The 115,343-nt window shown below is 40.9% G+C and carries 99 protein-coding genes, 6 tRNA genes and 1 pseudogene (2 of these 106 cut by a window edge); 51 read left to right on the top strand and 55 right to left on the bottom strand.

From position 1 onward, the window contains the following. Nucleotides 1–143: the final stretch of a TIGR01777 family oxidoreductase gene (locus tag PR725_RS04790; RefSeq protein ID WP_109911545.1), read on the top strand. It extends 769 nt beyond the left edge of the window; only the last 143 of its 912 coding nucleotides appear in the window; its start codon lies beyond the left edge, outside the window; its stop codon occupies nt 141–143. Nucleotides 144–146: 3 nt separating this feature from the next. Here PR725_RS04790 and PR725_RS04785 read toward each other — a convergent pair whose 3' ends face one another. The 12 genes and pseudogenes from PR725_RS04785 to PR725_RS04730 all read right to left on the bottom strand — a co-directional run bounded on the left by PR725_RS04785 (nt 147) and on the right by PR725_RS04730 (nt 11,845). Next, nucleotides 147–719, bottom strand: coding sequence for a UbiX family flavin prenyltransferase (locus PR725_RS04785; protein WP_004912293.1), 573 nt, complete (start codon nt 717–719; stop codon nt 147–149). 104 nt (nt 720–823) lie between these two features. Continuing rightward, a pseudogene (locus tag PR725_RS04780) lies at nt 824–1,567 on the bottom strand (YwqG family protein). A gap of 373 nt (nt 1,568–1,940) precedes the next feature. Continuing rightward, nucleotides 1,941–3,458: an amidophosphoribosyltransferase gene (gene purF / locus PR725_RS04775; RefSeq protein ID WP_004912298.1), complete on the bottom strand. Its 1,518-nt coding sequence runs from the start codon at nt 3,456–3,458 to the stop codon at nt 1,941–1,943. Nucleotides 3,459–3,472: 14 nt separating this feature from the next. Further along, complete coding sequence (gene cvpA / locus PR725_RS04770; RefSeq protein ID WP_004912301.1) at nt 3,473–3,976, bottom strand: colicin V production protein; 504 nt, start codon at nt 3,974–3,976, stop codon at nt 3,473–3,475. 179 nt (nt 3,977–4,155) lie between these two features. Beyond that, nucleotides 4,156–4,797 carry a cell division protein DedD gene (dedD, locus tag PR725_RS04765; RefSeq protein WP_004912302.1) on the bottom strand — a complete coding sequence of 214 codons (642 nt, stop codon included), beginning with the start codon at nt 4,795–4,797 and terminating at the stop codon, nt 4,156–4,158. A gap of 5 nt (nt 4,798–4,802) precedes the next feature. Next, nucleotides 4,803–6,092 (bottom strand): bifunctional tetrahydrofolate synthase/dihydrofolate synthase, encoded by a 1,290-nt coding sequence (gene folC, locus PR725_RS04760; RefSeq protein ID WP_272567847.1) that lies wholly within the window; start codon nt 6,090–6,092, stop codon nt 4,803–4,805. Continuing rightward, the gene (gene accD, locus PR725_RS04755; protein ID WP_272567844.1) at nt 6,082–7,053 is read right to left on the bottom strand and encodes an acetyl-CoA carboxylase, carboxyltransferase subunit beta; all 972 of its coding nucleotides are present in this window, start codon (nt 7,051–7,053) and stop codon (nt 6,082–6,084) included. The genes folC and accD overlap by 11 nt, the downstream gene beginning before the upstream one ends. A gap of 104 nt (nt 7,054–7,157) precedes the next feature. Continuing rightward, nucleotides 7,158–7,844 (bottom strand): DedA family protein, encoded by a 687-nt coding sequence (locus PR725_RS04750; RefSeq protein WP_042851864.1) that lies wholly within the window; start codon nt 7,842–7,844, stop codon nt 7,158–7,160. Nucleotides 7,845–7,909: 65 nt separating this feature from the next. After that, nucleotides 7,910–8,725: a tRNA pseudouridine(38-40) synthase TruA gene (gene truA, locus PR725_RS04745; protein ID WP_272567841.1), complete on the bottom strand. Its 816-nt coding sequence runs from the start codon at nt 8,723–8,725 to the stop codon at nt 7,910–7,912. Next, complete coding sequence (locus PR725_RS04740; RefSeq protein ID WP_004912316.1) at nt 8,725–9,735, bottom strand: aspartate-semialdehyde dehydrogenase; 1,011 nt, start codon at nt 9,733–9,735, stop codon at nt 8,725–8,727. Before PR725_RS04740 ends, truA begins: the two co-directional genes overlap by 1 nt. 74 nt (nt 9,736–9,809) lie before the next feature. Further along, nucleotides 9,810–10,946, bottom strand: a complete 1,137-nt coding sequence (gene pdxB, locus PR725_RS04735) for a 4-phosphoerythronate dehydrogenase PdxB (protein WP_109911542.1) — start codon at nt 10,944–10,946, stop codon at nt 9,810–9,812. 86 nt (nt 10,947–11,032) lie between these two features. Beyond that, nucleotides 11,033–11,845: a helix-turn-helix transcriptional regulator gene (locus tag PR725_RS04730; RefSeq protein WP_004912323.1), complete on the bottom strand. Its 813-nt coding sequence runs from the start codon at nt 11,843–11,845 to the stop codon at nt 11,033–11,035. 101 nt (nt 11,846–11,946) lie between these two features. Between PR725_RS04730 and PR725_RS04725 the strand changes: the two genes are divergently transcribed. Together PR725_RS04725 and PR725_RS04720 are read left to right on the top strand one after the other, a co-directional pair. Then, nucleotides 11,947–12,867 carry a DMT family transporter gene (locus PR725_RS04725; protein ID WP_109911541.1) on the top strand — a complete coding sequence of 307 codons (921 nt, stop codon included), beginning with the start codon at nt 11,947–11,949 and terminating at the stop codon, nt 12,865–12,867. A gap of 700 nt (nt 12,868–13,567) precedes the next feature. Next, complete coding sequence (locus PR725_RS04720) at nt 13,568–14,284, top strand: hypothetical protein (RefSeq protein WP_211889069.1); 717 nt, start codon at nt 13,568–13,570, stop codon at nt 14,282–14,284. A 65-nt stretch (nt 14,285–14,349) separates the two neighbouring features. Here PR725_RS04720 and PR725_RS04715 read toward each other — a convergent pair whose 3' ends face one another. Beyond that, a complete protein-coding gene (locus tag PR725_RS04715; RefSeq protein WP_109911539.1) occupies nt 14,350–15,777 on the bottom strand; it encodes a sensor histidine kinase in 1,428 nt (475 codons plus the stop codon). Continuing rightward, on the bottom strand, nt 15,774–16,442 hold the full coding sequence (gene tctD / locus PR725_RS04710; protein WP_109911538.1) for a transcriptional regulator TctD: 669 nt from the start codon (nt 16,440–16,442) through the stop codon (nt 15,774–15,776). Before tctD ends, PR725_RS04715 begins: the two co-directional genes overlap by 4 nt. 311 nt (nt 16,443–16,753) lie before the next feature. Between tctD and PR725_RS04705 the strand changes: the two genes are divergently transcribed. The 4 genes from PR725_RS04705 (at nt 16,754) to PR725_RS04690 (ending at nt 20,678) form a co-directional block, all read left to right on the top strand. Next, a complete protein-coding gene (locus tag PR725_RS04705; RefSeq protein WP_004912350.1) occupies nt 16,754–17,728 on the top strand; it encodes a Bug family tripartite tricarboxylate transporter substrate binding protein in 975 nt (324 codons plus the stop codon). 11 nt (nt 17,729–17,739) lie between these two features. After that, a complete protein-coding gene (locus PR725_RS04700; RefSeq protein ID WP_109911536.1) occupies nt 17,740–18,171 on the top strand; it encodes a tripartite tricarboxylate transporter TctB family protein in 432 nt (143 codons plus the stop codon). 11 nt (nt 18,172–18,182) lie between these two features. After that, entirely contained in the window at nt 18,183–19,688 is a 1,506-nt protein-coding gene (locus tag PR725_RS04695) for a tripartite tricarboxylate transporter permease (RefSeq protein ID WP_196718719.1), read from the top strand. Between the two features lie 537 nt (nt 19,689–20,225). Beyond that, on the top strand, nt 20,226–20,678 hold the full coding sequence (locus PR725_RS04690; RefSeq protein WP_211889071.1) for a hypothetical protein: 453 nt from the start codon (nt 20,226–20,228) through the stop codon (nt 20,676–20,678). 9 nt (nt 20,679–20,687) lie between these two features. Here PR725_RS04690 and PR725_RS04685 read toward each other — a convergent pair whose 3' ends face one another. Continuing rightward, nucleotides 20,688–21,548 carry a hypothetical protein gene (locus PR725_RS04685; protein ID WP_004912361.1) on the bottom strand — a complete coding sequence of 287 codons (861 nt, stop codon included), beginning with the start codon at nt 21,546–21,548 and terminating at the stop codon, nt 20,688–20,690. Nucleotides 21,549–21,707: 159 nt separating this feature from the next. Next, the gene (fabB, locus tag PR725_RS04680) at nt 21,708–22,922 is read right to left on the bottom strand and encodes a beta-ketoacyl-ACP synthase I (protein ID WP_109911533.1); all 1,215 of its coding nucleotides are present in this window, start codon (nt 22,920–22,922) and stop codon (nt 21,708–21,710) included. A 201-nt stretch (nt 22,923–23,123) separates the two neighbouring features. On the opposite strand from fabB, the gene mnmC reads away from it, so the two are divergent. Continuing rightward, on the top strand, nt 23,124–25,163 hold the full coding sequence (gene mnmC / locus PR725_RS04675) for a bifunctional tRNA (5-methylaminomethyl-2-thiouridine)(34)-methyltransferase MnmD/FAD-dependent 5-carboxymethylaminomethyl-2-thiouridine(34) oxidoreductase MnmC (RefSeq protein WP_272567831.1): 2,040 nt from the start codon (nt 23,124–23,126) through the stop codon (nt 25,161–25,163). A gap of 4 nt (nt 25,164–25,167) precedes the next feature. Here mnmC and PR725_RS04670 read toward each other — a convergent pair whose 3' ends face one another. From PR725_RS04670 to hutI, 11 genes are all read right to left on the bottom strand, one after another. Continuing rightward, the gene (locus tag PR725_RS04670; RefSeq protein WP_272567828.1) at nt 25,168–25,683 is read right to left on the bottom strand and encodes a GNAT family N-acetyltransferase; all 516 of its coding nucleotides are present in this window, start codon (nt 25,681–25,683) and stop codon (nt 25,168–25,170) included. Nucleotides 25,684–25,755: 72 nt separating this feature from the next. Next, a complete protein-coding gene (locus PR725_RS04665) occupies nt 25,756–26,028 on the bottom strand; it encodes a YfcL family protein (protein ID WP_004257217.1) in 273 nt (90 codons plus the stop codon). A 28-nt stretch (nt 26,029–26,056) separates the two neighbouring features. Then, nucleotides 26,057–26,605, bottom strand: a complete 549-nt coding sequence (locus PR725_RS04660) for an elongation factor P hydroxylase (protein ID WP_109911530.1) — start codon at nt 26,603–26,605, stop codon at nt 26,057–26,059. A gap of 17 nt (nt 26,606–26,622) precedes the next feature. Continuing rightward, complete coding sequence (locus PR725_RS04655) at nt 26,623–27,426, bottom strand: TSUP family transporter (protein ID WP_004912371.1); 804 nt, start codon at nt 27,424–27,426, stop codon at nt 26,623–26,625. Nucleotides 27,427–27,603: 177 nt separating this feature from the next. Continuing rightward, the gene (aroC, locus tag PR725_RS04650) at nt 27,604–28,692 is read right to left on the bottom strand and encodes a chorismate synthase (RefSeq protein WP_109911529.1); all 1,089 of its coding nucleotides are present in this window, start codon (nt 28,690–28,692) and stop codon (nt 27,604–27,606) included. 115 nt (nt 28,693–28,807) lie between these two features. Next, nucleotides 28,808–29,740: a 50S ribosomal protein L3 N(5)-glutamine methyltransferase gene (gene prmB, locus PR725_RS04645; RefSeq protein ID WP_004912375.1), complete on the bottom strand. Its 933-nt coding sequence runs from the start codon at nt 29,738–29,740 to the stop codon at nt 28,808–28,810. 213 nt (nt 29,741–29,953) lie between these two features. Beyond that, nucleotides 29,954–31,345, bottom strand: a complete 1,392-nt coding sequence (locus tag PR725_RS04640; RefSeq protein ID WP_004912378.1) for an amino acid permease — start codon at nt 31,343–31,345, stop codon at nt 29,954–29,956. Between the two features lie 89 nt (nt 31,346–31,434). Then, nucleotides 31,435–32,967: a histidine ammonia-lyase gene (hutH, locus tag PR725_RS04635; protein ID WP_272567821.1), complete on the bottom strand. Its 1,533-nt coding sequence runs from the start codon at nt 32,965–32,967 to the stop codon at nt 31,435–31,437. 12 nt (nt 32,968–32,979) lie between these two features. Beyond that, the gene (gene hutU, locus PR725_RS04630) at nt 32,980–34,659 is read right to left on the bottom strand and encodes a urocanate hydratase (protein WP_109911527.1); all 1,680 of its coding nucleotides are present in this window, start codon (nt 34,657–34,659) and stop codon (nt 32,980–32,982) included. Between the two features lie 322 nt (nt 34,660–34,981). Beyond that, nucleotides 34,982–35,719 (bottom strand): histidine utilization repressor, encoded by a 738-nt coding sequence (gene hutC / locus PR725_RS04625; RefSeq protein WP_042851623.1) that lies wholly within the window; start codon nt 35,717–35,719, stop codon nt 34,982–34,984. A 264-nt stretch (nt 35,720–35,983) separates the two neighbouring features. Next, on the bottom strand, nt 35,984–37,222 hold the full coding sequence (gene hutI, locus PR725_RS04620) for an imidazolonepropionase (RefSeq protein WP_117162401.1): 1,239 nt from the start codon (nt 37,220–37,222) through the stop codon (nt 35,984–35,986). Nucleotides 37,223–37,446: 224 nt separating this feature from the next. On the opposite strand from hutI, the gene smrB reads away from it, so the two are divergent. Continuing rightward, nucleotides 37,447–37,989, top strand: a complete 543-nt coding sequence (smrB, locus tag PR725_RS04615) for an endonuclease SmrB (protein ID WP_004912393.1) — start codon at nt 37,447–37,449, stop codon at nt 37,987–37,989. Between the two features lie 19 nt (nt 37,990–38,008). Here smrB and sixA read toward each other — a convergent pair whose 3' ends face one another. The 3 genes from sixA to fadI all read right to left on the bottom strand — a co-directional run bounded on the left by sixA (nt 38,009) and on the right by fadI (nt 42,376). Then, nucleotides 38,009–38,491, bottom strand: a complete 483-nt coding sequence (sixA, locus tag PR725_RS04610) for a phosphohistidine phosphatase SixA (RefSeq protein WP_109911525.1) — start codon at nt 38,489–38,491, stop codon at nt 38,009–38,011. 343 nt (nt 38,492–38,834) lie between these two features. Further along, nucleotides 38,835–41,057: a fatty acid oxidation complex subunit alpha FadJ gene (fadJ, locus tag PR725_RS04605; protein WP_272567813.1), complete on the bottom strand. Its 2,223-nt coding sequence runs from the start codon at nt 41,055–41,057 to the stop codon at nt 38,835–38,837. After that, nucleotides 41,057–42,376: an acetyl-CoA C-acyltransferase FadI gene (gene fadI, locus PR725_RS04600; RefSeq protein ID WP_110732010.1), complete on the bottom strand. Its 1,320-nt coding sequence runs from the start codon at nt 42,374–42,376 to the stop codon at nt 41,057–41,059. The genes fadJ and fadI overlap by 1 nt, the downstream gene beginning before the upstream one ends. 153 nt (nt 42,377–42,529) lie before the next feature. Here fadI and PR725_RS04595 point away from each other — a divergent pair, with 153 nt between their 5' ends. After that, the gene (locus PR725_RS04595) at nt 42,530–42,652 is read left to right on the top strand and encodes a hypothetical protein (RefSeq protein WP_255456667.1); all 123 of its coding nucleotides are present in this window, start codon (nt 42,530–42,532) and stop codon (nt 42,650–42,652) included. Here PR725_RS04595 and PR725_RS04590 read toward each other — a convergent pair. Beyond that, nucleotides 42,649–42,945, bottom strand: coding sequence for a YfcZ/YiiS family protein (locus tag PR725_RS04590; RefSeq protein WP_004912408.1), 297 nt, complete (start codon nt 42,943–42,945; stop codon nt 42,649–42,651). The genes PR725_RS04595 and PR725_RS04590 overlap by 4 nt on opposite strands. Nucleotides 42,946–43,298: 353 nt before the next feature. Here PR725_RS04590 and fadL point away from each other — a divergent pair, with 353 nt between their 5' ends. Next, the gene (gene fadL, locus PR725_RS04585) at nt 43,299–44,618 is read left to right on the top strand and encodes a long-chain fatty acid transporter FadL (protein ID WP_272567807.1); all 1,320 of its coding nucleotides are present in this window, start codon (nt 43,299–43,301) and stop codon (nt 44,616–44,618) included. Between the two features lie 566 nt (nt 44,619–45,184). Here fadL and mlaA read toward each other — a convergent pair. Continuing rightward, entirely contained in the window at nt 45,185–45,937 is a 753-nt protein-coding gene (gene mlaA, locus PR725_RS04580) for a phospholipid-binding lipoprotein MlaA (protein ID WP_004912414.1), read from the bottom strand. Between the two features lie 354 nt (nt 45,938–46,291). Between mlaA and PR725_RS04575 the strand changes: the two genes are divergently transcribed. Next, a tRNA-Arg gene (locus tag PR725_RS04575) sits at nt 46,292–46,366 on the top strand. A gap of 164 nt (nt 46,367–46,530) precedes the next feature. Then, nucleotides 46,531–47,697, top strand: coding sequence for a tyrosine-type recombinase/integrase (locus PR725_RS04570; protein ID WP_272567805.1), 1,167 nt, complete (start codon nt 46,531–46,533; stop codon nt 47,695–47,697). Here the strand turns inward: PR725_RS04570 and PR725_RS04565 are convergent. The 11 genes from PR725_RS04565 to PR725_RS04515 all read right to left on the bottom strand — a co-directional run bounded on the left by PR725_RS04565 (nt 47,688) and on the right by PR725_RS04515 (nt 57,139). Beyond that, the gene (locus PR725_RS04565; RefSeq protein WP_272567802.1) at nt 47,688–48,404 is read right to left on the bottom strand and encodes a retron Ec48 family effector membrane protein; all 717 of its coding nucleotides are present in this window, start codon (nt 48,402–48,404) and stop codon (nt 47,688–47,690) included. The two genes, PR725_RS04570 and PR725_RS04565, sit on opposite strands and share 10 nt — an antisense overlap. Next, a complete protein-coding gene (locus PR725_RS04560) occupies nt 48,394–49,581 on the bottom strand; it encodes a reverse transcriptase family protein (protein ID WP_272567799.1) in 1,188 nt (395 codons plus the stop codon). Before PR725_RS04560 ends, PR725_RS04565 begins: the two co-directional genes overlap by 11 nt. Nucleotides 49,582–50,242: 661 nt before the next feature. Next, entirely contained in the window at nt 50,243–50,401 is a 159-nt protein-coding gene (locus PR725_RS04555; protein WP_272567796.1) for a hypothetical protein, read from the bottom strand. An 81-nt stretch (nt 50,402–50,482) separates the two neighbouring features. After that, nucleotides 50,483–50,701, bottom strand: coding sequence for an ogr/Delta-like zinc finger family protein (locus PR725_RS04550; protein ID WP_442959423.1), 219 nt, complete (start codon nt 50,699–50,701; stop codon nt 50,483–50,485). Between the two features lie 301 nt (nt 50,702–51,002). Beyond that, complete coding sequence (locus PR725_RS04545) at nt 51,003–53,678, bottom strand: DUF927 domain-containing protein (protein WP_272567937.1); 2,676 nt, start codon at nt 53,676–53,678, stop codon at nt 51,003–51,005. A gap of 35 nt (nt 53,679–53,713) precedes the next feature. Then, on the bottom strand, nt 53,714–53,944 hold the full coding sequence (locus tag PR725_RS04540; RefSeq protein WP_272567794.1) for a hypothetical protein: 231 nt from the start codon (nt 53,942–53,944) through the stop codon (nt 53,714–53,716). Nucleotides 53,945–53,946: 2 nt separating this feature from the next. Further along, nucleotides 53,947–54,459: a host cell division inhibitor Icd-like protein gene (locus PR725_RS04535; RefSeq protein ID WP_272567792.1), complete on the bottom strand. Its 513-nt coding sequence runs from the start codon at nt 54,457–54,459 to the stop codon at nt 53,947–53,949. Nucleotides 54,460–54,528: 69 nt separating this feature from the next. Beyond that, nucleotides 54,529–55,050 (bottom strand): GPO family capsid scaffolding protein, encoded by a 522-nt coding sequence (locus PR725_RS04530; protein WP_272567790.1) that lies wholly within the window; start codon nt 55,048–55,050, stop codon nt 54,529–54,531. After that, nucleotides 55,047–56,066 (bottom strand): P2 family phage major capsid protein, encoded by a 1,020-nt coding sequence (locus PR725_RS04525; RefSeq protein ID WP_210855979.1) that lies wholly within the window; start codon nt 56,064–56,066, stop codon nt 55,047–55,049. The genes PR725_RS04530 and PR725_RS04525 overlap by 4 nt, the downstream gene beginning before the upstream one ends. 21 nt (nt 56,067–56,087) lie before the next feature. Beyond that, complete coding sequence (locus PR725_RS04520) at nt 56,088–56,927, bottom strand: hypothetical protein (RefSeq protein WP_272567787.1); 840 nt, start codon at nt 56,925–56,927, stop codon at nt 56,088–56,090. Next, a complete protein-coding gene (locus PR725_RS04515; RefSeq protein WP_272567785.1) occupies nt 56,924–57,139 on the bottom strand; it encodes an AlpA family transcriptional regulator in 216 nt (71 codons plus the stop codon). The genes PR725_RS04520 and PR725_RS04515 overlap by 4 nt, the downstream gene beginning before the upstream one ends. Before the next feature lie 1,185 nt (nt 57,140–58,324). Between PR725_RS04515 and tssB the strand changes: the two genes are divergently transcribed. The 25 genes from tssB (at nt 58,325) to PR725_RS04390 (ending at nt 90,071) form a co-directional block, all read left to right on the top strand. Beyond that, complete coding sequence (gene tssB / locus PR725_RS04510) at nt 58,325–58,822, top strand: type VI secretion system contractile sheath small subunit (RefSeq protein ID WP_110732011.1); 498 nt, start codon at nt 58,325–58,327, stop codon at nt 58,820–58,822. Between the two features lie 19 nt (nt 58,823–58,841). Further along, nucleotides 58,842–60,386, top strand: coding sequence for a type VI secretion system contractile sheath large subunit (gene tssC / locus PR725_RS04505; protein WP_115167003.1), 1,545 nt, complete (start codon nt 58,842–58,844; stop codon nt 60,384–60,386). 22 nt (nt 60,387–60,408) lie between these two features. Beyond that, nucleotides 60,409–61,746, top strand: coding sequence for a type VI secretion system baseplate subunit TssK (gene tssK / locus PR725_RS04500; RefSeq protein WP_004912456.1), 1,338 nt, complete (start codon nt 60,409–60,411; stop codon nt 61,744–61,746). Continuing rightward, complete coding sequence (tssL, locus tag PR725_RS04495) at nt 61,743–62,399, top strand: type VI secretion system protein TssL, short form (RefSeq protein WP_004912460.1); 657 nt, start codon at nt 61,743–61,745, stop codon at nt 62,397–62,399. The genes tssK and tssL overlap by 4 nt, the downstream gene beginning before the upstream one ends. Nucleotides 62,400–62,401: 2 nt before the next feature. Next, nucleotides 62,402–64,138 carry an OmpA family protein gene (locus PR725_RS04490; RefSeq protein ID WP_272567777.1) on the top strand — a complete coding sequence of 579 codons (1,737 nt, stop codon included), beginning with the start codon at nt 62,402–62,404 and terminating at the stop codon, nt 64,136–64,138. A gap of 2 nt (nt 64,139–64,140) precedes the next feature. After that, the gene (locus tag PR725_RS04485; protein WP_004912469.1) at nt 64,141–64,632 is read left to right on the top strand and encodes an Hcp family type VI secretion system effector; all 492 of its coding nucleotides are present in this window, start codon (nt 64,141–64,143) and stop codon (nt 64,630–64,632) included. Between the two features lie 167 nt (nt 64,633–64,799). After that, nucleotides 64,800–67,460, top strand: coding sequence for a type VI secretion system ATPase TssH (gene tssH, locus PR725_RS04480; protein WP_117162404.1), 2,661 nt, complete (start codon nt 64,800–64,802; stop codon nt 67,458–67,460). A gap of 25 nt (nt 67,461–67,485) precedes the next feature. Beyond that, nucleotides 67,486–68,013 (top strand): DUF3304 domain-containing protein, encoded by a 528-nt coding sequence (locus PR725_RS04475; protein ID WP_117162405.1) that lies wholly within the window; start codon nt 67,486–67,488, stop codon nt 68,011–68,013. 7 nt (nt 68,014–68,020) lie between these two features. After that, entirely contained in the window at nt 68,021–68,533 is a 513-nt protein-coding gene (locus PR725_RS04470) for a DUF3304 domain-containing protein (RefSeq protein WP_117162406.1), read from the top strand. Next, nucleotides 68,509–71,055, top strand: coding sequence for a T6SS phospholipase effector Tle1-like catalytic domain-containing protein (locus tag PR725_RS04465; RefSeq protein ID WP_272567771.1), 2,547 nt, complete (start codon nt 68,509–68,511; stop codon nt 71,053–71,055). Before PR725_RS04470 ends, PR725_RS04465 begins: the two co-directional genes overlap by 25 nt. 57 nt (nt 71,056–71,112) lie before the next feature. Further along, nucleotides 71,113–73,512, top strand: a complete 2,400-nt coding sequence (locus PR725_RS04460) for a type VI secretion system Vgr family protein (RefSeq protein ID WP_117162408.1) — start codon at nt 71,113–71,115, stop codon at nt 73,510–73,512. A gap of 1 nt (nt 73,513) precedes the next feature. After that, complete coding sequence (locus PR725_RS04455; protein ID WP_258922523.1) at nt 73,514–74,296, top strand: DUF4123 domain-containing protein; 783 nt, start codon at nt 73,514–73,516, stop codon at nt 74,294–74,296. Between the two features lie 132 nt (nt 74,297–74,428). Further along, complete coding sequence (locus tag PR725_RS04450) at nt 74,429–74,971, top strand: DUF3304 domain-containing protein (RefSeq protein WP_117162410.1); 543 nt, start codon at nt 74,429–74,431, stop codon at nt 74,969–74,971. Next, nucleotides 74,959–77,436: a T6SS phospholipase effector Tle1-like catalytic domain-containing protein gene (locus PR725_RS04445; RefSeq protein ID WP_117162411.1), complete on the top strand. Its 2,478-nt coding sequence runs from the start codon at nt 74,959–74,961 to the stop codon at nt 77,434–77,436. Before PR725_RS04450 ends, PR725_RS04445 begins: the two co-directional genes overlap by 13 nt. Next, on the top strand, nt 77,436–77,693 hold the full coding sequence (locus PR725_RS04440; RefSeq protein ID WP_117162412.1) for a PAAR domain-containing protein: 258 nt from the start codon (nt 77,436–77,438) through the stop codon (nt 77,691–77,693). The genes PR725_RS04445 and PR725_RS04440 overlap by 1 nt, the downstream gene beginning before the upstream one ends. Next, complete coding sequence (locus PR725_RS04435) at nt 77,690–78,820, top strand: hypothetical protein (protein ID WP_272567767.1); 1,131 nt, start codon at nt 77,690–77,692, stop codon at nt 78,818–78,820. The genes PR725_RS04440 and PR725_RS04435 overlap by 4 nt, the downstream gene beginning before the upstream one ends. Further along, nucleotides 78,807–82,172 (top strand): ImcF-related family protein, encoded by a 3,366-nt coding sequence (locus PR725_RS04430; RefSeq protein ID WP_272567765.1) that lies wholly within the window; start codon nt 78,807–78,809, stop codon nt 82,170–82,172. Before PR725_RS04435 ends, PR725_RS04430 begins: the two co-directional genes overlap by 14 nt. A gap of 19 nt (nt 82,173–82,191) precedes the next feature. After that, nucleotides 82,192–83,802, top strand: coding sequence for a type VI secretion system protein TssA (gene tssA / locus PR725_RS04425; protein WP_110732017.1), 1,611 nt, complete (start codon nt 82,192–82,194; stop codon nt 83,800–83,802). Between the two features lie 23 nt (nt 83,803–83,825). Further along, nucleotides 83,826–85,577 (top strand): type VI secretion system baseplate subunit TssF, encoded by a 1,752-nt coding sequence (gene tssF / locus PR725_RS04420; protein WP_110732018.1) that lies wholly within the window; start codon nt 83,826–83,828, stop codon nt 85,575–85,577. Beyond that, nucleotides 85,553–86,644 (top strand): type VI secretion system baseplate subunit TssG, encoded by a 1,092-nt coding sequence (gene tssG, locus PR725_RS04415; protein ID WP_109911508.1) that lies wholly within the window; start codon nt 85,553–85,555, stop codon nt 86,642–86,644. Before tssF ends, tssG begins: the two co-directional genes overlap by 25 nt. Nucleotides 86,645–86,659: 15 nt before the next feature. Beyond that, nucleotides 86,660–87,199 carry a type VI secretion system lipoprotein TssJ gene (gene tssJ, locus PR725_RS04410; protein ID WP_004912506.1) on the top strand — a complete coding sequence of 180 codons (540 nt, stop codon included), beginning with the start codon at nt 86,660–86,662 and terminating at the stop codon, nt 87,197–87,199. A 1-nt stretch (nt 87,200) separates the two neighbouring features. Next, nucleotides 87,201–87,629 (top strand): type VI secretion system baseplate subunit TssE, encoded by a 429-nt coding sequence (gene tssE, locus PR725_RS04405; protein ID WP_004912512.1) that lies wholly within the window; start codon nt 87,201–87,203, stop codon nt 87,627–87,629. A 22-nt stretch (nt 87,630–87,651) separates the two neighbouring features. Continuing rightward, on the top strand, nt 87,652–88,995 hold the full coding sequence (locus PR725_RS04400) for a VasL domain-containing protein (RefSeq protein ID WP_109911507.1): 1,344 nt from the start codon (nt 87,652–87,654) through the stop codon (nt 88,993–88,995). 131 nt (nt 88,996–89,126) lie between these two features. After that, a complete protein-coding gene (locus PR725_RS04395; protein ID WP_181937046.1) occupies nt 89,127–89,339 on the top strand; it encodes a hypothetical protein in 213 nt (70 codons plus the stop codon). Between the two features lie 324 nt (nt 89,340–89,663). Beyond that, on the top strand, nt 89,664–90,071 hold the full coding sequence (locus PR725_RS04390) for a hypothetical protein (protein WP_004912519.1): 408 nt from the start codon (nt 89,664–89,666) through the stop codon (nt 90,069–90,071). A gap of 609 nt (nt 90,072–90,680) precedes the next feature. Here PR725_RS04390 and PR725_RS04385 read toward each other — a convergent pair. Next, complete coding sequence (locus tag PR725_RS04385; protein ID WP_231136474.1) at nt 90,681–90,842, bottom strand: AAA family ATPase; 162 nt, start codon at nt 90,840–90,842, stop codon at nt 90,681–90,683. Between the two features lie 293 nt (nt 90,843–91,135). Here PR725_RS04385 and PR725_RS04380 point away from each other — a divergent pair, with 293 nt between their 5' ends. Beyond that, a complete protein-coding gene (locus PR725_RS04380; RefSeq protein WP_272567754.1) occupies nt 91,136–92,467 on the top strand; it encodes a glycosyl hydrolase family 28-related protein in 1,332 nt (443 codons plus the stop codon). A 14-nt stretch (nt 92,468–92,481) separates the two neighbouring features. Here the strand turns inward: PR725_RS04380 and PR725_RS04375 are convergent, their stop codons facing one another. The 4 genes from PR725_RS04375 to PR725_RS04360 form a co-directional block, all read right to left on the bottom strand. Then, the gene (locus tag PR725_RS04375) at nt 92,482–92,901 is read right to left on the bottom strand and encodes a GNAT family N-acetyltransferase (protein ID WP_109911505.1); all 420 of its coding nucleotides are present in this window, start codon (nt 92,899–92,901) and stop codon (nt 92,482–92,484) included. 95 nt (nt 92,902–92,996) lie between these two features. Further along, the gene (locus tag PR725_RS04370) at nt 92,997–93,527 is read right to left on the bottom strand and encodes an MltR family transcriptional regulator (RefSeq protein WP_004912528.1); all 531 of its coding nucleotides are present in this window, start codon (nt 93,525–93,527) and stop codon (nt 92,997–92,999) included. Between the two features lie 100 nt (nt 93,528–93,627). Continuing rightward, nucleotides 93,628–94,788, bottom strand: coding sequence for a mannitol-1-phosphate 5-dehydrogenase (locus PR725_RS04365; protein WP_272567751.1), 1,161 nt, complete (start codon nt 94,786–94,788; stop codon nt 93,628–93,630). An 11-nt stretch (nt 94,789–94,799) separates the two neighbouring features. Further along, nucleotides 94,800–96,749 carry a PTS mannitol transporter subunit IICBA gene (locus tag PR725_RS04360; RefSeq protein WP_272567749.1) on the bottom strand — a complete coding sequence of 650 codons (1,950 nt, stop codon included), beginning with the start codon at nt 96,747–96,749 and terminating at the stop codon, nt 94,800–94,802. Nucleotides 96,750–97,378: 629 nt separating this feature from the next. On the opposite strand from PR725_RS04360, the gene PR725_RS04355 reads away from it, so the two are divergent. Next, nucleotides 97,379–98,614: an SLC13 family permease gene (locus tag PR725_RS04355; RefSeq protein WP_004912534.1), complete on the top strand. Its 1,236-nt coding sequence runs from the start codon at nt 97,379–97,381 to the stop codon at nt 98,612–98,614. Between the two features lie 52 nt (nt 98,615–98,666). On the opposite strand, the gene PR725_RS04350 is transcribed toward PR725_RS04355, so the two are convergent. After that, nucleotides 98,667–99,404 carry a cyclase family protein gene (locus tag PR725_RS04350; RefSeq protein ID WP_109911502.1) on the bottom strand — a complete coding sequence of 246 codons (738 nt, stop codon included), beginning with the start codon at nt 99,402–99,404 and terminating at the stop codon, nt 98,667–98,669. A gap of 227 nt (nt 99,405–99,631) precedes the next feature. After that, nucleotides 99,632–100,474 (bottom strand): MetQ/NlpA family ABC transporter substrate-binding protein, encoded by an 843-nt coding sequence (locus PR725_RS04345; RefSeq protein WP_004912542.1) that lies wholly within the window; start codon nt 100,472–100,474, stop codon nt 99,632–99,634. 213 nt (nt 100,475–100,687) lie between these two features. Between PR725_RS04345 and PR725_RS04340 the strand changes: the two genes are divergently transcribed. From PR725_RS04340 to PR725_RS04320, 5 genes are all read left to right on the top strand, one after another. Beyond that, nucleotides 100,688–101,812, top strand: a complete 1,125-nt coding sequence (locus PR725_RS04340; protein WP_272567744.1) for a CMD domain-containing protein — start codon at nt 100,688–100,690, stop codon at nt 101,810–101,812. A gap of 4 nt (nt 101,813–101,816) precedes the next feature. Beyond that, on the top strand, nt 101,817–103,277 hold the full coding sequence (locus tag PR725_RS04335; RefSeq protein WP_109911500.1) for an NAD(P)-binding domain-containing protein: 1,461 nt from the start codon (nt 101,817–101,819) through the stop codon (nt 103,275–103,277). A gap of 3 nt (nt 103,278–103,280) precedes the next feature. After that, a complete protein-coding gene (locus PR725_RS04330) occupies nt 103,281–104,294 on the top strand; it encodes a methionine ABC transporter ATP-binding protein (RefSeq protein WP_109911499.1) in 1,014 nt (337 codons plus the stop codon). Beyond that, nucleotides 104,291–104,959 carry a methionine ABC transporter permease gene (locus tag PR725_RS04325; RefSeq protein ID WP_004264861.1) on the top strand — a complete coding sequence of 223 codons (669 nt, stop codon included), beginning with the start codon at nt 104,291–104,293 and terminating at the stop codon, nt 104,957–104,959. Before PR725_RS04330 ends, PR725_RS04325 begins: the two co-directional genes overlap by 4 nt. A 360-nt stretch (nt 104,960–105,319) precedes the next feature. Then, nucleotides 105,320–107,086 (top strand): potassium/proton antiporter, encoded by a 1,767-nt coding sequence (locus PR725_RS04320; protein WP_272567740.1) that lies wholly within the window; start codon nt 105,320–105,322, stop codon nt 107,084–107,086. Between the two features lie 246 nt (nt 107,087–107,332). Here the strand turns inward: PR725_RS04320 and PR725_RS04315 are convergent, their stop codons facing one another. The 4 genes from PR725_RS04315 to PR725_RS04300 form a co-directional block, all read right to left on the bottom strand. Further along, nucleotides 107,333–107,626, bottom strand: coding sequence for a helix-turn-helix domain-containing protein (locus PR725_RS04315; protein ID WP_004912555.1), 294 nt, complete (start codon nt 107,624–107,626; stop codon nt 107,333–107,335). A 1,417-nt stretch (nt 107,627–109,043) separates the two neighbouring features. Continuing rightward, nucleotides 109,044–109,119, bottom strand: a tRNA-Lys gene (locus PR725_RS04310). Nucleotides 109,120–109,152: 33 nt separating this feature from the next. Next, a tRNA-Lys gene (locus tag PR725_RS04305) sits at nt 109,153–109,228 on the bottom strand. 36 nt (nt 109,229–109,264) lie between these two features. Next, a tRNA-Val gene (locus PR725_RS04300) sits at nt 109,265–109,340 on the bottom strand. A 421-nt stretch (nt 109,341–109,761) separates the two neighbouring features. On the opposite strand from PR725_RS04300, the gene gltX reads away from it, so the two are divergent. The 4 genes from gltX to PR725_RS04280 all read left to right on the top strand — a co-directional run bounded on the left by gltX (nt 109,762) and on the right by PR725_RS04280 (nt 112,698). After that, a complete protein-coding gene (gene gltX / locus PR725_RS04295) occupies nt 109,762–111,183 on the top strand; it encodes a glutamate--tRNA ligase (protein ID WP_004912558.1) in 1,422 nt (473 codons plus the stop codon). Nucleotides 111,184–111,332: 149 nt separating this feature from the next. Beyond that, nucleotides 111,333–112,364 carry a two-partner secretion domain-containing protein gene (locus tag PR725_RS04290; RefSeq protein WP_272567736.1) on the top strand — a complete coding sequence of 344 codons (1,032 nt, stop codon included), beginning with the start codon at nt 111,333–111,335 and terminating at the stop codon, nt 112,362–112,364. A gap of 140 nt (nt 112,365–112,504) precedes the next feature. Beyond that, nucleotides 112,505–112,580 (top strand) — tRNA-Ala (locus PR725_RS04285). A 42-nt stretch (nt 112,581–112,622) separates the two neighbouring features. Further along, nucleotides 112,623–112,698, top strand: a tRNA-Ala gene (locus PR725_RS04280). On the opposite strand, the gene gcvA is transcribed toward PR725_RS04280, so the two are convergent. After that, complete coding sequence (gcvA, locus tag PR725_RS04275; protein WP_272567733.1) at nt 112,699–113,598, bottom strand: transcriptional regulator GcvA; 900 nt, start codon at nt 113,596–113,598, stop codon at nt 112,699–112,701. A 113-nt stretch (nt 113,599–113,711) separates the two neighbouring features. Here gcvA and PR725_RS04270 point away from each other — a divergent pair, with 113 nt between their 5' ends. Both PR725_RS04270 and PR725_RS04265 read left to right on the top strand, forming a co-directional pair. Then, nucleotides 113,712–114,335 carry a glutathione S-transferase family protein gene (locus PR725_RS04270; protein ID WP_004912566.1) on the top strand — a complete coding sequence of 208 codons (624 nt, stop codon included), beginning with the start codon at nt 113,712–113,714 and terminating at the stop codon, nt 114,333–114,335. A gap of 14 nt (nt 114,336–114,349) precedes the next feature. Continuing rightward, a protein-coding gene (locus PR725_RS04265; protein WP_196718972.1) for an LLM class oxidoreductase crosses the window boundary here: on the top strand, nt 114,350–115,343 show its 5' portion. The gene runs 44 nt beyond the window's last position; only the first 994 of its 1,038 coding nucleotides appear in the window; it begins with the start codon at nt 114,350–114,352; its stop codon lies beyond the right edge, outside the window.

Genomic DNA, 115,343 nt, shown 5'->3' with positions numbered 1-115,343 from the left:
CCATCATGGGGGAATCTGCAGCGTTGGTATTGGGTGGTCAACAGGCAATTCCCAAAAGGTTGGAAGAAGCAGGATTCCAGTTTGAACATATAGAATTAAAAGAAGCACTTACTGACTTGCTTATTCCACATACAGATGAATAAGGGTTATTTCACCCCTTGCCAGCGGTGAAATAGGTCTTGTTCCAGTTCGATATCAAACTGATCAAGGATGCGATTCACCGTTTGGTCTACAATATCTTGGATTGTTTCAGGTTGGTGATAAAACGCTGGCATCGGAGGCATGATCACGGCTCCCATCTCTGCCGCTTGTACCATTAAACGCAAATGGCCAACATGCAAAGGCGTTTCACGCACACCCAGCACTAGCTTTTTGCCTTCTTTGAGGACCACATCGGCAGCTCTTGTGACTAATGTATCCGTGTAGCTATGAACAATGCCAGACAGTGTCTTCATGGTGCAGGGCATGATCACCATTCCAGCAGTGCGAAACGAACCTGAAGAAATTGCAGCGGCGATATCGCGACTATCATAGTTATGGTCAGCTAACTGCTGAACCTCTTTTACACTGTAGTCAGTTTCTAATGCTAATGTTTGGCGGGCAGCTGCACTCATCACCAAATGGGTTTCTACCTCTTTGACAGGCTTCAACACTTCAAGCAAACGGACGCCATAAATAGCCCCACTCGCCCCTGTTAACCCAATGATCAGTTTTTTCATTTCGCTGCCCTATTCACGATAACTCAGCGCATTATATACAATATTCACTGAAATTGCAGATACCAACAATGCTGCAATCCTATCTATAACGAAAATTTAAGCCATCAGCCACAATCCCAATTATACACGACTCGACTAAAATCTCTTTTCTTCAGGTCATCAGGGTGAATAAAGAAATTACCCACTCCCATATCTCCCCACATAATCCCTATTTCATAATCGGTATTTATTTGGAGAAGTAATTCATATTGTTGAATATCTTTTTCGTATTCTCTTGGGTCGGTTTGAGTGAAGAACGGATAACCGCCTATGCAATGTGCCCCTGATTCAAAAGTATCACTGTAAGGCTCAACCTATTCGTCGTAAAAGTCTTCACCGTCAAATTGGTCCTCATAATCATAGAGGTTATCAACCCCTAATATTTTCTGACCAAATTGGAAATCATCGATGCTGATGAACTGTTCCGCAGGCGTATATTCAATACTGTATTGGTGATCTATAGGGGTATAGTAATCATCGGAATGAGCCACAATCACGGCAGAAAAATCTTGAGTTAATTGGCTGGCATCTTCAATAATATCTTCCCAATAAATAATGCGGAAATCTTCCTGTTTTTGCCTTTGTTCAAAGTCAGCTCCATATAAGTCATCACCACCAATAAAAAACTGTAAAATACCCTTTTCAGGGTAATTTTCTAATTTAGGCATTTGTGCAAAGTTAATTTGGGCAAGTAACTTGAGCGGCGTTCCTGCGCTATTCGTCGGATACTTTTCATTTATTGGCAAATACGGCATTCCCCCGACACGACTATCCCATAAAATATAGTCTTCAACTGGGGTTAACGTCATTTCAACAAGGGATTTTTTAGTGGATTTGATTTTATCTACAAAAGGTTTAATCACATCAGGAAGGGAGTTGAAATCAGCCATATATCGCTCCAAATAGGCAGTTAATGTCCCTCTAGCTTACTCGATTTTTACGTATTTTAAATCAGATATAACTGTAACTTAGGCCTTCATTTGACGTCATAGTTTTCTTGATATTTTAGGCTACAGATTAAAGATGGGAAAAATCAGAATCACTGTGGATTTTCTATATAGTTAGGGTTACAGCTAGGCGGCTAGCAAAGAGACCCTAGGAGCGTAGAAAACTACGTGACTAGGGCGAATTTGTGAAGCCAACAACGCTGTAGCCCAAACTATGACGAAAATTGACGAAAATTTAGCCTTCGTTATAAATCTCTAGGTCTTCAACCTCACTCTGATCCTTCAACTTTAACTCATCGTCCTTACGTAGGTTTTCCAAATAATCTAAATAACTTTGGTCGATATCTTTGGTCACATATATGCCATCAAATACGGAGCACTCAAATTCGGTGATTTCAGGGTTTTCTTCACGGACGGCAGCGACTAAATCGGTTAAATCTTGGAAAATTAGCCCATCTGCACCGATAAGTTTGCGAATTTCATCCACTTCTCGACCGTGTGCTATTAACTCATTTGCATTTGGCATATCAATGCCATATACGTTCGGAAAACGCACTTCCGGTGCCGCTGAAGCAAAGTAAACATTTTTTGCTCCCGCTTCCCGCGCGAGTTCAACGATTTGCTCAGATGTTGTGCCGCGAACAATGGAGTCATCAATGAGTAAAACGTTTTTATCACGAAACTCTGCACGGTTCGCATTGAGCTTACGACGGACTGATTTGCGACGCTCTTGTTGACCCGGCATGATAAACGTACGACCAACATAACGATTTTTCACAAAACCTTGGCGGTAAGGTTTATCCAGAATATGTGCGATTTCTAGTGCGATATCACACGATGTTTCTGGAATAGGAATTACCACATCGATGTTTAAATCTTCCCATTCTCGAGCAATTTTGGCGCCCAATTTTTGCCCCATGCGTAATCTTGCGTTATACACAGACACTTTATCAATAAAGGAGTCTTGGCGAGCAAAATATACATATTCAAAGATACATGGGGTCAATTGCGGGTTATCAGAACATTGGCGTGTAAATAATTGCCCTTTTTCTGTCACATAGACCGCTTCACCTGGAGCAACATCGCGTAAAAATTCGAACCCTAAAGTATCAAGCGCAACACTTTCTGAAGCGACCATATATTCATGCTCACCGCTTTCAGTAATGCGGCGCCCTAGTACTAATGGGCGAATACCATGAGGGTCACGGAAAGCTAACATTCCATGACCGATAATTAGTGCCACACAAGCATATGCGCCACGTAGTTTTTTGTGCATGGCTGACACCGCACTGAAAACATTGTCTGGCTCAAGAGGGAAATGATCAAACCTATCAAGCTCATGCGCTAATACGTTCAGTAATATCTCAGAATCAGAAGTAGTATTCACATGGCGACGCGCTGTTTCAAATAAACTCCGAGTGAGCTCATGAGCGTTTGTCAGATTACCATTATGTGCAAGTGTAATACCAAAAGGTGAGTTTACGTAGAAAGGCTGCGCCTCAGAAGCGCTCGAGCTACCGGCTGTTGGATAACGGACATGCCCTAACCCCATGCAGCCTTGTAATCTCAACATATGACGTGTTTCAAACACATCTTTAACAAGACCATTTGCTTTGCGTAAACGAATGTTGTTTTTGCCATCAATCGTGGCAATACCTGCTGCATCTTGCCCACGATGCTGAAGCACCGTGAGAGCATCATAAATTGATTGGTTTACCGGTGTAACACCGGCGATACCGACAATACCGCACATTTAGTCTTTCCTCATCAGCCAGACGGAGAAATGTTCTCCGGTAGGAAACTTGACGCATTTTGCAGGTAGTCAAAAAACCACCTGATTATATGACTGAACTGCGGAATAAGTTCCGAACGCTGCCAATCCTCACTTTGAGGTAATGGTGTAAATGTGTCGAGAAAAAACAGTAATGCCGAAACTATTAACACACCACGCAGCGCACCGAAGCAGATCCCCAGAACTCGATCTGTACCTGATAACCCGGTTTTTTGTACTAACGAACTAATCACATAGTTCACCACCGCGCCAACAATTAATGTGGCAATAAACAGTGCAGCGATAGCAATGCCATTTCTAACCAGCACATCCTCAAAACGAGTAAAGTAGCCCGCTAAGTAAGGATAAAACGTACTCGCAACAAAAAAAGCACAGCCCCATGTAACCAGAGAGAGCGCCTCTCGTACAAAACCACGGATCAAGCTAACTAGTGCCGAGAAGCCAATAATGGCGATAATTGTGTAATCTATCCAGACCATATTTCATTCCAAAATTCGCACTCACGACATCAGCGAAGTGCATTCTAACAGAAAACGAAAACGTTTGCGTAACCATTTTTCTATCAAATTTAAAAAAATAGCGGCGAAAAGAAAAAATCATAATCGCCGCAGTAAGTTACTAAATCCCCTTACCTTTTAGGGATTATTTAAATTCTATTTTAAGGTTTATAGCTTTGGATTATCCCTTTCGTCCCCGTAATCTTATTCAGTTCTGGTAAAGCTGCTTCTAGCCTCTGCCTTGAAGCCTCAGGCCCAACGTAGATCCGTGTAAGTTTATTATTCACTGGTTTGGCAGGAACCGTATAAACTTGGTAACCGGACAACCTTAGTTTAGCGACAATCTCTTCAACTTTACTTGCATTGTTCAATGCAATCACTTGCACAACAAACGCTTTGCCCTGTGGTTGAGGCTTAGGTTCTGGCTTAGGCTCGGGTTTTGGTTGTGGTTTCGGCTCAACTTTAGGTTCAGGTTTAGGCTCCGGCTTGACGGGTTCAACTACGCTCGGCGCAGGAGTTGTCGTCGATGGACGGGTTTCAACCTGCTCATTTTGTTGCTGCGTAATGGCTTCTGACAACATGGCTTCAGAAGCACCTTCTGAAGAAGCGGTGGTAGTCGTACTCACAATAGGCGCTATTGCTTCAATATCTTCTTCATCACCCGGTTTAGGGATAATAGGAATGGCCGCAAATTCATTTTCATTGTATTTCTTATCGCCATCAAGCAGAGCAGGAAGCACAATAACTCCCACTGCAACAAGCACAATGGCGCCAGCAAGTCGATTCTGAAATTTACTAGCCACCGGCACTATCCTTCTTGATTTTCCAATAACATCATGACGTGAGCAACGGTATGAAATGACCCGCACACCACAATCACATCTTGCTCGTTTGCATCGATGCAAGCTTGCTGCCACGCTTTTTCTACGCTGTCAAACTGGTTAGCTGTCGGTAAATGTTGACTCAGTTGAGCCACATCAGCCCCCCTAAACTCAGTTAATGGCGCAAGGTACCAATCGGTGACTTGTTGTGATAAACACTCAAGCGTACCTTTGATGTCTTTATCACCTAGCATCCCGACAACCGCACGAATATGACGACCTTTAGTTTCAGGCAAGGCAGCCAATTTACTAACTAAGTACCCTGCTGCATGAGGGTTATGCGCCACATCCAAGATCATCAACGGTTTTTCACCGACAATTTGGAAGCGCCCCGGTAATTGAGCTGATTTCAAACCTTGATGAATAGCGGACTCAGTCACTTTTTGGGCAAAATCAGCATCAATTTCCAATAAGCAACTCACCACACCTAGCGCTGTTGCTGCGTTCGCTAAAGGCACATTCGGTAACGGTAAATTATGCCATTCACGCTGTGAACTTTGCCATGACCAACTATTTGCTTGCTCACTGTATTGCCAATCCGTCCCACGACGAAATAGCTTCGTACCTAAATGCTCAGCCACTTGACTGATTGAAGCTGGCATATCCGGCTCACCAACCACACCATAATGGCCAGCACGGAAGATACCGGCTTTTTCATAACCAATATGTTCACGGTCTGAACCAAGCCAATCAGTGTGATCAAGTGCGATACTGGTGATTGCGGCTATATCTGCATCAACGACATTTGTCGCGTCTAACCGCCCACCTAAACCGACTTCTAAAATCACAATATCGAGTTTAGCTTGTTTAAATAGCTGTAACGCCGCCAAAGTGCCATATTCAAAATAGGTGAGAGAAATATCTGCTCGCTTAGCTTCAATTATGGCAAATGCCTCGCAGAAATCAGACTCGGGAAGTTCTTGGCCTTGAATACGAACGCGTTCGGTATAACGGATAAGATGCGGTGAACTGTATACCCCAACTTTTAACCCAGACGCCATAAATATGGACTCTAGTGTATGACAAGTTGTCCCTTTCCCGTTGGTTCCCGTCACAGTGATAACTTTGGGAGCAGGCTGCGTTAGGTTCATTTTCCTAGCAACTTGACCGACTCGCTCCAACCCCATATCAATATTTTGGCTATGTAAGTCGGTAAGATAAGAAAGCCAAGCCTCCAATGGAGACTTGGCATTAGGAATGATTAGATTACTCATCATCTTTTTTATGCTTTTCAGAATCCTTTTTTGGCTCTTGGGCATCAAGTTCATCAACGGCATCGATGTCGATTTCAACCTTTTCCGCTACGATGATTGGTGTCTCATTAAAGCTTGGTTTATTGGTTAACATCGCCAATATTTCAGCTAAACGGTCACGCATCTCAGGGCGGCGAACTATCATGTCAATCGCGCCTTTCTCAAGTAAGAATTCACTGCGTTGGAAGCCTTGCGGTAATTTTTCGCGAACAGTTTGCTCGATAACACGTGGCCCTGCGAAACCAATTAACGCTTTCGGCTCTGCCACGTTAATATCACCTAACATTGCTAAACTTGCAGACACCCCACCCATGGTTGGGTCAGTTAATACTGAAATGTAAGGTAAGCCACGCTCTTGCAATTTTGCTAATGCGGCACTGGTTTTGGCCATCTGCATTAATGATAACAGTGCTTCTTGCATACGCGCACCGCCACTTGAAGAGAAACATACCAACGGGCAGTTATCTTCCAAAGCTTGTTCGACAGCACGGACAAAACGTGCACCGACAACTGAAGCCATTGAACCGCCCATAAAGGCGAATTCAAACGCTGCAGCCACTACTGGCATGCCTTTCAACGTGCCTTTCATCACGACGATCGCGTCTTTTTCACCCGTTTCTTTTTGTGCTGCAACAATACGATCTTTATATTTTTTTGAATCTTTGAACTTCAGAATATCTTTAGGCTCAAGTTCGCTGCCTAATTCTGTTGTTGAGTTTTCATCAAGGAAGGTTTCTAAGCGCTGACGGGCGTGAATTCGCATATGGTGGTCGCATTTTGGACACACGGATAAATTACGCTCTAATTCAGCACCATATAATACTTGCCCGCAGCTATCGCATTTAGTCCAAACTCCCTCTGGAATGTTGGCTTTGTGTGATTGGGTCAAGTTACCTTTCTTTAAAATTTTTTCAATCCAGCTCATTAATGGACCTTTTTGTCTGATTCACTCTGGTTATCACCAGTATGTAATTTTTTGCCATTAAACCACAATGATATCTCACTGTGGATAAAAACTTGTTAAACCATCTAGTGGTTATCGATTTTTTGCGCTGCCGCACGCTTTTCTTTCGCAGCTATTCGGCGATGACGAATAATTTCAACAACGCCCGGCAAAATTGAAACAAAGATAATCGCGACTATCAGTAATTTCAAATTCTTTTGTACGAACGGTAATTCACCAAAGAAATAACCCGCATAAGTGAATAATAATACCCAAATAAACGCGCCCGTCACATTATAAAAAGCAAAGTGACGATAAGACATTTTACCCATTCCTGCAACGAATGGTGCAAAAGTTCTGACGATCGGCACGAAGCGCGCCAGTATAATCGCTTTACCGCCATGTTTTTCATAAAAAGCATGGGTTTTATCTAAATAAACGCGACGAAAAATCTTCGAGTCCGGATTTTTGAATAATTTTTCACCAAAAATACGCCCAATGGTGTAGTTTACCGCATCACCAATAATCGCCGCCGTAATCATCAACGCGACCATTAAATGAACATTCAGGTCATTGCTGTCTAATGACGAAATCGCGCCAGCAACGAATAATAACGAATCTCCCGGTAAAAATGGTGTGACCACTAACCCTGTTTCACAAAATAGGATCAGAAACAGGATACCATAGACCCACGTACCATAATCTCTGACCAGTTCAGCAAGGTGCACATCGATGTGTAAAATAAAGTCGATAATAAAAGTGATAAATTCCATATAATCCTCATCAATAATAGCATCCATGCTATTTGCAATAATTATGAGATAAATAAAAATTCGCTTTACATCAGTTCATCTGCCAGAAAAAGCGGCCCCATCACATTCTGAGGTAGCTCAAACTTCTCTGGGTAATCGACACTCACCAAATACAACCCTTCAGCTCTCGCAGTTGCAGCTGCCTTTGTACGGTCTTTTAATTCAAGAAGATGTGCCATCCAATCAATGCTTTGGTTGCCACAACCAATCTCCAACAGACTTCCGACAATATTTCTCACCATATGGTGAACAAATGCATTGGCTTTGATGTCTACCACCACATAATTACCGTGGCGGCTGACATTCACATGCATCACATTACGCCATGGCGACGTCGACTGACACTGGACTGCTCTGAATGAGGTAAAATCACGTTCACCCAATAGTGCCTGTGCCGCTTCATGCATTCTTTTTTCATCGAGTGGGTAATGAAAGTGCGTTACACCACTCGATAAAATCGCTGGCCGATAACGATGATTAAAAATCACGTAACGATATCGACGCGCTGTTGCACTAAAACGTGCATGAAACTCTTCAGCCACCGGTTTACACCAGCGAACAGCGATATCCGCGGGTAAATGGGTATTCGCCCCCATGGTCCAAGCCGCTTCTTTACGAATGGCAGAGGTTTCGAAATGCACCACTTGCCCCGTAGCATGGACACCAGCATCAGTACGCCCTGCACAAAACACGCTAATTGGCTCCGCGGCAATTTTTGACAAAGCGTCCTCTAAACAGCCTTGAACACTTTTAACTTCTTGCTGACGTTGCCAACCGAAATAACGACTGCCGTTGTATTCAATACCTAATGCGATTCGATACAACTGTGTAGACTCAGACATTAGTAAAACAGCTCCTGAGCCAGTTTTTCTGCTGTTTCTACCGCCATCAATGCGCCACCGAAACGCACGTTATCAGCCACTGACCAAAATTGTAAAATTTCGGGTATACCGTAGTCATTACGTACACAACCAATGCTTAATTGGTCATGACCTGACGCTTCAGTCACTTGGGTAGGATAATCACCCTCTTCTGAGACCTGAATATCTTCAAAACGTTCAAGTTCTTCGTTAGCTTCTTCTGCGCTCATTGGGCGCAACGTTTCTAAATGAACGACTTGCGCATTCCCATAAAAAACAGGGGATTGAATAAAGCTAACGGCCACTGGTAAGCCATCATCTTGCAGTACCTTACGCACTTGCTCAACCAAGCGACGTTCATGAACGACACTGCCTTCCATGTCAGCCAATAATGGCAACATATTAAAGGCTAATTGCTTACTAAAACGGCCTTCTTCCGCAGGGATACCATTTAATAAACGTGCGCTTTGCCCTGCTAGCTCATCGACAGCGGCTTTACCATAACTGGAAACCGACAACATATTGGTTAAAGTAATACGCCCTAACCCTGCCGCGTCCACCAGCGGTTTGATTGCCGTTAATAATTGGCTCACTGAGCTGTCAGCCAATGAAATAATATTACGGTTGCGATAATCAGCGAGTACTTGCGGATTCACATTTGGGACAATCAGTGGCACATCCGGTTCTTGAGCAAATACGCCGCTAGTATCAATGACAATACACCCTTCCTGCGCCGCTAATTCAGCGTATTGTAGGCTTACACCTTCATTAGCTGCAAAAAAGGCAATTTGTGCCTGTGACCAATCAAAATCAGTCACATTTTCAACTTGAATACTTTTACCATTAAAACGTACGCTCTCCCCTGCACTACGCTCACTGGCCAGTAAATACAGTTCGCCGACTGGGAATTCTCTTTCTTGTAACAGTGAAATAATAGCTTCACCTACAGCACCGGTTGCGCCTAATACTGCAATATTCCAACCTTCAGTCATGGCTATTCCTCTAAAAAATAAAAAATTAAATAGCCCCAATTGGCGCTATTTAACAGGTGATCATTTTAACTCATTTATTTTGTGCTAACTAAACTTGCCTTAAAACCAAGTGCATTGAGTTTTGATGCCGTTTGTTCATCATCACAAATCACTTCAAGGGATGACCATTCACGACGTTCTTGATAATTTTTGCGCAGTTTATCAAATTCGCCTGTTACCCCTGCAACCGCTCTTAATGCTGCATCATCTCGGCGCACATCATACACGAGATGCACTAACCTTTTGAGCTGGTTTTGCGTTAATTTACCATTGAAAGTCAATTGATTGATATCTGGCTTAGGCAGTAAGGATGAAAGGGAAATTTGTGACGATTTGCCGAGAAACTGGCAGTAAGCTTCATAAACTTGCGTCGTTCCTCGTGCTTTACCTTCTAGCGTATAGCCCGCAATATGCGGAGTACCGATATCCACTAATGCTAAAAGTGCGGTGTCTAAATCTGGTTCTGGCTCCCACACATCTAAGATAACGCTCATTTTTTTCCCGCGATTAAGCACAGATAATAATGCTTTATTATCAACCACCTCACCTCGACTTGCGTTAATTAAAATGGTGCCATCTCGTAATTTTGCTAAACCCGTTTCATCCATTAAATGGAAAGTTTGATATTCCCCAGACATATTCAGCGGAGTATGGAAGGTTATCACGTCAGCTTGCTTGAGCACATCTTCAAAAGAAACAAATAGCTCGTCGTCCCCTTTGGCTGCACGCGGTGGGTCACAGAGTAATGTTTTGACTCCCCAAGCCGATAACCTAGCCGCTAAACGCCCTCCGACATTACCAACACCAATAATTCCTACTGTTTTATCACGCAAATCAAAGTTGTCGCGTTCCGCTAGCAGTAATAGTGAGGAAAAGACATATTCAACGACCGCTATCGCATTACAACCCGGTGCTGATGAAAAACCAATATTTGCGGTTGATAACCACTCGGTATCAATGTGGTCAAAACCGGCTGTCGCGGTTCCAACAAATTTAACCGGTGTATTACCGAGCAGTGATTCATTAACCTTAGTGATAGAACGTACCATTAATGCATCTGCATCAATTAATTCTTGTTCTGGTATAGGACGCCCCGGTACCGCTTTCACTTCACCAAGCTCACTAAATAAAGTTTGAGCATATGGCATATTCTCATCGACTAAAATTTTCACGCTGTTATCCCAATCAATCACTTGTTTGTTGTGTGTCGTTATATAGATAAGTGGAGCAATATTTTGCCACGGTTTAAGCCAGATGCCTATGAGAGGTTACCTTCTACTGTAAATTCTTTCGCTCGAAAGCGATCTGGTGTGACACCTGATATTTGTTGGAACATCGCAATAAAGGCGGATGCCGAGCTATATCCGACATCCAATGCAACTTCATGTACACTTTTTCCTTTTTCTAGCCCGGCAACGGCATGTAGGTAGCGTAAACGTTGACGCCATTCACTAAACGACATTCCTAACTCTTGCTGGCAACGCCTTGATAACGTGCGTTCCGATGTATAATAGCGTTTTGCCCATTGTGCTAACGTCGTGTTATCTGCTGGGTCACCTTGTAACTCTAATAAGATGGGAGCAAGAAATTTATCTTTTGAAACAGGCAAATAGGTGTCTTGGCAGGGAGACAATGGAAATTGATCAATAAGCACATGAGCCAAACGCAAGTCTTGCTCTGTTTCGGGCTGAACAATACCGCGTTGATACATGTCCGTCATAATTGATTGAAATATCGGGCTAAGCTTAATCACACACGGCCGTTGAGCCAGCACTTGGTTGTATTCATGAGCAAAATCTATAATTCGAAATTTGACACTTTCTTTATTAAAGCTAGCATGGGGAATATTCGCAGGGATCCAAATGCAAAATTCTGGCGGTGCTAAATAATGTTGACCAGCCACCTCCATTTCCATGATGCCACACACCACATACAGCATTTGACCAAAAGGATGCGAATGGGATTTATACTCAGTGAGGGCGGCAGTTTGCTCATGCCGAAAAGCAACCAATTCAGGCTCTGCGATATTACATTCGCTGATTTGCCAAATGTCTGATTTTAAATTTTCCATGGTACCTGTCTGAAAAGCGTTATCGATTGTCTGGTTATCAGTATATATAAAAAATCGGACAGATGTATACTAGCGCCCATTTAATATGGGAGAGTGTTTTAATGAAAAATCTTCTTTTTCCGCTGATTGCGGTTTTATTATGGTCAATTAATGCCATTGTAAACAAAGCGGCATCAACCGCTATTGACCCTGCGGCAATCTCTTTTTACCGTTGGGCGCTGGCCTTGCTTGTCATGACGCCTTTTGTATTACGTTCTGTGCTTCGAAATTTTAAAATGGTCAGGAAGCATTGGTGGCAACTTGCCATTTTGGGCGCTTTAGGGATGATGCTTTACCAAAGTTTAGCTTATTATGCCGCACACAGCGTGAGCGCTACTTTTATGGGAATTATGAACTCCATGATCCCATTATTAACAGTGATTATTAGTATCTTTGTACTACGCGTTATTCCTACCGTGGGGATTGTGCTAGGTTCAATTCTTTCATTATGTGGGTTAGTGTGGTTAGTGAGCCAAGGAAGCCCAAGCGCATTATTCTCACAAGGCTTAGGCCAAGGGGAAGCCATGATGTTAGTTGCGTCTGCAGCATATGCCCTGTACGGTGTGCTTACTAAGCGTTGGTCAATCCAGTTATCCAGTTGGGACTCACTCTACGTTCAAGTTTTCTTTGGCGTTATCATGCTATTCCCTAATTTCTTATTAGCTGAAGATGTCTCGCTGAACAGCCAAAATATCGGTTTAGTGGTATTTGCTGGTATTGCCGCCTCCATTATGGCTCCTGCATTATGGATCCAAGGAGTTATGCGCCTTGGGGCGAATACAACCTCCATTTTTATGAACCTAGCACCTGTTTTCACCGCCATTATCGCCATTTTCGCCTTAGGTGAAGAACTCAAAAGTTACCATTTAATTGGTGGTGGCGTGGTCTTACTCGGGGTAATGTTAGCGCAACAATTACGTACGCCACTGACAGAATTATTCCGCCGTGAAAAAAAGGTGGTTCAAGAAGATTCTTGCCAGTAGAATAGAATTACAAAAGCAATAAATGCAATGTCGTCACTCATATGCCCCACTTTGTGGGGCTATGTTTGAAATCCTCTTCATTCTTTCGTTTATTTTCCTTTAATATTCCTCATTATTAATACTTTGTGACATTTTAAAATCACTCAATTCACCTTTAGTTCGCCCATCATTGGTATCATTTATCGGATTACCGTTTTTCAGATGAAGGATAATCCGATTGAATCTTCTGGAATTCCAATTAGACTTAAGCAAAATCAAATACCCCTTTAGGAGTATTAACTCCACTCAATAAGCCGTGATAACGCGATAAATCTAAATGGATCGTGGCGATTTAGACGTGCTCGTTGCCATCAACCAATGAGCGATTTGCAGTTACGGACTAGTGGCTAGTTTATAATGTCAACCTGTTATATCGCTAAGCTTCCAGCTTGCCATCATGGATATTACATTCGATTTTCTCTAGATGAAATTCAATTAAATACACTATTTACCCAAATATCTAATGAAACTATTTATCTAAAATAGATATAATTTTGTTTACCCCCTAATCATTATCTAATTTAATTAACCACCTAATTATTTTAATGATACTTATTGCAATTTAATTTCAAATAAAAATTAGTTATTTTGTTTTGGTTGATTTATATTTCATTGTCTGGTACTTACGGGTATTACCCCTAATTAATATGGAGCATTTAATATGAATTTAAACTTAAAAAATAATACATCAATCATACCTATAATGGATGAAAACAAATCAAAAATTAAAAATACAAAAACAGAAAATAATGAAGTTAATAACTTTCGCCAATTAGCTACCCTGCTATTTAATGAAGAAAATATCAATATATCGGATATACAACGTGAAAGAGAATATCTAACAGCGATGAGAGATGATTTTATTTCTAACGTTCATAATTATGTTCCATTAAAGTCCGCTATATCCGACGTCAGCGAAGAATCCTACTATCAAACAATTAGAGATGCATTGTTATACATTATCGAGCAACACTCTCAATTAAATGAAATGAAGGTATTAGAGCAAATTGATACTGGCAATATAAATATACAGGAAGGGAAAATCACCAATTTAAAAAACAATCTCGTAAAATACATTCACGACCACTCAGAAAATAAAGATAATAACTTAATTTCACAAGATATATCAGCTTTACTTAACGAAATATACAACACGGATTTAAAAATAAGATCAATAGATGTATTTATAAAAAAACTAGAAAAAGAAACCGTAGAGGCTCTATATAACATCCTTAAAGACAAGAGTGATGATGTAGACACCGTATCGCTATTATCATCCACAATGGCAAACCTAGAACAAAACACAGCGAATCACAATTTTAATCCGGAGACTTCAAATACAACACTACCACTGGTGTTGATGCCAATACGAAACTAAGTGCATCAAGTTTTATTATTCTTAAACTTTGTCACTAATGGAACGCCCTAATTAGGGCGTTCTTTTCAGTGTGGCGCTTGGCTTGCTTTAAATGCAATTTTAACCAACAATCCATTAAGTAACTCACTTTTTAATAACTGTGGTTCAGAACCATGATAACTGGCAATATCTTTCACTAAAGCGAGACCTAGTCCTGCACCTTCCTTTCCTAACGCGTTATTTAATCGAGTAAAAGCTTCCATAGAACGGCTAATTTTAGCGTCTGGGATCCCAGGGCCTGAATCTTCGACCTCCAAAACCCAATGAAGATGGTCATCACTGCTGACCACCCGAACGGTGACCACCCCATTTGCAGGGGTATATTTAATAGCATTATCAATTAAATTTGCACACATCTCTGCTAATAAAATAGGTTCACCTTTAATCCATGCTGTTTCCGCGCCTTCATAACCTAAGTCAATATTTTGGCTTTCTGCTTGGGGTAACCGAGTAAAACAAGCCTGGTGAACAATATCCACTAAGTTTATAGCACGATACTGTGTAATGGCTTCTTTCTCATGGGCTTTTAAACGTGATAACTGCAAAAGCCTATCCGTCAAATTGATCGTGTTATCAAGAGTTTTATCGATAGCTTGTAAACTCTGTTGCCGTTGGGTTTCATCCTGACTATTAATCGCAACAGAAACCTGTGTTTTGAGGACAGTTAGCGGCGTTTTAAGTTGGTGAGAGGCATCCGCACTAAACCGTTCTTGCCGTCGAACCATCCGCTTTAGGCGGGAAATATAGCGGTTTAATGCATCAATTAATGGTGATAAATCAGACCACGGCAGCAAATCAGGCAAAGGGGTTAAATCATTAGCGGAACGGCTTAACATTAAATGGGACAATTTTTTTAGCGGTGCCAATAACTTACTAAGTAAAATATAGGCAAGTACCAAAGTTAAAAACACCACAGTACCTTGGCTCATCAGGGCAGAAATTAATAATTGATTAGCAAGATCTTGTCGCGAATAAACTGTTTCCGCCACACGGATTTCAACCATCCCAGTGATACCGCCTTCATTAATCGGTTGATAAAATGCAGCAATACGGATAGGCAAGCCTTTGTACTGCGCATCATAAAAATAAACTAGCGCAGTATAATGCTGTGAGCGCATCCAATACGGGGGAATCGGCGGTAAGTCATCATAACCAGAAATAGTTTCACCACCGGGAGAAATAACTTGATAAAAAATTCGGTCATTATTATTTAGCTCGAAGCTATCAAGCACCACATAAGGCACACTGACTGAGAGGTGCCCATCGACAACTTGCAAGCGCTCCGCGACGGTTCGAGCTGAAGCTAATAATGTGCGGTCATAGGCTAAGTTTGCGGCATTTTTTGCACTGTAGTAGTGCGTATAAACCGAAAAACTCCCCAATAAAATGAGGGGGATACCGAAAAAGAGCAGCAACTGATGAAAGAGAGAGCGTGGATGAGAGACTAATTTCATACACTACACTGCTCTAATCGGTATCCCAATCCGCGTAAGGTATTGATATTAACATCCGAACCAGCAAGTTTTTTTCTAACACGGTGAACATATAACTCAATACTTTGTAAATTGGCTTCATCTGACAACGAAAACACCTGCTCAAATAATTGCATTTTAGAAACAGGGCGCCCTCGTCGATGAAATAAGGTGTTTAACACCGCATATTCTCTTGGCGTCAAGCCAAGTGGTTCTTGTCCTAATAAGAAATAACCGTCCTCATGGTAACTAAGCAAACCAAACTGTTGTGATTCATTCACTTGCCCTTGACTACGTCGCAATAAAGCGCGAAGACGTGCTTCTAATTCCGCAATATCAAAAGGTTTAGTCAGGTAGTCATCAGCCCCTGCATTTAGCCCTTGAACTCGATCGGCCACGTCTGAATTCGCCGTTAATAACAAGACTGGGGTTTCTTGATGACGTTTGCGCATTTGCGCTAATACCTCAAGCCCACTCATTCTCGGAAGTGATACATCTAACACGACTAATTCATAGTGCTCAGTTTGTAATAGCTGGTCTGCTATCGCGCCATCACTAGCAACATCAACTGCAAACCCAGATGACGACAAAGCCTTCTGTAACCATAATGACAATTCGTCATGATCTTCAACCAATAAAATTCTCATTCCGCATACTCATTATAATTATTTATCAGTATACGTTGGCATTCCATTGAATGAATGGAAAGCAAATGTGCGCATATTTACTGTATCCATCACAACTATTGTTAATAAACACCATTAACGTGATTAATTTAACATTAAGTTAACATAACAAAAAAGCAAAAATACAAAACAATCTGATATATATCACATAAAAATAATAATATTTGTTAATGAAAGGTAAATGAAAGCTTCGTCGGTCAATGATGCCATACCAACACAACAAGAAGTAAACAATATATACCTCTAATTATTGTCTTAGTAAGGAAAAAAGAATGAAAAAATTCACACTGAAGGCCTTAGCAACAGCAATATTTTTAGTTGGCATCAACCAAGCAAATGCCCTACCTGAGCGCACCGAATGTATTGCTCCCGCCAAACCCGGCGGTGGTTTTGATTTAACCTGTAAATTAGTCCAAGTTTCCCTATTAGAAACCAAAGAAATCGAAAAACCAATGCGAGTGACCTACATGCCTGGCGGTATTGGCGCGGTCGCTTATAACGCCATAGTCGCTCAACGCCCTGCTGAACCCGGCACCATTGTTGCTTTCTCCGGCGGTTCTTTACTCAATCTTGCTCAAGGTAAGTTTGGTCGCTATAACGAAAACGATGTGCGTTGGCTGGCTAGTGTAGGAAGCGATTACGGTATGATTGCCGTGCGTGCAGATTCACCTTATAAGACTCTGAAAGATTTAATGGATACCTTCAAAAAGGATCCGAACAGCATCGTCTTTGGTGCTGGAGGGTCGATTGGTAGCCAAGATTGGATGAAAACGGCCTTGTTAGCCAAAGCCATTGATATTGACCCTCGCAAAATGCGTTACGTAGCTTTTGAAGGGGGCGGTGAAACCTTAACGGCACTACTGGGCAACCATATTCAAGTCCTTTCAGGGGATATCAGCGAAATGACGCCATATATCAATGAAGGTAAAATTCGTATCCTTGCTGTCTACTCAGATAAACGCCTTGAAGATGGTTTATCTGACATCCCAACAGCCAAAGAACAAGGCTATGACATTGTCTGGCCAATCATCCGCGGCTTCTATATGGGCCCCAAAGTGTCTGATGCCGATTATAACCAATGGGTTGAAGCCTTCCAAAAACTGCAACAAACCGACGAATTCAAAAAACAACGCGAACTCCGCGGCTTATTTGAATACAACTTAACCGGGCAAGAACTCGATAGTTATGTCAAAAAAGAAATCGAGCAATACCGTGAACAAGCCCGTGCCTTCGGTTTAGCCAAATAATGGGGTGAACGATGAGCCAACGCATATTTGCCATAGTTTGGCTAATACTGTGTGCTATCGGAATTTATATTGGTTGGGGGATCCAGAGTGAGTTTAGTTATGAACCACTGGGCCCCCGCCCTTTTCCGGTTGTCATACTCTCTTTAATGGCGCTTTGTGCCCTTGCCTTATTATTTGGCAAGCAAGAAGCCGTTGAGTGGCCAAAACCCTATGTATTACGTCGTTTAGTTTTATTAGTCGTTGCACTTGTTATCTATGCATGGGCTTTTGAATGGTTGGGGTTCCCGATTGCCACCAGTTTGCTCACCATTAGTATTGCCCTGCTATTTGGCGCAACACCTATCGCCGCGGTTATTTCCGGCCCCGTCTTAGGTATCTTTCTATTCTATGCCTTTGATAAATGGCTAGATGTAACCTTACCTATTGGTAGCTTGCTTAATTAAGGAACGAAATCATGGAAACTTGGATGTACCTATCACAAGGTTTTGAGGTTGCTCTTGTTCCTCAAAATATCTTGATCGCCTTAATTGGCTGTTTTATCGGTACTATCGTTGGGATGCTTCCCGGCCTCGGCCCAATTAATGGTGTCGCTATTTTGCTACCGCTGGCCTTTGCACTTAAATTACCGGCCGAGTCTGCATTAATCTTACTCGCCACGGTTTATTTAGGTTGTGAATATGGTGGACGTATCTCATCCATATTACTCAATGTCCCTGGTGATGCCGCTGCAATCATGACCACGCTAGATGGTTACCCAATGGCAAAACAAGGTAAAGGTGGTGTTGCACTGTCAATTTCTGCAGTGAGTTCATTCCTTGGCTCAACGATTGCGATTGTGGGTATTATTTTATTTGCTCCTTTATTAGCGCAATGGTCTTTGGCTTTCGGGCCTGCTGAGTATTTCGCTTTGATGGTTTTTGCTATTGCCTGTTTGGGCAGTATGATGAGCCAAAACCCAATCAAATCACTATTGGCGGCATTAATTGGCTTATCACTTGCTACTGTGGGCGTAGATGCCAACTCTGGGGAATATCGTTTTACCTTTGATAGCGTACATTTATCGGATGGCGTGCAATTTATCGTCGTGGTTATTGGTTTGTTCTCTGTTAGCGAAATTTTATTGATGCTCGAAGGCACGGCAACAGGACAAGGGCTGATCCGTAAAACAGGCAGAATGCTGTTTAATCGCAAAGAGGCCAAAGCGTGTGCTGGCCCTGCTTTACGCTCCTCTTTTATTGGGTTCTTTGTTGGCGTCTTACCAGGTGCCGGCGCCACCATTGCCAGTGCCATAACCTATATGACTGAAAAGAAAATCAGTGGCGAAAAAGGCGATTTTGGTAATGGCGATGTTCGCGGTGTCGCTGCACCAGAAGCAGCCAATAATGCCTCTGCCTGTGGCTCATTTATCCCAATGTTAACCCTTGGCGTTCCGGGGTCGGGGACAACTGCAGTAATGATGGGGGCGCTAACGCTCTATAATATCACCCCAGGCCCAGGTATGTTTACTGAGCAACCTGATATTGTGTGGGGGTTAATTGCGGCTTTATTAATTGCTAACGTAGTTCTGCTCATCATGAATATTCCATTAATTGGCTTATTCACACGGATGCTAACGGTTCCATTATGGTTTTTAGTCCCTGCTATTGCTTGCATTTCTGCTGTCGGGGTATATGCCGTTCACAGTACGACATTTGATTTGTTACTCATGATGGGGCTTGGCGTATTTGGGTTTATTCTACGAAAAATGAACTTCCCATTGTCGCCATTAATCTTAGGGTTTGTATTAGGTGAAATGCTAGAACAAAACTTACGCCGTTCATTATCCATCAGTAATGGAAATTTCGATATTCTTTGGAGCAGTACGATTTCTCAAAGTTTATTAATACTGGCAGTATTAGTGCTAATTCTTCCGCCTATTGTAAAGCGTATTCGTAAACGTAAACAGCCAGCTACTTCATAGTTGATTGTTGTTCATAACATCTCTGTAAAACTTTGCCCCAGTGTGATTTTGGGGCATTTTTTTACTTAAATTGTATATTTCGACTTTATTTTGAATATGTTTAGCACAGCGACTCTTGAGAGCGAAGGACTTGGCTAGCACTGGCTAGCACTTCGTTTCGATAGTTAAAATTAGGCAGTACATGGCCGTTTATCTGTGGCCTATTTGTGTGCTTTTTAGTAAATAATGGGCAAGAAATAAAACAATTTCTCACTCTATAAATCATGTTACTAAATTTCGTGGTAATAATTTTAAGTACATGATGAGTTAAAATATTAAAGTCATTTTTCCAATATCTACATCTTGTGAAATTCATATAACCCCCTAATGTCTTTAATCTCGTCGTCATCATGGCATAAACACCCCACCAAAAATTGCATAAAGTGATGATTTATTATTCGAACAATGAACTACAACTGTTTAATCAGACAAAGACGAGTGAAGAAAGACTTTTGATGAATTATTTTGTTAGACTCATTCATTAAAATATTAAACTTTATGTTCGATAGATTATTTTTTGTCCTTTTTAATATCCAGCCGAAACCGTTAGCGTATACACGTACCATTGATGTCTATGGTGACCGTTACACCATTCATAGCCAAAAGCCCGTAACTATCACGGAAAAAGACAGCGGTTATATCCAAATAAAAGCGCTGGGTAAAATGCATATTTTTTGTGGGAAAATGCTGCATATCAGCGTAAAGAAAAATATCACTTTAGTGACTATTGGCTGGTCGAAAGGCAAAAGTCGAATATTTGAAGTGCGTAAAAATGTGAAAGAAACTGCATGTCGAGTGAATTCAAATAATGCGAGTTCAAGCTACACGCCCCCTTATTATGACAGCACATCCAGTGATGGTAACCACCGCTCAAGTAGCCATTATTGTTCTAATGATAACTCAAGTTCTGATTGTTCATCATCCGATTCAGGGGGAAGTGATGGAGATTAGTTAATTTAGTTAAACAGCGTGGTTACCAGTATATTGCTTCTCTTCTAGTACCATATTAATGTCACGATATTGCTCCAAAAAATATTGTTTAATCACTCTGTTTTTTTCAAAATAATCCTTTCTTCCAGCATATGCTTTCGCAAGCATCTTAAATGCTGCTTGTTTAATCCCAAGATATTTATTGTCAATTGTCGATATTGAACTAAAAACACTTTTATAATTGGTGCTATCACTACCAAATAGGCTATTCATAACAGTATCACTCAAATTATCATAATCAATATCTAGAGTTATTTTAGCACCCTTTAAATTAGCATTGGTAAAATTGTAATCAACATCTACCTTAACTGGGATTTTAATCTGTGTATTTTCAGCTATTGCATCAGAAAAATTCGCTCTTAGCAAAGGCATGTTGTTGCTTGTATCCACAACTGTGTTCGATAGATTTGAACCTGAAAAATCAATATTTGCACTACTAATATGAATAGTTCCATCATAGGTACTATTAAGTAAAAGTTTTGACATATCCTCAGCAGTTATTATTTTATTTGAATAATCATAGTATGCTGCAAGCCTATCTAATTTATGTTCTGATTTAATTTGTATAAGGGGACTACTTCTCAACTCTTTGGTATTTGATTTTTCTGTATTAATACTTATAAAGCTATTTATAATATTAATTTGCTTTGTAATTTTCTCTTTATTTTCCGATTCAATATCCCACCCATACTGACTGTATGTATTATTTATTTTAGAAATTACCATGCTAAGTAAATTTTTCTTATTGGCTTCGGATGGATTTTTCTTATAGACTTCAAGCATCTTGCTAGAACTATTGTTGAGTTTATAAATGAGAGTTTTAATACCCATAACTTATTCCTATATCAATTAACTTTATTTATTTGATATATACTCCCATATTAAACATATTAATTATTTAATAAAACAACGATGAAATGATCAATTACTTTCACATAAAAAAACGAGAACCGAAGTTCTCGTTTATTCAATTAGTTAATCTGATACAAATTATGCTTTGTATTTGCTCATCACTAATGTGGCGTTAGTTCCACCGAAACCGAAACTGTTAGACATGACTGTTTCCAGCGCTTGCTCCGTTGGTTTAGTCACGATATTCAGGCCCGCTGCTTTCTCATCTAGATTTTCGACGTTAATGCTTGGTGCAATAAAGCCGTGTTCTAACATCAGCAAGCTGTAAATTGCTTCGTGGACACCCGCAGCACCTAATGAGTGACCGCTCATCGCTTTCGTTGCAGAAATTGCAGGAGAGTTAGCACCAAACACTTCCTGGATAGCTTCTAACTCTTTGGTGTCACCCACTGGCGTTGATGTACCGTGTGTATTGATATAATCAATTTTATCGACACCTTGCATTGCCATTTGCATACAGCGCACAGCACCTTCTCCTGATGGCGCAACCATGTCTGCACCGTCAGATGTAGCACCATAGCCAACGATTTCAGCATAGATATGCGCACCACGTGCTAACGCATGCTCTAACTCTTCAACGACGACGATACCGCCACCACCTGCGATAACGAAACCATCACGGTCTTTATCGTAAGTTCTTGATGCTTTGTCTGGCGTTTCATTATACTTTGTGGACAATGCGCCCATCGCATCAAACTCACAGGTCATTTCCCAGCTCAGTTCTTCACCACCACCCGCAAAAACCACATCCTGTTTGCCTAATTGGATCAATTCAACGGCATGGCCGATGCAGTGCGCTGATGTTGAACAAGCAGAACTAATTGAGTAGTTTACACCTTTGATTTTAAACGGTGTTGCTAAACAAGCAGAAATACCCGATGCCATTGCACGAGTCACCATATATGGGCCTACACCACGTAAACCTTTAGCACGCATACCGTCAGAACCCGCAACTTGATTACGTGGAGAACCACCACCGGAACCAACAACGATACCTGTACGTAAATTTGAAACTTGTTCTTCTGTTAAACCTGAATCCGCAACCGCTTGTTCCATTGATAAATAAGCATAGGCGGAGCAATCACTCATAAAACGGAAAATTTTACGGTCGATTAAGTCTTTCGGGTCTAAATTTTTGACATTACCCCAGACATGGCTACGTAGCCCTGCCTCTTTGAATTCTTCTGAGAAAGTGATCCCGGAACGACCTTCCTTCAAAGAAGCCAGTACTTCTTCCTGGTTATTACCAAGGCTGGAAACAATACCTAGACCAGTGATGACTGCACGCTTCATTCGTTACCTCATGACTATAATTATATGATTGCGGGATTACAGGTTGTCACTTTAGCTTACACTTGTACGCTGAACAAGTCCGATCAGGGTAAATATTTGTATTTTTTTCTTTGTGACGGGAATGAGTCTTTTTTATGACGGTAGCCTTACACCGATATCAGCGGTAAAATTTAGGAATTATATAAACAATGTAGGCTTATCGTGAAAAAGAACGCTGTACAAACCGCACGCCTAAGTTGGAATGACGAAGGCACTCCTATGTCTGAACAGTTTGCAGATATCTATTTTTCTAACCAAAATGGCTTAGAAGAAGCTCGCCATGTTTTTTTGCAAGGAAATCATTTTCCTGACCGCTTTGCGACGCACCCTCTTGCAACCTGTGTGATTGCCGAAACAGGGTTTGGTACGGGTTTGAATTTTTTAGCATTGTGGCAATCTTTTAAGCAGTTTAAAACCGAAAACCCAAACGCAACATTACAGCAATTACATTTCATCAGTTTCGAAAAATACCCTTTAACAAAAACAGATTTAATCGCTGCACATCGCTGCTGGCCTGAACTTGCTGGCTTATCGCAAATCCTTTGTGAAAGTTGGCCGCAAGCCTTACCGGGTAATCAGCGGCTCATTTTAGAAAATGGCCATATCATATTAGATTTATGGTTTGGCGATGTTAATGAGCAAATATCTTTACTAAAAAGCAACTTAAACAATAAGATAGATGCTTGGTTTTTAGATGGTTTCGCACCCTCAAAAAATCCCGAAATGTGGAGTGAACAGCTGTTCACTAACATGACAACATTAGCTCGCCTTAATGGGACTTTTGCGACATTTACCGTGGCAGGTACGGTCAAGAGAGGACTGCAACAAGCTGGTTTCACCCTTAAAAAAGTCAAAGGCTTTGGTAACAAGCGAGAAATGTTAACCGGAGTATTAGCTGAAAAAGAAATTAATATCCCAACCCCTTGGTTCGCAAGACGAAAAGCAGACAACCCAACGGATGTTGCTATCATTGGCGGTGGGCTCGCCAGTTTAACGGCAGCCTACGCACTTCATAAGCGCGGTGCTAAAGTCACCTTATACTGCCAAGATGCCCAAGTTGCACAAAATGCTTCAGGCAATCGCCAAGGGGCTATTTATCCCTTACTCACAGGCAATAACGATCCACTTGAGCGCTTTTTTGTCAGCGCTTTCCCTTTTGCTTCTCGCTTTTACCATCAATTGGCGAAACAGGGGATCGTATTTGAGGGGCAATGGTGCGGTGTCAGCCAATTAGCGTATAACGACAAAGTAGCTCGTAAAATAGCGGGAATGTTAGAAACCAAGTGGCCTGACGATTTTGCTATTGGTAAGAATCGTCTACAACTGAGTGATATTTGCGGTGTTGATGTCAACCATGATGGCATTCATTATGCGTCTGGAGGATGGCTTTGCCCTGCCCAATTTTGTGAGAGTTTGCGGCAATATTTGCAGCAGAAAGGCGTTACCTTCTGTTTTGAACATAATGTGGTGGAATTAAAACAAACTGAACAAGATTGGCAATTATTGATTGAAACCGCGCCGCAAAAAGAGCTAACACGTGTTCACTCAACTGTCATTATTGCCAATGGGCACAAACTGCGCCAATTTGCTCAAACCATCAATTTACCTATCTCACCTGTGCGTGGGCAAGTGAGCCACATTCCTACCAATCACACCCTACAACAACTGAAAAATGTTCTGTGCTTTGAAGGGTATTTAACCCCTGCCGATGCCTCTGGTACACAACATTGCTTAGGTGCTAGCTACCAACGTGAGCGACTCGATTTAGATTATAGTGAGGAAGAGCAACAAGGAAACCGCCAAAAACTGATTGATAACCTACCTGATGTAACTTGGCCTAGGGATATCGACATCTCACAACAACATTCACGCCAAGGTATTCGTTGTGTTATTCGCGACCACTTTCCCTTATTAGGCAATGTGCCTGATTTTGAACAACATCTGGCGCATTACCATGATTTACCCAGCAAAATTGCCAAAGAGCAGCCTATTGCACTAGCGCCTGTGCACCCAAATTTATTTATTTTTGGGGCATTAGGGTCAAGAGGGTTATCCACTGCCCCCCTTTGTGCGGAATTGCTGGCTGCTCAAATTTTTGGGCAAATACTCCCGCTCGACGATGAAACCCTTGCAGAATTGAACCCAAACCGTTTTTGGGTAAGGAAATTATTATTAGGTCGCCCTATTAAACTCCCTTATTAATACCTTATGTTAATGAGATAGCCATTGCACAACGGTCTTCAGCGGCAAACCCCGCCTCGACTTCAGACTGTAAAATAGCCTGTAACTCGGTGGTTAACTCATTAATTGCAAGAATTTTAAAACCTAAGCGTTGGTAATAAGGTGTATTCCAAGGCACATCACGGCAAGTGGTCAATGTCACTACCGTGATATTCCGTGCCAAAGCGGCATCAAGAACCTGCTTAATCAGCTTTTTACCCAAACCCTGCCCTTGCCATTGCTGGCAGACAGAAACCTCACAAATATGTAGGCTAGTATGATGATCTTCAGCATTGATAAAACCAATTGGTTCATCGCAATCATTCACCGCAACCCATTCTAATTGCTCGGAAATAAAATCGAGGTGGTCTTGCTCTGTTTGCCCATCACCTTCGGCAAGCCATTGATATTTTTCGATACTCGTGAATGTCTGCCCTGCAGAAATTTCCACGGCAGGAAGATGTTTGGCATCGAAGGGGGTTGCTAAACGAATATTCGCCATAATTTTTACTCACAACAAAATTTAGCTAACAAAAAAGCGGGTTTCCCCGCTTTCAATGTATAACATTACAAATTAAATTGCGTTATTTAATAAGTTTTTCCACATATCTAATACCAGTACTTGGTCTGGTGGTGTCAATTCGCCAGCTTTGATGGCATTTTGAATACTGACTTCGACACGTTGATATAATGCTTCAGAGCTGGTTTCGTTTTCTTCTTCCAGCTCAGCTACAGCAAGGGTTAAGTGACCACGCAAATAGCCGCCAGCGAAGAGTTCATCATCACTCGCGTGCTCAACCATATCATCAATCTTCGTTAGTATGCGTGTTTCTAAATCCGCAAGCATGCTTAATCCTTACTTAAATGTGTGTTCATTAGGCAAAAATATCTTCCGGATAAGGAAAAGCTTCTGCACAAAGAGGTGGCGTATTGTAAAACAATTGTAACGCATTAATAAAGCGTAATGGGCGTTCAGGGATACCATTTTCTAAATAAAGCATCACTTGCGCATGAACTTTGCGCATAAACGCAATGCGGTCAGGCTCAAAATCCCCTTCTAAGTTGTCACAACTGACATTAAATGGAATGCCAACAGCAACACAAAACAGCCAATCTAGCGCTTGAGGTTTAATCTCTACCACTTCAAACTCACACTGTGTTTTTTCATCTCGACCGTCTGGGCAATACCAATAGCCGTAATCGACTTGCTGGCGCCTTGCTTCCCCTGCGATACACCAATGTGAGATTTCATGCAGCGCACTGGTGAAAAAACCGTGTGCAAATACGATACGGTGATAAGGCACAGCCTCATCAGCAGGTAAATAAATGGGTTCATCATCCCCTTTTACCAGCCTGGTGTTATATGTCACACCAAAACATTCATCAAAGATATTGATTAGATCCTGATAATTATGTGTACTCATGAATAATTTAAATCATCTTAAAATAATGAGAGAAACCAAGCTTTAATCACGTCACCATGGCTATCATGGAGTAACTTAATACTCATCAGTAACGAAATCACCACGATCATTGGCCTGATCAGTTTTTGTCCTTTGGTTAAGACCAAACGCGCACCTAAACGAGCGCCAACCATTTGGCCGATTAGCATAACAAAACCTAAGGCCCAAAGAACATGACCCCCGATAATAAAGAATACTAAAGAGCCAAAATTAGAGGCAAAATTAAGTAACTTCGCGTGGGCGGTGGCTTTAGCAAGATTATAGCCGAGCAGCAGAACATAGCCTAACGCCAAAAATGAACCGGTTCCGGGGCCAAATGCACCATCATAAAAACCCAGTGTCATCCCAATTGCCACCCCGAAAAATGGCATGCTGATACGTTGTTGGCGGTCTTGCACACCGATTGATGGCGTTAATAAAAAGTATAAACCGACACAAATCACCAAGATAGGCAACAGTTGTTTTAAGAACGCGGTATCAATCATTTGAATGACAATCGCACCCAACATGGCACCAATCATGGTCATAATGAACGGAAACAATTGTTCTCGTAAATCTATAGCTTTGCGCCTGACAAAATAGAGTGTTGAAGAAAACGAACCGCCAACAGCTTGCAATTTATTGGTTGCTAACGCTTCAACTGGTGTGATTCCCACGGATAACAGAGCTGGGATCGTTAATAGCCCACCACCACCCGCGATGGAGTCAATAAACCCTGCAAATAGCGCAACAAAGAAGAGTAAAGCGTAAACTTCAGGAGCAACGGCTGTTAGCCAATCCATTTTACTATCCAAAGAGAAGAAATATCATGATGTTGATGTGAATATATCGCCAAACAGCTTTGGTAATATCACAACCTAGATGAGGTATTTTTAGGAGGCTTCATCCGAACCTTCATCATCAACAAAGCGACCTACTAGGCCGCTTTGTTGTCACTACATAAAACACAGTAAAACCGATTATTCAAACGGTTTCATTGCTGGCGTTACATCCGAGCACTGACCACGATGACGTAAATAGTGGTCCATTAGAACAATCGCCATCATTGCTTCTGCTATCGGCACTGCACGAATTCCCACACAAGGGTCATGACGCCCTTTGGTGATCATTTCAACTTCTTCGCCATCACGGTTGAGTGTTTTACCTGAAACGGTAATACTGGATGTCGGTTTTAACGCAATATGCGCAATAATAGGCTGGCTACTGCTAATACCGCCTAAGATACCGCCTGCATGGTTTGATGTGAAACCATTACGGGTAATTTCATCACGGTTTTCACTGCCTTTGAGCGCAATAACACCGAAGCCATCACCAATTTCCACACCTTTCACCGCGTTAATACTCATCAACGCGTGAGCGAGATCGGCATCTAAACGGTCAAATACCGGCTCACCTAAGCCCGCAGGCACATGCTCTGCAATAACGGTAATTTTAGCGCCAATCGAATCACCTTCTTTCTTTAAACCGCGCAATAACTCGTCAAGAGCCTCTAATTTGCTAGGATCTGGACAAAAGAATGGATTTTCTTCGACAATTGACCAGTCTTTAATTTCACATGCGACTGATCCCATTTGTGTTAAGCATCCATGAATTTGCACGCCAAGCTTTTCTTGTAAATACTTTTTCGCAATCGCACCTGCTGCAACACGCATTGCCGTTTCACGTGCTGATGAGCGACCACCACCACGATAATCACGCTGACCATACTTTTGTTCATATGTGTAATCTGCATGGCCGGGCCTAAACACGTCTTTGATTGCACCATAATCTTGCGAACGTTGGTCAGTGTTTTCAATGAGTAAGCCAATGCTAGTTCCGGTTGTCACACCATTAAAGACACCCGATAAAATCTTCACTTGATCAGGTTCACGGCGCGCAGTCGTATAACGTGATGTTCCCGGGCGACGACGGTCTAAATCTTTTTGTAAATCGGCTTCTGTCAATGCTAAACCTGGGGGAACCCCATCGACGATGCAACCTAATGCAATGCCATGTGACTCGCCAAATGTGGTCACACGAAACAGTTGCCCAATTGAATTTCCTGCCATCGGAGTTTCCTATTCTAAGCCATTCTTGTTTTATCAAGAATTTTGGTTGTTAATTATTATATCGTTGTGTCGTTATTATTGATTACATGATCTTAGAACATCACGCAACTGTTGATTAATCGATATAAAGCTCAAAATGTGCGTGATGCTCAACAAGTTGTTCACGAGTTAACATAAACACACCATCACCGCCGTATTCGAAGTCCAGCCAAATAAATGGAATTTCAGGATATTGTTCAATCAGATGAACCATGCTGTTACCCACTTCGCACACTAACACCCCTTCTTCCGTCAGAAAACGCGGTGCATTCGCTAAAATACGACGCACCAGTTTCAAACCATCACTTCCGGCAGCAAGTGCTAATTCAGGTTCGACACGAAACTCTTCTGGTAAATCGTCCATATCTTCCGCATCAACATACGGTGGATTTGTCACGATCAGGTCATATTTGACCTCTGGCATATCACGGAATAAGTCAGAGCGAATCGGTATCACCCGGTGATCTAAACCATGATTAGCAATATTTTGCTCAGCAACGCTTAGCACATCACTTGAAATATCAACCGCATCGACTTCTGCATCAGGGAATTCATAAGCACAAGCAATCGCAATACAACCACTTCCGGTACATAAATCAAGAATAGTTTGAGGTTCATCCGCCACTAAGCCAACAAAGTGATTATTGATTAATTCACCAATTGGCGAGCGAGGGATAAGCACTCGTTCATCAACATAAAATTCATGGCCACAGAACCATGAGCGATTAGTCAGATATGCAACCGGAATACGATCATTAATACGTCGCAAGACACGCTCAATAATGCGGTGGCGTTCTGTTGGCGTTAAGCGGGATGTTAATAGTTCATCGGGCAGGTCTAGAGGCAAGTAAAGTGTTGGTAACACCAATTGTAGCGCCTCATCCCATGGGTTATCTGTACCGTGACCATAGTACACATTGGCAGCATTAAAGCGGCTCATTGTCCAACGTAAAATATCTTGAATGGTATGAAGTTCTGCAACGGCTTCATCAACGAAAATCTTTTCCAAGAAGGGGTTCTCCAGCCTGTATTTTGAAAGGGAATATATGAATAGCTAAAGTTTGCCACGAAGTGAAAGACAAATCAGCAGATTAATGTAATAAAATTTGCTGAGGAAATCTGGTTATCGCGCTTATTGAAGCATATTTGGTCGTAAAAACGCCCTTTATTTTAGCTAAAGGGCGTGAAGAAAAATAACCAGTTCAGTAAAGAAGTCACGATACTAACTTTCGTTTTGCAGTACCACTTCCGCCTCTTTCGCTGGCTTTTTTACCCAAAGTGCATAGGCGATAGTCAGTAATACTAACCAAACAACGCCGACATATAATGCAATTCGTGTCGATTCAAAATATCCCAAAACACCAAAAACAAATACCATAAATGCGATGGCTAAAATAGGAGCAACAGGCCACATAGGTACAGGAAATTTTAATTGGCTAATTTCTTCTGGCGACATTTTTTTGCGCATTGCAAACTGCGACAGTAAGATCATCAACCATACCCAAATCGTTGCAAACGTCGCAATTGACGCAATCACCACAAACACATCATCAGGGATGACATAGTTCAATACCACACCCACCAGCAATACCGCGACCATCACTAATACCGTCATCCAAGGCACACCATTTTTTGTCAGCTTAGTAAAGGCTTTCGGTGCTTGTCCTTCATGTGCCATGCCATACATCATACGCCCAGCACCAAAGATATCGCTGTTAATTGCCGAAATTGCCGCAGTGATCACCACAATATTTAAGATATTCGCTGCAGATTGAATACCTAAACTATCGAAAATTTGCACAAACGGGCTACCTTGCTGCCCAATTTGGTTCCATGGGTAAATGCACATCAAGACAAATAAAGTCAGGACATAAAACAGTAAGATACGAATTGGCACGGCATTAATCGCTCTTGGAATCGTGGTTTCAGGGTTTTTCGCTTCACTCGCTGTAATGCCAATAACTTCAATTCCCCCGAACGCAAACATCACCACGGCAAAGGACGCAATCACTCCACCAATACCATTTGGCATAAACCCATCGTGAATAAATAAGTTTGATACCCCAACCGCATGATCAGCCGCTTGGCCAAAACCAAACATCATAATAGCGGCACCACCAACAATCATCGCAATAATCGCGATAACTTTAATGATTGACAGCCAAAATTCCATTTCGCCGAAAGTTTTCACATGGCATAGGTTTATTGCACCAATAAAGAAAATAATGCTCAATACCCAGATCCACTGCGCAACCTCAGGAAACCACAGTTTCATATACACACCAAATGCTGTCACGTCCGCCAAGCAAACAATGAGCATTTCAAAAACATAAGTCCAACCCGCAAAAAAACCAGCTCTAGCCCCTAAATAATGGCTAGCGTACTGTGAGAACGATCCCGCAAGTGGCCGGTGGACGGCCATTTCACCCAGTGCTCTCATGACCATAAATACAGCGGCACCGCCGATAATATAAGCGAGTAATACCGCAGGCCCAGCGGTTTCTATTGCTTTAGCTGAACCATAAAATAAACCTGTACCAATCGCAGAACCTAAAGCCATAAATCGAATGTGACGCGCAGAAAGCCCTCGCGCAAGTTGTGATGTGCTTTGCATGATTTATCCTTCGTATTATTTTATTGTCGTGCAGATAAATACTTCAGGTGGCCAGTACATTGCCGACCACCTTTTATTTGCTTGATAAACTAGTTAGGGAAAACAGCGCCAGCCTTGAACAGCGCAGACAGTTTATATTGGTTAATTAAATTAATTGCCGCTTCAATATCAGGGGCAAAATAACGGTCTTTATCATAGTAAGCCACTTGGTCACGCAGTGTTTTACGTGCCTTCTCCAAGGTTTCACTCGACTTCAAACCTTCACGGAAATCCATTCCCTGACACGCTGAAAGCCATTCAATAGCTAAAATACCCGTGACATTTTTTGCCATTTCCCATAAACGACGACCCGCCGCAGGCGCCATCGATACGTGGTCTTCTTGGTTGGCTGATGTCGGCAGGCTATCAACACTCGAAGGGTGGGCTAATGCTTTGTTTTCACTCGCTAATGCAGCCGCAGTGACTTGAGCTATCATAAATCCTGAGTTAACCCCTCCGTTATTCACTAAGAAAGGTGGCAACTGTGACATATGGGTATCCATCAGTAATGCAATGCGACGTTCGGATAACGCACTGATTTCTGCTAATGCCAGCGCAATATTATCGGCTGCCATAGCAACAGGTTCTGCATGGAAGTTACCGCCTGAAATAATATCGCCATTATCGGTAAAGACTAACGGGTTATCCGACACAGCATTCGATTCAATTAATATCACTTCAGCAGCTTGGCGAATTTGGGTTAAACAAGCGCCCATCACTTGCGGCTGACAACGTAATGAATAGGGGTCTTGCACTTTCACACAGTTTTCATGGGACTTCGCCAATTCACTGGTCGGTGATAAAACATCACGGAACATCGCCGCAACATCAATTTGCCCTTTTTGTCCTCGAACCTCTTGAACTCGAGCATCGAAGGGTTTGCGAGAGCCCAGTGTGGCTTCAACACTCAGCGCACCACAAACAATGCCAGATAGCAGCAATTTTTCTGCCTCAAATAACCCTTTCAACGCGAAAGCCGTCGATGTTTGCGTGCCGTTTAATAAGGCTAAACCTTCTTTGGCTTCCAATTTTAGAGGTGCTAACCCCGCTTTTTCTAACGCTTTTTTCGCTGAAATCCATTTGCCTTCATAACGCGCCTTTCCTTCGCCTAACAGAATTAAACTCATATGAGCCAATGGTGCTAAGTCGCCAGAAGCCCCCACTGACCCCTTCGCAGGAATAAATGGATAAACTTGCGCATTCACTAATGCGATCAAGGCATTAATAACTTCAAGGCGGATCCCTGAAAAACCACGAGCTAAGCTATTAATTTTGAGTACCATGATTAAGCGCACGAGGTCATCATCTAACGGTTCACCCACACCAGCAGCGTGAGACATCACAATAGATCGTTGTAATGATTGCAAATCTTTAGTCGCAATACGCGTATTAGCAAGTAAACCAAAGCCGGTATTGATACCATAAGCGGTTCTATCTTCTTCAATAATTTTATTGACCGTCGCAACACTTTTCTCGATAGCACCGTGAGCGCGTTTATCTAATGCCACTGTTACCGATTGTTGGAAAACAATACGCAGGTCTTCGAGTGTCATTTTTCCTGGGTGAATAGTTAACTTAGTCATTAATGGCACTCCTTAACGTGTTTTAATCATCGGTAAATTAAGATTTTTTTCCTGCGCACATGCGATAGCTATGTCATAGCCTGCATCGGCATGGCGCATGACACCAGTTGCAGGGTCATTGTGCAGTACTCGGGCAATGCGCTCTGCTGCTTCATCCGTTCCATCACACACAATTACCACTCCAGAATGCTGAGAGAAGCCCATACCTACGCCACCACCGTGATGTAAAGATACCCACGTCGCCCCACTGGCTGTGTTTAATAACGCATTGAGTAATGGCCAGTCTGAAACTGCATCAGAACCATCTTTCATTGATTCCGTTTCACGATTTGGGCTGGCCACTGAACCTGAATCTAGGTGATCACGGCCGATAACAATCGGCGCTGAAACCTCACCGCTTCTTACCATCTCATTGAATGCCAAACCTAATTTAGCGCGATCCCCAAGGCCAACCCAGCAAATACGCGCTGGCAACCCTTGGAAACTAATACGTTCACGAGCCATATCCAACCAGCGATGCAAGTGCTTATCATCCGGCAGCAGCTCTTTCACTTTCGCATCTGTTTTATAGATATCTTCAGGATCTCCTGATAACGCAACCCAGCGGAATGGACCAACACCGCGACAAAATAGCGGGCGGATATAAGCAGGTACAAAACCGGGGAAATCAAACGCATTTTCTACGCCCATTTCCAGTGCCATTTGGCGGATATTGTTTCCATAATCAAAGGTGGGAATGCCTTGCTGTTTAAATGCCAGCATCGCTTTAACATGTTCAGCCATAGATTTTTTTGCAGCCAATGCAGTGGCTTGCGGGTCTTGAACACTGCGTTCACGGTACTCTTCCCAGCTCATACCAATGGGTAAGTAACCATTCAAAGGGTCATGAGCACTTGTCTGATCGGTCACCATATCCGGTTTCACCCCACGTTTGACAAGCTCAGGAAGAATTTCAGCGGCATTGGCGCATAGTGCAATAGAAATGGCTTTTCCTTCCGATGTGTATTTTTTCAGACGCGCTAACGCATCATCAAGGTCAGTCGCTTGTTCATCCACATAGTGAGTTCTTAAACGGAAATCGATACGGCTTTGTTGGCACTCAATGTTCAATGAGCAGGCCCCCGCCAGTGTGGCAGCAAGAGGTTGGGCTCCCCCCATTCCACCAAGCCCTGCAGTTAAGACCCAACGCCCAGTTAAATCACCGTTAAAGTGCTGGCGAGCGGCTTCCACAAAGGTTTCATACGTTCCTTGAACAATGCCTTGGCTGCCGATATAGATCCAGCTACCTGCGGTCATTTGCCCATACATGGCAAGGCCTTTCGCATCTAATTCATTGAAATGCTCCCAGTTTGCCCAATGTGGTACCAGATTTGAATTGGCGATTAAAACACGTGGCGCATTTTCATGGGTTTTGAAAACACCGACAGGCTTACCTGACTGAACCAGTAGTGTTTCATCGCTCTCGAGCTGCTTCAGGGACTCGACAATTTGGTCATAGCATTGCCAATTACGTGCTGCACGCCCAATACCGCCATATACCACTAATTCATGAGGGTTTTCTGCAACATCTGGGTCAAGGTTATTCATTAACATGCGTAATGGGGCTTCTGTCAGCCAACTTTTGGCATTTAATGTATTCCCTCTCGGTGCCCTAATTTCGATATTTCGATATTTATTATTCAATGCTGTCACTTGTATACCCTCTTTTATCTGTCCATTAGCTACCTTTCTTGTTCCTATAGATATAGTTGTATATACATGTGCGATCAATTAATCTTTTAACATAAAGATTAAAAAAATATGATATAAAAATATTTTTAATCAAATAAAACAATGAAATAAATAAATCACCTGATATTTTGCTGTATTTTCTTTATTCTAAATCTGCATGCTAGATCACATTTGATTTACAATAAATTCACACAAAATAGGTAAAGAAGGCATGCACTCGAGATGATAAGCGGAAAATATGCTTTATATCGTTCCGCCCATACTTTGACGTGGTGAAAAAAACTTATGACGTGAAACTGCCTTTCAGCTTATATCGATGACCCGGGAACAATAATTTTGTACTTGTCACCGTAAAGGACTGAGACCAAGTACGTCTTGTAATTAACAAGCAAGATGCACCTGTATTAATTTGCAATAACCTCGCGGAACGTTCATCTGCCTCCACGGCCTCCACAATATGCTCCCCTTGTGTTAAAGGAGCAACTTGAGACAAATAATCATGTGGTGTAATCGATAAAAAATTTTGCTGTAAGTAATCCGGAGCCGCTAACGCATTGACATATCTGTCTTCAATTTGAACAGGAACATCATTCTCTAAATGGACAATAATCGAATGAAACACCATGGTATCTGGGCTGATATTTAACTCATTTGCGAGCGCAGGTGACGCTTGAATTTCTTCGAGCTTAATTATCCTACAGCTGTATTTGTGGTTTCTTGCCAGTATTTCCGCTTCAATACTGTGTATTTCAAATAGTGCAGATTGCCCTTTTGGCTCAGCCACAAAGGTTCCCACACCTTGCAAGCGAACCAATAACCCTTCAGCGGTTAATTCACGTAATGCCCGGTTAGCCGTCATTCGACTACATTGAAACTGTGTCACGAGCTCAGACTCGGATGGAATACGGTCATTTGCTTGCCATTCTGCGGTGTGGATCTTTTCAATTATTGATTGTTTTACTTGCAAATATAGCGGGAGCGGTGCCCCTTGTTTATCCTTTTTATCGGCTGTCACAGTCATTTCCAATTTAATGATTAAAATCTTAAGTATTAATATGCTATTCGTTGAATAGGATACAACACGACCTTAGTGCTATCGGACATTTTTTATCCTGACAGTCGCGAATAAAAACATCATGCTTAATTATTAAGCATTAACATAATTAAACGATGCAATTTTAATAAAAACAAACAAAAAACAGCAAACTTTTAGGGTCAAAAGCGGCAAACAACCTCATTCACCGCTATTCATTATTGTTATAGTTAAAACAGCGACTCACCCATTTCACCCATTACGATGGGTAATTTTGCCTTCATGTACTCTGATGAACAGTGGGTTACTCCCTTGTTCATAAATCATTTCTACGGGCTCTTGCGCATTCCACACAACAAAATCCGCAATAAAGCCCGCTTTCAATTGTCCATGGCTATTTTCACGGCCTAACGCTTTAGCCGCGTTACGTGTCACCCCAGCCCATATCTCTTCAGGTGTCAGTTTAAATAATACGGCCGCCATATTCATAATAATACGCAATGAGGCAAAAGGACTGGTTCCTGGGTTAAAATCTGTTGAAACCGCCATAGGAACGTCATGTTCCCGTAACAGCTCAATTGGTGGTAGTTTGGTTTCCCGTAAAAAATAAAATGCCCCCGGTAATAAGACGGCTACGGTTCCGCTCGCTTTAAGTGCTTTAATCCCTTCTAGGTCCAAATATTCAATATGGTCAACCGACAAACCTTTGTAGCGGGCAACCAGTTCGCTCCCACCTAAGTTTGATAACTGCTCCACATGCCCTTTTACTGGGATCCCTAATTTCTGAGCCGCTGAAAATAACTTTTCACTTTGAGCGAGGGAAAACCCCACACTTTCACAGAAGACATCTACTGCCTCAAACAAGCCTTTTTCCCATAATTCAGGCATGATTTTTTGGCAAATCAAATCAATATATTCATCAGGTTTATCTTTATATTCAGCGGGGACGGTGTGAGCAGAAAGCAATGTTGAACTGACTGAAATAGGATATTGTGCAGATAACTGCTTTGCGACTAATAATTGTTTCTCTTCATTTTCATAGTCGAGCCCATAGCCTGATTTCATTTCAATACTTGTGACACCTTCTTGAATTAATGCTTCGAGCCTTGGCTTTGCCCGCTCAAATAATTCGTTCTCGCTCATTTTGCGGGTTTCACGTACAGTCGAATTAATTCCGCCACCTTGCGCACTAATAGTTTCATAAGAAACCCCATTCATTCGCTGTTCCCATTCAGAAGCTCGGTCACCGCCAAAAACTAAATGTGTATGGCAATCGATTAATCCAGGGGTTATTAATTTACCTTCAACATCAATAAGTTCGCAGTCATTCAATTCAATATTTTGAGTAGGAACAATTGCAACTATTTTATTATCACGAACAACTAAATCATGGTGATTAATCAGTCCATAAGGAGCTGATAGTACTGGGTCCATAGTGGCAATACGGCCATTACGCCAAACGACATCCCGAGAGTGTGTTTTGAATACCATCGTTTTTCCTATTGTTGTTGAATTCAGTTTTATTCATTGCATTAATAAATCGTATAGATATGTATATACAATTAGACTAGCAAGTCCCCTTTTGTCAATGCTTACCTGTAAAAAGGTTATAAATATGTTACTTCGCACGAACAATCTACGATTATGACCATTCATCAAAAATGAGTTACACTACCAACCAGAAAAATTAATCACAAAAACATATTAGTAAAATTATGAAGAAAAAATTTGGTCTAGAAGATGAAGATATTCGTCTTTTCAAAGAAGCCATTAATGGAGCAAAAAAAATCCGTCAGGACCAAGTCCTGCACGCACCTGTCCGCGCCAAAGTGACACAACCATCTAATAAAAAAGTCATACAGGAACAGGTTGACGCCTCCTTTTATTTTTCAGATGAATTTCAACCTCAACTTGAAAATGAAGGCCCAACGCGTTATTTAAGGCCCGATGCTAACCCTTATGAATTAAAAAAACTTCGCCGCGGCGATTACGCTCCGGAGTTGTTTTTAGATTTACATGGCTTAACACAAATGGAAGCAAAGCAAGAAATTGGCGCGCTCATTGCGGCCTGTAAGCGTGAAAATGTCTATTGCGCCTGCATTATGCACGGCCATGGTAAACATGTTTTAAAGCAGCAAACACCACTTTGGCTTGCCCAACATCCTGATATTATTGCTTTTCACCAAGCACCTAAAGAATGGGGCGGTAATGCAGCCTTATTGCTGCTTATAGAAACTGCTGAGAGCGCTCGCCGCTAAGCGCTCATGTTGTTCTGTATTATTTAGCAAATAGCAATTGAGATGGGCTCAACATCCATTCAAACTGACTTTTTTGATGAGCCACATCAATGTCAACACATGCCACTGTTGATGTCGTGAACATTGGTGGTTCTTTATGTGGGCACAACTCCGACACTAAATAGCCAACCAGTGGCAAATGAGATACAACCAATATCGCATTTGCGCCTAGCACAGCAATATCCCGAATATGGTCAGCCACAAATGCGGCATTCCCTCCTGGCGTTAATTGCCCTAAAACTTCTGACTTTGCTGGCAAATCAAGGTGCTGGCTCACAACTTGCCGAGTTTGTTCTGCTCTTAAATAGGGGCTCACTAACACCGAATCAATTTTAATACCTTGATTCTGTAGCCATTGAGCCATCAATACTGAGTCGTCTTTTCCCTTTTGTGTCAATGGGCGCTCAGCATCGCTAGGCGCGTGTATCGCTGCATCACCGTGACGCATAATATAAACTTGCATAATCCACCATCTGAGTAACCTACCTGATTAAGGAGGTTATTCTTTTGTTGTTAAGCTAATTGTTGTAAAAGTAACCATCAGTTGGGTGAAATGTGATTCTGCATGAAATGATCAACAAAGAAAATGATTTGAGTAAATTTTTGTGTATGTTTTTTTAGCAGTCCATGTCGCATGTTAAATTTTAGTATTTATTATCAATTAGTTAAATTTAATATAATGATTTATTCTAATCATACGAGCTTTACGTAAAAGAGCCTGATAACCAAAAATATGTTTGGTATCAGGCATTGATTGGTTTTATTAAAAAAGCAACAAACAGCTAATAGGCTAGCTTACCGCGCCATTATTGTTCATTACTTGGTTTTATTACATCAACCCCACCTTCTACCTTGGTAGAAAAAAAGGTTCGATTATTCTCTGCCATGTCACATAGCAATTCACAAGGCTGGAATTTATCACCATATTTCACGGCGAGGTTATTCAGAGTTTCCACCGTTTTTGCAATCCCTAGGCTATCCATATACCTAAACGGACCACCAAAGAAGGGCGGGAAACCGATACCAAATACCGCTCCCACATCCCCATCACGAGCATTTCTAATGATGTTTTCATCAAGGCAGCGGGCAGCTTCGTTAAGCATCATCATGACACAGCGCTGTGCAATATCCGCTTTAGTCAGTTTATTGTTGGGAACCATTTCAATTAGTGAATAAATGGTTTTATCAACTTGACGTTTACTGGCTTTTTTCCAAAACCACAACTTATTGGTGTGATGACCATATTCATAAAAACCTTTGCCGTTTTTCTTACCTTTACGGTCATCTTTAACCACTTTGTCGAGGATATCAGGCGCCTTAAAACGCTCACCAAAACGTTCAACTAAAATCGGTAAAATTTTTGTTCCTACATCAATGCCCACTTCATCCAACAAATTAAATGGCCCAACAGGGAAGCCAAATTCAACTAAAGCACGATCAATGTGTTCTATTGATTCACCTTCAACAAGGCATTGCGCTGCTTCACATAAGAATGGCGCTAAAATGCGATTTACATAGAAACCTGCATCATCCCCCACAACAATCGCTGTTTTACCTTGGCGTTTTGCTAAAGCAACCACTGTCGCAATTGTAGTTTCATCTGTTTGTTGATGAGGGATCACTTCAACTAAAGGCATTTTATCGACGGGACTAAAATAGTGTAAGCCAATCACTTTTTCGGGATGAATCGCTTTCTGTGCAATTTGGTGAATAGGTAAAGATGATGTATTAGAAGCAAAAATAACTTGCTGTTTCGACATCTTCTCAACTTCAGCAACCATTTTTTGTTTCAGTGCTAAATCTTCAAATACCGCTTCAATCACGATGTCCGCATTTTCAAGCCCTTGATAATTTAATGTGCCTGATACCTTAGCCATAACAGCTGCACGTTCTCGGGCTAATAACCGCCGCTTGATAACTCGCTGGGTCAGTAGATCCCAGCTATAGCGCAAGGCCTGTGTGACGCCTTTGTCTGAAATATCTTTTATACGGACGGGTAATTTACCTTGAAAAGCGGTGACATAAGCAATTCCACCGCCCATCAACCCGCCACCAAGCACACCAACTTGATTAATCTTCAATGGCGTTGCTTGTGCCCCTGTGTCATTTTTTAATGCGGTAACCGCAAAAAATAAATTACGTAATGCAGCAGACTCTGGTGTCATCACGAGCTCACCGAAAGCTTTCACTTCTTCCGCATAGCCTGCTTGCAAACCTTTATTCATACCTGTTTTTACGATATGAATAATTTTTTCTGGGGCTGGATAATGGCCTTTAGTTTTGCTGAGTGTTTTTTGTTTGGCACTCTCAAACACTTTATTACGTAGTAATTTGCTGCTTAATAAACGCTGTTGCCAATGGATAGCTGGACGCTGAACGCCCCCTTTTTTCACCATTTTCACCGCAACGTCGAGTAAAATAGGCTCTGGAACCACATCATCAACCAACCCTATTTTCAGCGCCTGTTTAGCTTTTAGCTGGCGGCCTGTCAGCATTAAATCCAATGCATGCGGAATACCAATCAACCGAGGTAAACGCTGAGTTCCCCCGGAGCCAGGTAATAGCCCCAATTGTACTTCAGGCAAGCCTAATTTCGTTTTATCATCATTGGAGCAAACCCGCGCATGACATGCCAAAGCAAGCTCTAGCCCACCCCCTAAACACGCACCATGTATCGCAGCAATAATAGGCAATGGGTAGTTATCGATTTTATCAAACAGTACATGACCTGCTTTTGACAATTCACTGGCTTGGGACTTATTTTCACAGCCTGCTATCATGCTAATGTCAGCGCCTGCAATAAAATTGTCTTTTTTTCCTGAGGTAATAACTAGCCCTTTCAAACCAGAGGTAGACTGCGCTTGTTGTAAAATCGCCAGAAATTGTTCCGCAAACTCCGCTTTTAGTGTATTTACTTTTTCATTGGGGACATCAATGAAGATAACCCCCACATTCTCGTCATAAATTTCTAAGCTAAAGGCCTGTTGTGTTTTTTCTCTTGTAACTTCTATAGCAGAATTTTGAGCCATTATTCCACCTCTAAAATCATTGCTGCACCTAAACCACCCGCAGCACAAGCTGTTGTTAACCCAAACCCACCACCGCGTCTACGTAACTCATTTAAAGTTTGTGTCACCATTCGTGCGCCTGTAGCCGCAAATGGGTGCCCATAAGCAATAGAACCGCCTAAGACATTAAATTTGTCCATATCCACTTCGCCAATGGCGTGATCCATTCCCAGTTTCTCTTGTGCGAATTTACGGCTACCAAACATATTTAAATTAGCAAGTGTTTGCGCAGCAAAGGCCTCATGCATGTCAATCAGGGATAGATCTTGCAACGATAACCCTGCACGTTTTAAAGCGAGTGGAGTGGCATAAGAAGGCCCTAATAGCATATCTTCCCATACGTCTATTGCGGAAAACGCATAACTTCGAATATAGCCAAGCGGTGTATAACCCAGTGATTTCGCTCGAGACTCTGTCATCATCAATACCGCAGCGGCGCCATCCGTCAACGGCGTGCTGTTTGCTGCAGTAACGCTACCGTGCTTGCGGTCAAATGCGGGTTTTAATTTCGCATAAGAAGACAAAACTGAGTTTGTACGCACATTGTTATCTTGGGAAAATGCTTGCTTAAAGGGAGGCATATAGGCAGTCATAACTTCATCATTTAAAGCGCCATTTTCCCAAGCTTTTGCCGCTAACATATGCGAACGATGAGCGAGTTCATCTTGCTGGGCTCGGCTGATCTGATAACTTTTCGCCATTTGCTCCGCGGTATCCCCCATGCGTAGCCCCGTAGAGTATTCCGCAACACCCGGTGCGACAGGCGCTAAATCCTTCAAGCGTAATTTCGTTAACAGTGATAATTTTTGCCCAACAGACTTTGCTTTACTTAAAGCTAACAATGTCTCTGCCAATTTTTTTGATACGCCAATAGGAAGCACAGAAGATGAATCCGCCCCGCCAGCAATACCGATAGAAATATCACCTACCATCATGCTTTGTGCAACATTAACAATTGCTTGAAAACTAGTTGCACACGCTCGAGATACACTATAAGCATCCGTCGAAACGCTCATACCTGTTCCGAGAACAATTTCCCTCGCAATATTAGGCGCTTCTGGCATTTGTACCACTTGCCCAAATACCAGTTGCTCAATGAGGTTTTTGTCTAAATCACTACGGGCTAATAACTCAGCAACTACCGCTTTACCTAAATCGACTGCTGGAATTCCTGCATATGCCGTAGATTGCTTTGCAAAAGGCAAGCGTAGACCACTGACAATGGCGATCCTTTCATTTGTTTTATCTGTATTTTCACCATGGTGGAGATGTTGATTCATGGTCGCTCCTGCTAAAGCAAAAATGAAAATTATAGTTAACTCACTCACTAACCGGATAAAGAGGTCTGACCTGTAATGATTGTTAACATAAAATTCACAATTATCAATGGGTATTAATAAAAAATGCGAGCAGGTACGCAACTTAGAGTAAAAATGCAACAAATTGCAGTAAGGGAAAACGAGGGGGATGAAGGAAGCCTTTTATCACTGAGTGTTAATCAGACCACCGTTTTAGCGATAAAAGGCAAATCAGAGCAAATTCAAACGTTTGATTAACGAAGGCCTAACTGAAAAATTAAGCTTTCTGCTTCACAGCTAAAACTAAATTCAGCCGTCAGCTCAACACCACCCTCTACAGGCTTAATAGAATGGGTTATGACACAAGGATCAGACTCAACAGATTTTGCTTTTTCTGTGAGTGTTTTCAGCATGGTTTCAGCTTCACCTTGTGTAGCGAAAACATGCTGATACGACGCAGTACAGTCTTTATTATCCAATACTGTTCCCACATCTACACAGCAGCAGGCTGCGGTTTCATCCGCGCTACAACGGTTAATCGCATCAGTCATTTTACTCTCCAAATAAACAAACTGTTAAGTCACTATCATAACGCTGAAAAAGTGCTAAAAACTAGTGTGTATCAAAATATATCGCTAATAATTAAACATAAGTTTGATCTTACCCCGTATTCGCATACTTATTGTTCTCAATTTATCCGCTCATGTTGCCATTTTGTTAAATATGTCGCATTTTTGAAAACAATATCACAATAATAGCAAAACAAGCTTGCAACATATCAGGTGGTCAGACCTATACTCTAGTAACTGGTCTGATTTGTCATAACGGCAAGGGACCCTACAATTCTGCGCTTCTTGCGATAGAAGTCGCTTTATTCAAAATAAAACATAAGAGGGTTTTGGTCATGAGCCAGAAAAACCTGTTCTCTAGATCAGCTTTAGCAATAGCAGTGGCAATTGTATCATCCAACGCAGGCGCGGCTGGTTTTTTGCTTAATGAATATTCTACATCCGCACTGGGACGCGCGTTTTCGGGAGCTGGTGCGATGGGCGACAACGCAAGTGAGGGAAGTCGAAACCCTGCTGCCATGATGTTGTTTGATCGCCCTTCTCTTTCTATTGGTGCCGTTTATATTGACCCAAGTGTTGATATTAAAGGCAAAGGCGGTTCACTTCTCGGTAGCAATACCACCGCAAATGACATTGCACCAAGTGCTGTTGTACCCAATGCACACTTTATATTCCCAGTTAATGACAAATGGGCAGTCGGTACGTCAATGACCACCAACTTTGGTTTAGCCACTGATTTTAATAAAAATTATGCAGCAGGCCCTATAGGCGGTAAGACAGACTTAAAAACAGTTAATCTAAACTTAAGTGGAGCATACCGTGTAAATAATAATTTTAGTTTTGGCTTGGGCGTGAATGCCGTGTATGCCGATGCTGAAATTACCCGTCATGCGGGAGATCTAGGTACTTTAGCACCTAAATTAGGTTTACCTCAATTCCCAGCTAGCACTACCATGGCCAAATTAACAGGCGATGACTGGGGTTATGGTTGGAATGCGGGTATTTTATATGAAATCAATGATGATAACCGTTTAAGCCTAAGTTACCGTTCAAAAGTTAAAGTTAAGTTTGAAGATGGCAAATATTCCAATGACATACCAAAAGCAATAACTCAATTAAATGGTACAGGTGGTGAAAAAATCAAAGGTAAGTTAGACCTTAATTTACCTGATATCTGGGAATTCTCTGGCTACCATAAAGTTGCACCTAAGTGGGCTCTACACTACAGCGTTGCCTATACTGGCTGGAGTGAATTTAAAGAATTAACCGCCTACAGAAAAAGTAACGGTGAGCAGTTATTCCATAAACCTGAACACTTTAAAGATGCATGGCGTTTAGCACTGGGTACCACTTATTTCTATGATGAAAACTGGACATTCCGTACAGGTATTGCCTACGACCAAACACCTGTACGCTCTGATTACCGTTCAATTTCTATACCTGACCAAGATCGTTACTGGTTAAGTGCTGGTACCACTTATGCATTCAATGAAAATGCTTCTGTTGATGTCGGTATCTCCTACATGCACGGTAAGAAAGTTGATATCAAGGAACGGTTAAGTGAAGATATTCCTGAAAGTGTTCTTCCTGCATATCATTTCAAATCTGAAGGTTCCGCTTGGTTATATGGTGTGAACTTCAACTATACATTCTAATTAATTGAATTTTCAGTATCAGGGAGTTCCCTCCCTGATACTATTTTCAACTTCAACTATCTCATCCCACTAATTTTCAAAACTTAACATAAATTTTCTTGACCCTAACCCACATCATATGTAAATTAAATGTTAAGCATATAATTCACTTTACCATTTCTTTATAAAATAGATACAACCTCATTTTTGAGATAATTTGCTTTATATTTCATTAGATTATCATTCATTCTCTGAATGTTCTTATTTGCAACTACAACCCAATAGCATAATTTATACTGATGACACCCACTAATATATGGCTTTTCATCAAACTATATTAATCACGCTATATTCTATTATTGACTACGGCCGTGAAGGCATGTAAAAGAGGCAACAATGACGAAAACTTAGGAGGTTTTATGGGAACACTGTTTACTGTAGGTTTTATTGGTGTATTAGGGGTAATCGCCCTGATTGACACTATCTCCCAACGAGGAAAAAGAGACAATGATTAGCTTTCTATTTATCACTCTCTAGTATTGTTCTAATGCAAGAGAGTGATAAACCTTCCAAAACAATTCAATTTACTAATCTATCGAATCAAGCTGGTCTTCAATCGCTGCTGCATTTGGGTTTTCTGTTGCTTTTAACGCACCACCACTTGATAAGAAGTCATTACGTTGGAAATAGGCTTCTCGCATCATTAAGTACGGATCTGAAGAGTTTTTCAGCAATCCATCTGAATCTAACAACCTTGCACGAGTTTCAATTCCTTCCAGTGCCCACTTACCTGCTGACATCCAGAATGTGAGATAGCTTAACATTGGATATAAATCATCAACTAAATCACCACCTTGTTCCCTTGGTGTTGCACTACCATATCCCGGTAGCACCACATAGGGACCATAGCCCACATCGTAATAACCCAAGGTATTACCAAAGCGTTTGGGTTCTTCTTTAACTAGCTGAGGATTGGCCATTGATGCAACATCAATCAAGCCTCCCATACCAAAGACGGTATTAAGGAAAAAGCGGTTAAAATGTTTGAAACCTTGAGTCACTTCACCACGCAAAAAACTATTTAACATACTTGCAGGTTCTTCAAGGTTAACGAAAAAATTGGTTAATCCATTTCGGGCAGGCATCGGGACATAATCATTCCAAGCAACCGCTACAGGCCTCAAGACATAAGGGTCAAGGACGTTATAGTTGAAATTAAACATTGCTCGGTTGAACCCCTCTAAAGGGTCTGAACGCTCATGTGTTTCTGGGTCAATGCTACTAGCACAACCTGCAATCAGCACCCCTGCCAGAAAAACACCCGTCATGCGAAACTTCATAACATTTCTCCATTCCCTGCACCGTCCTACTACGGTACTTTCCACTGTAATAAATATTTTGCTTATAGTAAGGCTAAAAAAAGAATTATGTTAATCCTTTTGAGTTATTTGATTATCTTAAAGACTAATTATAAGCCATTTAATCATATTCTTATTATAAGAAAATTGAACAATTAGTACAAAACAGAAATACTCCCTCACTCAATTTTAAAAATGACAACCTCCCTACTTTCGAATAAAAAACAGTCAAAAAAAAATTTATGGCAGATAAATTCGATTATTTGCCCGTAACAACTTGATTCAATTAGGTCTGAACAGTAAAATGCCCTCGCTGTCGTAATTTTGACACCAAAAGTCCCCTTAGTTAAATGGATATAACGAGCCCCTCCTAAGGGCTAGTTGCAGGTTCGATTCCTGCAGGGGACACCATCACCACTTCTAAAGACCTCTCAAGACTTCCAATTTTTCAAATAAAAACAAACAATTAATTATTTTGACTTCCAAGAAGGTCTAGTAACTTCTAGTGGAATCTAAGTACTAATGTGTATAGTATTGTGTATAGGTCTAGGTTCGATAAAAAAACTATACACATTATGCTGCTCACTGATATCCAAATTCGTAAAGCTAAGCCTAAAGATAAGGCTTACACCCTAAATGATGGCAATGGCTTATCCCTTCTCATTGAGCCCAATGGTTCCAAGGGTTGGCGGTTTCGTTATCGCTTTGCTGGCAAGCCTAAAATGATCTCATTTGGTGTGTATGGACAAATTTCTTTAGCCGATGCCAGAAGAAAAAGAGATGAAGCAAAAAAACAGCTTTCAGATGGCATAGACCCAAGTGATGCCCGCAAATCGGAAAAGATCACACAAAAATACGCTGCTGAAAATACGTTTAAAGCCGTTGCGATGGAATGGCATGCATCAAAATGTTCTACATGGTCAAAAGGCTATGCGAGCGAGATATTGCGTTGTTTTGAAAATGATGTTTTTCCTTTCATTGGTAGTCGACCTATTGACCAATTAGCGCCATTAGAATTACTTGCCGTATTGCAGAAGATAGAAAAACGTGGGGCATTAGAGCAAGCAAGTAAAATTCGCCGTCGTTGTGGTGAAGTGTTTAGGTATGCAGTTATTACAGGCCGAGCAAAATATAACCCTGCCCCTGATTTGTCTGGTGCAATGAATAAGCCTGAAACCAAACATTTTCCATTCCTACAAGAAAGTGAAATCCCTGATTTTGTGAAGGCACTTAATAACTATCAAGGCAGTAAAATCACGAAATATGCCACTCAGCTATTAATGCTAACAGGTGTTAGAACTGTTGAGTTAAGATTCGCGGAATGGTCAGAATTTGATTTTGAAAATGCACTTTGGGAAATACCTAAAGAACGAATGAAAAAGCGTCGCCCTCATTTAGTTCCTCTCTCACCACAGATATTAGAGATCCTTGATGAGCTAAAAGTTATTTCAGGGAACTATTCACTACTTTTCCCAGGGCGTAATGACGCACGAAAACCCATCAGTGATGCGAGTATGAATAAAGTTATCGCCAAAATTGGCTATAAAGGTAGGCTGACAGGTCACGGATTTCGACACATGATGAGCACAATCTTGCATGAAAAAGGCTTTGATAGCGCGTGGATTGAGTTGCAGCTTGCACATGTTGATAAAAATTCCATCCGTGGAATTTATAATCATGCATTGTATTTAGAAGGAAGAAGGTCTATGCTTATTTTTTATAATAAACTATTTCAAGTATAATCCCTCTTAATCTTTGATAATTCATCCAATTTAACACTTGAAAAAGCTGAATTAATATTATCGATAAATGAAAAAATCTCAGTTTCAACAATAATAAAATTATTCTTTGGTCCATTACTTAATATAATTCCGACCTCACTCAACTTTTCTATCATAGCTCTTTGATGCCTTTTATATTCGTAATTTCCCGTTTCTGTAGTTATTGAAGAATTAGCATCCTCAATAATTCCTTTAATACTAGATATAAATTTCTGATAAGTATCAGAAAGCTCTAGATTCCCATCCCTTGAGTTCGGAAACATCAAATTGTAAAAGCAAAAAACATTTATTTTACCCGCATTCAACATATCTCTCTTGTCAATTTCAGAATTAATATAATCCCTAAACATTTCGAAGTGAGAAATATGATTAGTTATTGCATTATTTTTAATATTCAAATTATATGTTTTTAATGCAACGATAATTCCACTAACAGTAACAATGGAAGTTATAGCCCAGACAGCAGAAGTAATTATAGATGTAGAGCCCTGTATTTTTTTATAAAAAAAATCTATTCCATTGCTTGATAAATTCCATTTCTCTTTATACAAACCTTCTAGGTATATAGTGTAACCAACTGATATAAAAAAGAATAAAATCGAAACTCCTGCTATTATCGAAATTATTACAACTGTTGTCTTCATGCTGTTATTTTTTTTATCTTTCATCTGGTTTTATTCCATTCAATTTATTTCGAATGTAAATAACTAGCTTATTAAAGGCTGGACTTCTATTTAATATAGCTGTTCTATGGTATGTTAAATCATACTTTCTTATATACCAAGATTTATTTTTATTTCCTTTTGAATAAGAGGACTCTAGGCTTTTTAAAGCAGCTTTTGTTTTTAATACATCTCGCCATGAAGGCAAAGGAATTATCTTTTTTATAGACTCTAAAAATATAGGATATTTATTATGCCCTAATCTACCCAACCTATTTATTCGGCCTAAACAACGATTATATTCTTTTCTATATGCAGCTGATGTTCGAGAGTTACTTTTTTTAGCTAGCATATTTAAATTATGTAATGAAGCCCTAATTCGTTTTACTTCATCCGAAGGAACCCTAGGAGAAATAAAATCAACTCTCAAACCATGAACGGTTAGAGGTTCCATTGAAACCTTAGTAACTTTACTTTTACTCTTATTTATTGGTAGATCTTTACTCGCAAGCATATTATCTATATGCATCTGTATGTGAGAAAAATCAAAATTAGACAATTTTGATGAGACGGTTATGTCATCAACTAGCCTTGTATAAACTAGACCATTTCTTCTTGTACGGGTAACAATTTCGTGTTCTTGGTCAAATAAGCATAAAGTTGCAATATAGCTTGATGTTAGAGCGCCTTGGACAATAAAATCGTCTTTACAACATAAATTAGTAATAAGCTCTAGTGCATCATTATGAATATTTAGAACATTCTCAAATATTTGTTTTACCAAGTCACGATGAATATGATCAAAAAAATCCTTGATATCTACCTTTAATATAGACTTAGCGCCACAATGTAGTTCTGCACAAGCTACATAATCTCGTCTTATTGAGTCATCATTATCATTTTCATTCGGAACAGAGCCAAATAGGTAATCGGGCCAGATGATTAGTTCACGAAAAATTCTCTTATTAATCCTACTTTGAATTTTTCTTAAATCAGCACTCAACGAATAAACTATACGCTTTGACCCATCAATTTTGGCTAATGTAATTTGTTTATACTTTTCATCAGAAGGTAAAGAGTCAACTCTTAGAAGCTCAACTTTATCTATTGATAATGTTGCAGATAAGACATCTAAGTTTAAGATAGGCTTTTTTGATTTACTTATTGGCTTATTACTTGTCATTTTAATTTATACTTAGAATGCAAAGTCACATGTGGTCAACCCATAATCAAGGGTGCGAAAGAATGGCGAAATTTTCACCAACTACTGTTAGCAACAGCCGCCATTCAATACGACCACATGCAATATGCCGTTGGCTACGGTATGTGTTCGCCGTTGCCAGCGATGGTCGAGCCCACGGAACATGCCTTATGCTAATAAGGCGCTCCAAATCCTGATCTGATTTAAAGCATAAGCTAACAGCATTATCAATTGTTGGTTGCAATTAATCAGCGGAACGCTGACGCAAACAAACTATAACAAAAAATATTATTAGTTCAAGCTTAAGCAAAACATAACTAACGTAAAATTCACTACACCGCACCCGCCTGCACAATTTAGATCATAAAATTATTTCAGTTTTAAAATTCTACAAAACATATCGCCAAGCCGTACCAATACTAGGTTGTTGCCGAAAATCTCAAACTGAAATCTGTGAAAAGATTTTCAATAAATTTCAGTTTTCAAGTGAATCACACCTAGTGAATTGGTTTATAATTAATTGAATATAAATAACTTTTCTATTTTACGTGAGATTTTTACTTGAAAGTATGAGCCGCATAAAAACTGAAAACCCAGTATCTACGCGGATTGAGAGGAAATAGAAAACTGAAATATGAACGAATTACTTTTTTATTTTAGTGTTTGTTTTTTGAACTAATAAATCTTTATTTAACCACGTATCAATCAAACGGTGGGCTTCTTTTTCTGTATATCCCCTTAGCTCTATGACTTTTTTATTGTCACTCACTTCTATTCGAATATTACGCTTTTCATTAAACATATTTAATTCCCCTTAGTAATAATCGCTACTTGGTTATATATCAAAATTACCTTTATACCATTCACCTTAATTTACATTTTGTTAGGCTCTATTTTCGATAACATCAAAACATAGCTGCTTTGGCTGATCTTCGGGCTTTTTATGATAAATAGAATGTGAAAACGTCAGCGTTAGTCTATAAGTGTGTCCACACTCAAAATCAGAGCACGAACAATAAATATAATGAGCATTATCCCTACCCTGCCTATCAATTTTCTTAATTTTGGCTTCCTGACCACACTCAGGGCAGTATATTTTCATCACTCGCATTGCTAATCCCCCTTTGCCTTATATGCCTTCCAGAATAAAGCTTATTAAATACATCCATTTTCAATTTCACTGGTAACAGTGGTAACACTGGTTACATCATTGATTTTAAATAATTTAACTTGTTACCTTTTCTTAAAAATCACGTGTAACACAAGGTAACGCCCTATTTTCGTTACCTCTTGTTACCACTCATATTAATTTACAGGTAACAGCTATAAGCCTTGATATCCCTAACTGTTACCTTTGTTACCACTGTTACACTTCAAATATAAGATGGTCAGTTTCATTACTATTATTCGGCAGAGCCCAGCACGTCACTATTGAACAAATAAACACGTTTAAGCCCTATTTCTGGTAGGCGTATGCTGTTTTGTGACCTACCGTCCTTACCTGCTTCTAACCAACCTTTATCAATACATAAACGCGCAACCTTCCTTGAGTCATAACCTTTACATATTTCTTTCCATGCGGAAGATAGAACATAAAACTGCACCGTAGGTTCTTGGCTGTTCGTACCTTTTTCAACACGACGAAAACCCATCATATTGAGCGGTCGGCTATTCTCATCATACCAATCCGCAAAACGGCTAAATTGATTACGTGAGATAAAATCAGTCACTTGCTCTAAGGCAGTGATATCTTCCTGATTTGCTGTATGCCCCCGCTCTTTCATCCAAGCCACTAGGCACTTTTCAGCCGCAATATAGGCTTCGCCCTCCTGCCAGCCTGTGATCCCTGCAATTGTGGCAATCTCCCCCGCCATCGCAACAAGGGCAAAACGGGTGATAGCCCGACCAACTTGGTTACCTGCATTTTCAGGCATCATTTTAGCGGTATACTCTTTTAATAATGTTTTTGCTGTACCTGAGATGAACGTGAGATCATTTGTAAGATATTTTAGCCAGTCACGGAATGGGGTACCGTGGTATTTAGTGACTGCATGCTCTAGGTATTCCGCTAAGGCTTTGCCGCTAGCAAATTGATGTAAGTCCTCAAATACACCGTGTTTACCTGAATCACTTGGGATTTGTATCATACGGACTTCAACCCCTGCATAAGTGCGTTCGCCTGCATTGGCCGCATGTTCAACCAATGACAATTCACCCGTTGAGAGAAACAGTAAATTCCATCGATTCGTTTCCCTGACGCTGCCATCCGTTTTTGCACGGGCTTTACCTTGGCCATTTGCCAACATGTAAGCAATGTTACCCGCTTCGCGTCCGTCCACTTCTCGGATTTCATCCAGCATTAGCGTAGCGTCATTACGACGGCAAGCCGTTCCCTCAAGCGCGTTACCTGTTGCCCGCCATGTGTACCAGTAATCGGTACCACCACAAACAGAAGCGGCCACTTTCATGGTGGTCGTCTTACCGTCTGTTGATTCACCTTTTAAATGGTAACCACCGCCACCCACACCGACTAACTTTAATAATGATGACGCAAAGGCAAGGCTTACGGAAAACGCCAGCCTAGCGTTTCCCACGCAATATTTACCAATGTGCTCCCGCCATTCGTCACTAGTGCCTGCTACCCTAAAATCTTTGCCTTGCACACTGGAAGTTTGCAAAATAACAGAATCTGCCCCTGTTCCAACAACTTCATCCTGCAACACATACACGTTGCCATGCCAGCCCGTTTTATTTACGCAAGTGACTTTTTTCTCTGGTCGGCACAATGAAATATATTCCATTAAATGAGCCCGAGCCTGCCCCGAAATATTGATATATGAAAGCCCGTTCACCAAAAGAACACGGCGCAATTCTTCACCGCTGCCGCTTAACATTTCCATTGGCATTGCCCATTTACGGCAATTTCCGTAGGTATCATCCCATTCCAATAAACGACCGTAATTACTGCCGTCTGCATCGCAGGTGATCGCGGTGACTTTTATCGGGCTGCTGATTTTGATATTTCTGACCTCGGTGTCACCATCCGATTTATTGACTAGTTTGTCATACCACAAATATTCTTGGGTCAGCCTAAAGCCTTGGGGCAAATAGGCTTTATCCTTACCGCAGTATGTCATTTCTTCAAAGAATGCTTCTTTGACTTTGACCGTGCTATTTTCTTGTCGGTAATCATCCCAATCCGCTTTGTAATGAGTTGGCGGTAAGGTGATCCAACCATCAACTGCTTTGGCGGCTTTCTCCGCCCACACCTTACCCGTATTCTCTTTACCATCTATAAAATCGTTATCACCCGCAATAATGATTTTTACCGATGGATAACGTTCCCGTAGCTGCTGAGCGGCTTTCACAAGATTAGTAGCCGCAACAGCGGCCACAATAAAGGTATCAATTACCTTCGATAGGCTTAACCCCGTAGCAAAGCCCTCTGTAATCACAATTTGCTCAAGTGTGTCTTGTGCATCCCCCGACACAACAATAAATGAACCTGAAAGCCCAGAACCTGATAACAATGCCTTATCACCTTCTGGGCTGATAAGTTGCCCACCTTTAACCTGAAATTGATTATCGACCAATGGCAATAAAATTGAGCCAATTGGGAACGTTAATTCACCTTGTTTATAGGAATTCTGGGTAATTAAACATTGATGGTTAATTAAGCCCTTATTTGTTAAGTATTGGCTTTCCCCTAGGCATGACGATGCTTTCAGCTTTTCAAATAATTCGATGCCCCGAGTCACATTTAATTTTCTTACTTTGGTAGGCGTGATCATACTAAACTCAGGTAAAAGCAATATTTTATTGATTTCAAAACAAGCGGTTTTCGTATCTTTTCCTGTCACTAGTTTGAGCAAATCCAGCCCATCACCACTGCCACACTGATTACAAAACCATGTACCTTTCCCATTTTTATCATCAAAACGAAAACGGTCTTTACCACCACATTTCGGGCAAGCGCCATGTTTATGATTATCAGGAACGCAAACACCCAAACTCGTTAAAATATAGTGCCAGCGCCCATTTGCAGAGCGCATAATCTCGGTAACGGATGGTAACTGAATAGGGAGAGTTGATGAATTAGAACTATTTAGTAAACTCATCGTTTTATGTCCTTATTCATTAAACTACTTTCGCTGATCACAAACTCAACCTGCTCCGCTAAACATTCCATCATTGCAGCCATTCCCTCACTTGAGACATGGCGCTGGCCATTAATAGAGCTAGCAATAAGTAATTCAGATAGAAAGCTCGTCATTTGCGCGGCTCTTAATAATTGTTTTTCGCCCGATGCAGAAATAACTGCATTGATATGATTTGTATTTTTCATGATTAACATTCCCCTGTCTGACTTACAGGTAAACGACCTGCAAAAAGCAAAATGAAATCATGAACAAGCAGCATTCGTGCATCATTTTCAGTTGACGCAATAGCAGCCCGACGGCAAGGTTTTGCTGTGATGTCAGCACGTTTAATGCTCAAGAATAAGAATTTAAATTGAGTTTGGGTAGGGGTTGCCATCATGACGATGATCTCCAGTAACTTAGTTAAGGAGTCACCACCTGAAACGCCAATTTCGGGGGTGGTGACGTTGACAGGGTTGGCGTAACTGGAGTTACTGGAATCCAGCCAGCCCGAAGGCTGCCCCGCCAACGCCACCATAGAATCAGGGCGATACAAAACCGCATTTAATAGGTGCGCGTAGGCATAGACACAAAAAAAGACGCAAGGCGCGTCATGTGTCGCCAGTAACTGATTCAGGACGCCAATCCCGACGTTAGATTTTGCTAACGTGCGATCAATATAGCCCAACCGTTTAGACGGATGCAACCCTTTTATTTTCATAATTAACATGTCTTAAATTGGGAAGAATAGATATTTGAGGCTATGCCCAGAGTAATCTGGGCATAGGGTTTACCCCGCAGAGATAGCAGAAAACCAGTTATTTTTAGATTTGGTTAAACCATCTGATAGATTAAAATGCATTGGTGCACTAAATAAATACCTATAATTTTTATTAGCAAAATATAAGTTGTTAATTCTTAGACGTAATCTATCCGTACCTATGCTTGCTGGGTTATCCGTCACAGCTAATCCACCAAGGTAAAAAATACTCGTTCCTTGAAAGTCTTCCTCTATCTCAATTGAGCAAAATAATTTTTGACCTTCTTCATTGTATTTAATTAGTTTTTTGGTTGGTTTTAATCGCAAAAACAGCTGCATTTTGCCATTCATCATGTCGGCTTTTGCATCAATAACCTCACCTAAATTCTCAAGATTACGATTATGTTCTTCCCAAATTAAAGCCGTGTAATACTTAGGGTCATAGGTATCAGCCATTTCCTGTAACCATTCAGATTTAATGGTACGCTCATCGACTGTTTGCCCTTCTGTAGCAACACAAATCCAATTAGTTATTAATTGAGGGTCACTCATAATGAAAATACCCCTTCTTCAATTTGGATGGCATTTTCATCAATCGCAGCATAGAGATTTCCATCGCCAAGGCCATAACCTTCATTTCTAATATAACTGTGCTCATAGACTTTTCTGTCATCCACAAACTCAGCACGAAAACGACGTGTATTTTTCTGGGTATAGATATGCAAATTATCTAATGTGGTAACCACTAAGCGACGACCAGGCATAAACGGAGGAATAATCGCAAATCGCCCCGCAACCGTACTTAATGCCATTTGACTTGCCTGAATATCTGCGGCGTTATCTGCCCCTCTAAATAATTTTTCACGGTATAAAGCAGCAAGTTCTGAGCCAACCAATACGACTAATCTAGGGTCTTCACGGAACTCTTCGGGTATTTTTTTGATAATAAGAAAGTTGGCCATGGCATCTAAGTTAGGGAAATCACCGTCTTTACCTAAAACAATTTGATCCGTTACAATTTGAGAGCCGTTATTAAATGATTTTGCTATGGTGTGCCAACCACAGTTAACATCTTGCCCTCGTTTATATTTTTCTGGCTTTGTTGGAAATCCACAAAACTCGCCATTAAAGCCAATACGTATCATGTCTAGCGATACTGTTTTAGAGAACAAATCAGACATCACTTTAGTAAAGTGCTCATCATCACCACTACGGCTATTTGCAATTATCGAAAGCTGTTCGTAGGTAAGAGCCGTACAGGTATCCGTTTCCTCTAGCGTATAAGAAATAGCATCCATGCTTAAACGCTTATGAAAACGCTCCTCAATTGAACGACCAGTATGAAGGCTACTATCACCAAGGTTAACTGTATCCCCTTTGATTTCACTTACATCGGCTATTGTTAATTTATTTAAGAACCAATTTGAGTCTGATATTGCTACGCGCAATAAAGTTTCAGATGCATTAGTAATTGAAAATGTTTTACTATTTTTAGAAAAGTAATTTGCACCGCGTGTAAAATTGGCGTGAAAATCCCTTGCCACATTTGGTACTGTAGTAGCATACATAATATATTCCTTTTATATTTATTACATTAGATCTAATTTATTTTTAATTCTTTTTTGAATAGAAACCATTTTAGAAACATATTCATCAGCAGTTAACACTGTATTCACTGACTTATTATTAATACCATAATACTCTTTATAATAATTTATTTGATTATCAGAGGTGTTTCTTCTCACATATTTATCAGTTGATAGATGGCAATCACCAACGATTTTATTTATGTGGTTTTTTAAGTTATCACATTCATCTAATATTAAATTACATTCATTTGAATAAGCCCAATTCATATTAGACCTTAATGAATGAGTAGTTATTTTCTCGTTCGGTATTGAAATTAAAAACTCCGATTTATAACCAGTTACGTTTTCTTTTAGTAACTGTTCAACCACTGGCCTTAACAGTCCATATACCCCACTTATCTTATTTAACTTGTTCTGAGCATTTCCTAAGCATTCTCTCGCTCTTTCAACGTTATCGTAGGAGTCTGATGCCCATGCATGCGCAGTTCTATAGTTATTTGGCTTTCTCAGTCGCCCTTCACTTAAATTTTCCAAGTAGGTTTCTGCATCTTCTAGTTTCTGAACCTGTACATTACAATCTGCTATATATTTTTCTAACAGTTGATTACCTTTATCAATGAGCAGCTTCACTTCTTTTGCAGTTGGCATTGAATTATCAAAGCTAAACCCTATGATTTCACCTAATGCGTTAACCTTATTTCTTAACATAAATAGATGATTTATTTCTATAGCACGAATAATAAACCCTGTATCTTTACCGTTAGCTTCAAATGGGATTGCTTTATAATTTAAAACAAAACTTAATGACTCATCTTTATAGAAAGATATATTTTCTGTCATTCTCTTCTCCTTGCATTATTGATTATCCATTCATTTATTTCAGACTCTAGCCATGCAACAGAACGTGACCCTATTTTCATTTGCTTAGGAAAATCGTTCGATTTCATTTTTAAATAAATTGTGGAAGTTGGTAGACCTGTTAATAAAGTTACTTCTGGTAGCCTTAACAACCTATTTTCGGTGTTAAGTTCCCCCAAAGGTAATAAGCTCATAGTTATTCCCTTATAATTAAATTCTGTTTTTGAATCTTATTAGATGTTACTAGATGTCGTTGGATGTCTTTATATTTACACAGACATTAAGAATGGTAAAGAGAGAGGCTAAGGCATGATTTTTAGAATTATTATCTATGTCTAATTTTTGAACAACTCAAATAGCAACAAATAGTTATCAGTATTACTAGTCATTATCATTCATAACTAATCGTTCCCAATATAAAATTGCGAATTTAACAAACGGTTAAACAACCCTCTTTTGTAAAGAATTTTAATTATTTGTAAATTTACGCAATCAAATTATAATGCATTGAAATTTAACACATTTAAATTTCAGGAAAATACTCAAAATAAACCACACATTATTTGTGTAATATTTACTCTAAAACAAATTCCTGAAATTGAGGTTCTATAGCAAAAAGTTTATGTATAACAATGTGTATAGGAAATAAAGAAAGAAAATAATATTTATTAAAAATCAACACATTGAATTAACTAGTCGATTCCTGCAGGGGACACCATGCCTAACTCTCCCGAAGTCTACCTGACTCAATAAAAATCCTTTCTAATCAATTAAATCTCTTTATATCCTTCTTTTAAAGCTTTCCGCAAGCTTGATGTATTTACCTTTTCATCCTCACACCAAAATAGCTTTTTAGATTGATGACAACCCAATTTTTGCGTTTGTATTCAAATGGCCGTGGCTGTTTTGCAATATCCCTTTTTTACTGCGGTCGTAATAATGCCCGATGTCACACATTTCTTTCAAAGACCATTAAAAACGATGATTTTTCATAGGGTTCATCAATTCCTTTTCATAAAGTAATTTCCTATTTCAAAATCAGGGTCCCTACACAATAAACGAGTAAATATTCTTATGAATCACTCTGTAACAACTTGAAATAAAGTGTTACAAAAAGGTTTTGTTGACACAGAAAAATCATAACAATAAGAAAATAAAGTCATTAGATGTTGATATTATTGGTTTTTAAAATTACAAAACTAAGATAACTCAAAAAAATACATTAATTTGCACTCACACTTATTGATAAGAAAAGTTGATTTATTCATTTAGTGAAGATATAAATAAAATAACTACATAAGTTAAATATATCAAATTCAATTGTAACCATTTAACAATAACCAAGAAATATACCTGTTAAAATTCAAGGAAATTCACTCATGTCAGATAGCTTTCAAAATGAAGTCCCTAAAGCGCGGGTTAATATTAAATTAGATCTGCACACGGGGGGGGCTCAGAAAAAAGTCGAGTTACCCCTGAAGCTGTTAGCGGTTGGTGATTATAGTCATGGGCAAGATGATCGTGCGCTATCTGAACGTGAAAAAGTAAATATCAATAAAAATAACTTTGACAGCGTCCTCAATGAATTCTCACCGTCAGTCAATCTAACTGTTAAAAACACCTTAGCAGGGGATGGAAGTGAAGAAAGTATCGCATTAACGTTTAAAAACATGGCGGACTTTGAACCCGAGCAAGTGGCTCGTCAAATCCCACAACTGCGCGCAATGTTAGCCATGCGTAATCTGTTACGCGACCTAAAATCTAATCTCCTCGATAACGCCACATTTCGCCGTGAATTGGAAAATATCCTTAAGGATCCAACACTCAGTGATGAACTGCGCGAAGAGCTAGCCCAACTTGCACCGAAGAAAGATTAATTTGGATTACTAAAGGATTATGCTGATGTCTGTAAAAACTGAATCAACCCAAGGTGCAACGACTGTACTTGATGATACGTCTAATCATGGTGTTTATGCTTCTTTATTTGAAAAAATTAATTTAACCCCTGTTGCTACAATCAGTGATATTAATGAATTCCAAGATAATGCTGCACTAGCGGATGCAACTGCGGATGAACGGGTCACGGTTGCTGTTCAAGTCTTTTTAGACCGTTTAAAATCATCCGGTCAAAAAGTGGAACGTTTAGACCGCAACTTACTTGATCATCATATTGCTGAACTTGATAAGCAAATTAGTCAACAACTTGACGAAGTGATGCACCATCAAGACTTCCAAAAAGTTGAATCTACTTGGCGTGGTTTAAAATTCCTCGTTGATCGCACTGACTTTCGTCAAAACGTCAAAATTGAGCTACTGGATATCGCCAAAGATGACCTACGCCAAGATTTCGAAGATAGCCCGGAAATTATCCAAAGTGGCCTTTACCACCATACCTACATTGCGGAATATGACACTCCAGGTGGTGAGCCTATTGCAGCGATGATTTCTAACTATGAATTTGATCGCAGCCCTCAAGATATCGCCTTATTACGTAGTATCTCTAAAGTCTCCGCATCTGCCCATATGCCATTTATTGGCTCTGTTGGACCAAAATTCTTTGGCAAAGAAACCATGGAAGAAGTGGCTGCAATCAAAGATATTGGTAACTACTTTGACCGTGCTGAATACATCAAATGGAAAGCCTTCCGTGACTCGGATGATGCCCGTTATATTGGTTTAACCATGCCGCGTGTATTGGGTCGCCTACCTTATGGTCCAGATACTGTACCTGTTCGTAGCTTCAATTACGTCGAAGAAGTAAAAGGGCCAGATCACGAGAAATATTTGTGGACGAATGCCACATTTGCCTTTGCTGCCAATATGGTAAAAAGCTTTATCAATAATGGCTGGTGTGTGCAAATTCGTGGCCCGCAGGCAGGTGGCGCAGTGAAAGATTTACCTATTCATTTATTTGATTTAGGAACAGGTAGTCAGGTCAAAATCCCATCTGAGGTGATGATCCCAGAAACCCGCGAGTTTGAGTTTGCGAACCTTGGTTTTATCCCGCTGTCTTACTACAAAAACCGTGATTACTCCTGTTTCTTTTCTGCCAACTCAGCCCAGAAACCAGCACTGTATGACACCGCTGACGCAACTGCAAACAGCCGTATCAACGCCCGCTTACCGTATATTTTCTTACTGTCTCGTATCGCCCATTACTTGAAGCTTATTCAACGCGAAAACATTGGTACCACCAAAGATAGACGCCTCCTTGAATTAGAACTCAACAACTGGGTGCGTGGTTTAGTGACTGAAATGACCGATCCGGGGGATGATTTACAAGCCTCTCATCCTTTACGCGATGCAAAAGTGGTTGTCGAAGATATTGAAGATAACCCTGGCTTCTTCCGCGTGAAACTGTATGCCGTCCCACACTTCCAAGTCGAAGGTATGGATGTTGATTTATCGTTAGTTTCACAAATGCCTAAAGCCAAAGCCTAACGGTTCATAAAGGTCATTCAGGATGAAAATCTACCGTCCCCTATGGACAGACGGGGCCTTTTTGGCCCCTCAGCAATTTCAACAACAAGCCCGTTGGGACAGCCATGTCGCTGAAGTCGTTGCTCAAATGGGCATTGCCTCAACGTGGGGGGTGATTAGCGCGGAATTTGATGCCAGTGCTTTAACCTTATCTCGCGTTAGCGCACAAAAAATGGTTGTGCGTTTCCATGATGGCACACTTATTGATACCACTCTAGCTGATGCGCTTCCTCCTGTGTTATCCCTTGCTGACTACGCAGACCGCCAGTCGTTAGACATCGTTTTAGCATTACCTTTAATGCTAGCAAATGGTGGCAACTTAGCCTCTGAAGCGGGTACCGATCGCCCTCGTCGATTTAGTCAAGAGTGGGTTAAAGTTCAAGATCTGCTCGGACATGAGGAAACGGATATTGCCGTATTGCGTCATGTGGCAACGCTACGTTTTGCCCATGATGAGAATGAAGCCTATATGACCTGTCCGGTTGCACGGCTTATCCGCAACGCTCAAGGGATGTGGGAATTCGACAACCGTTTTATTCCCCCCTTGCTTGCTTGTCAGGGTAGCCTTGAATTACGTTCATTACTCTCGGAGTTTATGCATAGATTAGTAGCTAAACGCCGCCGTTTAATGGCGCTACGTCGCGAAAGTAATGAAAAAATGGCCGACTTTGTGGTTGCTGATGTCTCATTATTTTGGCTATTGAATTCACTAAACAGCGCTGAACCCGTACTCAATGAACTCGGGTCTGCATTACATCGTCATCCTGAATTACTCTACCGAGAACTTGCTCGTTTAGCAGGGAGCTTATTAACCTTCTCTTTAGAACATAAATTGGAAGATATACCACTATACAAACATGAGCAGCCTGAGCAGGTTTTTCCACCGCTTTTTTCTTTATTAAATACGCTACTTGAAGCCAGCTTACCTTCGCGTGTTATCAGTATTGAATTAGTAAAAGAAGGTCCATTCTGGAAAGGTCAACTCCATGACGGTCGATTACGTGAAGAAGCCGATTTTTACTTATCGGTTCGCTCATCATTACCGGCTCACTTATTAATCGCTCAATTTCCACTCCTTTGCAAAGCGGGTAGTAGTGATGATGTGGCTGACGTCGTTAATGTGGCACTCAATGGTATTCCATTGAAACCGCTCAGTCATGTCCCAACGGCGGTTCCTCTTCGCTTAGAAAATCAATATTTTGCGCTAGATATTGAAACACCTGCGGGTCAAGCCATGCTCTCTTCTGGGCAGTGTGCGTTCTATGTTCCAAGCACGTTAGGTGACATTCAATTAGAGCTGTTTGCGGTACTTCGCTCATGAACAATACAACATCGCACCATACTATCGACATGATCTTCGCTCAAACTTGGCTGATGGTTTGCCAATTACATCAAGGCACTGCCATCACTCAAGGGGATAGTTTTTATCGTCGTGTTTGCCAACTCATTGATGAAACACGCCAAAAATTACTCGAACATGGCTACCCTGAATCCGCCATTGAACATATGCAATATGCCCAATGTGCGCTAATTGATGAAAGCGTGATGAATCGCCAGCACCAAGATGATGGGTACAACACTTGGATCCAATCTCCTTTGCAAGCCCGCTACTTCAATACATTAGAAGCGGGAGACAAACTTTGGGATCGCCTACGCAGCATTTTAAACGAAACCGCCCCGAATCCTGACGTTTTGCTCTGTTTTCATCGTGTGCTTACCCTCGGGTTTGTCGGTAAGTTTCGTCAAAAAGAAGCGCCAGAACGTGAGCGGATCGTCGCTCAACTCAATGTTCAACTTCCGGACTATCTGGTCACTTCAGAATTACCTCTCGTCGTAAAACCTAAATTACGGTTTAGCCGTCGCAGACTTTACTGGTTTGGTTGGATAGGCGGCATTCTCATACTCGCCGCCATGTGGTGGGGGTTCAGTGCTTCGCTAGAACATTTACTACAACAGTGGATGACACAAGGATAGGCATGCAAAATCCAATCAAACCGTGTCTGACGCTTTTTGCTACGGGACTTTTCTTGTGGCTACTTTGGGGGTTTTGGTCTCTAGGGCAAAGTGTCTCCATTTTTGTTTCCGTCTTCGTCTTAGTACTGACGGGTGGAATGTTGTTTTGGCAATATAAACAACGACGCCAAGTGTTATCCACTGAACATGATTATACAGGTGCATTTCCTGCTGATAATTATCAGGGGCCTGTCATTTTAGTTTGTGGTCAATCTCAAGCGCTATTTCTGGATGCCCAATTACACAGAGAAACAAATCAAGGTTGGTATATTCGTGTATCCGCGCCCACTGAGCTCGTTAAATTGATTGCCGCATTGGTGGAATATGCCCCATCGCTATCTGGGCACTTATCCTTACTATACGTTGTATTACCCGAGCAACTGACACAACAAGAAACCCTAACACAAGCGCTACTCAATTGGCGTCGAGCTATTGGGGAAGGTCGTCAAAAAATCGGTGCTAAATTGCCATTTTGGGTAACGGTATACCTTTCTAAACCTCATTACGCTGATACCGCTATGCATGTTGATGATGAACATACCCCTTGGATGACGTTACTCAGCCACCAAACTGAATTTCAGGTGGAGCAAGAAGGTACAATGTCAGTCCCTTACTCTGTGTGGCTACCCACGCATATCGGTCAGTCAGAACAAAGCCTGCAATTTTCTCTATGGCTAGATACCTTACAAAGCTGGCTAAACCAAGTTTTAGTTCCTCAATTCATACTACCTCAAGCTGGAGCACCGAAACAAATCCCTTCAGCATGGGCTATTCAGTGGATTGATATCACTAGCCAACCAAACAATTTATGGCAGCAATTTATTCAAGAAAAAACCATGCTGCCTCTATATTCATCAATTCAAACTACTGATTTGCTACCTTTGCCCGATGTAATGTTGCGTCGCTTACACCATGATATTAGCTTAAGCCGTACAGAAAGAACCCTCGGCGCTATCGGAATTATTTTTGGTGTTTTCTTAATAGGCACATTAATCGGAAGTTACTACCATAATCAGCAACTCATTCGTCATATTGGTGAAGATATTGCGCGTTTTTCGCAACTGTCAGATACACCACTTGCACCAAAACAGACTGCTTACCAGCAACTGCAAGATGATGCAGCTCAATTAGCGCGCTGGGAACGCGAAGGAGTCCCAACCTCTCATTCTTTAGCGTTATATCAAGGAGCGAGAATATTACCCTACTTGCACACACTATTAAATGGTTGGGCGCCCCCACCGCCTCCTGCGCCTATCATTGTTCAAAATGCCCCCGAAATAGTCAGCCTTGACAGCTTATCGCTATTCGATGTGGGACAATCGTCGCTAAAAGCAGGTGCCACCAAGGTTTTGGTCGACGCCTTACTCAATATTAAAGCGAAACCCGGTTGGTTGATTGTCGTCTCAGGCTATACCGATAACACCGGAAACCCAGCACTCAACCAAACACTATCCCTGAAACGCGCCGAATCGGTCAGAGATTGGATGATAAAGACCAGTGATATCAGTCCAGCCTGTTTTGCCGTTCGAGGAGATGGCCAGAATAACCCTGTTGCCGATAATCAAACCGCTGAAGGCCGAGCGAAGAATCGGCGCGTTGAAATACGACTCATCCCTCAGGCAGATGCTTGCCAAGAGACAGATAATCAAACCGTGTCACCGATGGACGATGACACACATTCGACCCGAAAGGAGAAGTAACAATGGCTATTCCTGTTTATTTATGGCTAAAAGATGACGGCGGCGCAGATATCAAGGGCTCTGTTAATGTACAAGACCGTGAAGGCAGTATTGAAGTGGTCGCACAAGACCATAACCTGTACATCCCAACCGATAACAATACCGGTAAGTTAACGGGTACACGTATTCATACCCCGTTTATTTTCGTGAAAGAAATTGATGCATCAAGCCCTTATTTGTACAAAGCGGTAACGACTGGCCAAACCTTGAAAGAAGCCGAATTCAAATGGTACCGCATTGATGATGCAGGACAAGAAGTCGAATATTTCAATACCAAGCTCGAAAACGTCAAAGTGGTCAAAGTCGCGCCAAAAATGCACGACATTAAAGACCCTAATAAAGAGAAGCACAACCATCTCGAAGAGATTGAGCTGCGCTATGAAAAAATCACTTGGACATACAAAGACGGCAACATCATTCATTCCGACTCGTGGAATGAGCGTGCTACCGCTTAATTAAGACAAGCAGGCGTTTCGGCGTCTGCTTTTTTGTACGTATTCGTACGCCGATGACACACAACACACAATTTATCTTGATACCTAATGAACCTCGGTTAACGGTTAGGGGCGGTAGCGTTCCTTGCTGTCTCTAACCATTTTCCCCCCAATACAAGAGAGAGAATATGGACAATTCATCCGTGATGCTATTACGTCGCCTAAACCCTTACTGTGCCAGCGCATTAGAAGCGGCAGCTTCACTCTGCCAGACACGAGCGCATGCGGAAATTACCATTGAACATTGGTTGCTCAAATTATTGGAAATAGGGGAAAGCGATATCACGGTGTTAGCTCGCCGCTATGAATGGGATATGTCAGCCCTTTGGCAGAGCTTATTGGCTAAAATCGATAGCTTACCGCGCTCTATCCATAGCCGCCCCTCCCTCTCAAAATCACTCCTCAACTTAATTCAAAACGCTTGGGTGATAGCCTCATTGGATGAAGATATCGAGCACATTCGCAGCGTCCATATTCTTGCGGCGATTGTGAAGCAACCCTCTTTAGTTCCGAACGACGCCCTTTGGCCATTAATGACCTTAAGCATCACACAATTACAACGCTTAAGACCGATGCTTGATGCGCAATCCGATGAGCGCCCTGAAGTGCAGCAACTTGCGGTACATAATCAATCTTTACCGGCAGAAGCGCCACTTGAAACGCAATCAACAAACGAAACTCCAGCACCGAATGTCATCGGTAACACACTGAACGATGCCTTACTGGCAGTGCTGAATAAATTTACGGTGGATGTCACCGATAAAGCACGCGAAGGCGCGATTGACCCTGTCTTTGGACGTGATGACGAAATTCGCCAAATGGTGGATATCCTCTCCCGCCGTCGCAAAAACAACCCCATTCTCGTGGGCGAACCGGGGGTGGGTAAAACCGCCTTAGTAGAAGGTTTAGCTCTACGCATCGTTGAAGGCAACGTTCCTGTCAGCCTGCAAACCACATCATTACGCACATTAGATTTAGGGCTACTGCAAGCGGGAGCTGGCGTAAAAGGCGAATTTGAACAGCGCCTAAAAAATGTGATTGAAGCCGTACAACAATCCCCGACTCCGATTTTACTGTTTATTGATGAAGCTCATACCATCATTGGCGCAGGCAACCAAGCGGGTGGCGCGGATGCCGCTAACTTGCTCAAACCCGCTCTTGCCCGTGGTGAATTACGCACGATTGCCGCAACCACTTGGTCTGAATATAAGCAATATTTCGAGCGTGACGCCGCTTTAGAACGCCGCTTCCAAGTGGTCAAAGTCGATGAGCCCGATGATGAAAAAGCCTGTTTAATGCTGCGTGGATTAAAACCTCGCTATGCAAAATATCACGGTGTTCACATTACCGATGATGCGGTCAAAGCCGCTGTCACCTTATCTCGCCGTTACTTAACTGGTCGCCAACTCCCCGATAAAGCTGTGGATTTACTCGATACCGCCAGCGCTCGTATCCGCATGAGCCTCGATACACTCCCTGAAGAACTGACGCGTTTAAAAGCCAAGCGTAATGCCTTAGAACTTGAGCAGCAAGCGATCCTTGATGACTTAGCCATTGGCAACACCACCAACCAATCCCTGCTGAGCGAATTAGTCACTCAAGATGCGCAAATCGCCCTACAGCTGACTGAGTTAGAACAGCGTTTTGAGCAAGAAAAAAATCTTATCAGTGAGCTCTTAGAACAACGCCGTCAATCCCAAGATGTCAGCAATATCCAATCACAGTTAGAACTCGTACAACAAAATGAACCGCTGATCACTCCGGATGTGGATGTCAGAACCGTTGCCACCGTCATCGCGGATTGGACAGGCGTGCCATTATCCAGCCTCTTAAAAGATGAACAAACCGAGCTACTTGAGTTAGAAGATTCGCTTAGCAAGCGTGTCGTGGGTCAAGAAAATCCATTATTGGCGCTTGGACAACGGTTACGTGCGGCGCGTACAGGACTCGCTTCAGAAAATGGCCCGCAAGGGGTATTTTTACTGGTTGGCCCGAGTGGTGTAGGGAAAACCGAAACTGCCTTAGCCTTGGCAGATGTCCTATTTGGTGGCGAAAAATCCTTAATTACTATCAACATGTCTGAGTATCAAGAAGCCCATACCGTCAGCCAATTAAAAGGCTCGCCTCCAGGTTATGTGGGTTATGGTCAAGGCGGGATTTTAACGGAAGCTGTTCGCAAGCGTCCTTATAGCGTCGTATTACTCGATGAAGTGGAAAAAGCCCACCGTGATGTACTTAACCTGTTTTATCAAGTCTTTGACCGTGGTTTCATGCGCGATGGCGAAGGCCGTGAAATTGATTTTCGCAATACCGTGATCTTAATGACAGCCAACTTGGGCAGTGACTTGATCATGCAACAACTCGAAGAATTCCCTGAGTCGACCGACGGCGAGTTACAAGAACTGCTGCGCCCAACCTTGCGTGACCACTTCCAACCTGCATTACTTGCCCGCTTCCAAACCCTAATTTATCGCCCATTAGGCCCTGTGGCACTGCGCCAAATTGTTGAAATGAAACTGGGTAGCGTCATTAAGCGTCTCTACACCCACTACAAGCTTGAGGGTATTATCGAAGAAGCGCTGTATGACACCCTCGTGAGCGCCTGTTTATTACCTGACACCGGCGCCCGTAATATAGACAGCCTGCTTAACCAACAAATTTTGCCAGTACTTAGCCAACAATTACTCATGCGCCAAGCCAACCACCAGCAAGCACAAAGCCTGACTTTGGGGTATAGCGAAGAAGATGGAATAATCCTAACGTTTGAAGATATTAACCGTGTTGACTAAATACTCTTAATCTCAAAGGGTTCCAATGAAAAAAACCTTAGTCACCAGTGTACTTTGCATTGCCCTATTCAGCATAATGGGCTGTTTTCCCGAGAAGAAAACAAAAATGCTACCTGCCAATATTTGGGGTTTTAACCATGTCAAAGACACAGCGGTTAATTGGTATACAGTGAATGGTGCCTATGGGCGAGGCGCAACGGGTGCCTGCTGTGTAATGGTGCCGGAAAAATGGACGCCTAACCAAACTGTGGTCGTGGAATGGGAGGTAGACCCAAATCCTTATCCAACTGATTCTCCGGGTGTGACTGACCCTAAATTTGAAGCCTATATGGAAAAACATAAAGCCAATTACCGCCGCTACCGCAAGGAAGTGCCCATCCCCCAATATGATGACGCCTGTGATGTACATGTGCATTTTTTACCTTGCCAAGAGGTAAAAATCACCTTGTCTTGTTTGGCTACTCGTCACCCTGACTACCCAATAAAAGAACCGAATCATATGGAGGAGCCTGCCGAATGCCCAACCAACGTGACCACGCCACTTCCTCAATGAGGTTAGTATGAAAAAAATAGCCCTTATCGGTACCGTTTTAATGGTGATACTGGCCTTAACCGCCTGCTCACCGGAGAAAAAAACCAACATGTTGCCCGCCAATATTTGGGGCTTTAACCATGTGAAAGACACTGCCGTTAACTGGTATAAAGTCAATGGCGCCCGAGGTCGCGGGGCAACTGCATCCTGCTGCATCATGGTGCCAGAAAAATGGACGCCAGACCAGACCGTATTAGTGGAATGGGAAGTTGACCCCAATGCCTACGTTAGCTCTCCCCCTATGGGAACAAAAGAATTTAGCGATTTTGTTAAACAACATGAGGCCAATTATCGCCATTACAGCAAAGTCGTTCCGGTTCCGCAGTATGATGAGGCCTGCGATGTCAAAGTCCATTTTCTGCCCTGCCAAGAAGTGAAAGTCACTTTGTCCTGTTTAGCCACTCGTCATCCGGATTACCCAATAAAAGAACCGAATCAAATGGAGGAACCCGCTGAATGTCCATCACAAACCTCAAACTGATCGCTTTAATTAGTGGTGCTAAAAGCATAATTGCTAGAAAGCAGGTTACTCATGGAGATCCTTGCTGGGCTCCGCCTCTATTTCCTAAGCAAGGTCGTTTGCCTCTCTCTAGAAAAACACTCGAAGCCAATATCGGAAAAATTGAAGATAAAGAGCTTGATCACCGCCAAAACTTTCCTCAAAAAAACCGTAACCCGTGCTGCAAAACAGTGCATGTTAGTTTGTTTTTTGATGGTACTAATAATAATGAAAACAATGATACAGCAGCCAAGCACCCTTCCAATGTGGCTAAACTGTACCACGCCAGCGCACCTAATGATGATGAGGCTATCAACAATGGTTTCTTTGCTTATTATTTACCTGGCGTTGGAACACCGTTTCCTGAAGTCCACACTAATGAGTATTACAGTAACGGGCTAACCTTTGCCACAGGGGGGGAAGCTCGAGTAAGTTGGGCATTAATGAATGTTTGCAATGCGTTACATTATGAAGTGACTAAAACTGAGATAACTATTGCGGAACGGCGCCGTGTGTTAGACAACATCAGTACCCGCACGGCTGAAGGAACCTATACTAACGGTACCTATGATACGAGCCTACCCTCATTTAATCATTACAACCCTATATATGGAATTTTTGAGCTACTTAAACCAATTAAAGATAAATTATTAACTCACACCCCTAAACTAGTGGCACTAAAACTGTATGTTTATGGCTTTTCCCGCGGATCTGCTGAGGCTAGAACCTTTGTCTATTGGTTAGATAGACTACTCGGTAACGCTCATCATTCTGCAAAGCAGATAGACCCACAACATGTTAGAGGGTATTTATACGGCATTCCCGTTTCAGTGGAGTTTTTAGGGTTATACGACACCGTCGCTGCTGTGGGGATTGCCAACGTAGTACCGATGATGACAGGGCATAATGGTTGGGCTGGTGGTACTCAGCAGTTACCAAAATCTGATTTAGTTAAATGTTGTTATCACATGACTGCCGCCCACGAACAGCGCCAATCCTTTTGTTTGGATTCAGTTCGAACTCCTGAAGGAAATTACCCTCCCAATACTTATGAAATAATTTACCCTGGTATGCACTCAGATGTGGGAGGTGCGTACCCTGTAGGCGATCAAGGAAAATCACGAGATAGCGCTAGTGATATACTCTCCCAAATAGCTCTTCATGATATGTATGCTGCTGCCATTGATGCCGGTGCTCCATTGGCGATTTCGCCTGAAATCTTTGCATTATTACCTCAACAGCGGCAAGAATCTTATCTTTTTAGAAAAATGACTAATGCCTCATATATCGAATTTGAATTTTCTGCCAATCTCGTTGATAAGTTCAATTCTTGGCTAGCCCATACTTTGCCAGAAACAATAGATACCCCACCACGCCAAGCTGAGCAATGTTTTCTGCCACCGCGCTTTGCCACTGCGAGCCTTGAAAGCGTCATTGAAGATCAGTTAATCCTCATCACCGCTTGGCGTATTGGCCGCTACGCTTCAGAGCCTCATTCGGCCATCAATTTAACGCAGCAGGCTTTTTTCCAACAGGCACCTCAGCACGCTAAAATTACTGCACAGCCTTTTGAACCAGACTTCGGTCACCAAGCCGTTGATGCACTGACGGAGGAGTACCACGATACTCAGCAAAAAATTCAAAAAAGAGCGGACAAAAGGAAAAAGGAAAAAGAGATACAATCCGATTTAAAAAATTGGGTTGCCACCAACGTAGGAACGCCAACCTTTGATGCCACCAATGCTCGAGGGCAATTATGGGAGGCATCACTAGAATTTGCTGCTGACTATGCAGGGAAACAACGCCCTGACCCTTTAATTGATATTTCACGTCGCCGAACGCAAGCAGATTGCATACGGGATGTACAAACCTATATAGGAGCAGCTGCAAACTGTGAATTATTACCCAAACATAGTTTTCCTATTTCCGTTTCAAGTCAATCCTACTTATTACAGCTCCTTGATGGCAAAGTTGAAGAGTTCGCCTTTATCCTCACCAATCAATTTGAACATGAAGAATATGAGCAGCTCAAAATCGCGAGCCAAAAGCTGTTTGCAGATATCATTTCACCTCAACTTTATGGCGTAATACAACAGCCTGAATTAACCAAAATAATTTCATTATTTGATGACTATATCCACGACTCTCGAGCTTGGTTTATGCATTCAGAAAGTGGCGTGAGAGAGCCCTTTTCCAGCTACTTTTTATCACGAATGATTTACTTTGGTGACCATTGGAATAAATCCCTAAAGATTATCACTCAAGAACAAACAACGGGTATTCCCGTAACGCTGACTTCAGCGCTCGCGTTCTATTATATTCCTACATATGGGATTCGGTTATACAACCAAAAAACCAACCAAGAAGTGCCCTTTGATGACAGCCGTTTTCCACCTGCTAGCAATAAAATCATCGTATTTATCCGCGAAATTATTAAAAAACGCCAAGAACAAGCCTACCGAAATACCGCCGAACAAATGCGAATCATCGCAGTAGCTAAATAACCGATATCTTTTCGTTATTGGTTTATTGCATTGATAAATAACTTAGGGAGCCACATCATGAGCTTAATGGATACCAGTACAGCTTTACTCCAGGGTCAAAACCGCTATCGCCTAGAAGTGCAAGGCTGCTCAGATTTACTGGACGTTGAACATTTTACAGGGCGTGAAGCCGTAAGCGACACCTATCGCTACCAAATTACGTTTACTTGTTCTGCCCAAGACCTTTTGCCACAACAACTGCTGCGCCGCAATGCTAGCCTGACCTTTTCGGCACCGATAAATAACCTAATGGGGCTCGCCACTCAGCCTAGTGTTGCCAAGCGCGTTCATGGGGTGGTTACGGATTTTCGTCGTCTCTCTGGCTCTGCGGATGAAGCGCGCTATCAGTTAATTATCGAACCTTTTTTTGCGCTGCTGCGCCATCAAATTCGCAGCCACCGTTTCTTTATCAACCAATCTGTGCCGCAAGTAGTTGAACAAATTTTACGCGAACACAATTTCAAAGGCTGGGAGTTCGAGTTTCATCTCGAAAAAGCGTACCCAAAACGCGAACAAATCAACCAAATTAACGAAAGCGACCGCCAATTTATTGAGCGCTTACTCAGTGAAGTGGGGATTTTTTATCGCTTTGGTTTACAAGATGATACCCAAACCGAGGTACTTCACTTTACCGATAGCCAGCGCGGCTATGTGTATGACAAAACGCTGCCATTGAATAGCCCATCTGGGCTGAGCGATAACCATGTCGACAGTGTTTGGGGATTATCTTTACGTCATCAAGTGGTTGAAAGCAGCGTGTTTACCAAAGACTATAACCACCGACTGGCAGAAGATACCTTGATATCCACCGTTGCCGATATGACACGCGGTGATGGGGAGAAAACTAATTACGGCGATGTGTATCATTACAAAGGCCGCCACCTCACCCGTGGTGATAAAATTCGCCCTGAAACTGAAACCGCTAACTTCTGGGCAAGACTCGATCACGAGCGCTTTTTAGCGAGACAAACCTTGCTACGCGGGCAAAGTAGCGCGGCAGACCTGACGCCATTATTGGTATTAAACATTCAAGATAACCCGCTCAGTTCGACCTTACCGGCCGTCTTTAAATCACCGATTTTAATTACGCGATTACGCTTTACCGCCAGCCGAGATAAAGCGCTGACTGTTCGCTTTGACGCCGTGCCATACACTGAATCACTGTGTTGGCGTCCTGCTCTAAAACCACGCCCTGTCATTGCCGGAACATTAATGGCACGCGTCACCAGCGCAAAAGACCACGACATTTATGCCCACCAAAATGAACATGGTTTTTATTGGGTCAAATTCGACGCGGATCGTGATGATAAAACCAAGGGCTATGAAAGTATGCCCGTACGTTTGGCAAAACCTTACGCTGGCGATACGTATGGGATGCATTTCCCTCTAATTCAAGGGACTGAAGTCGCCATCGCCTTCCATGAGGGTGACCCAGATCGACCTTATATTGCCCATGCACTGCATGACTCCCGCCACCCCGACCACGTGACGGATAAAAATAACACCCGTAATGTGATCCGAACGCCTGCAAATAACAAACTGCGCATGGAGGATAAACGCGGGCAAGAGCATATTAAGCTCAGCACCGAATATGGTGGAAAAACCCAGTTAAATCTGGGGTATTTGGTGAATGCCGAACGCGAACAACGCGGTGACGGTTTTGAGCTGCGCACCGACAGCTGGGGCGCGATTCGCGCGGGTAAAGGGTTGTTTATTACCACCGATAAGCAGGATAAAGCTGGTGGTGATGTGTTGGCGATGGCCCCTGCAATATCACTCGTAAAAAGTGCAAACAATCAATTGGCCAGTTGGGGAGAAATCACCAAACAGCATAAAAACGTATCTCCAGAGCAGTACAGTTTAAAAGCACTCCAAAAAAATACAGAAAACTTGACCGCTCCTGCTGCGTTAATGCATGCGACAGACGGAATTGGGCTGGTTACTGAGCAGTCAATTTTGCTGCAAAGTGCGCAAGCACATTATTCTCAAAGTATGGGCGAAATGCATATTGCCAGTGGCGAGCATGTCAGTGTGAATGCTAGTCAAAAATTATCGATGCTCTCGCAAAAAGAAGGAGTTCGTCTCGTCTCGGGTAATGGCCCTTTAGAAATAGAATCACACGGCGATAAGCTTGATGCGATTGCACTGAAAGATATCACAGTGCAATCAACCCAAGGGCATATCCAGCTCACTGCAAAAAATGGCATAACTTTAGGTAGTGGCGGTGGGTATATCCACATTTCCCCTGATGGGCAAATAGAAATACATAGTCCAAACCGTATCAGCCTAAAAGGTCAGCATGTCTGGGATGCCCCTCAGGCTAAAAATTTCCCATTACCTGACTTGCCACAGTCTGTTTGTAAAGAATGTTTGCAAAAGGCACATGAAAATGCAGCAGGAGTGATGATCCGTGAATAATATGAAAAATAATATGTCTCTAGAGTTAGCCAACTCTTGGTTAGAAAAATTACACGCCATGAGCGCCCAAGCCAAAAATACTTATATTGATATTATCATTGACCAAGCGGGTATGCAGTCCCCACTAATTCCAGCGTTGAGAACATTAGGTACTGACATAAATTGGTTCTCCCTATTCTCCGGTATGCCTGAGGACGCTTTCCTTGATGATTCCCCTTTACTGATTCGTTTCAAATGGGATAACGATGTACATGTAATTCTCTTAACAGAAATTTTGGCCCACCACTATCATTCATCACGAATTTTGGTGGTTATTTCTTTATTACCTTTCGATACTCTTGCGAGGTTTTTACAGGCATTGGTTGAGTTCAATTGGGAAAATCAAACCGGAATTTTACGCTTTTATGATCCCCGTATTTTCCCTGAACTGATTAAGCACGTTTTAAATGTTCAAGAAGGTCGTTATTTCAGTCAACTCGCCTATATGTGGAGCTGGATAGATAAAGATGGAGAAATGAGCTGGTTACAAGGTGATTTCTTTACTGATATTGAAGAAGTAGATCCACCCGCACTGACAATTGATAGCAAACAGCTTACTAAGATAGGCTGTATTAGTGATGCTCTCCAATCAATGTCTTTATCTGAATTTGAAAATCCCCATTTAACTCGAGAAGAAAATTTTACACTACTCTACACGCTTTCATTGCAAGCTTATGAAAGCGATTTTATTGGCAATACAAATGATTATATTCTTCAACACCTTCCTAAATTACCGACATCATAGTTGTAATAAAACTGGTGAATTTTATTTTCCATAGAATGAACAAACTAATGAACCACTTTCCTTACATTAAGTGCAATTCCTCGGCTTATAACGCACTATTAATAAATATCTAAAAATGAAGGAGCCTGTCGTATGTCCGAAATAAATCACTTTCGCTCATTTGTCCTACACGGAACGATTCCCACCATTCTCTATACGCTGGTTTTAATACTATCGGGTTGCTCTCTCGCTGATAGCAAAAACCAGCCCATGGCAGCGGGTTTAAGTGGCTTTAACCATACACAAGGCAGCATTACTTCATTTTCGGTGAATGGCTCAAGTGCCAGCGTCGGTGGAGTTCAATGCTGCGTTCTACTCCCCGCAAAATGGGCGCCCGGTCTTCACGCCAGAATAAAATGGGAAAGTTTGGATAAAAGTAAACTGTCGCCAATGCCTAAATTTAGTCAAGTAGAAGCCTATAAGCGGTGGGAGGCTGAACTAGAACGCTACAGTACCCAACATGAAGTCAGTGTGCCGATCCCAGAATATGACAGTAAAACGGCCTGCGGCTTAGATGTACATTTTTTGCCCTGTAACCAAGTTAAAGTGACCACATCTTGTAAAAGCTATGGTTCTGATGATTACCCCATTAACGAACCGGTTGATATGAAGGAGCCTGCCGTATGTCCGAAATAACCAACGCACAACCTGTTTGGGGTCCTCCTGAGTTCCCTTTGGATGGTAGATTAGAGCTTTCACGTAAACAACTAGAGGCTAACTATCTACTGCGCCAAAAAGAACAAATCACTTTTAACATCGAAAATAACCAACGCCATAATGTCAACTTAGGCCCAAGCTGTAGCAAAACCTTGCATATTAGTTTCTTTTTTGATGGCACTAACAATAACAAAAAAAATGACCTTGATATTGCCAGTCCCCCCCATCCTACTAATATTTCAAGACTGTTTGAAGCCACTTACAGCGATGATAAAAAACCTAAAATCAAAATGCGTGAATATTTTAAATATTATATGCCCGGCGTAGGCACTGCATTTCCCGAAATTGGCGAATATAACTATTCCAGTAGTGGTCTAACCTATGCTACGGGGGGAGAAAACCGCATTAATTGGGCCTTATTGATGTTGATCAATACCCTTTACCTTTCCGCGGGCAAAGAACAAATACCTAATGGCACCCTAAAGAAGTCCTTAGAGAAAATGGCGACTACCTGGCCTTTAGATGGCAAGAGTGGCCGAAAACAGGTGATTGCTAATCTGTTAGAGACCGAGAAAATTGACGCATTGTTAAGTCAAAAACCGAAAGCGCTAGCTATTAAATTATATGTTTACGGTTTTTCACGGGGAGCAGCTGAAGCGCGGGCATTTATCCATTGGGTTTCGCAGTTATTTGACTTAGATACCGAGAAAAATGCGTTGTTACCTCAACAAACTCTAGCTAACGTACCATTATCCATCGAGTTTTTAGGCATTTTAGATACAGTACCCTCCGTCGGTATTGTACATTTAGTTCCCGCATTTACGGGACATTTTGATTGGGCAAATGATACTCAACAATTACCCGATGAAAAACGCTACCCTGAGTTTGTACGTTGCTGCCGTCATTTTGTTGCTGCTCATGAGCAACGACTATGTTTTCCACTTGATACGGTACGTCGGCCGCAAGTTAAAGAAGGCTTTAGCAAAGGGCACCGAGCCTACCCACCCCATACACTGGAAGTGGTATACCCAGGAATGCATTCTGACGTGGGTGGTGGTTACCCACAGAATGACCAAGGAAAAGCCCGTGAAGGGGACGATTACCTGCTGTCACAGATTGTTCTGCACGATATGTATGCAGAAGCTTTTAAGGCCGGAGCCCCCCTGTGCACTGCCACTACAGAGGCTCTTCCCCTCCAAATTGATAACACTCCGCAAGTTCCTCCCATGGAGCCTAAAACAGCACAGTTATTTAAAATTAACCCTGTCCTAGTCGCCCGATTTAACGCATGGCGCACTATTACATTAAAGCTAGGTAATACGGGAAATCCCCCAATTGAATATACCGCTGAAAAACTGGGCTCCCATTTAGAACAAATCATTGAAAACCAAATGGCTTGGATGACTGCATGGCGCATTGATCGCTATGCAAAAGGACGCTACCTCGGTTTACCTTTTTACCAAAGTTCAGAAGAGTGGCCAATAGAAAGCGATAGTTCAGTAAAAAATATTAAAGATGAGAAAGCCAAAAACTCAACTGAACAGAAACACAAAATTGATTTACAAAAGAAAGCCAAAGCCATGGGTAAAGAAGGGTTTTCTTCTCCAGTGACTGATGATAGAGGTAATATCATTACACACGAAGTGATAGATGTAGAGACGAACGAAAAACGTTTGGAGCCTGTTGATTTTGGATTTGATAATTTAACTGGTCCACCTCTTTTCGAAAGCAAACGCGATAAAACCCAAATATCAGAAGCAGCTACCGAATTTAAACACGATTATGACGGAAAAATTCGCCAACATACCGGCACATTCGACTTCCCTATTGATACATTATTTAAATACACAATGTATTTACTCAATTCCGATGATGAACGCCTTGAATATGATCGAATGAAAAAGTCAGGGGATAGTATTTATGATAGCGGACACGGTTTCCCTGTTAAAACATCACCTGATTTACTCCTTGTTAGTGCATTATTTGACGACCAAATTCACGATTCTCGTGCTTGGTTTATGCATTTTGAGCTAGGCACTCGTGAGCCGTGGGCTGGATATTTTCGCTATAGAATGATCTATTCTGGTAATGAAACCAATAAATCACTGTCACCCATTGCGCTTGCCGGGCAATTAATTGGGGTTGCTACTCTTGTTGGCGGTGTCATTTATACGGTTAGACAAAAAGATGTCAAAGGTGTACTTGGCGGCGTTAGCGGCACCGTCGGACTACTTTCATTGGAATATGAGGTGGTTGATATAGCTACTGGCTTAAGCATTCCTTTTATTGATAATGCCTCTGAATTATTTCAGCCAACTCAAGATACCAGTGACGTATTTAAAATTACACAAGCTCAAACTGCTTATAACTATTCACGAGGGATCATTGATGTCCTTAGTCAATCCGTTGAACCTAATAAACTATTAAAGGTAGGGTCATTGTAATGAAAAACATTATTCGTGTTGGTGATACATTAAAGCCTTATGGCGGAAGCGTGCTATCAGGTAAATACCTTGCCTTTGGTAAACCCGTTGCCTGTGTTGGCGATAGCGCGGTATGCAACCGTCATGGGCACACCACTATCGTAGAAGGAACATCAGGCTCATCCATGAATGGCAATCCCGTCGCATTAGACGGTCATCGCTGTGCATGCGGTTGCACGCTGGTCAGCTCCCTTGCAATGATGAACATTAAACCATGAGAATGCCCCCTTACTACCCTGCCCCCCCCAATGTCCCTCCGATCAATTGGAAACGGTGGGGACAAGGTATCCTTATTATCATTTCTTTATTCTTACTCATCACTAATATTTTTTGGCCTGAAGGCACACCAAATAAAACCACACTTTTTTGGTTTACTGGTTTAATTTTACCTGCTCTTGTTTATCTACTGATATTTTCTATTTATTACTTTATTTACCAAATACGCACCTATCATAAAAATATTCACCTTGAATCAATTGAAAAAGATGAAAGTATGTGGTGGGAATATCAATCAAAATACTTACCTATTATAGATACTATCATTATTGGTTGCTTGGGTAGCAATCAAATGACTTGGCAGATGTTAATCCATAATAGAATAGACCCTCCGCCTCCAGAAATTAATGGTGAAAAACAAATTATTCGATGCCCCATTTTAATAGGTCATCAAAAAAACAAAGATGAAATGCTCGCCAAACTATTATTTAATGAATTTAAGTTTAAACACATGAACTCAAATTTAAATATTAAGCGTATTTACTGGCTCGGAACCGAATCAACGCTAGCGATTTTCTTGAATTTATTTAATGGGCTATATAGTAATACTCCTATCGATAGGAATATCATCCATTCCATTGATGACCTCGATGATATTATAGACAATCATTATGAGCATTATGGTGATAACGAACAGCTAATCATTGCTGGAACAAATCTGTTTGATAAATCAGAGCATGTGATTCAATCCGAAAGCGGTTTTCTTTGGTTAATTGGAAATATGGGAAATTACGCTATTCATCGCTGTGAAACCATTGATGCTCATCATGAAGATATTACTAATCTAACAACCCACTTGAAGCGATATGCAAACTTAACAACGGCTCCTAACCTGACCATTTCCATGGATAGTGAGAGTGCCATTGCATTCGCTTCTACCGATTGGAACTGTATCGATAATGTTCTTTTTTCATACTACGGTGGAGTCACTCGGTCTTCTCCTTTTCTAGCTATTTCTCAATCAACAATCCATTGCATACAGAATAATGTCGACTCTTGTGGATGGACGTCGAACATCATTGACAATAGACACCTTGCTGGAGTTATTTCCCGTCATGAGCAAAGATAAAATAAGCCCCAAAACCCCAATAAGTGCATTAATTATTGGCTATTTGCTTGCAATCACTGTAATCGTGATTTTAGCTGGCACTTTTTATTCCTTATCCGGAAATGACTATTTTGCGACCCAATATTCTGATAAATCCATTTTTCTATATTCAATTATTTCTTGGTTCATTCTACTATTAATTGCCCCTGTCTATTTGTTCTTCATTCGCCGAATATCGCTTTCATCAATAGCGCCATTTTTGCATAAATATAAATGGTTAAAAAAAGCCAATGATAATAATACGTCGAATGAAATGTTGCAGACTCTAATACAAGTATATGGTCGATTTGGTTTACATAAAATTTCTGTTATTTATCTCCTCGGCTCCCATTCCGCCGTCGAAAAACTGGCCCCTAGCCTGACTCAAGAAATCTGGCAAGAGTGTGATGGCACCCTACTCATCTACGGTGGCGATATTGGCAGCTCCATCGACTCAGAGCGACTAGAGACCCTCAAACACCTACGCCGACGTCGTCCGCTCGATGGTGTGATTTGGGTGACAGAAAACAGCATTTCTTCCCAGCTTTTAGACAACAGCGTCACTTTCACTAACCTCAATACCGCAACAGCCCATAACGCAGGGCGTGCAATCCAAAACCTCTTCCAAGCATTAGGTTGGCGTGCACCAGTTTGGGTATGGAGTGTCAGTGACCAACAATCCCTCAGTGCGGTTGAAACGCCCTCTATCCTCTGCATGATAGAGCAAAATATGCCAGCCGAGGCGTTATCACCTAGCTTGTTAAGCCTGATCCCCGCACTTGTGATCAACGGAACCCAAGCATTACTTCGCGAACAGAAACACACCTATCTACTCGCCTTAGCCCAATTTCTACAAAACGGGGGCAGCCAGCAGCTTGCGACCGCATTAGCGCCACTCAATACCCAATTACGTACGCTGCCTTTTTCCGGCATCGCATTTAGCCCTTCTATCAATCCGTTAAATCAGCAACGTTTACCCAATAGTTGGCACCCCGATACGCGCTGGCAAAGCTGGTTAAATGTGCAATCTGAACTGGCATCCGGTTTACAGCCTGCCTCTTTAGGCTTTGACAAAAAACGTCTCGTTCAATATGGTGCTGCTACCGCCATGACCTTGTGGGGTGCAGGCATGATTGTCTCTTATTTCGCCAATCGCCAGCTTATCGAAGAGAGCTACCAAAGCGCGAGCGTCGCCGCTAACAGCCAATTGCCGGAAACTGAACGCCTCAAAGCTCAGTATGATTTTCAGCAAACTCTTGGGCTGTTAACTCATCGGGAACAGAACTCAGTGCCTTTTTGGCTGCATTTTGGCTTGAATAGCAATGAGCCGCTATTAGCGCATTTATGGCCGTTGTATCAGCAGACGGTACTCCCTCCTCTGCGAGATAATATCCGTCAACAACTTGAGCAACGATTGCAAGCCTATACACAATTATCGCCAAACAGTGATGAGCGTCGCCAAGCGACACAACGTGCATATCAAGATTTAAAAACTTATCTCATGATGAGTACCCCTGAACGCATGGATCCGGCGTTTTTTACTGATAGCGTGCTCACGACCCTCCCCGTCCCACAAGGAATGAACGAAGGTGAATGGCAAACCCTCGGCAAAGAGTTGCTCATGTTCTACGCGCAGCAGCTACCAAAGCACCCTGGCTGGCAATTATCGGCTAACAATAACCTGATTAATCAAAGCCGTACCTTACTCATTCGACAAATCGGCCAACGCAGCGAAAGTGCTTCGTTATACCAAAAAGTGCTTTTGCAGGCACAGAACCAATTTCCGGATATGACCCTCAATGACATGACAAACGATACTGATGTTAGCTTTTTATTGACGACAGAAGAGTTTGTACCGGGCATTTTTACCCGCAAAGCGTGGGAAGAGTCCATTCAACCCGCCATCAAAAAAGTGGTTGAATCCCGTCGCAATGAAATTGACTGGGTATTGAGCGACAACCAGCATGAACTTAGCCAAGAGATTTCGCCTGACGTACTTAAACAGCAACTCACCGAGCGTTATTTTGCCGATTTTTCAAGTAGCTGGTTAAATTTTTTAAACAGCCTGCAATGGCGACAGACCGACAGCCTGTCCGATACTATTGACCAGCTCACATTAATGAGCGATGTTCGCCAGTCCCCGGTCATTGCCCTGATGAATACCCTCGCCTACCAAGGGAAAACCGGACGTCAGGCAGAAAAACTGGCCGACTCGTTTGTTAATTCGGCAAAAGAGCTGCTCAACAAAGAACAAAAACCGGTGATTAACCAAAAAGCCGATTTTACGGGGCCATTGGAAGAGACGTTTGGTCCTATCCTAAACTTTGTTGATCCTCAAGCCACCTCACAAACCGGTGATAATCTGAGTTTACAAGCGTATTTAACCCGTATTACTCGTGTGCGCTTAAAACTTCAGCAAGTGGTGAATGCCCCCGACCCACAAGCCATGTCCCAAGCCTTCGCACAAAGTATTCTAGAAGGTAAAAGTGTCGATTTTGCCGAAACGCGGGATATGGGGAGCTTGATTGCCGCCAGTTTTGGGCAAGAGTGGCAACCTTTTGGCGATGCACTGTTGGTGGAGCCCATGACTCAGGCATGGCAACAGCTACTCACACCTACCGCTCAAGGGATCAATAGCGAATGGCAAAATGCGATTGTCAATGAATGGAATAATGCCTTTGGTGGTCGCTATCCCTTGAAAGATACGCAAAGCGATATTTCTTTGCCTCTGATGGCACAATATCTTCGCCCTGATAGTGGACGTATTCAGCGTTTCTTAGAAACACGCTTGCAAGGTGTCTTACGCAAAGAAGGCAACCATTGGGTACCCAATAGCACGAATGCTCAAGGCTTACGCTTTAACCCTGAGTTTATTCAGGCGATGAATACCTTGAGTGAGCTAGGCGATGTTGCGTTCGCAAACGGAGAAGCTCGCCTATACTTCGAAATGCGCCCAGGCACCAGTAAACAAGTGATGCAAACGATACTGGTGATCGATAAGCAAAACCTCACCTACGATAACCAATTCCCTCAATGGCAACGGTTTGTATGGCCTGCCGATACCGTCGCGTCAGGCGCCTCATTGTCTTGGATGACGACCTCCACCGGTACCCGACTCTATGGCGATCATCCTGGTGTCTGGGGGTTAATCCGTTTACTCGAGATAGCCAATGTCGCGCCTTATGCAGGAAGCACCAGTAGCTATACCGTGTCATGGACCACGCCAGCTGGCAATACACTCAATTACCAACTGCGTACTGAAATGGGCCAAGGCCCACTGGCGCTATTAAAACTACGTAACTTTGTGCTACCTGAAAAAATCTTCTTGGATTAGCCTCGATAGGACATCACCTATGCCTTTATTAACTGCCTTACGCACAGCCTGTTTTACCGGAAATCCGCTTGTCGCTAATCAATTAGTGGAACAACAAGTCGTGTTATGGGAACGCTGGTTATTGCCAATCACAGCTGAAAATCCGGTTGGGGAAGACCCTGGCTATGACGATGACTTCGAACGCATGAAAGAAGAAGTCAACAAGCTATCAGGCTCAGATACACAATTAATCTGTACACTTGCCGAAAATCTCTTAACTCATGTCTGTAAAGACGCACGCGTGATCACTTACTACGTTTGGGCACGCTTGCATCAAGAAGGTGAAACGGGCCTAGCCGATGGATTAGGATTACTGGCAGGGTTACTCCACCGTTACCATGATGACTTGCTACCAAATCGCCCAAATAGCCGAAAGTCGGCCATTGAATGGTTGGCGGGTCAACGGGTTATCGACAGTTTATCCCTTTATCCTGAAGTGGATAGTAACGAATTCGCACGTATCGTGGCGTTACTTAGTTCGATTGTGGATGAATTTAGTACATGGGATGAAGCAAACCGTCCTAATCTTGCACCACTACTACGCGCATTAGAAAATCGACTTGCACAATCTGGTGGTGCGAATAGTGTTGTTCCACAAAATATTAAATCAACAGAAAATATCTCAACGAAACAGATATCATCGGGTATCAGCGCTATCACGCCTATTCAGTCTGGTCGAGAATTACTTGATCAAGCCAAAGTACTCGCCAATTATCTGCGTAATCAACCGAACGGCTGGCTGTCGGGTCACCGGCTGATGAAATCTGTCCGTTGGGATACCCTGCACCAATCGCCACCACAAAATCAGCAAGGTTGTACTCGATTAGCCCCACCACGCTCAGATGCCAAAGCGCAGCTAAAACGTTTATATCTGCAACAAAATTGGCTCGAACTCACCGAGCAAGCTGATCGATTGTTTGCAGAAGGCGTTAACCATTTTTGGTTAGATGTGCAGTGGTATTTGCATCAGGCATTGAGTAAATCCCCTGCGCCGTGGGACGGCTGGGCAGAGGTGATTGCTTCTGATTTAAAGCAGTTCTTACTTCGCTTGCCGGGTTTAGAAAATCTCGCTTGGGAAGATGGCACACCTTTCGCTGATGAAGTCACATTAGCGTGGATTAAACAGCATATTCTAGAAGAGAATATTCAGTCTCTCCATCACATGCCTGTTCGTGGCACAAGTGACGATGATAACGACTCAATATTTTCGTTAGAACAAGAAGCGTTAACTCAAGCTGACACTGAAGGCGTTGAAGCCGCATTAGCCTGGTTAATGTCACGTCCGAATATCCAAACACCCCGTCAAAAATGGTTGCTGCAATTAGTGATGGCAAGAGTGGCCGAACAATTTGCTCGTTATGATTTGGCACTGAATTTACTTCGTGAATTAGACCACAGTGCTGAGCAGATGCGTCTCGCTGATTGGGAACCACACTCGTTATTTGAAGTTAAAGCCCGCCAATTGCAACTGTTGCGAGGGAAAACGCAGCGTAATACGCCTGACAAAGCTGAACTGCATCATCAGATGTCTGAGTTACTGGCTCAACTAACACGATTAGATCCTGTGCGAGCCTTAGTACTCTACCCCTAAATTAATCAATGAGAACCACACAAATGGATGATTTAACCCTTCGCTATTATGATGCGGAGATGCGATATCTGCGTGAAGCAGCTAAAGAATTCGCTCAAGCTCACCCCGATCGTGCGGCGTTATTAGATTTAGACAAAGTGGGCATTCCTGACCCTTTTGTTGAACGACTTTTTGAAGGTTTTGCCTTCTCCATGGGGCAATTGCGCCAAAAAATTGATGATGATTTACCTGAGTTAACAGAAGGGTTAGTTAGCCTACTTTGGCCTCATTATCTACAAACCATTCCATCGCTTTCTGTCGTTGAACTCGCGCCAGATATTCACGATATGAAACTCTCATCGGTGATCCCTGCTAACTTTGAAGTGCTTTCGCGCCCGATTGGTCCCAAAAAGACCGTCTGCCGCTATCGCACAACGCGAGACTTAACGCTCAATCCCATTGTGCTATCAACCGTTAATTTAACCACAGAGCCTGATGGCCGTTCCGTAATTCGTTTGCAGTTCGATTGTGCGAAGCTCGCTGACTGGAAACAAACCGCACTTAATGCACTCTCCTTTTATCTCTCTGGTGACGTTCCAACGACCTATGCACTCCATTTAGCGCTGACTAAGCAAGTTGCAGCCACCTATATTCGCCTGCCATCGTCCCCTGATCGTATTCGTTTACCCCTTTGGTTTTCCCCGGGGGGCTTTGCTGAAGAAGACCAACTGTGGCCTAAAAGTGATAGCACTTTCAGCGGCTACCAGCTATTACTGGAGTATTTTTCTTTCCGTGAAAAATTTTTTTTCGTCAACTTAAACGGGCTCGGTGAAATTCAATTACCTGAAGGATTGAGTCATTTTGAACTCGAAATTGTGCTTGATACGCTATGGGATAGCGACATTCCATTAAGTACGGATAACCTAAAACTGCACAGCGTTCCGGTGATCAACTTATTCAATATTGAAGCTGACCCACTCACCGTTAACGGGTTAGAAAGTGAATATTTACTGCGTCCCCGTCGCCTACAAGATGGGCACACCGAAATTTATGCTGTCGATACGGTTCATGGCACAAGACGAGATGAACACATTCACTATGTTCCATTCAGCAGCTTCCGCCACAGAGGCGGCATGTTGCGCCGCAATGCGCCAGAACACTACTACCACACTCGTGTTAAGCGCGGTGTCAGTGGGTTACATGATACATGGCTGATTTTAGGGGGAGAACGCGAACAACCGACCGCTACCCTTGAAAGTGAAACCTTATCTTTACAATTAACCGGCACTAACGGACAACTTCCACGCAAAGCGCTGCAAAGTACATTGCTCGACAGAACCGAAGAAACGCTACAAACCCAATTGCAGGTTCGTAATTTATGTAAGCCAACCCTGCCGTGCTATCCCCCTGCAGAAGATCGGTTCCATTGGCGTGTCCTCAGTCACCTTGGCGCTAGCTTCCTCAATATGATGGATAACGTAGAAGTATTACGTGGCACATTGGCACTCTATGACTGGCGAGATGATGATCTAAACAGCCGCAAACTCGATGCCATGATCCACGTTGAACAGCATCTTATTGAGCGCTTCGAAAAAGGCTTTTTACAGCGTGGTATTGCCATCGATATCACCCTTGATAGCAACGGATTTAACGGTGAAGGTGATATTCATCTCTTTGGTGAAATGCTCAATCGCTTTTTCGCGCTTTATACCGACGTGCATCTATTTAACCAATTAACTCTCCATATTGTACCAAAAGGAAATAGCCTCACATGGACAGAGAATCATCCTCAGTAAATCAGCTTTTTGATGCACTAGGGGAGCGTCTACCACTGGTTAACTTCTATCGGTTTTGCCAACTGCTAGAACAGAGTAATAAACAGCGCCCGCCACTCGGTAGCACCCAAGACCCGAAAACAGATGTTATCCGGTTTCGTCCCCATCGTGGGATGGGTTTTCCTGTCACCGAAATTAAAGGTATCGACATTGAAGACCGCTACCGAGATAGCAACACACCCAGTATTCGAACGACATTTTTAGGGTTATATGGTGTCACTTCCCCGCTACCGACAACCTACCTTGATGACATTGCACAACGACGTGAGGGAACCGAGTCTCTTACCGATTTTTTAGATATTTTTAACCACCGACTGACGACGCAGTTTTATCGTATTTGGCGAAAATACTCTTACCCTGCAACATTTTTAGCGGGAGGTGAAGACGAAACTTCCCAGTATTTATATGGGTTAATTGGCTTAGGTATACCTGGCACGGCGCAACATATACAAGCTCCGTTATCCCGATTTCTCGCATTACTGGGTACGCTACGTTTTCCAACTCGTACCGCCGAAGGGGTTATATCATTAGTTAAATTACTCGCGCCTGATACCCAAGTTAACATCAAGCCTCATGACCCAAGACGCATTGAGCAAACCACTCAAACAGGGTTATCCTGCAGAACACCGATGACCTTAACCAACAAGCCTGTTTTAGGTCAGTATTCTACCGATATAAACAGCCAAATTTTGATTACCTTACAGACAGATAACTTTAATGAAGCCCGCAATTGGTTGCCTGACGGACAACTGTATCAAGATTTAATGGCGCTGTTGCATGTTTACCTAGGGTCAAGAGTCAATGCCCGTCTTTGTCTCAAATTACCCAGAAAGTTGCTCCCTAACGCAACGTTAAGCACGCAATCTCGCCAAGGTGTTCAACTGGGACGTACCGCCGCGATGGGCACATTGGCGCCTAATGCCCCTCACCGAGAACACATTATTACCTTAAATTTGGGGCGCTATCAGCGGTTATCGGCAACATCACACTCTACGCCGCCCTCACATTATGCTAATTATCGATTCTAATTCTGGGACTCACCTATGAAACAACTCCCTTTATTGTCATTTTGCGGCAAGACATTGGTGCTTCTGACAGCATTAAACCTCACTGGATGCGGACTTACTCAAATGGTCAGCGATGGCACTCGCAGTGCAGCAAACGCGATATTTTATAAGCAAGTGAAAGTCGTCCATCTTGATTTCGTGGCACGCGAAGCACTCAATACTGACGATACTGGCGCTTCGCTATCAACGATTATCCGTGTTTATCAACTAAAAAACTTTGAAAGCTTTGTTGAAAGCGACTATGCCACCCTTTTCGCTAAAGATAGCCAAGTACTCAAATCCTCATTAGTCACACAAAAAGACCTGCGAATTCGCCCTGGCGAATCAATTTCTCTTGATATGCCCCTTGAGGACGGTGCTGAATTTGTTGCCGTTGCCGTAATGTTCCATCACCCTGACCTTATCACCGACGACTGGCGCGTGGTGATTCCCAAAAAGCGGTTATTACCCGATGATCCACGCTTACTCACCCTCGCGGATAACACCATGACCTTGAAACCACTTGGAGAAAAATAGCATGTCCCAGCCTTCATTATATGAAATGTTGACGGGGTATTTTGCGGGAGGATTAGATATTGATGCTATCCCAGAACATGACCAAGTGATGGTATCCGTGATGGACAATATTCGCCGCATTCTCAACGCCAGAGCGGGTAGCATCGAACATCTTCCCGACTACGGACTCCCCGATATGAGTAAAATGATCCAAGGTCTCCCCGGTACCGCTCACAATATGATGACCATTTTATCAGCAACGTTACTCAAGTATGAGCCCCGTATCAAATCACTCTCTTTAGTGTTATTACCGCAAAATAGCTTTGGGGCACTCCATTACGCCCTTGAGGTTGAATTACATGAGCAAGGGTTAATCCGTTATGGCACTGAGTTTATGCCGGATGGACGCATTCTCGTCCACCATCTGAAAAAACAATTCGATACGATTTAACCGACGATAGCGTGAGAAGACTATGACCCCAGATTTAAACACATTACGCCTTGGTGGCGACCCTCGCACCCTGACTGATTTCTCTGCCCTTAAAGACGAGTTAAACAAACGCTTCCACCCTGCCCGCCCTGATGTTGACTGGGCTCGAGCTCATGGGCTATGTTTGTCCTTATTCAACCAAAATGGCGCTGATTTACAAACTTGCGCATGGTTTACCCTGATCCGCCAGCATCAAAATGGCATTGCGGGATTAAACGAAGGCTTATCTTTACTCCAACATTTACTGAGCCGCCACTGGCAAGGATTATGGCCACAACAGACCCATGCCCGGGTTGAGATCCTCGCAACGCTGAGCCAACAACTCATGACAGGGTTACGCGCCCATGCACCTGTTTATGCAGACCTGCCAGCACTGTATCAAACTGAAGCGACGCTCAACCAAATTGGACAGTTGCTGCAAACATTAGAGCTCAAACACCTCACTCAGCTGGAACGACTGCAAAACTTGCTCACCACTCAAGCCAAGCAGCTCGAAAATACCGATGTTCCCGATAGTGGTTTTATTCCACCAACGCCGCTGCAATTGCCGAAAACCTCACCATCATCATTTCATGCCCGTGCCGCAGCAACGCCAATTTCCATCAAGGCCAATGCCACTATCAGTACACCGACACCGACCAAGCCTTCTTACCGCAAAGGCATTTGTGTGGGTCTGGCTTTCGGTATTGTGCTCACAGGCGCGCTGTGTGCAGGAACTTTATATGTGTTACACCCGCAAATCAATAACCACGTTTTAGCGCAAGCGCTACCCCAGTTACCTGACTTTACGCCGAATATTGCCTCAATTCTTGAGCAACAATTACAACCTAATGCCGCGCAACCGAATAGTTTTTCTCCTGAAAAACTCAAGGTAATCGATAACTACCTCGTAGAATTAGAGTCCGTCTCCCCAATTTGGTCTCAACAGTATGGATTAAGCATGGTGAGTTACCTCACGAAGCAATATGGTGAACGGCAAGAAGTCAGTGCGTTAAACGATAAATGGCAGCAAAATATGCAAATCAATGCGTCATCTCGCGATAAACTCCAACAGTGGTCTGAAGGAATGTCAGAGTTAAATAATCTCAGTACGCGCTTAGACAGTCTCGATGGTAAACCTCGCAGCTATATCACTGGGTCTGAATTAAAAACGATTATTTTTAATGCACGTCAACATTTTAATCAAGGGTTGCCACTCGAAGAAGAACTACGCCAACTAGAACAATTACAAGCGCAAGGCACTGTACCTGAATCAGAATATCAACGTATTGATACTCACTTTAAACAACTATTGAACCGATATGCATTGATTCAGCAAAATAAATAATTCCCTATCACTCGATAAATTGCTCATCGATATTGCCATCATTCTCGCCTTATTTTTCATAAATAAATGTATTTGAGTATAAGTGGGAATATCAAATCAATCATCGGCATGCTCAATTTGAAGAAAATACAATGAGTCAGGATGAACAAGGCGAAAATATCCAGCACCATTTTTGTCAATTTGATGTGAAAAAACGGATTTCTTGGGAATGTACGACTGAACATCAATCACGGAACGCCAAAGCCCACCTTTATGTCCCTGCAACCAAAGTGGTTCCTGTTATTTTTTTACCTAGCATTATGGGGTCTAACTTAAAACATAAAGATACGGGCGATTCTGTCTGACGACAACCGTTCTACTGAGATGAATGGCGATAAGCGCAAATATACGTTACTCAAATCTAGCAATAAATGGAAAAGTACGCCATCAATGGATTATGAGGGCGGGCACGATGACGGTACAGTGCCTAAATATTCTATAAATTTAGATAGAAAAGAAATGTTTAAAGAAACTTTAGAATTCATTATTAAGACAAATATAACAAATGATTGAAATCTGGAATAGGATTTTACAACCCTTTAATGTTCGTCAAAATGCTTATTAATCGGTTAATTAACACAGTGCTAACTTACTTTCTGCTATTACGCTATGTATACTAGTTATCATCGATGAATGAATCAAAAATGAGTTACCTTCTATTTATTAGTGCATTATTCTCATTCATTATATTAAATTGTGCATATGCAACTAAAACCATTGGTTGCTATTATTTACACTATTCCGAGAAAAAATCAAATAATGATGTTAATACACTTATTAATCTAAAATTTAAATTTAACAATGAGGCTAAGTTAACTATTTCATCCTGGCAAGAATTATATTCTTGCCAGGGGAATTATACATTAAAAGAAATAGCCACAGGATTTAATGCATCTATTATTGATGAACAGGATTGTAAAATCCCCCCGCCTCAATTCGTTATAAGCAAAAATGCTAATAGATATTTAATTAAAAATGAGTCACTTTTAATTAATGATCCCTCCTCCTACCAACTGATTGAGTGCCATTCTGAGTGATTGAAATGACTTGGCCGCTTGAATGTTATTTTATTTTTTATACGAGAATTGATTAATTATTTTTACTTCCAAGAAGGTCTAGTAATTTCTAGCGGAATCTAAGTACTCATGTATATAGTATTTTTTATGGGCAAATTTATTTAGCCGATACCAGAAGAAAAGAGATGAAGCAAAAACAGCCTTTAGAGAGCATAAACCAACTGATAGATGTACAAATAAAGTTATTGCTAAAATTATTTATACTGTAAGAGCCGGACAGGCCACTGAACCCTATTTATTCTAAATGTTTTTTTATCGTACCAATACATTGTTTGGAATTATCTATAATGATGACTTTAGAAGAAAATAAAGGATTTTGTGCAAAGAAATCATCAAGCTGCTTATCAAATTGCTTTGCAAAGCGTAGTAACTCAACTGTATTGAAAAATGTCTCTTTGGGCCCTATCGTTGTAAATTTAGATGCAAGGTATCGTTTTACGATTCTAAAGGCACATATATGGTAAGGTACATTTAAGCGAATAATTAACGTACAGTCATGAAAAAAGGGAGTTAAACGCCTATCGTAAGCACCTTCAATAATCCATTCTTTTTTAGATGTTATCTCTAAGACTAATGCGTTAATAATAGGTTGAGGATTTTGATATATTCTGCCTGAGTTTTATTCCAATAAATTTCATCATAGCCATATACAGGCGTATTAAATTCATCGGCTAGCTTGGCAGATAATGTTGTTTTTCCTGCCCCGGACGTCCCTATAATACAAATTTTCATATTTTACCTTCATTTATTAATAATCAAACTGCGAATGATAGATTTACATAATAACCATGCCGATGAACCAAAAATTAAAAATATTATTCATAACAATACATTGAAAATGATTTCAACATAAATATCAATGCATTAAAAACAATGTAGATCACGCTAATTTTAATTTACATTGCTGAATTATTGATAAAAAAATATACTTATACCCCTTATGACTAGTTTTATAGCTAAGTACCAGATAATTATAAGTGACACTATTCATATCCCCACAATAAAACCGTCGATAGGATATATACATGATAAATCAAAGCCCCACATGCAATGACACACCGGATGGCTATATCAATGCACAAGATGCAGGTATATTACCAAATACAGATAAAGATTTAAGTCAGGCGATATTAAGTTTACTTAAAGAAAGTAACACCTCTCATAAAGGTATTTATTTCCCTGCCGGTACTTACTTATTTGCTAGCGATGTATTATTAACATCTTATAATTCCTTATTGGGTTCGATAGAAGGCACAATTTTTCGTTGTTTAAATCCCAAAGGACAATCGGTTATGTTCGGTGATAGTACCTACAGAACAAAAGTGTCAAATATAAACATAGAGAACATAATCTTTGACAATATTCGAATACATTTTTATGGACACAAATCTGCAATTCGTATTAGCCATAATGTATTTATTAACACAATAACCGAATACAGCACAGCGCAACTGACCTGTTCTAGTCATTTCTATACAATAAATGGTAATGTTTTTATGCGTGGGCGTAACTATGCAGGAGTTGGTCTTAGTACTTATGGTAATAGTTCCGGTTTATTAATTGAACAAAATTTTTTAGGTTCGGTCGATGAGATTAACTTAGCAACACCATGGCTTGATAAAAAAACACAGATACTGCTCACCACACTTTTAAGTTTAAGAGATAAAAAATTAATATCTTTTGATGATGCCCAAGGTGAATTTGTTTCCGGTTGGTATTCGACGAGTAATCTCAAAAAAAGGATATTTCGTAAAAACTTTATTTCAGGTAGTGACCAAATCTTTCTCTACAATCCTAAAACAGATAAAGATGATATACAACGTGATCATGGTATTTATATTAAACAGTATGAACAAGTTGAAGTTATTCAAAATTATTTCTCTGGCTGGCCAAAAGATGATAAGCCATCCGGTCAATTAAAGTTTCGTAATGCAAAAGGACTCGTATTTGCTGGTAACTATCTTAATCACATTTCTTTTAATGCACGCCCCTATGACAATGTCGATGACAAATGGCTAATTATGCAAGACACCTTCATTTTTAATAATTATTTATCTGACGCTTTAATTAGCTATTGGCAAAATTTTGTAGATACTGAAGATAAATCTATTAATATTAAAAATTATCTAGTTTTCTCTAATCGCTTTATCAATAGGACTAAGAGCAAACTATTAGTTACTTCACCAGAAAAATCATTCTCATCTAATCAGTTCTTTTGTTCAGAGAATATTTTCGTTGAAACAAACGAGTTAGTACCGACAAGTGGTGTCATTGCTGAAATAACAATTGATAAATTAAAGGCTCGCCTACCTCATTATGCAGCACAATATTTATCGACTAAACCGATCATGCCATAATTTATAGGTACTTTTTATATATCACGTTTAGTTAAATAATGTCGTTGCATGCCTGTCTCCGGGAAGTCAGGTAATGACATTTGTTTCACATATCCTAATTTTTCATAAAATGGTAAGGCTTGAAAACTAAATGTGTCAACTAAGCTATGAATACAACCTAATTTTATTGCTTCCCGTTCAGCGGTATACATCAATTCACGCCCTAATCCATCATTTCTGGCACTTTCACTAACCCATAAATAATCAATACATAACCAATTTGCCTTAACTGAGGCAAGTAAACCACCAAGCATCACACCATCATCATTTTTAAAATAAATTCCTAATGAACCAAATCGGTCGGCATTTAAAAACTGAGTATTAAAACTACGCAACCCTGCAAGTAACTCTTCTTTATCTTCGGTGGTTATTTCATGTGCAATAATAATATTCATTCGATACTCTGCTGATTCTCGGCTAATAACGTATTATTTCAAACATATTTACCTCGATAAGTAAACAGTAAAATAGAGATGATAGGATAACCGATTTAAAATACATCCGTTTCGATAATTTGGGTAATTAAGGCTGTTACAGACAATATCAATGAAGATTTGATCATTTGCTGAAAACGGTGTTTTTGCAATTCAATTAATTGATTATCAATAAGATCTTCCGGCTGATTAAATCTCATCATTTCTGGTAATGGTTCCATACAATGAAGCATTTTAATACTGCCTAAAATTTCATCATCCGTAAAATTTATATTTATTTTTTCTGCAGATAATGACTCATTCAAAGCAAGAAATAATTCTATATCTTCATAGGTTTCACGAGAAATAGCCCCTAACGCAAATAAGAGTTTCAAACGAACCGATAACTCCCCTAATGGGCCATTTCCAGTTAAAAGAGGCTCAACTGCATATTTTACTGCATAGTCATCCTTTCTGAAAACTTTTAACATTAATTTATCAATAGCTTGTGAAATTAAAATAACGACATCTTGAACAAATAAGTGCACCTCTGGTCGTTGATTCAACCGCTCAAGAATTTGATTTTCAATGTTTTGTTTATTTTCCATATTAGCTTCTTTTATCACTTTATGGCTATATTACTTGCTTTCACATAGTAGGTAGCCATAAAGTGATTGAACCTCAATAATTAACCCATTATCCGTAATATTACTTTTTACTCAACATCATTAACTGGTATTGAGTACAAATTTTATCAATTACCTCTGGATATTGCTCTATTCCACAAAGTTGAATGACCGTTTGGGTAAGTCCTTTGTCTGCAATTAACTTTGCCATTTCATTTGCTTGGGGATCAGTTTCACACCTAAAATGCAATGCAGCTGCAATACCTATGATCAGATTTTCATGTGATAATTGATATTCAAATGTACCTAATAACGGCTTAATTAGGCGATCATTTGAACTTAATTTTCGCATAGGTTGTCGTCCTACTCGGCTAACATCATCTTTTAAATATGAGTTCGCAAAGCGGCTCAGTATTTTATCTATGTATTGATTATGTATTTTCGAATCAAAGCCATAACGTTGAATTAATACTTGCCCGCTTTCTTTCATTGCCGATTTAACAATAGTGTGGATCCTCAAATCGCCAATCGCTTCACTAATTGTTTGGTATCCATATAATTGTCCCAGATAAGCTGTTATTGCATGGCCTGTATTTAACGTAAATAGCTTACGTTCAACAAATGCCATTAGATTATCCGTTAATTCCATTCCTTCGATAATAGGAATATCACCAACAAATTGTGTCTGGTCAACAATCCACTCACTAAAGGATTCGACGGTAACATCAAGCGGGTCATCATTCGCTGCCTCCATCGGAGGAACAATACGGTCAACTGCGGAGTCTACAAAACCAATATGCTGCTCAACCCATTGATGTAACTCTTCAGGCAATTGAGCCAATACATGTTGCTTTAATTGGCTAGTTCCTCTCACCATATTTTCACATGCAATAATATTGAGTGGCTGGTTATTTCCCAACGATTTTCTATGAATAATGCCTTTAGCTATCGTTGAGGCAATTTTTTCAAGCACTTGAGGCCCGACTGCTGTTGTAAGCATATCTGCCGTTGCAATAAACTCTATCGTTTTAGGGTCATTACTATTAACAGCGTGAATGTGTTGGACTTTCTCAATACGATTTTCCTGACCAACAACATGAACATTATAAGATTGTTGATGTGCTAGTTGGTCAATTAATGGCTGATTGACATCCGTAAAAGTGACTTGTGAATTTGCGTCTGCTAATAATTTACCAATAAAACCGCGGCCTATATTTCCTGCACCAAAATGAATGACTTTCATTATTATTCTCCTTATGCTGCACTTTGAGACGCTAAAATTTCGAGTACTTCCTGAACATCTTGGGTTTCACATAAACGCTCAATGACCCCATCTTCATCTAAAGCGGAAGTAATTCGTGTAATAACTTCAATGTGCTCATTATTTTGTGCTGCAATACCAATCACTAAGCGAGCAATTTCATCGGGTTCTTCACCAAATTGTACGCCTTTAGGATATTGGCAAATAACAATGCCAGTTTTTAATACGCGGTCTTTGGCTTCTATTGTTCCGTGAGGTACCGCAATAGACTCTCCAAGATATGTTGGTGTTAGTTTTTCACGAGCTAGCATAGCCTCTATATATTCAGGCTCAACATACCCGCCTTCAACTAGCTTCTGCCCTACAAAGCGGATAGCTTGGGTTTTATTTTCTGCCGCCAGATTTAAATGAATGTGCTTCGCACTTAAAGTAAACAAAGCCTCTTCATGTTCGGTTATGTCATATGACTCATCATTAGCCGCAACAATAGTTTGTTTAATTAAATGCCCATCATTAGCTGCCTTAGGATTTTTTTTAGCTATTAAATTCGTGACTAAATCATTATACGTTTGACTATCTAAGAAGTTTGTTAAAGAAATATGGATTGCATTTGGCGCAAATGATTTCGCTCTTTGCGTTAAATCCCTATGAGTGATAACAATATCAACATTTTCTGGTAAATCGTTGATTGCCATATTAGTGACGGTGATGTCTAGCAAGCCAGCATCACGTACTTTTTTGGCTAATACCCCCGCTCCCATTGCACTTGAGCCCATGCCTGCATCGCAAGCGACAATAATATTGTGCACTTGAGCTAAATTGATAGAAGCATCTTTATTGATTGAATTTACTGATGATGACTTTGATTGCGTTTTCATATTACGCATTTTTTTCGTCGCACTCTCGAGTTCATCATCATCACCAATTCGTGTTCGTTTTAATAAAAGAGCTGAAACGATGAAAGAAACAACTGTAGCACTTGCGACCGATAAAATAACGCCGATAAGTGATGATTTAGGCGTCATCAGTAGAACTGCAAATATTGAGCCCGGGGATGCAGGAGAGACTAACCCAGCATGAAAAAGGTTCATCACAAATACCCCTGTCATTCCACCCAGAATAACAGCAAGAATTAACCGAGGATTCATTAAGACGTAAGGAAAATAAATTTCATGGATGCCACCAAAAAAGTGAATAATTGCGGCTCCTGGCGCAGACTGCTTAGCATTACCTTTGCCAAAAAACATATACGCGAGTAAAACACCTAAACCGGGTCCAGGGTTGGCTTCAATTAAGAAAAAGATGGATGCACCTGTTTCTGATGCTTGCTGAATACCTAGTGGTGAAAAAATACCGTGATTGATAGCATTATTAAGAAATAAGATTTTGGCAGGTTCAACAAAAATAGACGTGAGTGGAAGTAAATTATTCTCCACCATCACATATACACCGGCTGCTAATATCTTGGATAGCCCTGCAACAAGAGGCCCAATCGCTAAATAAGCCAAAATGGCTAATAACATACCGATAATGCCAGATGAAAAATTATTCACTAACATTTCAAAACCCGTTTTAATTTTGCCTTCTATCCACAAATCAAAACGTTTTATTGCATATCCGCCTAATGGGCCAGCAATCATTGCCCCCATAAACATTGGCATGTCGGCACCAACAATTACACCCATTGTTGTTATTGCGCCAACTATTCCACCCCGCTCTCCACCGACTAAACGGCCACCGGTATAACCGATTAATAGTGGTAGTAAATAGGTGATCATAGGGCCTACAAGTTGAGCTAATGTCTCATTAGGCCACCAGCCAGTTGGGATAAATAACGCAGTAATTAATCCCCAAGCGATAAAAGCACCGATATTAGGCATAACCATATTACTGAGGAAACGCCCAAAATTCTGTACCTTTAATTTGATATTTGATGTTACCATGACAGAACCCCGTGGTACGAGAATGATAAAGTAGTAACGTTATCGCCAAATAACGTCCGTGATTTTTTCAACACTTTCACTCTAGCATGAGCTTTATCAGATTCGCACCACGTGGGCCTTTATGTGATCAAAGTCACCATTACCCCCCTGTCCACCCTATATTTATATTGATGAAGCTCACAAAAAGCTCGTGTCACTAAATTACATTGATCTTTTTTTGCACTAAAAAACCATTTTTTGTGACTTAAATCACAAATTAAAAAACGTTATTTATCTTTAAATAGTGACTTTTGTCACAATTAATTTTCAGTTTCTCTTTTTTAATCCTATGAGCTGCTATCAAATTCTCAACTGACCAAATACTTTTTTAATTTTGTAATAAAATTACCAAATGTATTTTCTTTGTTTTTCTTTTTATGCTGCAACAAATCAGATTATCGTTTCTTATGGTCAATGCTTGTTATCGCTATTTGTAAACTTCATTCTTAATTACATTATTGTTATCTTTTAGCGACAATCTTAAATGGAGCTAACTGCAACATGTTATTATCAATACATTATTTAGCCTTGCTTCGCTGAGTGTTCATCGATAAATTACCTCTAATTTTCTTAATTAAAATGTGAATATCATGACGTTAACCGTTATTGTTTTTCTTTTAGTTTATATTGCAATGGGCTTTGGTAAGCTACCAGGCTTCAAAGTTGATAGAACGGGCGCTGCTGTTATTGGCGCCCTCGCTATGATGGCTATCGGCAGTATTACACCGCCTCATGCGTGGAATGCTATCGATTACCGAACGATTGGTATGTTATTTGGGCTTATGGTCGTTTCTGCTTCTTTTGTTGTGTCTGGTTTTTATAGTTGGACCGCAAACCGAGTGGCAATGCTAAAAGTTTCTCCCCCTACATTACTCGCGGTTTTAATTCTTGTCGGTGGCTTTCTTTCTGCATTTCTCACTAACGATGTTGTTGTTGTCGCCATGACACCATTATTAGTATCAATTAGTTTATCTCGCGGTTTAAACCCAATTCCATTTTTACTTGGTTTTTGTTTCGCGGCGAATAATGGCGCGGCCGGCTCATTAATTGGTAGCCCACAAAATATGATCGCAGCCCAAGGGCTCGATATCTCGTTTGTAGGCTTATTACAGGCATCAGCAATACCAGCCCTACTTTCTTTACCATTAACATGGTTGGTACTCGTTTGGTTATATCGTAATCGTTGGTATTTGGCTAAAGAAAATACGCTAGCAGCTTCCCCACAAAAAACCCAAGAAACATTAAATGTATGGGAGACAGCAAAAGCTGGTGTTATTACTTTCGCAGTCATCATTGCCTTTATTGTGACTGATATTCCTAAAGAACTTATAGCATTGACTGCTGCTGGTTTTTTATTATTAAACCGGTCCATTGCCTCGAGTGATATGCTTAAACTCGTCGACGGTAATCTTCTATTACTCATCATGGGGTTATTTGTTGTTAACGCTGCTTTTGCCGCCACAGGCCTTCCTCAGCAATTATTAACGGATTTACGAAGCTACGGTGTGGATCTCAATAATCCATTAGCCCTATTTTTAGTGACCGGTGTTCTAAGCACTATCGTTGGAAATAATCCCTCCGTTATGTTACTCGTCCCATTCTTAACACCTGATGGTAATGCCGATTCATTAGGCGCAGCTCTTGTATTGGGTTCAGGCTTTTCAAGTAATTTACTGGTCTTCGGTAGCCTTGCTGGAATTATTGTCGTTGAACAATCAGCGGCATATGGTGTAAAAATCTCTTTCGGTGAATTTTCTAAATCTGGAGGAGTTGTCGCGCTATTGTGTATGCTATTAGCCGCTGCATGGATTATAATTGCTTTATAGCCGTTTTAACCAATCTGCTATTACATTAGCAGATTGGTTATAATTATATTTCCTATGGAAGTATTGCAAAAGAACGCACAGGAAAACCACTGGCATTATTTGGTTTAGCGACAATATTAAAAATCACGGCACCACGTGTGGGCACTTGGTCTAAATTAGCGAGTAATTCAACTTGGTATGTATCTTGCTCTAATACATAATACTCACCGAGTAATGCATTATTTTTTCGAAAATCTTTTGCTGCATCAGTATCAAATGTTTCATGTCCAATAGCTTTTATTCCACGTTCTTCAAATAAAAATTTAAGAGCGTCCATTCCCCAACCCGGTATTTGGTTATTGCCCTCATCATCTTTATTATCCATAAGCTCTTGTGATGGCCAACGTTTACTCCAATCGGTACGTAATGCAACAAAACTCCCGGATTCAATTTGGCCATTTTGTGCTTCAAAATTGAGAATATCATTACGAGAAAATGCAAAATTAGGATCTTCTTTTGCTCTTTCTGATTGGTCTATAACAATCAATGGCAAAACAAGTTCCTTTAATTCGAGTTCATGTAAATAACGCATTCCTTCGACAAAATGACAAGGAGCATCAATATGAGTGCCATATTGGCCTGGAAATGTAAATTGCTGTGCAAAAAAACCCTCTGGATAACCAAATAATGTTTTAAACTCAGCAGAATCAAACATAAAAAAATGCGGTGAATCTTTATCGAAGCTATGTGTCAAATCAACCCATCTTTTAGATTTTATTACATTAAATGCATCAATTAATTCGTTACTCATACTTTCCCCTGGCAGTTTTATTTTTTACATAAACTTATCTATATTCTATTTTTATAATTCAGCTCTTAATCTATTAAATAACGAAAAAACATCAGATTGTCTACAAATTCAACACGAATATTTTTCACATTAAATCAGTAAGATATTTAGTTTATATAGAAAAAACCACTAATTAATAAAAATTAGTGGTTAACGTAATACTAATAATAAAAAAACAGACTAGGGTTTTATTTAGGATATTTGTTCCAGCTTTCAGGTTCAATAAAACCATCGTAAATACGCTGCGAACGAATATAATCTGCATATTCTTTAGACTCAAAAGCTTCTTTCAAATCTTTTGCCCACTGAGCATCTAGGTCTTTTTGCATGACAGTCACAATAACACGATGCTCTAGCGGTGAATTTTCTACGACCAAGCCATCAGCAATGCGCTGACCTGCACTTGCAACATAGTTGCCATTCACAACGACAAAATCGACATCATCTAATAATCGTAACCCTTGTGCTGCATCAGTTTCTCGGATATCTAAGTTATATTTATCAGGCGAAATATCATTAACACTAAAGCTTAATGTACTCACATTTGGCTTAATTTTAATCCAACCTAACTGTTCCAGAATTCTAGCACCACGTTCTGCATTAACAGGGTCATTAGATAGCGCGACGATCATACCATCTTTCACATCATCCAGTGTTTTATGTTTATTTGACCGCAGACTTTGTGGCGCACTCGGTGAATCCGTCAATGCCACCATGTTAATATTATTCTTTTTGTTATAAGCCTCCATATAGGCGCGGCTTTGATTAACAGAAGCATCGATTGAACCTTCTTCAAAAGCAGGATTAATTTGCCTATTCTGCGAAAATTGGCGCAAATTAACCGTATAACCTTTTTTCTCTAAAATCGGGACGATACCTTTATCCACTTGGTCAATATAATTACCAACACCAAAGCCTATCGTAATTTGTTTTTTATTCGGATTATCTTTTTCACTATTATCACCACAACCTGCCAACGCAACTAAAGCCGTAGTAATTAAAGACAAGCCTATTATTTTTTGTTTTAACATATGTAACAACCCTGTAAAGATATTTTGGGCAGTATAATCATAATTAGAGAGCACGACTTAGACTATATCGTTATAACTTAATACAAAAGTAATATAAGGGCTTAGTTTAATTTCTTTTGGTTATAAGCATATAACAAATAGATCGTTCGATTAGTGATGTGATTGATATGTAATGAAGGAGATAAAAAACGTTTAAAAAAAGTGAGTTACTTTATGACTATTTCCAATAATGATGTAATTAATTATTTAACTAACTTAACACCAGATTCCAGTCTAACTAAGATTCGCCATGAACGTAATGTGGCGACTGAAAATACTCAAGCCGTATTTGAAGCCATTTTTTCAGCGCCCTCGACACGGCTAACAAGTGATGTGAAATATTATTTTGCCCATGAAGTTGCAAAAATTACAGGAAGTCCCCGCCTTGCTGAATTTTATTTGCAATTAATAAACTCAATTCCTGATGAACCGCATAGCAAACCACTTGCCACAGCAAAAGAATATCTGCAAGTTTTAACACAGTCACCGAAAGACACTCATTACCAATTGATTGCCGAATTAACTAACCAAGGTTGGCAAGAAAGTGACATTATTTTACTTGCTCAATTAATAACTTATGTCACTTATCAAGCTCGGCTAATCGAAGGGATTCTGTTACTGACGGATAGTAGTAATCTTACAAATAGTGCACCTAAAGTTGTTGCAGGTAAGTGGAACCACCAACCTTTAACCCGCAAAGGAAATTCATCCCCAACCGCTTTTACACAAGATAATTTAGGATGGGAAGCTTGGATTTCAGCAAGAGATGCGAAGACATTATCCGCTGAAGAAGCCCAAGTTATGAAAAAATTTGGTCAATTAAACTCTGAATATTTTTTACTACTTGCCCATCAAAGCAAAATTTTAGAATTACGAACTTTAATTGACCGTGGCGTATTTTATACCTCTGAAGGGCTACCTCGCTGGGAACGTGAATTTGCAGCAGCTGTAACTAGTAAAGTTAATGGTTGCATATACTGTGCTTCTGTTCACGCAAGAAAAGCCAGTCAATATGCAAAAGAGCGACGCGCTGATGTTGATAAACTATTAGCAACGGCGACAGGTTCAGTACTTGCAGAAGGTTTTGATGACAGACTACTAGCCATCACAGATTTGGTTGCTTCCTTGTCTGCAACCCCCATCCAAGCCACATCATCACAAATTAAAGAGTTACAAACGCTAGGCTTGTCTGAACTTGAATTACTCGATTTAGTTCAATCAACAGCCTTCTTTTCATGGGCGAACCGCTTAATGTTATCACTAGGAGAACCCTTTGAAATAGCCGAGGGCAAGGAGTAATTCAATGGAACTGATTATGGGTTTAGAGGCATTAGAAGCGCAAATAAAACAAGATTTGCAATATTTAAATTTACCAATAACGTCTTGGTCATTATCAAAAAACTGTCCTGAAAACCAAGTTATTGATGTCGCTATCATTGGCGCGGGCATGTCAGGGATTGCAGCAGCTTTCGCTCTGAAATTACGCGGAATTAACGCCATTGTTTTCGATCAGGCCGCTTCTGGCAAAGAAGGCCCATGGCAAAGCCCTGCACTAATGGAAACATTACGTTCACCAAAACATGTGGTTGGCCCTGCACTTGCATCTCCCTCATTAACTTTCCAAGCTTGGTTTAAAGCCCAATTTGGTATTCAAAAATGGGATGAACTTGATAAAATTCCACGTTTGCAATGGGGTGAATACCTGCAATGGTATAAAACCATGACTGAACCCCATGTGCTTAATCAATACCATCTCGTTGATGTACAACTTAATGATAACTACCGTGAATTAATTTTTAATACCCCTGAAGGAACAGTCAGTTATCAAGCACAACATGTTATTTTAGCAACGGGTATGGAGTCTTTTAGTGAGGCCAATATCCCTAGCTTTATGAATGATATTCCAACAGCCTATTGGGAACACTCCTACGCAGGCACTGACTATCGCCGTTTTAAAGGCTTAGATATTGGTGTTGTAGGTTATAGTGCAGGAGCGATGGATAGCTCAGCAACGGCATTAGAAAATGGCGCTAATTCGGTTGAAATTTTGATCCGAGCTAACGATATGCCTCGTGTAAACCGAGGAAAAGTTGCTGGAAGTGCAGGTTTTACCAATGCATACACCTATTTTACCGATGCTCAAAAGTGGCATTACACGGATTATGTTGCTAAAGCTAAAACACCAGCCCCTCACGGAAGTACCTTGAGAGTCTCTCGCCATGAAAATGCTTATTTCAATTTCAATACTCAAGTTAAATTTATTGAAGTAAAAAACAAAAAGTTGCACGTCACGACCACAACAGGCAAATTCATATTAGATTATTTAATCTTGGCAACTGGCTATCGAATTAATTGGGCTAAGGACAGAGCTTTTCATCAATTATCTCCGCTAGTCAAAACATGGGGGGATGCATACACACCATCTTTCCATGAGGAAAATGCAGAGTTAGCTTCACACCCTTATTTAGGTAATCACTTTGAATTTCAAGCTAAAAGCAACTCAGACACATTAAAAATCAATCAGTTATATTGTTTTAATTTAAGCGCATCACTCAGCATGGGGCCCGTTATAGGGTTAATCCCCGGAACGAATGTTGGAGCTGAACGATTGGCTGACCATATTGCCGCTCAATTGTATCTGAACCATCAAGAACAACATCTTGAGCAAGTCAAAAATAGCCAAGAAGCTGAATTATTAGGTGATGAGTGGCTCCCCGCTGCACCACCTTCAGAACGTATGCAATTAACTGATAATGTAGAGTAAATTATGATTACCTTTCAAAATATTCAAAAAGTCTATGAAAAAGATGGGCAGTCTTTAGTTGCATTGCAAGATATTAATTTGCATATCAATAAAGGGGATATCTTTGGATTTATTGGTTATAGCGGAGCTGGTAAAAGCTCACTTATCCGCCTAGTGAATCAATTAGAAAAACCAACCAGTGGTGCTGTTATCATTAATGGCCAAAATATTGCTGAGCATACCCCAGCAGAAACTCGTTCACATAAAAAAAGCATCGGTATGATTTTCCAGCATTTTAATTTACTGGAAACGAAAACTGTTGCACAAAATATTGCGATGCCCTTAGTACTCTCAGGTATCGATAAACAGGAAATCACTCAGCGAGTTGATAGCATTCTTGAATATGTCGAACTTAGCGATAAAAAAAACCAATACCCAGGGCAGTTATCTGGTGGACAAAAACAACGAGTTGGTATTGCTCGCGCTTTGATCAATAACCCACAAATTTTATTATGTGACGAGGCCACCTCAGCACTTGACCCACAAACGACTCGCTCAATTTTGCAATTATTAAAAAAGATCAACCAAGAACAACATATTACTATCTTACTCGTGACTCACGAAATGGAAGTTATTGAACAAATCTGTAACCGTGTTGCTGTTATGGAATCAGGTAAAATTGTCGAAGAAGGAACCGTACTTGATATTTTTGCCAACCCACGCCAAGACACAACCAGAAAGTTTGTAGGAACCGTGTTAAACGAAGAAATTCCAGAGCGCGTTCTACATAACTTAGAACATCAACAAGATGTTTATCGTCTTGAATTTTTAGGAACTTCCGCTCAACAACCTGTTGTTAATGAGTTAATACTGAAAGAAATTGTCAAAATAAATATTTTATTTGCCAACATGAAAGAAATCAGTGGTGTCGTGCTAGGTAGCATGTTTGTCCAATTTATTGGTGATAAAGAAAAAATGGATGAGGCGGTTTCTTTTCTTCGTCAACGTGGGGTTGCTGTCAATAAGGGGGCAATATGACACAATTATTCGAAACCGCTTTAACAACTAAACAGTTTTTATTAGCGATGTCAGAAACCTTTACGATGGTCAGCGTTGCACTCGTATTAGGCTCTATATTTGGGATTCTGTTAGGTATCGTACTTGTTGTAACGAGGCCAGACGGTATTTGGGAAAATAAATGTATTTATCGTATAGTGAACCCTATTATTAATATTATTCGCTCATTGCCTTTTATCATATTATTAGTTGCAATGATCCCCCTAACACGCTTTATGGTTGGAACCTCAATAGGAACAACTGCAGCAATTGTACCATTAGTTATTTTTATTGCTCCTTATACTGCACGTTTAGTTGAAAACTCATTACTCAGCGTACATTCAGGTATTATTGAAGCGGCTGATTCTATGGGAGCAACAAATTGGCAAATTGTTTGGCACTTTATTTTACCTGAGGCGAAGTCATCATTAATCCTAAGTTTAACCGCTGCCAGTATTACTTTAGTTGGTGCAACCGCCATGGCAGGCGCCGTTGGTGGTGGTGGTGTGGGTGACTTAGCTCTAAACTATGGTTACCAGCGTTTTGATAATGTCGCAATGGCTATCACCGTTGTTACATTGGTAATTATCGTTCAAGGCATGCAATTTATTGGCGACTATTTAGCTAAAAAAGCTCGCTATCATTAGTGTAATGGTGAAGGTCGAAAATTTTTTCGGCCTTCTTTATTTTGACCTTACTTTATAAATGCCTATTCCCTCCCTTCAATACTTCTCTCCCCACGCCATAATTATCTTTGATTAAAAAAATATAATAAGCCCACCTCGATGCTTACTTATTCAAATTTATCGTTTTTTTACGTGCTTTAACTCACTTTAATGACAAAAAATGCGATAAATAATCAAATTATTTAAATTTATTTATATTATAATCATGTAGATATACTTTTTAATGGATATTATCGGCTTTTCGCTAAAATAATCTATTCTCAGTGTATATTTAGTTATCTTGCTATTTTGACATTTTTTGCTTTCTACGCGCGCTTTACGATGCATCGTCAGCGTTTTATTCACTTACAGATTAAACTGATTATGCCAACTATTGAACAACTCATTTTATTGATTTCTATACTCATTCTTTTGGGTATTTTCTCTAGCAAATTGTCTGCTAGACTTGGTTTACCCATGCTAGTCATGTTTTTATTTATTGGCATGTTAGCCGGTGAAGATGGGATAGGTAAGATTACGTTTGATAACGTTAATGTTTCGTATGCCGTTGGTTCTCTTGCTCTTGCTTTAATTTTATTTGATGGAGGTCTGCAAACATCCGTAAAGTCAATTCGTTTAGTTTGGAAACCGTCTTTTACACTAGCAACACTTGGCGTTCTTGTAACTGCTGGTGTAACTGGGCTCGTCGCAGCTTATATTCTCGGTGTCCCTCTGCTTGAAGGGCTACTACTTGGCGCTATCGTCGGTTCTACCGATGCCGCTGCCGTCTTTTCCTTACTGCGCAACGCTGGGATCTATTTAAACGAGCGTCTGCAATCTACTTTAGAAATAGAAAGTGCAACCAATGATCCTACTGCCATATTCTTAACGGTTGGTTTATTACAACTCTTAATGAATCCACAAGCTTCAGGTAGTGAATTAATTTTGCTATTTTTTAGCCAGATGGGAATAGGGACAGTTGTTGGCTTGAGTGTTGGCTGGGTTTCAGTCAAAATTATCAATAAGATTAAGCTACTAGCAACTGGATTATATCCTGTCCTTGTCGCTGCATGTGGACTACTTTCTTTCGGGCTCGCCAGTAACTTAGAAGGCAGTGGTTTCTTATCTATTTTTGTTACCGGTGTGGTAATTGGTAATCATCGGTTTGTTTTTCAACGTAATACATTTTTATTCCATGATGGATTAGCATGGCTAAGCCAAATTATCATGTTCGTTATGTTAGGGTTACTTGTCAACCCAAGTTCTCTTATTGAAGTCTGGCTTGAAGGCTTAGTTATCGCCCTTGTCTTAACTTTTATTGCGAGGCCATTGGCTGTAATACCTGTCCTAAAATTATTTGGTTTTCCAAAACCTGAAATAACATTGATTTCCTGGGTAGGTTTACGTGGCTCAGTGCCTATTATTCTCGCTATTTTCCCGTTTATCTACGGGCTACCTAATGCCCATCTGATTTTTGACGTGGTTTTCTTTGTGGTATTAATCTCAGCAACTTTACAAGGCTCAACCTTGCCTTATGTAGCACGTAAATTGAATTTAATGCAGCCACCTCCATTGATCCCTGCAGCCACTTTAGATATTACCGCAGTAGACCAAATAGATGCTGATTTAGTGGAATATACTTTAGGGGAGGATTGCTCTGCGGTAGGTCGTCGGTTATCACAATTAGCATTACCAGACCAAACTGTCATTGCAATGATTACGCGAGAAAAAAGTGTTTTACCACCAAGGGGGTCAACTATTCTTCACGCTGATGACCATTTATTCGTTGTTCTTAAACCTGAAAACCGTATTTTCCTTGAACGTCTTTTTTCAGAAAAAAATATCTCTGAGCACATACCTATTGAACTACCCGATACAGGGTTAAGTCTAAAAGGAACGACGCGATTAAATGAGATCCAATCCTCTTATGGTATTCAAATTGATAACGGCGATGAAAGGACGCTTAACCAATTTATTTATGCTTCTATATCGAGTCCTTTACAAGATACCGTCATAAAACTAGAACAACTGCAATTAAGAATTGGAGAAATGATCGAAACACGTATCGTCACAGTAATATTAGAGCCAATTCAAGAACAAGAAAGTTAACTAGGCATAAGCACGCCAGAAAAACTACCCCCATACCGAGTGAAATATTAAGTAATTGTTAGTTTAAGGATATAAAAATAAAAGCCCTTTCGGGCTTTTATTTGTTCTATTATGAAACATAAGCTAAAAATAGCTATTGTCTTATTTAAATCATACACAGCAGATACATTTAATTTACGTTCCCAATTGAAATAATTAAGAACGAAAGTTAATTACGTTTCATTCTGAGACAATATGGATATTTGGTTATACAAGGGTATATGCAGAGCTTTCAAACCCTTTATCACCAGTGCTCTCATCTACTTGAGTATCATCTTGTAGGACTTCACTAAAAAACTCACCCATGTTAACGTCTAAAACTTTTAACACTCGAACAAGGCAATCTATATCAATACGATTAACACCGCGCTCGTAACGAAATAGCTGCTGTTCACTTATATCTATCTCTTTAGCTAACTGAAAAACAGTAAAGCCTTGAGCTCTTCTAAGGGCTTTTATTTTTTGTCCAACTGCACAAGCGACAGGATATTTCGTGTTCATAAACATTCTCGCTTCAATTTATATTAAGGAAATAAAAATTAGCAGATAATTATCTACATATTTTATTTTTATATTTATGTGTATAACATTTGATAATGCTATAGTCGATTCAGCATATATCGGAAAGAATGATATACTACCATTATAATTAGTTTCAACTAGTCCTAAATTGACATTGCAACTATGTAACAAAGTATTTCACTCTATACACTTCATGTTTAAAATCAAAATAGTGCTGTAATATCACCTAGTTACGCACAAAATGAGTAATACCTCATGCTTATATTCCATAAGACACCCACCTTTCTTTGGAATATTTATCTAAAAAAGACCCATATGGCCGATGTATAATCTAAAAACAAAGGAAATAAACAGAATTATTTAACACTGTAACAATATTAATGTTATTGATACAATTTAAGTTGGAGAAATGTGATAAACCCAGTTTAGATGGTACTTTTATGTAAAAAATAGTAAAAACAATCAATTTTATCTCTAAAACTCTCTGATTCGACAAAATATCAGTACGCTAAAAAGCCAGTTAACCTGTTACAATTAGCGAAATAGTAAATTTTTAAAGTAGCAAGAATAAAATTTATAATATTCAAGTACCAAACATAACAAAACCATAACGTTAAGAAAGCTTATTATTCATTTTACTAGATGAGCATCACAAAATTATGAAAAATGACTTTCATCGACAATCTAATTTGGTTCTTACTAGTTTCTATTTTTTACAGTACGCAGATTGCTATAATATTTCAAAAACAAACACGATCTCAGAGTTTATAACCAAGATGTAGTATCTCACATTTACGATATAATAAAAATAGTTTATAAAAAATTGATATGTACTTTCTCTATTCCACAAAATAGCAATTAGACATTCATTTATACAATTTTATTTTGTCATTTATGCCTAATTAAATCATTATAGTCTATCGCTTACTCCTTTATTATCTATTAGTAGTAAAATATATTCTGCTAATGCCATATAGAAATATAGGTGTAAGAACGAAATGATCATTGCAAAGCGCATCCTGAATTATTCTACATATCAGGCAAGCAGTATAATTGCTAATTACTTTAATCCTTATTGAGTCCTTTAAGAAATAAAACTGCCATAATATGTGTGTATTCGCTAGATTTAGTCTGCAATAACACCATGTCTTAATGGTGGGTCGTACAGGATTTTCCCTACGGGCTGAACCTACAACCAGCTTGTCGAGGTATAGCTTGGCAACTTGAGTATTTACTTGATTGGGAATTAACTTAGAAATGGCTGAGATGGTGGGTCGTGCAGGATTTAAATCCTTCGGATTTTCCCTACGGGCTGAACCTACAACCAGCTTGTCGAGGTATAGCTTGGCAACTTGAGTAGTTACTTGATTGGGAATTAACTTAGAAATGGCTGAGATGGTGGGTCGTGCAGGATTCGAACCTGCGACCAATTGATTAAAAGTCAACTGCTCTACCGACTGAGCTAACGACCCATCTTGGAAATTCTGATTTTTTTACTGCTTAGATGGTGGGTCGTGCAGGATTCGAACCTGCGACCAATTGATTAAAAGTCAACTGCTCTACCGACTGAGCTAACGACCCATCTAAATTGTATTTTAATGCAAGTATCTAATGAAGTGGTGGGCGATAGCGGGCTCGAACCACTGACCCCCTCCTTGTAAGGGAGGTGCTCTACCAACTGAGCTAATCGCCCCGTCGTCGATGGAGGTGCATTATAGGGATACTGAGTTCTGAGTCAACGCTTTTTCAATAGATTTTTATCGTTCGTTGCAAAAATAATCAAGATGTTTCAATATTCACCAGAAAAGCTGCCTTTTTAATCAATTACCTATCATTTTCTCTTTGTTCTTTTAAGAAAAAAACAGAAATTATTTTTAAAGCGCATTTATTTATGTCAAATTTGTCGAAACTGCGTAATTTCTTGTCTTCTATTCTGATAACTTGATTGAGGAATCATTGTAGGATGATAGAATAGATACACATTTTAGCAATGCTTAGACATTTCGCTGTTTAGAACATCAAACTTGCTACCCAGTTAACTGTGCTTGTTTTTAGTCTTTTACAGTAAATAGATAAGCGCTTCAAAAACATGTTTTGCAATTAAGGCAATCTCGATGAGTAAAATCAAAACCCGTTTTGCGCCAAGTCCAACTGGCTATTTACACGTTGGTGGTGCACGTACCGCTCTGTATTCCTGGTTATTTAGTCGCCACAATCAGGGCGAATTTGTCCTGCGTATTGAAGATACTGACTTAGAACGTTCAACTCAGGAAGCTATCGACGCCATTATGGACGGTATGAACTGGTTGAATTTAAATTGGGATGAAGGCCCTTATTATCAAACTAAACGTTTTGACCGTTATAATGATGTCATTGATCAAATGTTAGATGCGGGTACCGCTTATCGTTGTTATTGTTCAAAAGAGCGTCTAGAAGCGTTACGTGAAGAACAAATGGCAAATAACGAAAAGCCTCGGTACGATGGTTGCTGCCGTGATCATGCTCACAACCATACGCCAGATGAGCCACACGTTGTTCGTTTTCGTAATCCACAAGAAGGTTCCGTTATTTTTGACGACAAAATTCGTGGGCCAATTGAGTTTAGTAACCAAGAACTGGATGACTTAATCATTCGCCGTACTGATGGTTCCCCGACATATAATTTCTGCGTCGTAATTGATGACTGGGATATGGAAATCACTCATGTTATTCGTGGTGAAGACCATATTAATAACACACCTCGCCAGATCAATATTCTAAAAGCATTAGGGGCACCAGTGCCTGTGTATGCCCACGTGTCAATGATCCTAGGTGATGATGGTAAAAAACTGTCAAAACGCCATGGTGCAGTTAGCGTTATGCAGTACCGTGATGACGGTTATTTGCCGCAAGCGCTTCTTAATTATCTTGTGCGTTTAGGTTGGTCTCATGGTGACCAAGAAATTTTCACCGTTGAAGAAATGAAAGAGTATTTCAGCCTTGATGCTATCAGTAAATCAGCAAGTGCGTTTAACACTGAAAAACTGCAATGGTTAAACCACCACTATATCAATACATTACCAGCAGAAGAAGTTGCAACCTATCTTGCATGGCATATTGAACAACAAAACATTGATACCAGCACAGGGCCTCAATTAGTTGATCTAATCAAATTACTGGGTGAACGCTGCAAGACATTGAAAGAAATGGCGGAATCCTGCCACTATTTCTACCAAGATTTTGAAGAGTTTGATGCTGATGCCGCGAAAAAACACTTACGACCTGTTGCACGTCAACCGTTAGAAGTCGTAAAAGATAAGTTAGCTGCGATCACTGATTGGACGGCTGAAAATGTTCATCAAGCCATCGAAGCTACTGCAGCTGAATTAGAAGTGGGTATGGGTAAAGTGGGAATGCCTTTACGTGTTGCTGTAACAGGTGCCGGCCAATCTCCAGGCCTTGATGTGACCGTTCACGCTATCGGCCAAGCCCGTTCAATCGCTCGTATTGAAAAAGCACTTTCATTTATTAGTGAGCGCGAATCAAGCGCACAATAATAACGACTAAAATTAAATAACCTCATGCGTCTTATCACGTATGAGGTTATTATTTATATATTACCTGGGTTCATATAAAATCTTAATTAGACGTATGGGTGATGATTAATTTATGGTAAACACTTCTATCACACAATTACGGTCATTAAATGAAAAAATTCATTATCAATCTCACAATCATATTACCTATATTAATATTTTCAAAAATGAGTTTTTCCTCTATTCTCTCAGAAAAGAAAGTACTCATTGATAATAGTAAAAACCAACAAATTAGAATAGCTGAAAACAGAAACAATATTCCTATTATAGAGGTAAACCCAAGCGATAAAAACCAAGTTTCCCATAATTATTATCAAGAATTTCATGTTAATAAAAAGGGATTGAAAATCAATAACCACCCTATTTATCCAGCAAAATTAATTATTAGCGAGGTCACTTCCAATAACAAAAGTTATATTAACGGTAATATTAATATTAACACCGAGAAAACCCATCACCTTATCGTCAACCCCAATGGGATCAACTGTAATCGCTGTAGCTTTGATAATTTAACCACTTTAACAGCCTTTTCAGTCCAACATATTAATAATCAAGGAGAATATAAACCCAATATAGTTCAAAAAGGAACAATCAACATCAGTAAATTAAAAAATAATTATAATGACTTGAATTTGATAGCCAATAAAATTAGGTTTAATAAAGAAAATTACTCTGAAGGAAGTATTAAAATTTATAATGGTGATGTTAAAATCACAAAAGATGAAATAATTATTCCAGATATCTTTCCTGAGGCAATACCACAACAGCGGAAAAGAAAAAATATTCTGATAAGGCCAGCTGCAACGGTAAATACACCTTATCTATTCATTCATAGCGAAAATGAATTTAATATAGCAAATAATGGAATTATTAATACTAAATGCACAGAGATCTCAACTCTAGGTGAGTTTCAAGGAAAGGTGTTTTCCGCCATTAATATCACACGGCCAGATGATAAAAAAACCTCATCAATAAGCATGAATAACATATCATTAAAAAATACGCTCCTTCTCGTTGATAGCAGTAGCTTATTGCTTATGGCTCCAAATCTAACTAATGATGATATCCAATATAATAATACGCTGCTCTTGAGAAACGGTGCAAAAATTAACATCGGCCAAGGGTTTGGCTTTAATAAATAAAAGTTACCCGCTGATTACTTCAATCATTTGAATTAGCTAGAATTTGCTTTATATTTAATCAATCGGTTTGGAAATGCTATTATTTGATTGACACTCTCTCTAGCCTTGAATATCATCCCTGCGTCCAAAAGATTTTGTTTGGGGCTATAGCTCAGCTGGGAGAGCGCTTGCATGGCATGCAAGAGGTCAGCGGTTCGATCCCGCTTAGCTCCACCATCTAATTCCCTGTTAGATGGCACAATACAAAACATTTCGATTGGGGCTATAGCTCAGCTGGGAGAGCGCTTGCATGGCATGCAAGAGGTCAGCGGTTCGATCCCGCTTAGCTCCACCATTAACTTTCTACACTTTCAGTCTGTTTAGCTTCCGATTTAATCCAATTTAAAAATGCTAAAACTTCTGGTTTTTCAATAGATTCCGGTAACATCACTAAATAATACGCGAACCTCGCTGGCCATGGCTTATCAATCACTTGCACTAGCCGCCCTTCTTCGATTTCCTGTATCGCATACTCTTTTGGGACTAAGGCTAAACCTTGCCCTGCAATCGCAGCACGGATCAATAAATAATCATCATCAAATGCACTTCCCCGTTTTGCTCTTTCGCTATTTTCCACGCCATGAGCCGCTAGCCAAAGTGACCAGTCCATACGGTCATTATCTTGTAATAATGAGTAATTCAGGCAGTCTTGCGGGGTTTCAATCGCGCTATTAATCGGAAAATCAGGACTCATCACCGGTAATAAAACAGGTGTAATTAACCGCTCACTCACTAAATTTGGGTAATGCCCTAAACCATGGCGAATAGCTATATCAACCCGCTGCTGATGCAAATTAACTAATGCTGAAGAAGCTTCAATATGCACCTCAATTTCAGGATGTGACTGCGTGAACCTCCCTAAACGGGGTACTAGCCAAGAGGCGGCAAATGAAGGAACGGTACTAATGTTAATCGTTTTTTCTTTACGAATATTTTCTAGCACATACATTGAACCTTCGATTTGTTCGAATGCCTGCAACAACGCAGGGTAAACACACTGCCCTGCATGTGTTAATTCCATGCTGTGGTGACTGCGCACAAACAATGGCATTCCAATCCGTTCTTCTAATAAACGAATTTGCTGGCTAACCGCACCTGATGTCACACCAAGAAAGTGTGCGGCGCGCTTAATACTTTTATGTTTCGCCACTTCGGTGAAAGCTCGTAAAGCAAGTAATGGAAGAACCGGATTCATAGTTTAGTTTTTCTAAATTTAAGTTGAGTTAATATGGTTTTATTTTCTTCAGTAGAAAACCAATAATCAAGGCATCAATTCAATCTTAACGATATAGAAAAGCGAATACAACTATGCTTGAACTTTATACTGATAGCTCACCAAATGGATTTAAAATAACAATAGCATTAGAAGAACTAAACCTTCCATACCACCTTAATCATATACAAATTTCTCGTGGTAACCACCAGCAACCCGCTTTTTTACAGTTAAATCCTCATGGACGTATTCCTGTTATTTATGATCCACAAACAGAGATTACTCTCTTTGAATCAGCCGCAATTTTATTATATCTTGCTGAAAAAACAGGCCAACTTCTTCCCGCTATCCCTAAACAAAAGTGGGAAGCCATTAAATGGCTACAATTCCATTCTGCCAGTTTAGGGCCGATTATAGGTCAATGGGTAAACTTCGCTATTTTCGATAAATCACCAAAGCCAGAGATTGTGGAACGCTATTTTAATATGACCCACAAGGCACTCGCGGTATTAGACAAACAACTCGAAAATGCACCTTATCTTGCAGGCTCTGATTACTCCATCGCAGATATCGCTAATTTCGGCTGGTTACACATTGCTCAGGTTATTGCGTTCGATTTTAGCCAACACACACATTTAACGAAATGGTATGACCGAGTTGCCTTGAGACCCGCTGTCATGAAAGGGATCACTCTACCCGCCCCTGCTACAGAAGCCTAATATTGGACAATGACATGAATACATCCCCATTTTTCCCTAAACAAAAAGCACAGCCATCATCGTCCTTTGCATCTCATGTAGGCTATAATCGTATGTTTTCTCCTAACAAACTTACTGTCGGAATTTTCCTGCCCTTACGTTTTTATCAAGGAGATACCCAGATATTAAAAGGGCAAATAAACTTAATCGAACATATTGATGAATATAATTTTGCTGCAGTTTGGGTGCGAGATATTCCCTTATTCGACCCATTGTTTGGTGATGCAGGTCAGTTATTTGATCCTCTGACCTATTTGTCCTTTATTGCTGCCAGAACAAAAAATGTTGCATTGGTTACAGGAAGCTCGATTTTTTCATTACGACACCCAATTGATTTAGCCAAAGCGGCCACCACAATTGACCAACTTTCAGGTAACCGGCTAGTAATGGGTATTGCCTCAGGAGATAGAGCTATTGAGTTTCCTGCCTATGGTATTAATTATGAGCAACGTGCAAAAAGATTTGCACAGGCTGTTGATTACTTTAGGCAGTTAATGGCTGATGGGTTACTGAATATTCAATCCCCACTAGGTGAGTTCAATCGAGCCCAGCTACTCCCGAAACCAATCACTGGGCAAATACCATTAATCGTCACAGGAGGCTCAGGCCAATCTAAACAGTGGATTGCTGATTATTCCGATGGTTGGTTATCCTATCCTGAAGCTACCAGTCATCCAGAAGGCGCTCTTCGTTTAGCTGAGAAAATTGCATCCTGGCGTGCCCTCATCCCTGAACATGACTTTAGGCCACATATGACAAATGAATGGATTGACCTTGTCGATGATCCTGATTTCCCGCGCACTCCTTTACGAGGAGGATTCACTCTACGAACAGGCCGTAACGGTTTGATTCAACTACTCGAAGAATGGCAAGCTGCGGGAGTTAACCATGCCGCGATTGGAATTCAATACTCTGAGCGACCAGCTTTAGAGGTACTACAAGAAATGGCTGAAGAGGTTTTACCACATT

It is taken from the genome of Providencia sp. PROV255, from assembly GCF_028478065.1.
Lineage (GTDB): Bacteria > Pseudomonadota > Gammaproteobacteria > Enterobacterales > Enterobacteriaceae > Providencia > Providencia rettgeri.
Note: the sequence above shows the minus strand (reverse complement) of the source record. Positions and strands in the feature narration are given on the sequence as shown.

Excerpts from the sequence above, each read along its gene's own strand:
- PR725_RS04720 (WP_211889069.1), top strand. The coding sequence starts at position 13,568 with ATGAATTTAAACTTAAAAAATAATACATCAATCATACCTATAATGGAT.
- PR725_RS04670 (WP_272567828.1), bottom strand. The coding sequence starts at position 25,683 with ATGGCGAATATTCGTTTAGCAACCCCCTTCGATGCCAAACATCTTCCT.
- fadI (WP_110732010.1), bottom strand. The coding sequence starts at position 42,376 with ATGAATCAACATCTCCACCATGGTGAAAATACAGATAAAACAAATGAA.
- PR725_RS04335 (WP_109911500.1), top strand. The coding sequence starts at position 101,817 with ATGGAACTGATTATGGGTTTAGAGGCATTAGAAGCGCAAATAAAACAA.
- hutI (WP_117162401.1), bottom strand. The coding sequence starts at position 37,222 with ATGGTATTCAAAACACACTCTCGGGATGTCGTTTGGCGTAATGGCCGT.
- smrB (WP_004912393.1), top strand. The coding sequence starts at position 37,447 with ATGAAGAAAAAATTTGGTCTAGAAGATGAAGATATTCGTCTTTTCAAA.
- PR725_RS04330 (WP_109911499.1), top strand. The coding sequence starts at position 103,281 with ATGATTACCTTTCAAAATATTCAAAAAGTCTATGAAAAAGATGGGCAG.
- PR725_RS04475 (WP_117162405.1), top strand. The coding sequence starts at position 67,486 with ATGAAAAAAACCTTAGTCACCAGTGTACTTTGCATTGCCCTATTCAGC.
- PR725_RS04350 (WP_109911502.1), bottom strand. The coding sequence starts at position 99,404 with ATGAGTAACGAATTAATTGATGCATTTAATGTAATAAAATCTAAAAGA.
- PR725_RS04485 (WP_004912469.1), top strand. The coding sequence starts at position 64,141 with ATGGCTATTCCTGTTTATTTATGGCTAAAAGATGACGGCGGCGCAGAT.
- PR725_RS04570 (WP_272567805.1), top strand. The coding sequence starts at position 46,531 with ATGCTGCTCACTGATATCCAAATTCGTAAAGCTAAGCCTAAAGATAAG.
- PR725_RS04455 (WP_258922523.1), top strand. The coding sequence starts at position 73,514 with ATGAAAAATAATATGTCTCTAGAGTTAGCCAACTCTTGGTTAGAAAAA.
- gltX (WP_004912558.1), top strand. The coding sequence starts at position 109,762 with ATGAGTAAAATCAAAACCCGTTTTGCGCCAAGTCCAACTGGCTATTTA.
- PR725_RS04370 (WP_004912528.1), bottom strand. The coding sequence starts at position 93,527 with ATGGAAAATAAACAAAACATTGAAAATCAAATTCTTGAGCGGTTGAAT.
- PR725_RS04685 (WP_004912361.1), bottom strand. The coding sequence starts at position 21,548 with ATGGGTATTAAAACTCTCATTTATAAACTCAACAATAGTTCTAGCAAG.
- PR725_RS04345 (WP_004912542.1), bottom strand. The coding sequence starts at position 100,474 with ATGTTAAAACAAAAAATAATAGGCTTGTCTTTAATTACTACGGCTTTA.
- PR725_RS04390 (WP_004912519.1), top strand. The coding sequence starts at position 89,664 with ATGAATGAATCAAAAATGAGTTACCTTCTATTTATTAGTGCATTATTC.
- PR725_RS04730 (WP_004912323.1), bottom strand. The coding sequence starts at position 11,845 with ATGGAAAATTTAAAATCAGACATTTGGCAAATCAGCGAATGTAATATC.
- PR725_RS04750 (WP_042851864.1), bottom strand. The coding sequence starts at position 7,844 with ATGGAATTTATCACTTTTATTATCGACTTTATTTTACACATCGATGTG.
- PR725_RS04705 (WP_004912350.1), top strand. The coding sequence starts at position 16,754 with ATGAAAAAATTCACACTGAAGGCCTTAGCAACAGCAATATTTTTAGTT.
- PR725_RS04550 (WP_442959423.1), bottom strand. The coding sequence starts at position 50,701 with ATGAAAATATACTGCCCTGAGTGTGGTCAGGAAGCCAAAATTAAGAAA.
- PR725_RS04715 (WP_109911539.1), bottom strand. The coding sequence starts at position 15,777 with ATGAAATTAGTCTCTCATCCACGCTCTCTCTTTCATCAGTTGCTGCTC.
- PR725_RS04380 (WP_272567754.1), top strand. The coding sequence starts at position 91,136 with ATGATAAATCAAAGCCCCACATGCAATGACACACCGGATGGCTATATC.
- fabB (WP_109911533.1), bottom strand. The coding sequence starts at position 22,922 with ATGAAGCGTGCAGTCATCACTGGTCTAGGTATTGTTTCCAGCCTTGGT.
- tssG (WP_109911508.1), top strand. The coding sequence starts at position 85,553 with ATGGACAGAGAATCATCCTCAGTAAATCAGCTTTTTGATGCACTAGGG.
- tssA (WP_110732017.1), top strand. The coding sequence starts at position 82,192 with ATGCCTTTATTAACTGCCTTACGCACAGCCTGTTTTACCGGAAATCCG.
- PR725_RS04440 (WP_117162412.1), top strand. The coding sequence starts at position 77,436 with ATGAAAAACATTATTCGTGTTGGTGATACATTAAAGCCTTATGGCGGA.
- PR725_RS04395 (WP_181937046.1), top strand. The coding sequence starts at position 89,127 with ATGAGTCAGGATGAACAAGGCGAAAATATCCAGCACCATTTTTGTCAA.
- tssB (WP_110732011.1), top strand. The coding sequence starts at position 58,325 with ATGTCAGATAGCTTTCAAAATGAAGTCCCTAAAGCGCGGGTTAATATT.
- PR725_RS04535 (WP_272567792.1), bottom strand. The coding sequence starts at position 54,459 with ATGAAAATAAAAGGGTTGCATCCGTCTAAACGGTTGGGCTATATTGAT.
- cvpA (WP_004912301.1), bottom strand. The coding sequence starts at position 3,976 with ATGGTCTGGATAGATTACACAATTATCGCCATTATTGGCTTCTCGGCA.
- PR725_RS04560 (WP_272567799.1), bottom strand. The coding sequence starts at position 49,581 with ATGACAAGTAATAAGCCAATAAGTAAATCAAAAAAGCCTATCTTAAAC.
- tssE (WP_004912512.1), top strand. The coding sequence starts at position 87,201 with ATGTCCCAGCCTTCATTATATGAAATGTTGACGGGGTATTTTGCGGGA.
- PR725_RS04450 (WP_117162410.1), top strand. The coding sequence starts at position 74,429 with ATGTCCGAAATAAATCACTTTCGCTCATTTGTCCTACACGGAACGATT.
- PR725_RS04490 (WP_272567777.1), top strand. The coding sequence starts at position 62,402 with ATGCAAAATCCAATCAAACCGTGTCTGACGCTTTTTGCTACGGGACTT.
- PR725_RS04290 (WP_272567736.1), top strand. The coding sequence starts at position 111,333 with ATGAAAAAATTCATTATCAATCTCACAATCATATTACCTATATTAATA.
- aroC (WP_109911529.1), bottom strand. The coding sequence starts at position 28,692 with ATGGCAGGAAATTCAATTGGGCAACTGTTTCGTGTGACCACATTTGGC.
- PR725_RS04365 (WP_272567751.1), bottom strand. The coding sequence starts at position 94,788 with ATGAAAGTCATTCATTTTGGTGCAGGAAATATAGGCCGCGGTTTTATT.
- sixA (WP_109911525.1), bottom strand. The coding sequence starts at position 38,491 with ATGCAAGTTTATATTATGCGTCACGGTGATGCAGCGATACACGCGCCT.
- PR725_RS04520 (WP_272567787.1), bottom strand. The coding sequence starts at position 56,927 with ATGACAGAAAATATATCTTTCTATAAAGATGAGTCATTAAGTTTTGTT.
- mlaA (WP_004912414.1), bottom strand. The coding sequence starts at position 45,937 with ATGAAGTTTCGCATGACGGGTGTTTTTCTGGCAGGGGTGCTGATTGCA.
- PR725_RS04320 (WP_272567740.1), top strand. The coding sequence starts at position 105,320 with ATGCATCGTCAGCGTTTTATTCACTTACAGATTAAACTGATTATGCCA.
- PR725_RS04400 (WP_109911507.1), top strand. The coding sequence starts at position 87,652 with ATGACCCCAGATTTAAACACATTACGCCTTGGTGGCGACCCTCGCACC.
- tssJ (WP_004912506.1), top strand. The coding sequence starts at position 86,660 with ATGAAACAACTCCCTTTATTGTCATTTTGCGGCAAGACATTGGTGCTT.
- PR725_RS04375 (WP_109911505.1), bottom strand. The coding sequence starts at position 92,901 with ATGAATATTATTATTGCACATGAAATAACCACCGAAGATAAAGAAGAG.
- PR725_RS04460 (WP_117162408.1), top strand. The coding sequence starts at position 71,113 with ATGAGCTTAATGGATACCAGTACAGCTTTACTCCAGGGTCAAAACCGC.
- tssH (WP_117162404.1), top strand. The coding sequence starts at position 64,800 with ATGGACAATTCATCCGTGATGCTATTACGTCGCCTAAACCCTTACTGT.
- hutH (WP_272567821.1), bottom strand. The coding sequence starts at position 32,967 with ATGACTAAGTTAACTATTCACCCAGGAAAAATGACACTCGAAGACCTG.
- PR725_RS04530 (WP_272567790.1), bottom strand. The coding sequence starts at position 55,050 with ATGAGTGACCCTCAATTAATAACTAATTGGATTTGTGTTGCTACAGAA.
- PR725_RS04555 (WP_272567796.1), bottom strand. The coding sequence starts at position 50,401 with ATGTTTAATGAAAAGCGTAATATTCGAATAGAAGTGAGTGACAATAAA.
- purF (WP_004912298.1), bottom strand. The coding sequence starts at position 3,458 with ATGTGCGGTATTGTCGGTATCGCCGGTGTTACACCGGTAAACCAATCA.
- PR725_RS04700 (WP_109911536.1), top strand. The coding sequence starts at position 17,740 with ATGAGCCAACGCATATTTGCCATAGTTTGGCTAATACTGTGTGCTATC.
- PR725_RS04355 (WP_004912534.1), top strand. The coding sequence starts at position 97,379 with ATGACGTTAACCGTTATTGTTTTTCTTTTAGTTTATATTGCAATGGGC.
- PR725_RS04430 (WP_272567765.1), top strand. The coding sequence starts at position 78,807 with ATGAGCAAAGATAAAATAAGCCCCAAAACCCCAATAAGTGCATTAATT.
- PR725_RS04590 (WP_004912408.1), bottom strand. The coding sequence starts at position 42,945 with ATGACTGATGCGATTAACCGTTGTAGCGCGGATGAAACCGCAGCCTGC.
- PR725_RS04725 (WP_109911541.1), top strand. The coding sequence starts at position 11,947 with ATGAAAAATCTTCTTTTTCCGCTGATTGCGGTTTTATTATGGTCAATT.
- tssK (WP_004912456.1), top strand. The coding sequence starts at position 60,409 with ATGAAAATCTACCGTCCCCTATGGACAGACGGGGCCTTTTTGGCCCCT.
- PR725_RS04315 (WP_004912555.1), bottom strand. The coding sequence starts at position 107,626 with ATGAACACGAAATATCCTGTCGCTTGTGCAGTTGGACAAAAAATAAAA.
- PR725_RS04340 (WP_272567744.1), top strand. The coding sequence starts at position 100,688 with ATGACTATTTCCAATAATGATGTAATTAATTATTTAACTAACTTAACA.
- PR725_RS04525 (WP_210855979.1), bottom strand. The coding sequence starts at position 56,066 with ATGTATGCTACTACAGTACCAAATGTGGCAAGGGATTTTCACGCCAAT.
- PR725_RS04470 (WP_117162406.1), top strand. The coding sequence starts at position 68,021 with ATGAAAAAAATAGCCCTTATCGGTACCGTTTTAATGGTGATACTGGCC.
- PR725_RS04435 (WP_272567767.1), top strand. The coding sequence starts at position 77,690 with ATGAGAATGCCCCCTTACTACCCTGCCCCCCCCAATGTCCCTCCGATC.
- tctD (WP_109911538.1), bottom strand. The coding sequence starts at position 16,442 with ATGAGAATTTTATTGGTTGAAGATCATGACGAATTGTCATTATGGTTA.
- PR725_RS04515 (WP_272567785.1), bottom strand. The coding sequence starts at position 57,139 with ATGAGCTTATTACCTTTGGGGGAACTTAACACCGAAAATAGGTTGTTA.
- PR725_RS04595 (WP_255456667.1), top strand. The coding sequence starts at position 42,530 with ATGCAACAAATTGCAGTAAGGGAAAACGAGGGGGATGAAGGAAGCCTT.
- PR725_RS04655 (WP_004912371.1), bottom strand. The coding sequence starts at position 27,426 with ATGGATTGGCTAACAGCCGTTGCTCCTGAAGTTTACGCTTTACTCTTC.
- truA (WP_272567841.1), bottom strand. The coding sequence starts at position 8,725 with ATGTCTGAGTCTACACAGTTGTATCGAATCGCATTAGGTATTGAATAC.
- tssL (WP_004912460.1), top strand. The coding sequence starts at position 61,743 with ATGAACAATACAACATCGCACCATACTATCGACATGATCTTCGCTCAA.
- PR725_RS04445 (WP_117162411.1), top strand. The coding sequence starts at position 74,959 with ATGTCCGAAATAACCAACGCACAACCTGTTTGGGGTCCTCCTGAGTTC.
- PR725_RS04690 (WP_211889071.1), top strand. The coding sequence starts at position 20,226 with ATGTTCGATAGATTATTTTTTGTCCTTTTTAATATCCAGCCGAAACCG.
- PR725_RS04325 (WP_004264861.1), top strand. The coding sequence starts at position 104,291 with ATGACACAATTATTCGAAACCGCTTTAACAACTAAACAGTTTTTATTA.
- PR725_RS04640 (WP_004912378.1), bottom strand. The coding sequence starts at position 31,345 with ATGCAAAGCACATCACAACTTGCGCGAGGGCTTTCTGCGCGTCACATT.
- folC (WP_272567847.1), bottom strand. The coding sequence starts at position 6,092 with ATGATGAGTAATCTAATCATTCCTAATGCCAAGTCTCCATTGGAGGCT.
- tssF (WP_110732018.1), top strand. The coding sequence starts at position 83,826 with ATGGATGATTTAACCCTTCGCTATTATGATGCGGAGATGCGATATCTG.
- PR725_RS04270 (WP_004912566.1), top strand. The coding sequence starts at position 113,712 with ATGCTTGAACTTTATACTGATAGCTCACCAAATGGATTTAAAATAACA.
- PR725_RS04665 (WP_004257217.1), bottom strand. The coding sequence starts at position 26,028 with ATGCTTGCGGATTTAGAAACACGCATACTAACGAAGATTGATGATATG.
- PR725_RS04565 (WP_272567802.1), bottom strand. The coding sequence starts at position 48,404 with ATGAAAGATAAAAAAAATAACAGCATGAAGACAACAGTTGTAATAATT.
- PR725_RS04540 (WP_272567794.1), bottom strand. The coding sequence starts at position 53,944 with ATGAAAAATACAAATCATATCAATGCAGTTATTTCTGCATCGGGCGAA.
- PR725_RS04695 (WP_196718719.1), top strand. The coding sequence starts at position 18,183 with ATGGAAACTTGGATGTACCTATCACAAGGTTTTGAGGTTGCTCTTGTT.
- tssC (WP_115167003.1), top strand. The coding sequence starts at position 58,842 with ATGCTGATGTCTGTAAAAACTGAATCAACCCAAGGTGCAACGACTGTA.
- PR725_RS04385 (WP_231136474.1), bottom strand. The coding sequence starts at position 90,842 with ATGAAAATTTGTATTATAGGGACGTCCGGGGCAGGAAAAACAACATTA.
- fadL (WP_272567807.1), top strand. The coding sequence starts at position 43,299 with ATGAGCCAGAAAAACCTGTTCTCTAGATCAGCTTTAGCAATAGCAGTG.
- hutC (WP_042851623.1), bottom strand. The coding sequence starts at position 35,719 with ATGACTGTGACAGCCGATAAAAAGGATAAACAAGGGGCACCGCTCCCG.
- PR725_RS04740 (WP_004912316.1), bottom strand. The coding sequence starts at position 9,735 with ATGACTGAAGGTTGGAATATTGCAGTATTAGGCGCAACCGGTGCTGTA.
- gcvA (WP_272567733.1), bottom strand. The coding sequence starts at position 113,598 with ATGAATCCGGTTCTTCCATTACTTGCTTTACGAGCTTTCACCGAAGTG.
- PR725_RS04785 (WP_004912293.1), bottom strand. The coding sequence starts at position 719 with ATGAAAAAACTGATCATTGGGTTAACAGGGGCGAGTGGGGCTATTTAT.
- PR725_RS04465 (WP_272567771.1), top strand. The coding sequence starts at position 68,509 with ATGTCCATCACAAACCTCAAACTGATCGCTTTAATTAGTGGTGCTAAA.
- PR725_RS04660 (WP_109911530.1), bottom strand. The coding sequence starts at position 26,605 with ATGAGTACACATAATTATCAGGATCTAATCAATATCTTTGATGAATGT.
- PR725_RS04360 (WP_272567749.1), bottom strand. The coding sequence starts at position 96,749 with ATGGTAACATCAAATATCAAATTAAAGGTACAGAATTTTGGGCGTTTC.
- fadJ (WP_272567813.1), bottom strand. The coding sequence starts at position 41,057 with ATGGCTCAAAATTCTGCTATAGAAGTTACAAGAGAAAAAACACAACAG.
- accD (WP_272567844.1), bottom strand. The coding sequence starts at position 7,053 with ATGAGCTGGATTGAAAAAATTTTAAAGAAAGGTAACTTGACCCAATCA.